109 protein-coding genes, 2 tRNA genes and 3 pseudogenes are annotated in these 113,221 nt (G+C 59.3%); 62 read left to right on the top strand and 52 right to left on the bottom strand.

Annotated elements, in window-relative coordinates; translation table 11 throughout:
* The first annotated feature begins 35 nt into the window (after positions 1-35).
* From ATI02_RS22440 to ATI02_RS22585, 30 genes are all read left to right on the top strand, one after another.
* Complete coding sequence (locus ATI02_RS22440; RefSeq protein WP_100847396.1) at positions 36-380, top strand: phage holin family protein; 345 nt, start codon at positions 36-38, stop codon at positions 378-380.
* A gap of 145 nt (positions 381-525) precedes the next feature.
* Positions 526-1,116, top strand: coding sequence for a terminase small subunit (locus ATI02_RS22445; RefSeq protein WP_100847397.1), 591 nt, complete (start codon positions 526-528; stop codon positions 1,114-1,116).
* A gap of 4 nt (positions 1,117-1,120) precedes the next feature.
* Positions 1,121-3,145, top strand: coding sequence for a phage terminase large subunit family protein (locus tag ATI02_RS22450; RefSeq protein ID WP_100847398.1), 2,025 nt, complete (start codon positions 1,121-1,123; stop codon positions 3,143-3,145).
* A gap of 1 nt (position 3,146) precedes the next feature.
* Positions 3,147-3,353 (top strand): phage head-tail joining protein, encoded by a 207-nt coding sequence (locus ATI02_RS22455; RefSeq protein ID WP_008087653.1) that lies wholly within the window; start codon positions 3,147-3,149, stop codon positions 3,351-3,353.
* On the top strand, positions 3,353-4,834 hold the full coding sequence (locus tag ATI02_RS22460) for a phage portal protein (protein WP_100847399.1): 1,482 nt from the start codon (positions 3,353-3,355) through the stop codon (positions 4,832-4,834). Before ATI02_RS22455 ends, ATI02_RS22460 begins: the two co-directional genes overlap by 1 nt.
* A complete protein-coding gene (locus ATI02_RS22465; RefSeq protein WP_100847400.1) occupies positions 4,831-5,979 on the top strand; it encodes a head maturation protease, ClpP-related in 1,149 nt (382 codons plus the stop codon). The genes ATI02_RS22460 and ATI02_RS22465 overlap by 4 nt, the downstream gene beginning before the upstream one ends.
* A gap of 2 nt (positions 5,980-5,981) precedes the next feature.
* Complete coding sequence (locus tag ATI02_RS22470) at positions 5,982-6,326, top strand: head decoration protein (protein ID WP_100847401.1); 345 nt, start codon at positions 5,982-5,984, stop codon at positions 6,324-6,326.
* Between the two features lie 62 nt (positions 6,327-6,388).
* Positions 6,389-7,384 (top strand): major capsid protein, encoded by a 996-nt coding sequence (locus tag ATI02_RS22475; protein ID WP_073473022.1) that lies wholly within the window; start codon positions 6,389-6,391, stop codon positions 7,382-7,384.
* A 2-nt stretch (positions 7,385-7,386) separates the two neighbouring features.
* Positions 7,387-7,707, top strand: a complete 321-nt coding sequence (locus ATI02_RS22480) for a head-tail joining protein (protein ID WP_100847402.1) — start codon at positions 7,387-7,389, stop codon at positions 7,705-7,707.
* Positions 7,704-8,369, top strand: coding sequence for a hypothetical protein (locus tag ATI02_RS22485; protein ID WP_100847403.1), 666 nt, complete (start codon positions 7,704-7,706; stop codon positions 8,367-8,369). The genes ATI02_RS22480 and ATI02_RS22485 overlap by 4 nt, the downstream gene beginning before the upstream one ends.
* Complete coding sequence (locus tag ATI02_RS22490; protein ID WP_100847404.1) at positions 8,362-8,874, top strand: hypothetical protein; 513 nt, start codon at positions 8,362-8,364, stop codon at positions 8,872-8,874. The genes ATI02_RS22485 and ATI02_RS22490 overlap by 8 nt, the downstream gene beginning before the upstream one ends.
* Complete coding sequence (locus ATI02_RS22495; protein ID WP_100847405.1) at positions 8,871-9,437, top strand: phage baseplate assembly protein V; 567 nt, start codon at positions 8,871-8,873, stop codon at positions 9,435-9,437. The genes ATI02_RS22490 and ATI02_RS22495 overlap by 4 nt, the downstream gene beginning before the upstream one ends.
* A gap of 51 nt (positions 9,438-9,488) precedes the next feature.
* Positions 9,489-9,737, top strand: a complete 249-nt coding sequence (locus ATI02_RS22500; protein WP_167394890.1) for a hypothetical protein — start codon at positions 9,489-9,491, stop codon at positions 9,735-9,737.
* Between the two features lie 5 nt (positions 9,738-9,742).
* Complete coding sequence (locus ATI02_RS22505) at positions 9,743-10,069, top strand: GPW/gp25 family protein (protein WP_073473016.1); 327 nt, start codon at positions 9,743-9,745, stop codon at positions 10,067-10,069.
* Positions 10,066-10,947 (top strand): baseplate assembly protein, encoded by an 882-nt coding sequence (locus ATI02_RS22510; RefSeq protein ID WP_100847406.1) that lies wholly within the window; start codon positions 10,066-10,068, stop codon positions 10,945-10,947. Before ATI02_RS22505 ends, ATI02_RS22510 begins: the two co-directional genes overlap by 4 nt.
* Position 10,948: 1 nt before the next feature.
* Positions 10,949-11,557 (top strand): phage tail protein I, encoded by a 609-nt coding sequence (locus ATI02_RS22515; protein WP_100847407.1) that lies wholly within the window; start codon positions 10,949-10,951, stop codon positions 11,555-11,557.
* Positions 11,550-13,217, top strand: a complete 1,668-nt coding sequence (locus ATI02_RS22520; protein ID WP_192886533.1) for a phage tail protein — start codon at positions 11,550-11,552, stop codon at positions 13,215-13,217. Before ATI02_RS22515 ends, ATI02_RS22520 begins: the two co-directional genes overlap by 8 nt.
* Positions 13,218-13,227: 10 nt before the next feature.
* Entirely contained in the window at positions 13,228-13,656 is a 429-nt protein-coding gene (locus ATI02_RS22525; protein ID WP_100847408.1) for a phage tail protein, read from the top strand.
* Between the two features lie 102 nt (positions 13,657-13,758).
* Positions 13,759-14,925, top strand: a complete 1,167-nt coding sequence (locus ATI02_RS22530) for a phage tail sheath subtilisin-like domain-containing protein (RefSeq protein WP_100847409.1) — start codon at positions 13,759-13,761, stop codon at positions 14,923-14,925.
* Between the two features lie 13 nt (positions 14,926-14,938).
* Entirely contained in the window at positions 14,939-15,442 is a 504-nt protein-coding gene (locus ATI02_RS22535; protein ID WP_073473004.1) for a phage major tail tube protein, read from the top strand.
* Between the two features lie 13 nt (positions 15,443-15,455).
* Positions 15,456-16,055 (top strand): phage tail assembly protein, encoded by a 600-nt coding sequence (locus ATI02_RS33145; protein ID WP_100847410.1) that lies wholly within the window; start codon positions 15,456-15,458, stop codon positions 16,053-16,055.
* A 150-nt stretch (positions 16,056-16,205) separates the two neighbouring features.
* The gene (locus ATI02_RS22545; RefSeq protein ID WP_100847411.1) at positions 16,206-18,824 is read left to right on the top strand and encodes a phage tail tape measure protein; all 2,619 of its coding nucleotides are present in this window, start codon (positions 16,206-16,208) and stop codon (positions 18,822-18,824) included.
* Between the two features lie 9 nt (positions 18,825-18,833).
* Positions 18,834-19,679, top strand: coding sequence for a phage tail protein (locus tag ATI02_RS22550; protein WP_100847412.1), 846 nt, complete (start codon positions 18,834-18,836; stop codon positions 19,677-19,679).
* A complete protein-coding gene (locus ATI02_RS22555) occupies positions 19,654-19,860 on the top strand; it encodes a tail protein X (RefSeq protein ID WP_100847413.1) in 207 nt (68 codons plus the stop codon). Before ATI02_RS22550 ends, ATI02_RS22555 begins: the two co-directional genes overlap by 26 nt.
* A 97-nt stretch (positions 19,861-19,957) precedes the next feature.
* Positions 19,958-21,007 (top strand): phage late control D family protein, encoded by a 1,050-nt coding sequence (locus tag ATI02_RS22560; protein WP_100847414.1) that lies wholly within the window; start codon positions 19,958-19,960, stop codon positions 21,005-21,007.
* Between the two features lie 49 nt (positions 21,008-21,056).
* On the top strand, positions 21,057-21,620 hold the full coding sequence (locus ATI02_RS22565; protein WP_100847415.1) for a glycoside hydrolase family 19 protein: 564 nt from the start codon (positions 21,057-21,059) through the stop codon (positions 21,618-21,620).
* Entirely contained in the window at positions 21,602-22,144 is a 543-nt protein-coding gene (locus ATI02_RS22570) for a lysis system spanin subunit (RefSeq protein WP_100847416.1), read from the top strand. Before ATI02_RS22565 ends, ATI02_RS22570 begins: the two co-directional genes overlap by 19 nt.
* Before the next feature lie 149 nt (positions 22,145-22,293).
* On the top strand, positions 22,294-23,094 hold the full coding sequence (locus tag ATI02_RS22575; protein ID WP_100847417.1) for a DNA adenine methylase: 801 nt from the start codon (positions 22,294-22,296) through the stop codon (positions 23,092-23,094).
* A gap of 247 nt (positions 23,095-23,341) precedes the next feature.
* Complete coding sequence (locus ATI02_RS33350) at positions 23,342-23,575, top strand: helix-turn-helix domain-containing protein (RefSeq protein WP_192886535.1); 234 nt, start codon at positions 23,342-23,344, stop codon at positions 23,573-23,575.
* Entirely contained in the window at positions 23,572-24,744 is a 1,173-nt protein-coding gene (locus ATI02_RS22585; RefSeq protein ID WP_100847419.1) for an HNH endonuclease, read from the top strand. The genes ATI02_RS33350 and ATI02_RS22585 overlap by 4 nt, the downstream gene beginning before the upstream one ends.
* Here the strand turns inward: ATI02_RS22585 and ATI02_RS22590 are convergent.
* Positions 24,706-25,695 carry a DNA cytosine methyltransferase gene (locus ATI02_RS22590; protein ID WP_100847420.1) on the bottom strand — a complete coding sequence of 330 codons (990 nt, stop codon included), beginning with the start codon at positions 25,693-25,695 and terminating at the stop codon, positions 24,706-24,708. The two genes, ATI02_RS22585 and ATI02_RS22590, sit on opposite strands and share 39 nt — an antisense overlap.
* A gap of 180 nt (positions 25,696-25,875) precedes the next feature.
* Here ATI02_RS22590 and ATI02_RS32115 point away from each other — a divergent pair, with 180 nt between their 5' ends.
* Positions 25,876-26,145: a ParC-related protein gene (locus ATI02_RS32115; RefSeq protein WP_146166082.1), complete on the top strand. Its 270-nt coding sequence runs from the start codon at positions 25,876-25,878 to the stop codon at positions 26,143-26,145.
* 236 nt (positions 26,146-26,381) lie between these two features.
* On the opposite strand, the gene ATI02_RS22595 is transcribed toward ATI02_RS32115, so the two are convergent.
* Positions 26,382-26,738, bottom strand: a complete 357-nt coding sequence (locus ATI02_RS22595) for a DUF6572 domain-containing protein (RefSeq protein WP_010462328.1) — start codon at positions 26,736-26,738, stop codon at positions 26,382-26,384.
* A 10-nt stretch (positions 26,739-26,748) separates the two neighbouring features.
* A complete protein-coding gene (locus ATI02_RS22600; protein WP_100847421.1) occupies positions 26,749-27,939 on the bottom strand; it encodes an S-type pyocin domain-containing protein in 1,191 nt (396 codons plus the stop codon).
* A gap of 707 nt (positions 27,940-28,646) precedes the next feature.
* Here ATI02_RS22600 and ATI02_RS22605 point away from each other — a divergent pair.
* Entirely contained in the window at positions 28,647-30,488 is a 1,842-nt protein-coding gene (locus ATI02_RS22605; RefSeq protein WP_420875224.1) for a potassium transporter Kup, read from the top strand.
* A 186-nt stretch (positions 30,489-30,674) separates the two neighbouring features.
* Here the strand turns inward: ATI02_RS22605 and ATI02_RS22610 are convergent, their stop codons facing one another.
* On the bottom strand, positions 30,675-30,989 hold the full coding sequence (locus ATI02_RS22610; protein WP_100847423.1) for a DUF3077 domain-containing protein: 315 nt from the start codon (positions 30,987-30,989) through the stop codon (positions 30,675-30,677).
* Between the two features lie 638 nt (positions 30,990-31,627).
* Between ATI02_RS22610 and ATI02_RS22620 the strand changes: the two genes are divergently transcribed.
* Genes ATI02_RS22620 through ATI02_RS22630 form a run of 3 tightly spaced genes read left to right on the top strand, consistent with a single transcriptional unit; the run spans position 31,628 to position 33,775 of the window.
* The gene (locus ATI02_RS22620; protein WP_100847425.1) at positions 31,628-32,395 is read left to right on the top strand and encodes a MarR family transcriptional regulator; all 768 of its coding nucleotides are present in this window, start codon (positions 31,628-31,630) and stop codon (positions 32,393-32,395) included.
* A gap of 1 nt (position 32,396) precedes the next feature.
* Positions 32,397-33,095: a hypothetical protein gene (locus ATI02_RS22625; RefSeq protein ID WP_095188911.1), complete on the top strand. Its 699-nt coding sequence runs from the start codon at positions 32,397-32,399 to the stop codon at positions 33,093-33,095.
* Positions 33,092-33,775: a serine/threonine protein phosphatase gene (locus tag ATI02_RS22630; protein WP_095188912.1), complete on the top strand. Its 684-nt coding sequence runs from the start codon at positions 33,092-33,094 to the stop codon at positions 33,773-33,775. The genes ATI02_RS22625 and ATI02_RS22630 overlap by 4 nt, the downstream gene beginning before the upstream one ends.
* A gap of 196 nt (positions 33,776-33,971) precedes the next feature.
* Here the strand turns inward: ATI02_RS22630 and ATI02_RS22635 are convergent, their stop codons facing one another.
* From ATI02_RS22635 to ATI02_RS22650, 4 genes are all read right to left on the bottom strand, one after another.
* Positions 33,972-35,267, bottom strand: a complete 1,296-nt coding sequence (locus tag ATI02_RS22635; RefSeq protein ID WP_100847426.1) for a virulence factor family protein — start codon at positions 35,265-35,267, stop codon at positions 33,972-33,974.
* The gene (gene mprF, locus ATI02_RS22640) at positions 35,267-37,906 is read right to left on the bottom strand and encodes a bifunctional lysylphosphatidylglycerol flippase/synthetase MprF (protein ID WP_100847427.1); all 2,640 of its coding nucleotides are present in this window, start codon (positions 37,904-37,906) and stop codon (positions 35,267-35,269) included. Before mprF ends, ATI02_RS22635 begins: the two co-directional genes overlap by 1 nt.
* 279 nt (positions 37,907-38,185) lie before the next feature.
* Positions 38,186-38,262: transfer RNA gene (locus ATI02_RS22645), tRNA-Met, on the bottom strand.
* Between the two features lie 221 nt (positions 38,263-38,483).
* Positions 38,484-38,560: transfer RNA gene (locus tag ATI02_RS22650), tRNA-Met, on the bottom strand.
* Positions 38,561-38,840: 280 nt separating this feature from the next.
* Between ATI02_RS22650 and dinB the strand changes: the two genes are divergently transcribed.
* Positions 38,841-39,902 carry a DNA polymerase IV gene (gene dinB / locus ATI02_RS22660; protein ID WP_100847428.1) on the top strand — a complete coding sequence of 354 codons (1,062 nt, stop codon included), beginning with the start codon at positions 38,841-38,843 and terminating at the stop codon, positions 39,900-39,902.
* A gap of 102 nt (positions 39,903-40,004) precedes the next feature.
* On the opposite strand, the gene ATI02_RS22665 is transcribed toward dinB, so the two are convergent.
* From ATI02_RS22665 to ATI02_RS22680, 4 genes are all read right to left on the bottom strand, one after another.
* The gene (locus tag ATI02_RS22665) at positions 40,005-40,958 is read right to left on the bottom strand and encodes a hypothetical protein (RefSeq protein WP_100847429.1); all 954 of its coding nucleotides are present in this window, start codon (positions 40,956-40,958) and stop codon (positions 40,005-40,007) included.
* Between the two features lie 17 nt (positions 40,959-40,975).
* A complete protein-coding gene (locus tag ATI02_RS22670) occupies positions 40,976-42,691 on the bottom strand; it encodes a proline--tRNA ligase (RefSeq protein WP_100847430.1) in 1,716 nt (571 codons plus the stop codon).
* A gap of 129 nt (positions 42,692-42,820) precedes the next feature.
* Positions 42,821-44,380 (bottom strand): AmpG family muropeptide MFS transporter, encoded by a 1,560-nt coding sequence (locus ATI02_RS22675; protein WP_100847431.1) that lies wholly within the window; start codon positions 44,378-44,380, stop codon positions 42,821-42,823.
* A 43-nt stretch (positions 44,381-44,423) separates the two neighbouring features.
* Entirely contained in the window at positions 44,424-44,777 is a 354-nt protein-coding gene (locus tag ATI02_RS22680) for an MGMT family protein (RefSeq protein ID WP_100847432.1), read from the bottom strand.
* Between the two features lie 163 nt (positions 44,778-44,940).
* On the opposite strand from ATI02_RS22680, the gene ATI02_RS22685 reads away from it, so the two are divergent.
* Entirely contained in the window at positions 44,941-45,948 is a 1,008-nt protein-coding gene (locus ATI02_RS22685) for a DUF481 domain-containing protein (RefSeq protein ID WP_100847433.1), read from the top strand.
* Positions 45,949-46,102: 154 nt separating this feature from the next.
* Here ATI02_RS22685 and ATI02_RS22690 read toward each other — a convergent pair whose 3' ends face one another.
* On the bottom strand, positions 46,103-46,312 hold the full coding sequence (locus ATI02_RS22690) for a cold-shock protein (protein ID WP_002554837.1): 210 nt from the start codon (positions 46,310-46,312) through the stop codon (positions 46,103-46,105).
* A gap of 354 nt (positions 46,313-46,666) precedes the next feature.
* Here ATI02_RS22690 and dcd point away from each other — a divergent pair, with 354 nt between their 5' ends.
* Positions 46,667-47,233 (top strand): dCTP deaminase, encoded by a 567-nt coding sequence (gene dcd, locus ATI02_RS22695; RefSeq protein WP_007904652.1) that lies wholly within the window; start codon positions 46,667-46,669, stop codon positions 47,231-47,233.
* Positions 47,234-47,340: 107 nt separating this feature from the next.
* Positions 47,341-47,550 (top strand): hypothetical protein, encoded by a 210-nt coding sequence (locus ATI02_RS22700; protein ID WP_100847434.1) that lies wholly within the window; start codon positions 47,341-47,343, stop codon positions 47,548-47,550.
* A 46-nt stretch (positions 47,551-47,596) separates the two neighbouring features.
* Here the strand turns inward: ATI02_RS22700 and pdeM are convergent, their stop codons facing one another.
* Both pdeM and ATI02_RS22710 read right to left on the bottom strand, forming a co-directional pair.
* On the bottom strand, positions 47,597-48,253 hold the full coding sequence (gene pdeM / locus ATI02_RS22705; RefSeq protein WP_100847435.1) for a ligase-associated DNA damage response endonuclease PdeM: 657 nt from the start codon (positions 48,251-48,253) through the stop codon (positions 47,597-47,599).
* A pseudogene (locus ATI02_RS22710) lies at positions 48,250-50,739 on the bottom strand (ligase-associated DNA damage response DEXH box helicase). The gene pdeM and the pseudogene ATI02_RS22710 overlap by 4 nt, the downstream one beginning before the upstream one ends.
* A 377-nt stretch (positions 50,740-51,116) precedes the next feature.
* On the opposite strand from ATI02_RS22710, the gene ATI02_RS22715 reads away from it, so the two are divergent.
* Positions 51,117-52,058 carry an IS110 family transposase gene (locus ATI02_RS22715; protein ID WP_100846149.1) on the top strand — a complete coding sequence of 314 codons (942 nt, stop codon included), beginning with the start codon at positions 51,117-51,119 and terminating at the stop codon, positions 52,056-52,058.
* A 48-nt stretch (positions 52,059-52,106) separates the two neighbouring features.
* Here the strand turns inward: ATI02_RS22715 and ATI02_RS22720 are convergent, their stop codons facing one another.
* The 8 genes from ATI02_RS22720 to ATI02_RS22760 all read right to left on the bottom strand — a co-directional run bounded on the left by ATI02_RS22720 (position 52,107) and on the right by ATI02_RS22760 (position 61,976).
* Positions 52,107-52,871, bottom strand: a complete 765-nt coding sequence (locus tag ATI02_RS22720; protein WP_095188924.1) for an ABC transporter ATP-binding protein — start codon at positions 52,869-52,871, stop codon at positions 52,107-52,109.
* Positions 52,872-52,884: 13 nt separating this feature from the next.
* On the bottom strand, positions 52,885-54,003 hold the full coding sequence (locus ATI02_RS22725; protein ID WP_100847436.1) for a succinylglutamate desuccinylase/aspartoacylase family protein: 1,119 nt from the start codon (positions 54,001-54,003) through the stop codon (positions 52,885-52,887).
* A 10-nt stretch (positions 54,004-54,013) separates the two neighbouring features.
* Positions 54,014-54,724 carry an ABC transporter permease gene (locus ATI02_RS22730; RefSeq protein ID WP_100847437.1) on the bottom strand — a complete coding sequence of 237 codons (711 nt, stop codon included), beginning with the start codon at positions 54,722-54,724 and terminating at the stop codon, positions 54,014-54,016.
* Positions 54,721-55,449 (bottom strand): ABC transporter permease, encoded by a 729-nt coding sequence (locus tag ATI02_RS22735; protein WP_095188927.1) that lies wholly within the window; start codon positions 55,447-55,449, stop codon positions 54,721-54,723. The genes ATI02_RS22730 and ATI02_RS22735 overlap by 4 nt, the downstream gene beginning before the upstream one ends.
* Before the next feature lie 56 nt (positions 55,450-55,505).
* On the bottom strand, positions 55,506-56,288 hold the full coding sequence (locus tag ATI02_RS22740; RefSeq protein ID WP_100847438.1) for a transporter substrate-binding domain-containing protein: 783 nt from the start codon (positions 56,286-56,288) through the stop codon (positions 55,506-55,508).
* A gap of 325 nt (positions 56,289-56,613) precedes the next feature.
* Positions 56,614-58,302 (bottom strand): ATP-dependent DNA ligase, encoded by a 1,689-nt coding sequence (locus ATI02_RS22745; protein WP_100847439.1) that lies wholly within the window; start codon positions 58,300-58,302, stop codon positions 56,614-56,616.
* Positions 58,299-59,333, bottom strand: a complete 1,035-nt coding sequence (locus ATI02_RS22750) for a ligase-associated DNA damage response exonuclease (RefSeq protein WP_100847440.1) — start codon at positions 59,331-59,333, stop codon at positions 58,299-58,301. Before ATI02_RS22750 ends, ATI02_RS22745 begins: the two co-directional genes overlap by 4 nt.
* Positions 59,334-59,525: 192 nt before the next feature.
* A complete protein-coding gene (locus ATI02_RS22760) occupies positions 59,526-61,976 on the bottom strand; it encodes a penicillin acylase family protein (RefSeq protein WP_100847442.1) in 2,451 nt (816 codons plus the stop codon).
* Positions 61,977-62,168: 192 nt separating this feature from the next.
* On the opposite strand from ATI02_RS22760, the gene ATI02_RS22765 reads away from it, so the two are divergent.
* Positions 62,169-62,726: a cysteine hydrolase family protein gene (locus ATI02_RS22765; protein WP_100847443.1), complete on the top strand. Its 558-nt coding sequence runs from the start codon at positions 62,169-62,171 to the stop codon at positions 62,724-62,726.
* Between the two features lie 242 nt (positions 62,727-62,968).
* Here the strand turns inward: ATI02_RS22765 and ATI02_RS22770 are convergent, their stop codons facing one another.
* The 4 genes from ATI02_RS22770 to ATI02_RS22785 all read right to left on the bottom strand — a co-directional run bounded on the left by ATI02_RS22770 (position 62,969) and on the right by ATI02_RS22785 (position 64,748).
* A complete protein-coding gene (locus ATI02_RS22770; protein WP_007918601.1) occupies positions 62,969-63,175 on the bottom strand; it encodes an SEC-C metal-binding domain-containing protein in 207 nt (68 codons plus the stop codon).
* Entirely contained in the window at positions 63,172-63,666 is a 495-nt protein-coding gene (locus ATI02_RS22775) for an LEA/WHy family protein (protein ID WP_100847444.1), read from the bottom strand. Before ATI02_RS22775 ends, ATI02_RS22770 begins: the two co-directional genes overlap by 4 nt.
* 103 nt (positions 63,667-63,769) lie before the next feature.
* Positions 63,770-64,246 (bottom strand): YchJ family protein, encoded by a 477-nt coding sequence (locus ATI02_RS22780; RefSeq protein ID WP_095188934.1) that lies wholly within the window; start codon positions 64,244-64,246, stop codon positions 63,770-63,772.
* 4 nt (positions 64,247-64,250) lie between these two features.
* Positions 64,251-64,748: a DUF6231 family protein gene (locus ATI02_RS22785; protein WP_100847445.1), complete on the bottom strand. Its 498-nt coding sequence runs from the start codon at positions 64,746-64,748 to the stop codon at positions 64,251-64,253.
* Between the two features lie 199 nt (positions 64,749-64,947).
* Between ATI02_RS22785 and ATI02_RS22790 the strand changes: the two genes are divergently transcribed.
* From ATI02_RS22790 to ATI02_RS22805, 4 genes are all read left to right on the top strand, one after another.
* Positions 64,948-65,643, top strand: coding sequence for a PA1041 family peptidoglycan-binding anchor lipoprotein (locus ATI02_RS22790; RefSeq protein WP_100847446.1), 696 nt, complete (start codon positions 64,948-64,950; stop codon positions 65,641-65,643).
* Between the two features lie 89 nt (positions 65,644-65,732).
* Positions 65,733-66,455: a PA1041 family peptidoglycan-binding anchor lipoprotein gene (locus tag ATI02_RS22795; protein ID WP_100847447.1), complete on the top strand. Its 723-nt coding sequence runs from the start codon at positions 65,733-65,735 to the stop codon at positions 66,453-66,455.
* A 160-nt stretch (positions 66,456-66,615) separates the two neighbouring features.
* Positions 66,616-66,897 (top strand): DUF1145 domain-containing protein, encoded by a 282-nt coding sequence (locus tag ATI02_RS22800; RefSeq protein ID WP_095188938.1) that lies wholly within the window; start codon positions 66,616-66,618, stop codon positions 66,895-66,897.
* Entirely contained in the window at positions 66,890-67,648 is a 759-nt protein-coding gene (locus ATI02_RS22805; RefSeq protein WP_100847448.1) for a hypothetical protein, read from the top strand. Before ATI02_RS22800 ends, ATI02_RS22805 begins: the two co-directional genes overlap by 8 nt.
* 107 nt (positions 67,649-67,755) lie before the next feature.
* Here ATI02_RS22805 and ATI02_RS22810 read toward each other — a convergent pair whose 3' ends face one another.
* Entirely contained in the window at positions 67,756-68,214 is a 459-nt protein-coding gene (locus ATI02_RS22810) for a CopD family protein (RefSeq protein WP_095188940.1), read from the bottom strand.
* A 98-nt stretch (positions 68,215-68,312) separates the two neighbouring features.
* Here ATI02_RS22810 and dinG point away from each other — a divergent pair, with 98 nt between their 5' ends.
* The 5 genes from dinG (at position 68,313) to pdxH (ending at position 76,299) form a co-directional block, all read left to right on the top strand.
* Positions 68,313-70,457 carry an ATP-dependent DNA helicase DinG gene (gene dinG / locus ATI02_RS22815; protein WP_100847449.1) on the top strand — a complete coding sequence of 715 codons (2,145 nt, stop codon included), beginning with the start codon at positions 68,313-68,315 and terminating at the stop codon, positions 70,455-70,457.
* Positions 70,458-70,552: 95 nt separating this feature from the next.
* A complete protein-coding gene (locus ATI02_RS22820; RefSeq protein ID WP_100847450.1) occupies positions 70,553-73,048 on the top strand; it encodes a beta-galactosidase in 2,496 nt (831 codons plus the stop codon).
* Positions 73,049-73,264: 216 nt separating this feature from the next.
* Positions 73,265-74,410 (top strand): serine hydrolase domain-containing protein, encoded by a 1,146-nt coding sequence (locus ATI02_RS22825; RefSeq protein WP_095188943.1) that lies wholly within the window; start codon positions 73,265-73,267, stop codon positions 74,408-74,410.
* A 113-nt stretch (positions 74,411-74,523) separates the two neighbouring features.
* The gene (locus ATI02_RS22830; protein WP_100847451.1) at positions 74,524-75,627 is read left to right on the top strand and encodes an OmpA family protein; all 1,104 of its coding nucleotides are present in this window, start codon (positions 74,524-74,526) and stop codon (positions 75,625-75,627) included.
* 24 nt (positions 75,628-75,651) lie between these two features.
* Complete coding sequence (gene pdxH, locus ATI02_RS22835; RefSeq protein WP_095188945.1) at positions 75,652-76,299, top strand: pyridoxamine 5'-phosphate oxidase; 648 nt, start codon at positions 75,652-75,654, stop codon at positions 76,297-76,299.
* 5 nt (positions 76,300-76,304) lie between these two features.
* Here the strand turns inward: pdxH and ATI02_RS22840 are convergent, their stop codons facing one another.
* Entirely contained in the window at positions 76,305-76,541 is a 237-nt protein-coding gene (locus ATI02_RS22840; RefSeq protein ID WP_095188946.1) for a hypothetical protein, read from the bottom strand.
* 167 nt (positions 76,542-76,708) lie between these two features.
* On the opposite strand from ATI02_RS22840, the gene ATI02_RS22845 reads away from it, so the two are divergent.
* A complete protein-coding gene (locus ATI02_RS22845; protein ID WP_008086349.1) occupies positions 76,709-77,173 on the top strand; it encodes an outer membrane lipoprotein in 465 nt (154 codons plus the stop codon).
* Positions 77,174-77,260: 87 nt separating this feature from the next.
* Here the strand turns inward: ATI02_RS22845 and ATI02_RS22850 are convergent, their stop codons facing one another.
* The 5 genes and pseudogenes from ATI02_RS22850 to nhaA form a co-directional block, all read right to left on the bottom strand.
* A complete protein-coding gene (locus ATI02_RS22850) occupies positions 77,261-77,509 on the bottom strand; it encodes a pyocin S6 family toxin immunity protein (protein ID WP_095188947.1) in 249 nt (82 codons plus the stop codon).
* Positions 77,510-77,526: 17 nt separating this feature from the next.
* Positions 77,527-78,700 (bottom strand): annotated as a pseudogene (locus tag ATI02_RS22855) (S-type pyocin domain-containing protein).
* Between the two features lie 113 nt (positions 78,701-78,813).
* Positions 78,814-79,554: pseudogene (locus tag ATI02_RS22860) on the bottom strand (ATPase).
* A complete protein-coding gene (locus tag ATI02_RS22865; RefSeq protein ID WP_100847452.1) occupies positions 79,551-79,820 on the bottom strand; it encodes a hypothetical protein in 270 nt (89 codons plus the stop codon). The pseudogene ATI02_RS22860 and the gene ATI02_RS22865 overlap by 4 nt, the downstream one beginning before the upstream one ends.
* Positions 79,821-79,925: 105 nt before the next feature.
* On the bottom strand, positions 79,926-81,128 hold the full coding sequence (gene nhaA, locus ATI02_RS22870; RefSeq protein ID WP_100847453.1) for a Na+/H+ antiporter NhaA: 1,203 nt from the start codon (positions 81,126-81,128) through the stop codon (positions 79,926-79,928).
* A gap of 254 nt (positions 81,129-81,382) precedes the next feature.
* Between nhaA and ATI02_RS22875 the strand changes: the two genes are divergently transcribed.
* Entirely contained in the window at positions 81,383-82,477 is a 1,095-nt protein-coding gene (locus ATI02_RS22875; RefSeq protein WP_100847454.1) for a PLP-dependent cysteine synthase family protein, read from the top strand.
* Positions 82,478-82,612: 135 nt separating this feature from the next.
* Here the strand turns inward: ATI02_RS22875 and ATI02_RS22880 are convergent, their stop codons facing one another.
* The 3 genes from ATI02_RS22880 to ATI02_RS22890 form a co-directional block, all read right to left on the bottom strand.
* Positions 82,613-84,226, bottom strand: a complete 1,614-nt coding sequence (locus tag ATI02_RS22880; protein ID WP_095188952.1) for an NAD(P)/FAD-dependent oxidoreductase — start codon at positions 84,224-84,226, stop codon at positions 82,613-82,615.
* Between the two features lie 97 nt (positions 84,227-84,323).
* Positions 84,324-84,977: a COG3650 family protein gene (locus ATI02_RS22885; protein ID WP_100847455.1), complete on the bottom strand. Its 654-nt coding sequence runs from the start codon at positions 84,975-84,977 to the stop codon at positions 84,324-84,326.
* Positions 84,978-85,112: 135 nt separating this feature from the next.
* The gene (locus ATI02_RS22890) at positions 85,113-85,712 is read right to left on the bottom strand and encodes a short chain dehydrogenase (RefSeq protein ID WP_100847456.1); all 600 of its coding nucleotides are present in this window, start codon (positions 85,710-85,712) and stop codon (positions 85,113-85,115) included.
* A 104-nt stretch (positions 85,713-85,816) separates the two neighbouring features.
* Here ATI02_RS22890 and ATI02_RS22895 point away from each other — a divergent pair, with 104 nt between their 5' ends.
* Positions 85,817-86,737, top strand: a complete 921-nt coding sequence (locus ATI02_RS22895) for a LysR family transcriptional regulator (protein ID WP_100847457.1) — start codon at positions 85,817-85,819, stop codon at positions 86,735-86,737.
* A 130-nt stretch (positions 86,738-86,867) separates the two neighbouring features.
* On the opposite strand, the gene ATI02_RS22900 is transcribed toward ATI02_RS22895, so the two are convergent.
* Genes ATI02_RS22900 through ATI02_RS22915 form a run of 4 tightly spaced genes read right to left on the bottom strand, consistent with a single transcriptional unit; the run spans position 86,868 to position 89,314 of the window.
* Complete coding sequence (locus ATI02_RS22900; RefSeq protein WP_095188955.1) at positions 86,868-87,344, bottom strand: DoxX family protein; 477 nt, start codon at positions 87,342-87,344, stop codon at positions 86,868-86,870.
* Positions 87,341-88,099 carry an HvfC/BufC N-terminal domain-containing protein gene (locus tag ATI02_RS22905; protein ID WP_095188956.1) on the bottom strand — a complete coding sequence of 253 codons (759 nt, stop codon included), beginning with the start codon at positions 88,097-88,099 and terminating at the stop codon, positions 87,341-87,343. Before ATI02_RS22905 ends, ATI02_RS22900 begins: the two co-directional genes overlap by 4 nt.
* A complete protein-coding gene (gene bufB / locus ATI02_RS22910) occupies positions 88,096-88,983 on the bottom strand; it encodes an MNIO family bufferin maturase (protein ID WP_095188957.1) in 888 nt (295 codons plus the stop codon). Before bufB ends, ATI02_RS22905 begins: the two co-directional genes overlap by 4 nt.
* A gap of 25 nt (positions 88,984-89,008) precedes the next feature.
* Entirely contained in the window at positions 89,009-89,314 is a 306-nt protein-coding gene (locus ATI02_RS22915) for a BufA1 family periplasmic bufferin-type metallophore (RefSeq protein WP_100847458.1), read from the bottom strand.
* A gap of 201 nt (positions 89,315-89,515) precedes the next feature.
* Here ATI02_RS22915 and ATI02_RS22920 point away from each other — a divergent pair, with 201 nt between their 5' ends.
* Both ATI02_RS22920 and ATI02_RS22925 read left to right on the top strand, forming a co-directional pair.
* The gene (locus ATI02_RS22920) at positions 89,516-91,219 is read left to right on the top strand and encodes a DUF2599 domain-containing protein (RefSeq protein WP_100847459.1); all 1,704 of its coding nucleotides are present in this window, start codon (positions 89,516-89,518) and stop codon (positions 91,217-91,219) included.
* A 33-nt stretch (positions 91,220-91,252) separates the two neighbouring features.
* Positions 91,253-92,488 carry a DUF2599 domain-containing protein gene (locus tag ATI02_RS22925; protein WP_100847460.1) on the top strand — a complete coding sequence of 412 codons (1,236 nt, stop codon included), beginning with the start codon at positions 91,253-91,255 and terminating at the stop codon, positions 92,486-92,488.
* 178 nt (positions 92,489-92,666) lie between these two features.
* Here the strand turns inward: ATI02_RS22925 and ATI02_RS22930 are convergent, their stop codons facing one another.
* The 5 genes from ATI02_RS22930 to ATI02_RS22950 all read right to left on the bottom strand — a co-directional run bounded on the left by ATI02_RS22930 (position 92,667) and on the right by ATI02_RS22950 (position 97,667).
* Positions 92,667-93,368, bottom strand: a complete 702-nt coding sequence (locus ATI02_RS22930; RefSeq protein ID WP_095188961.1) for an ABC transporter ATP-binding protein — start codon at positions 93,366-93,368, stop codon at positions 92,667-92,669.
* Positions 93,369-94,136, bottom strand: a complete 768-nt coding sequence (livG, locus tag ATI02_RS22935) for a high-affinity branched-chain amino acid ABC transporter ATP-binding protein LivG (protein WP_095188962.1) — start codon at positions 94,134-94,136, stop codon at positions 93,369-93,371.
* Positions 94,133-95,389, bottom strand: coding sequence for a high-affinity branched-chain amino acid ABC transporter permease LivM (locus ATI02_RS22940; RefSeq protein WP_095188963.1), 1,257 nt, complete (start codon positions 95,387-95,389; stop codon positions 94,133-94,135). The genes livG and ATI02_RS22940 overlap by 4 nt, the downstream gene beginning before the upstream one ends.
* A complete protein-coding gene (livH, locus tag ATI02_RS22945; protein ID WP_007918526.1) occupies positions 95,386-96,309 on the bottom strand; it encodes a high-affinity branched-chain amino acid ABC transporter permease LivH in 924 nt (307 codons plus the stop codon). The genes ATI02_RS22940 and livH overlap by 4 nt, the downstream gene beginning before the upstream one ends.
* A gap of 230 nt (positions 96,310-96,539) precedes the next feature.
* Positions 96,540-97,667 carry a branched-chain amino acid ABC transporter substrate-binding protein gene (locus ATI02_RS22950; RefSeq protein ID WP_016986598.1) on the bottom strand — a complete coding sequence of 376 codons (1,128 nt, stop codon included), beginning with the start codon at positions 97,665-97,667 and terminating at the stop codon, positions 96,540-96,542.
* A gap of 353 nt (positions 97,668-98,020) precedes the next feature.
* Here ATI02_RS22950 and ATI02_RS22955 point away from each other — a divergent pair, with 353 nt between their 5' ends.
* Positions 98,021-98,326 carry a DUF2288 domain-containing protein gene (locus tag ATI02_RS22955; protein ID WP_100847461.1) on the top strand — a complete coding sequence of 102 codons (306 nt, stop codon included), beginning with the start codon at positions 98,021-98,023 and terminating at the stop codon, positions 98,324-98,326.
* A gap of 293 nt (positions 98,327-98,619) precedes the next feature.
* Here the strand turns inward: ATI02_RS22955 and ATI02_RS22960 are convergent, their stop codons facing one another.
* Positions 98,620-100,821, bottom strand: a complete 2,202-nt coding sequence (locus ATI02_RS22960) for a hypothetical protein (RefSeq protein WP_095188965.1) — start codon at positions 100,819-100,821, stop codon at positions 98,620-98,622.
* Positions 100,822-101,015: 194 nt separating this feature from the next.
* Between ATI02_RS22960 and ATI02_RS22965 the strand changes: the two genes are divergently transcribed.
* Positions 101,016-101,912, top strand: a complete 897-nt coding sequence (locus ATI02_RS22965) for an NAD(P)-dependent oxidoreductase (RefSeq protein ID WP_192886537.1) — start codon at positions 101,016-101,018, stop codon at positions 101,910-101,912.
* On the opposite strand, the gene ATI02_RS22970 is transcribed toward ATI02_RS22965, so the two are convergent.
* Positions 101,803-104,085, bottom strand: coding sequence for a putative bifunctional diguanylate cyclase/phosphodiesterase (locus ATI02_RS22970; RefSeq protein WP_100847462.1), 2,283 nt, complete (start codon positions 104,083-104,085; stop codon positions 101,803-101,805). The genes ATI02_RS22965 and ATI02_RS22970 overlap by 110 nt on opposite strands.
* A gap of 148 nt (positions 104,086-104,233) precedes the next feature.
* On the bottom strand, positions 104,234-104,602 hold the full coding sequence (locus tag ATI02_RS22975; protein WP_095188967.1) for a YkgJ family cysteine cluster protein: 369 nt from the start codon (positions 104,600-104,602) through the stop codon (positions 104,234-104,236).
* Between the two features lie 301 nt (positions 104,603-104,903).
* Here ATI02_RS22975 and ATI02_RS22980 point away from each other — a divergent pair, with 301 nt between their 5' ends.
* Positions 104,904-106,253: a spinster family MFS transporter gene (locus tag ATI02_RS22980; RefSeq protein ID WP_095188968.1), complete on the top strand. Its 1,350-nt coding sequence runs from the start codon at positions 104,904-104,906 to the stop codon at positions 106,251-106,253.
* Positions 106,254-106,416: 163 nt separating this feature from the next.
* Here ATI02_RS22980 and rapA read toward each other — a convergent pair whose 3' ends face one another.
* The gene (rapA, locus tag ATI02_RS22985; RefSeq protein ID WP_100847463.1) at positions 106,417-109,263 is read right to left on the bottom strand and encodes an RNA polymerase-associated protein RapA; all 2,847 of its coding nucleotides are present in this window, start codon (positions 109,261-109,263) and stop codon (positions 106,417-106,419) included.
* 230 nt (positions 109,264-109,493) lie between these two features.
* Between rapA and ATI02_RS22990 the strand changes: the two genes are divergently transcribed.
* The 3 genes from ATI02_RS22990 to ccoM all read left to right on the top strand — a co-directional run bounded on the left by ATI02_RS22990 (position 109,494) and on the right by ccoM (position 110,357).
* On the top strand, positions 109,494-109,835 hold the full coding sequence (locus ATI02_RS22990; protein ID WP_095188970.1) for an aspartate-semialdehyde dehydrogenase: 342 nt from the start codon (positions 109,494-109,496) through the stop codon (positions 109,833-109,835).
* A gap of 93 nt (positions 109,836-109,928) precedes the next feature.
* A complete protein-coding gene (locus ATI02_RS32315) occupies positions 109,929-110,090 on the top strand; it encodes a hypothetical protein (protein ID WP_095188971.1) in 162 nt (53 codons plus the stop codon).
* 150 nt (positions 110,091-110,240) lie between these two features.
* Positions 110,241-110,357 (top strand): cytochrome c oxidase subunit CcoM, encoded by a 117-nt coding sequence (ccoM, locus tag ATI02_RS33090; protein ID WP_007959205.1) that lies wholly within the window; start codon positions 110,241-110,243, stop codon positions 110,355-110,357.
* 66 nt (positions 110,358-110,423) lie between these two features.
* Here ccoM and ATI02_RS22995 read toward each other — a convergent pair whose 3' ends face one another.
* Positions 110,424-111,575 (bottom strand): ISL3 family transposase, encoded by a 1,152-nt coding sequence (locus tag ATI02_RS22995; RefSeq protein ID WP_238156162.1) that lies wholly within the window; start codon positions 111,573-111,575, stop codon positions 110,424-110,426.
* Here ATI02_RS22995 and ATI02_RS32770 point away from each other — a divergent pair.
* Positions 111,498-111,719: a hypothetical protein gene (locus ATI02_RS32770; protein WP_238156214.1), complete on the top strand. Its 222-nt coding sequence runs from the start codon at positions 111,498-111,500 to the stop codon at positions 111,717-111,719. The genes ATI02_RS22995 and ATI02_RS32770 overlap by 78 nt on opposite strands.
* Positions 111,720-111,868: 149 nt before the next feature.
* On the opposite strand, the gene ATI02_RS23000 is transcribed toward ATI02_RS32770, so the two are convergent.
* The gene (locus ATI02_RS23000) at positions 111,869-113,116 is read right to left on the bottom strand and encodes an IS256 family transposase (protein WP_095191982.1); all 1,248 of its coding nucleotides are present in this window, start codon (positions 113,114-113,116) and stop codon (positions 111,869-111,871) included.
* Between the last annotated feature and the right edge of the window lie 105 nt (positions 113,117-113,221).

Raw genomic sequence — 113,221 nt, forward strand, 5'->3', positions numbered from 1 at the left:
CCATTGCGCCGGGTTTTTGCGTTTAGGGGTTGGCGATGACAAGCGAGCAACAAGCACTGGCAGAAATGCCGATCTGGTTAGTGATCGTCCTGGCTCTGGTCGGTGGCGTATCGGGAGAGATGTGGCGGGCCGACAAGGACGGGGCGCGGGGCTGGGCATTGTTGCGCAGGCTGGCACTTCGGTCCGGTGCCTGCATTGTCTGCGGGGTGTCGGCGATGATGCTGATGATCGCCGCCGGGATGACTCTTTGGACTGCGGGCGCCTTGGGGTGCCTGACGGCGATGGCGGGTGCGGATGTTGCCATTGGATTGTACGAACGATGGGCTGCCAAACGGCTTGGTGTGTGCGATGTTCCGCCGAATGGTGGCGGGGCAGCCTGAAACCGCCGGGGACCCTGGGGTTATTCGGAGGGTACGGGGTCGGTAACCCGCGGGACTGTGTTAGCGGGCGGTTCACCAGCTTAGTGAACTGAGGTGAACTGGGGGTGAACAGGTGAACTCGCGGGGTGAACTGGAGAAATTAACCATGACAATCATCAGCAAAACGGAGTTTGCGGCCCGGCGCGGGTGGGCCAAATCCTATGTTTCCAAATTGGCCAGCCAGGATCGGCTGGTGCTTACCGAAAACGGCAAGATTGATCTTGAGGCTACTGAGGCGCTGCTCGATAAGACCAGCGACCCAAGCAAGGCTGCAGTCGCCGAACGTCACCAGCAAGAGCGGATTCAGCGTGACGTTTACAGTCAACTGTCCCCACTGACTGAGCCGACTTCCACGGCTGCGCCGCCGCAACTCATACCAGTCGATGGCAAACACCCTGACTACCAGAAGTCCCGCGCGCTGCGCGAACACAACATGGCCAAACTGGCCGAGATCGAACTGGGCAAAGCGCAAGGCTCATTGGTGTCCCGGGAGGCAGTAGAGACCGGTGCCTATGACGCGGGTCGTTTGTTGCGTGACCAGCTGTTTGGACCGCTGCCGCAACTGTCCTATGACTTGGCGGCGATGACGGATCCCTGGCAAATCGAAAAACACCTGACGGCAACAATTCGTCGGACGCTGGAAGAAGCTGAGCGCCTCTCTTCAGCGGATCTTGAACACGCCCTGATAGCGGATTAAACCCATGCACACGGAATTTTCTGACGGTGCAAAGGTGTACCGTGAGAATTACTTCCGTGGACTGCGTCCTGATCCCGATCTCTGGATCGATGAATGGGCCGACGAGTACATGCGAATCCCGCGAGACACCGGCGCCCCAGAGCCAGGCCAGTACCGCACCTCGCGGACACCTTATGCTCGCGAACCGATGCGCTGCTTGTCGCCGGCTCACCCTTGCAGGCGCGTGGTCACCATGGTGGCCTCGCAGTTGATGAAAACCCAGATCGCCCTCAACTGGATGGGTGGCCTGATCCACATGGCGCCTTCAAACATCCTGGCTTTGCTGCCCAGCCTTGGATTGTCCAAGCGGGTTTCGGGGCGGATCAGCAAAACCATCAAGGCCACACCGGTGCTGCGTGAGCGCGTGGCCACCAGCCGCTCACGGGATGCCCGCAATACGATGGACACCAAGGAATTTGAAGGTGGTTCGCTGTACGTGACCACCGCCGGTTCTGCGGCCAACCTCTCGGAGCTGTCGGCACGTTACATCTATGGCGACGAAGTCGACCGCTGGGAAAACGATGTCGGTCAGGAGGGGGATCCCATCAGGCTGGCCGAAACGCGGGCGACCAACTTCGGGCGCAATGCCAAGATCTATTTTTCCAGCTCGCCGACGATCAAGGGTGCCTCGCGGATCGCCGATCTGTTCGAGTCCAGCGACCAGCGTCACTATTATGTGCCGTGCCCCACCTGCGGCCATATGCAGGTGTTGGAGTGGGAGCGGCTGCACTACAGCGCGGACTTCGCCACCGTGCATTACGAGTGCGCCGCTCCTGAATGCGACGTGCTGATCGAGGAGCACCACAAAAGCGATATGCTCGCCCGAGGTGAGTGGCGCGCGCATGGTCGTGGCGATGGCAAGACCGTGGGGTTTCATCTCAGCGCCCTGTATTCGCCGACCGGCTGGATGGATTGGTCCTCGCTCGCCGTCGAGTTCGAGGATGCGAAAAAAGCCCAGTCACAAGGTGATACCAGCCTGATGCAGGTGTTCTACAACACCCGTCTGGCGAAGGTTTGGGACAGCGCGCTTGAACAGACCAAGGCGGAAGTGCTGATCGCTCGGGCGCGGCTGGAGACCTACACCCTCGGCGCGATGCCGGCCGGTGTGCTGATGCTGACCGGCGCCGTCGACGTCCAGGCCAACCGCCTGGAACTGATGGTGATGGGCTTCGGCGTGGGCATGGAGCGCTGGGTGGTCGATCACCAGATCATCTGGGGCGATCCGGCAGACGAGCGCACCTGGGCTGTACTGGACGAGAAACTCAAGGCCCGTTACCGGCATCCCTGTGGTGTCGGTCTGGCGATTCTCGCCGTGGGTGTCGACTCCGGCGGTCATCACACCGATGAGGTCTACCAGTTCTGCCGCGTTCGCCGCTGGCGCAACATCTTCGCCATCAAGGGCGCGAGCAAGCCGGGCCGACCGGTGATTGCACAGCGCCCGTCGATGGTTGACGTGACGTGGAAAGGCCAGACCGAACGCAACGGCGCAGAGCTGTGGTTCGTCGGTACTGACACCGCCAAAGATTGGATCTACAACCGCTATCCATTCCCAGACGGGCCGGGATCGCTGCACTTTGCTAACGACCTGCCGGACGAGTTCTTCGCCCAGTGCGTCGCCGAACGCAAAGTCGTGCGCTACGTGCGGGGCCACAAGCGCATCGAATGGGTGAAGGGCAAGGCCGAGCGCAACGAAGCGCTCGACCTGATGGTGTACTGCCTTGCGATGGCGCATTACCTCGGCATCAACCGTTACCAGGAGCACGATTGGGACAGGGTGCGACAAGCCCTGGCCCAGTCCGGCTTGTTCGATGATGCCTTGAGCATCAAGCCTGTTCAGGGCGAGCGACTTGATGCTGAGCAAACATCGGCGCCCGCTGCTATACGCCAAGCCCAACCCGCACCACCACCCGCTGCACCGGTTACACAATCGCGACCGGCAGCACCCCCTCAACGCCGCAGCTCTGCCAGCGGCTATCTAAAGAGACGCTGATATGTCCTTTACAAAAAAGCACCTCGACGCGGTTGAGGCGGCCATTGCTCGCGGTGAGAAAACTGTGCGCTACACCGACCGCACCGTGGAATACCGCACGGTCGATGAACTGCTCAAGGCGCGTGAAGAAATACGCTCGTCACTTGCCAGTGCCGCCGGGCCACGCTCACGTGTGGTCCGGCTGTACCACGCAGGGAAGGGGGTCTGATGGCCCGACACTTCCCAACGTTGACCCGTAACGGATTTGTCCTGCCGTCCAACATCAAGGCCAGTTACGAAGGCGCTGGAGAAGGGCGACGCTCCACTGGCTGGGACGCTCCCGACAACGGGATCAACAGCATCAACACTCCCGCCCTGCGCAATCTGCGGTCGCGCTCGCGGGCGGCGGTTCGCAATGACCCGTATGCCTTCAACGTCATCGACAAGCGCGTCAGCAACCTGATCGGCACGGGCATCACCCCTCGCCCCACAACCGACGATGATGCTTTGCGCAAGCTTCTGCAGGAGCTGTGGGGGGATTGGGTCGATGAGTCGGACGCGGATGATCGCACCGACTTCTACGGCCAGCAGGCGCTGGTAGCACGCACGGTTGAAACCTCGGGCGAGTGCTTCGTACGGTTGCGTCCGCGCGGGCTTGATGAAGGCCTGGCCGTTCCGCTGCAGCTGCAGATCCTCGCACCGGAGTTCGTGCCGCACGACAAATTCGAGACCACCAAAAACGGCAACGTCATCCGCGCTGGCATCGAGTTCACTCCCGGCGGCAAGCGGGTGGCGTACTGGATGTACCTTTCGCATCCGCGCGATGCAGCCTCGCTGAACGCCGGCTACAACCAGCTGGTCCGCGTGCCGGCGACTCAGGTGCTGCACATCTTCGAACCGGTGGAGCCTGGCCAGTTGCGCGGTGTGCCGCGATTGTCGCCGGTGCTCAAACGCCTGCGCAGTCTGGACAACTACGACGACGCGGTGCTGTTCCGTCAGGAAGTGGCCAACCTGTTTGCCGGTTTCATCAAGCGTCCGGCGCCGGACTCGGGACCACTTCCCAGAGATCCGGTGACCGGTCAGCCGCTCGATCTGGATCGCGATGGCTTCACCCCGATGGTCGCTCTCGAACCCGGCACCATGCAGGAACTGGGGGCAGGTGAGGAGGTTGAGTTCTCCAAACCACCAGACGCCGGCAACAACTATCCAGACTTCATGCGGCAACAACTGATGGCTGCTGCAGCGGGGTCGGGCACGCCTTACGAGATCCTCACCGGCGACATGCGCGGCATCAACGACCGAGCACTGCGGGTGGTGCTCAACGAGTTTCGGCGCCGCCTGGAACAACTGCAATTCAGCGTGTACGTGCATCAACTTTGCCGCCCTGTACGGGCTGCGTGGATGGATATGGCGGTGCTGTCTGGTGCCCTGGTGCTGGACGATTACGCACAGAAACGCCGCCAGTACCTGCGTACCCGTTGGGTGCCACAAGGCTGGGCCTACATCCAGCCAGTACAGGACGTGCAGGCACGCCGGATGGAGGTACAGGCCGGGTTTTCCTCTCGCAGCGAGATGGTGCTGCGCACCGGTTACGACGCTGAAACGGTCGATCTTGAAAACGCCGCCGATCTGGCACGGGCCACAAAGCTGGGCCTCAACTACAACACCCTTGATGCCGTCGAAGACAACGACGACAAGGAGCAACCATGAGCAAACAAGCGCGACCGCGCATTTACAACCGCGCAGGCAAACGCGTCGAAGTTCAGGACAAGACCTGGTATGCCCTGCAGGCCAGCGGAGAGGCCACCGAGCGAGTGATCGAGGTTTTTGTTTACGGCGAGATTGGCACATGGGGCATCACCGCCAATCAGTTCGTGCAGGATCTACGAGCCATGGACGACGGTGTGTCGCCGGTGATCGCCGCGTTCAACAGTATCGGCGGTGACCTGTTCGATGGGCTGGCCATGCACAACGCGCTGTCGCGGCTGGGCGAACGCTGCACCGGTCGGATCGACGCGTTGGCAGCGAGTGCGGCCAGCGTGGCAGTGTGCGGTGCACACCGCGTAGTAATCGCGGCGAACGCCATGTTGATGATTCATAACCCCTACACCTATGCAGGCGGGGACGCTGAGGACTTCCGCCGGGTCGCTGATGTATTGGATCAAACCTTGGAGGCGATCCTCGCGGCGTATAAGGCCAAGGCGCCGGACATCGATGACGCCGAGCTGCGGCGAATGGTTGATGCTGAAACCTGGCTGACTGCTAACGAAGCGGTGGCGCTTGGTCTTGCAGACGAAGTCGGCGACGGCATCAAGGTCAAAGCATGCCTCGGACAGGGAGCGGTGCTGCAACGATACCAGCACGCTCCGGCTGAGTTGGTGGCACAGCTCGACGAACCACCTGAACTGGATCCTGAACTGGAAACTGTGGAGCCGCCTCTGGTGCCGCCCGTAGTCGACTCTGCCAAGTTGGCATTGATGATCACTCAGCGCTGCACGGCGGCGGGCATCAGCAACCTGATCGAGCCGCTGCTCAAGTCCACCCAGCTTGAAAGCGAGGAAATCGTTCTCGCCGGCCTGGCACGTGCCAAGGCGGTGAACGACCTCTGCGTGGCCGCGCGGCTGCCGGAATTCAGCGCCGAGTATGTCGCGGCAGGTCTGGACGAGGCGGCGGTGCGGGCGCGTCTGTTCGACAAGATTGTCACCAGCGGTAAGGGCTTCGAAATCGACAACAGTCTGCCGCTGGCAGATGACCCGGCGCCCAAGGTGCTGGCCAAACAACCTGACCCCAACTCGATTTGGGCTGCTCGCCAAGCAGCCCAAACAGGAACCGCGCGCGGCGCGAAAGGAGCATGAGCATGACCATCAAACAGGAACCGATGCACGCAGGTGAATTCCTGCTGTCCGAAGGCGCCGGCACCATTTCGCGTGAAGCGATCAACGTCGCGGCCGGTCCAGCGTTGTGGCCGGGACAAATCCTCGGGCTGGTGACAGCCTCCGGTGAATTCGCACCCTACGAACCGACTGCTGAGGACGGCACTGAAAACGCTGTCGCCATTCTTTACGGCCCACTGGGCGAATCCGATGTGGTGCGTCGCGGTCGCGCCGTGGTGCGGTTGGCCGAGGTCAGTGAAGCGCATTTGACCGGCCTCGATCTGGCCGCCGAGAAAGCACTCGCCGCGCATTTCGTGATCGTCCGCTAAGTCGATCCTTCTTTTGTATGCATCCCGCCGCGTGCGGGATTTTTCGTTTCTGGAGAGTACCCATGGCCGATATCGCCATTTTTGAAGACGAAGCGTTTACCGTTACCTCGCTGACCGCTGCACTCAATGATCAACCCTACCTGCCGGGCCGCATCAGCGCCTTGGGCCTGTTCCGCGAGGAAGGCATTACCACCCTGACCGTACAGATTGAAAAGGACGGTGACACCCTGGCACTGGTGCCGGCCGGTGAGCGCGGTGGTTCTGGCCTGGTGGTTGCTGCGAGCAAGCGCAACCTTATCCCGTTCAACACCGTGCACCTGCCTGAGCGCTTCACGATCAAGGCGGATGAGATCCAAGGCATCCGCGCCTTCGGCACTCGCACCGAGCTGCAGGCGGTTCAGGATGTGGTCAATGCGCGTCTGGCTAAGGCGCGTCGACAGTTGGACGCCACGCATGAGTTCCAGCGCATGGGCGCACTCAACGGCCAGATCCTCGACGCCGATGGCCAGACCGTACTGCTGGATCTCTATGAGCGCTTCGGTGTGCAGCGTCAGAAGATGTCCATGGGGCTGACTAAGGCCGATACCGAGCTGCGGGTCATGTGCGGTGAGGCGCTGGACATGCAGGAGGATGCGCTGGGCAGCGTGACCAGTACCGGTTCGCGCGCTTTCTGCGGCAAGAACTTCTGGAACAAGCTGATTGTTCACAAGTCGGTTAAAGAGACCTACCTCAACAGTCAGCAAGCGGCAGCGCTGCGTGGCGACGCCCGGGAAAGCTTCGAGTTCGGCGGCATCATCTGGGAGCGTTACCGTGGCAAGGTCGCCGGCGTGTCTTTTGTCCATGACGACAAGGCGCTGCTGGTTCCGGAAGGCGTGCCAGATCTGTACATCTCGGTGTTTGCACCGGCCGACTACATGGAAACGGTCAACACTCAAGGCATCCCGTACTACAGCATGATCGAGCCGCTGCCCTTCAACAAAGGTATGGCCGGTGAGGCTCAGTCCAACCCGTTGCACCTGTGCACTCGACCGCGCGCCCAGATCCTGCTGGAACTCTGACCATGGGCTTCCGCGAACTGATCGCCGAGGTTGACGCGGTGGTGTTCGAAACGCTCGGCGACACCGCACGGATCGAGGGTCGCGAAGAGCCAGTGCTCGGCATGTTTGCCGCGCCCTGGCTGCAACCCAAGTTCGGCAAGCTCAATACCGGGTTGCGCGAGCCTCGCTTCGAGATCCGCGTCAGCGATTCGCAAGGTCTGGAACAGGGCATGCTGGTCAGCGTTGACCTGCCTGCCTTGGATGGCGGCGGTGACTACGACCTGATCCAGCTCGAACCGAGCGGTGACGGGCTGGTCGCCCTGATTCTGAGGTTGCGGCCGTGAGCGTCGGCAGCTATTTCAAACCCTCGGCCGGGGGCGGGATGATCTCTATCCAGTCCTCGGCCGCAGATTTTCAGGCGTTCCAGGACTTTGCCAAGGTGGTGCCGAAAGCGGCCGCTGCGGCGCATCGACGCGCAATCAACAAGACGTTGGGCTGGTTGCGCACGCACATTGCCCGAGCCGTCAGCCGGTCAGAGCGCATTGCTGTTGCAGCGGTGCGTCAGCGGTTGCGCAGCTATCCGGTTTCCGGCGGTGCCGCGAGCGGCAAACTGTGGTTCGGTTTGAACGCCATCGAATCCAGCCGGATCGGCCGGGCGCGGCAAAGCGGCAGCGGTGTGTCAGTAGCGGGACGGCGTTACCAAGGCGCCTTTCTCAAGAAGGTCTACGGCAACAAACCAGACATCTGGATTCGTACAGCCAGCAAGCACTTCAACGCAGATGACTATCCCGACAGCACGGTGTCACCTGGTCGCGGGCCGAGTTCGGGTTGGGTCGCCGAAAACGGTAGTCGTTTCCCGCTGGCCAAGGCCAAGGTGTCGCTGGAGCAAGCCCGGCCGCATTTCGACAGCTGGGTCAAAAAGGCAGATGAGCGTCTGCTGGAGATTCTCAAGCAGGAACTCAACTTTGAGCTGCAGAAGTACCTTAAGAGGATCGGCAATGTCTGAAGAACCGTTCAGCCTGGACCAGCTTTATCGGGCGGTAGAACAGCATCTGCGTACCCACTTGCCTGGCGTACAGGCCGTCACGGCCTGGCCAGACATTAAGGATCGCGTGTTGCTGCCAGCGGTGTTTCTGGAGGTGGCCGAGATCGAGCCGGGTACCGATATCGGCACCGGCGAAACCTCGCTGGTCTGCAAGTTCGAGGCTCGGATCATTGTTGACCCGATCAAGGCGCACCATCATCAACAGGCTGTGCAATTGGCGACGCAGTTGGCGGTGTTGCTGCGTTCGCAGACGTGGGGGTTGACAGTTGAACCCGCCGAGTTTGTGCAATCGCTGCAGGACTGGACCCAGCCGCACTTGGATGGATACACCGTGTGGCTTGTTGAGTGGACTCAGCAGGTTTATCTCGGCGTTGAGGAATGGCCATGGCGGGACGAACCGCCGGGGTCGTTGGTGTTTGAAGTCGATCCGGGTGACGGGCAATTCAGGCCGGAGGATCTGCCGTGAGTTACGCAAGCGCGCAGCATGACCGCATGATCGCGGGTGCGGTAAAGGCTTGCTACGTGGTCGCGGTGGATCTGTCCGCTTCGCCGCCGGTATGTCGCGTGTCGGATGGCAGTGAATGGGTCAGCGCCTGGGTGCGGTGGCACAGCATCGCCGCCGGCAAGGCCAGGCACTGGCGGGCGCCGTCTTTGGGCGAGCAGGGCAGTTTGATCAGTCCCAGCGGTGACGTGTCACAAGGCACGTTTGTCCCGGGCTTGTATGGCAATGCCGGACCGCCGCCAGATAATCGCGACCATGTCGAGGTCTGGCGTTTTGATGATGGCGGCTCGCTGGTCTACGACTGGCAGGCCAAGAGCTACAGCATCACACTCCCGAGCGGTAAGGTCACCATCAAAGTGGCCAGCACGGAAGCGGTTGTAACCGATAGCGCCGTGAGCGTCACCACCGGCAACATCAACCTGAAAGCGGCGGTGATGATCGACGGTGCGTTGCACGTCACCAAGGGCATCACCAGCGCCGGCGCAATCATTGACGCCACTGGCAACAGTAATCACCACACGCATTAACTCATTCACGACAGCCCGCCAGTGCGGGCTTTTTCATGCCTGGAGAAACACATGGCCAAGATCGATACGACCTCAACCGAGGTACAAGCGTCCTCGGAACCGGCATTGTCATCCTCAACTTACTCATCGCCTGAGTCCTTGAAATTCCGCGACAAGCTCTACACGTCGCGACTGTTGATCGTACCCGGTACTGACCGTTCCTATCCGGTCGAGAAGGCGGCGGTCGTGGTGCCGGTCTCCGACATCGAAGCGGTCAAGTTCCTGAAAGCCAGCGAAGAATACGAGCCGTACAAGGAGTGACATCGATGATCGGAATGGATCGCCAGACCGGCCTACCCATATCCGGCATCGAGCACCTGCGGCAATCCATTGCCGACATATTGAGCACGCCGCTGGGCAGTCGCCGGCACCGCATGGAGTACGGCAGCAAGCTGCGCCGGTTTGTCGATTTGCCCGTTAACGAGGGCTGGAAAAGCGCCGTACAGGCTGAGGTCGCCCGCGCCTTGGGGCGCTGGGAGCCACGTTTGAAGCTAGACCAGGTGCGTGTCCTTTCCGTCATTGGCGGGCAAATCAATTTGCAAATCGTCGGGAAGTACCTGGGCGACGGCGTCACGTTGGAGGTGGCTGCATGAGTACCGTTGATCTGTCGTCGCTGCCGGCGCCGACCGTGTTGGAGCCTCTGGACTTCGAAGAGGTCTATCAGGACGGTTTAGGCGTCTTTCGTGGGTACATGGGTGGCAACTGGACGGCCGCGCTGGAAAGCGATCCCGTGGTCAAAGTGCTTGAGGTTGGGGCTTACAACAAGGTCGGCAACCGCGCCCGGGTCAATGACGCCGGCAAGGCGCTATTGCTGGCGCATGCCATTCGCGGCGACCTCGATCACTTGGGGGCCAACGTCAATCTGCAGCGCCTGGTCATTCAGGCCGAGGATCTGCTGGCAGTGCCGCCGGTGCCCAAGGTCATGGAAGACGACGACCCGTTTCGAGAGCGCATCCAGTTGGCCTATGAGGGTTTGACCACAGCCGGCCCACGTAACAGCTACATCCTGCATGCGCGTAACGCTTCTGGACTGGTGGCAGACGCCACGGCCGAAAGCCCGGCGCCTTGCTACGTTACGGTCACGGTGCTGGGGTTTGATGGGGAGGGTGAAGCGCCGCCGGAGCTGCTGGCGACGGTGGCCGCTGCGCTGAATGACGATGATGTGCGTCCGGTCGGTGATCGTGTGACCGTGCAGAGCGCGCACGTGATCCGCTACGAGATTGACGCCATCTTGCACATGGCTGGCGCCGGCCCCGAAGCAGATGCCAGTTTGGCCGAGGCGAAAAGTCGCTTGGCAGCCTGGATCAATCCACGCAAGCGGCTGGGCGTCGAAGTCGCCCGCTCCGCTGTTGACGCTCAGTTGCACGTTGCCGGAGTTGCCCGGGTTGAGTTGGTCGGGTGGCAGGATCTGGCCCCGACCAAGGCGCAGGCGGCGTTCTGTACGCGCTACAACGTGAGGCTGGCGGGCTGATATGAAAAGTCTACTGCCGCTCAACAGCACGCAACTGGAACGGGCCATGGAGGCCGCGTTTTTCGAAAAGACGATTGTCCCTCTGCGCGACCTCTACAACCCCGACACCTGCCCGGTGCACCTGCTGCCGCATCTGGCGTGGGCGTGGTCGGTCGATCGCTGGGACTACCGATGGTCTGAGGCGACCAAGCGCGCGGCCATCAAGGCGTCTTTCTACATTCACAAACACAAGGGCACCATCGGCGCGCTGCGCCGTGTGGTCGAGCCGCTGGGCTATCTGATCGAGATTGTCGAGTGGTTCAAGACCGTGCCCGAGGGCGTGCCGGGCACCTTCGCGCTGAAGGTCGGGGTGCTGGATACCGGCATCACCGAAGAGATGTATCAGGAGCTAGAGCGCCTGATTGATGACGCCAAGCCTGTCACGCGGCAACTGACCGGGCTGGCGATCAGCCTGGAAACCCAAGGCAATTTAAACATCGCCGTATCCCTTTACGAGGGCGACGAAATCGACGTTTACCCACCCGTCATGCGTGACATCGAGGTCACCGGCAGCTTTGGCGTGGTCGGACGCGAACACACCATAGACACCCTGGACGTTTATTATGATTGATGCGAATTCGCAGTTTTTCGCCATCCTCACGAACGTGGGGATGGCCAAGCAGGCGAACGCCGACGCGCTCGGCGTTGCCTGGAAACTTACGGAAATGGGCATTGGAGATGCCAATCCGACCGGAGTGGAAAAGCCGCCCGATCCGATACCCTCGCCTACGCAGACCAAGTTGCTCAACGAGTGGCGGCGAAAGCCGCTCAACCAACTGAAGATCGACCCGGTTAACCCGGCCGTGATCATCGCCGAGCAGATCATTCCCGCCGATGAGGGTGGTAAGTGGATCCGCGAAATCGGCCTCTACGATGCGGACGGCGATCTGGTGGCGGTGGCCAACTGCGCGCCGAGCTTCAAGCCGCTGCTGTCGCAAGGCTCGGGCCGCACGCAGATCGTGCGGATGAACTTCATTGTCACCAGCACCGGCAACATTCAGCTCAAGATTGATCCGGCGATTGTGCTGGCCTCGCGGGCCTACGTCGACGCGGCGATTCTGGAAGTGCTGCCGAAGAACAAAAAAACCGGCGAATATACGCGGGTCAAGGTCAATGATCGTGGTGTGGTGGTGTCCGGCGACAACCCGGACACGCTGGCCAAGATGGGCATCAAGGACAGTTACACCAAAACCGAGATCGAGGCGATGATTGCCCAGGCTTCGGCGTTGCCGGTGGGTGCAACGGTTGCATTTCCGTTGGATAAGGTGGCGCCCGGGTTTCTGGAGCTGGATGGTAGCGTCAAGAGCATTGCTGTCTATCCAGATCTGTCGGCGTTTCTTGGTGCGGCGTTCAACAAGGGTGACGAGGGCGCTGGCAATTTCCGCTTGCCGGAATCACGCGGCGAGTTCTTGCGTGGCTGGGATCATGGTCGTGGCGTGGATGCGGGGCGAGCAGTTGGGAGTTGGCAAAAAGCAACGCTGACGGCAACGGATGTTGTAACCCCTGCGGGCTTGGGGATTCAGTCCGCTGCTGCTGGATGGAAGCATAACGCGGATGGTTCGGGCACTGGCCATCCGTTTGTTGGTGGTGATGTTGTTAGTGCAGCGCAGTATGTTGGCGCCGGAGTCTCTGTTATCGATCCTGCGTCCTCATCAGCGGCGGTTTACCTGACGGATGACAGTCAATACGCGCGTGGTGCTCTTGTTGGGTCTCGTCCGCGCAACTTGTCAGTGATCTGGTGTATCAAGGCCTGGAACGCGCCCATCAATCAGGGAAATATCGACATCGCCGCACTTGCGGCTTTGGCGACGCAGGCCACTGAAATCAAGCTCGGCACGGCCAAGATCGCCACGCAGGCGCTGACGGATGCCGGCGTCGATGACGCCACAATGGTTACGCCCAAAAAACTGCGTGCTGGCTTCTTGTCGAGCTTTACGGCTAACGGCTATTTGGCGCTCCCGTCGTGGTTGGGGGGGCTTGTTATTCAGTGGGGCAGCCTAAGCGTTATCGGTACTGCGACTGTTCCGCTTCCCATGGCTTGGCCCGCCGGAAAATGCTTTGGCGTGTGGGGTACGGGGCAGACGGGTGTTGATGGCGCCTCTGGCGGTTCTGCATGGGTTGAGTCGGCTGTGGTGAGTAATTCGCAGATATTTTTAAAGGTTGTCACGTCGAGTTCGTCGGGGAACGTCCAGGGGAATCGGGGTGTTTCTTGGCTGGCCATCGGCAAATAAAGGAGTTGGCATGCGCTATTACAGTCCGACCACGGGTAGTACCTACCTAAAGGGGGTTCACGCGATGATCCCCGACGATGCGATCCCTATTTCTGAGGAGTGCTATTTATCGGTGATTGCTTGCCGAGTGGATGGGAAGGTTCGCAGTCATGACGCTGAGGGGCTGCCGATCTTGATTGATCCGCCGGCGCCCAGCGCTGAGGTTCTTGAGGGGATCGAAAGGGGCTGGCGCGACGATCAGTTGGTGCAAACTGACAACCTGGTGATCCGTCACCGTGACGAGCTTGAGGACGGCAGCTTAACAACCCTTAGCGCTGAGCAGTACGCCCAACTGCAAGCGTTCCGCCGAGCGCTTCGAAACTGGCCGGAAGGTGACGAGTTCCCGCTTGTCGATCACCGTCCGGTGGTACCTCCTTGGTTGGCCGCTCAACCTCAATAAACGCCTCGCACTGACGGGGCGTTTTCTTTTCCGTTACGCGTAACACAACACCTTCACAGCCTCGCTCATGCGGGGCTTTTTCGTTTCTGGAGACTGACCCTTATGAGTATTTTCCACGGTGTGACGACCACGTCGGTCGACACTGGCGCCCGCACCATCTCGCTGCCGTCGTCATCGATCATCGGTCTGTGTGACACCTTCACCCCGGGCGTTCTCGGCGGCGGCACGGCCAAAGCCGGCGAACTGAAGTTGATCACCACCGAGCGCGAAGCCATTGCCGCCTTCGGCGCCGATTCGGCAATCACCAGGGCCTGTCAGGCGATCTACGTCAAGGCCAAGGCGGTGATCGTCGCCATCGGCGTGCCCAAGCTGGAAGACGCGGCGCTGCAAACCTCGGCGATCATCGGCGGCGAACTGGTCTCGGGTCAGCGTACCGGCCTGCAGGCGCTGCTCGACGGTAAAAGCCTGTTCAACGCACAGCCGCGGTTGTTGATCGCGCCGGGTCACACCGCGACTCAGGCGGTGGCCACGGCGCTCGATAGCGTGGCGCAGAAACTGCGCGCCATCGGCATCATCGACGGCCCGGGCACCACCGATGAGGCCGCCATGGCCTACGCCGATAACTTCGGCAGTCGCAACCTGTTCATGGTCGACCCGGGCGTCAAGTATTGGGACACCCTCACCAGCAAGACTGTCGACGCGCCCGGTTCGGCTTGGGCAGCGGGGCTGTTCGCGTGGACGGATGCGGAATACGGCTTCTGGGCTTCGCCATCGAACAAGGAGTTGACCGGCATCACCGGGACCGGTCGCGCGGTCGAGTACCTGGACGGCGACGAGACCTGCCGGGCCAACCTGCTCAACAACGCCAATATCACCACGATCATTCGCGACGACGGTTACCGCCTGTGGGGTAATCGCACGCTGTCGAGCGATCCGAAGTGGGCGTTCGTTACCCGCGTTCGCACGCTGTTCATCCTCATGGACGCGGTGCAGGCGGGGCACAAGTGGGCGGTCGACCGCTCGATCACCAAGACCTACGTGACCGATGTCACCAACGGCCTGGATGCATTCATGCGCGACCTGAAAGCACAGGGCGCAATCATCAACTTTGAAGTGTTCGCCGACACCGAACTGAACACGGCCAGTCAGATCGCCCAGGGCAAGGTGTATTGGCGCATCCGTTTCACCGATGTGCCGCCGGCAGAAAACCCGAATTTCCTTTTCGAAGTCACCGATCAGTGGATGACCGAAGTGCTTGAAGCAGCCTAAGGGGGCGTAACCAATGATTCCTCAGACTTTGTACAACACCAACCTGTTCGTCGACGGCGTGAACTTCTCCGGCGACGTCCCCAGCCTGACGCTGCCCAAGCTGACCACCAAGACCGACGAATACCGTGGCGGCGGCATGGCCGGTCCTATCGAGATGGATCAGGGGCTTGAGAAAATGGAAGCCTCGTTTGTCACCAAGGGCGTGCGCCGCGAGTCGCTCAAATACTTCGGCCTGGCTGACGGCACCGCGTTCAACGCGACGTTCCGAGGTGCTTTTAAGGGCCAAAAGGGCGCGGTGACAGCGGTCGTTGCCACCCTGCGCGGTCGCCTCAAAGAGGTCGATCTCGGTGACTGGAAAGCCGGTGATGCTGCCGAGATCAAACACGCCGTTGCGGTCACCTACTACAAGCTCGAAATCGACGGGCGCCTGATGTACGAGATCGACATGGTTGCCGGCATTCAGGTGATCGACGGCAAAGACCAACTGCTCGAAGTGCGCCAGGCACTCGGCCTGTAAGGAATAGATTCAGATGACTCAAGCAATCGCTAAAAACCTGCCGGCCTGGCTGTCGCTCAGTTCAGTCGGTGCCGTCGTAACGCTGACCCGCCCAAGCCAAGCCAATAGCATCGACGTCGAGACGTTGAACCTGCGCAACCCGACCGTGCGTGAAGTGCGCGCGGCTGATCGTGCTGCCAACGGCGACGACGAACAGCGCGAACTGATGTTGTTCGCAGGTCTCGCCGAAGTCGGACTGAAGGATCTGGAAGGCCTCAAGCTGACGGATTATCGCCGCGTACAAACGGCGTATTCGCACCTGGTACCGAAAACCGATTATTCGGACGCGATGCCGGCGTGGTTGTCGCTGACCACCGATCAGGTGCTGGTAACGCTGTCGTGCCCGAGCGAGATCAACGGCGTGACCGTCGACAAGCTGGCCTTGCGTTCGCCGACCGTGGGCGACGTGCGTGCCGCTAACCGTGAGGTGGGTGGCGACGATGAGCAGCGCGAGCTGGTGTTGTTTGCTGCGTTGTCCGGTGCGCCTGTCGCGGATCTGGAGGGGCTGAAGCTGGTGGATTTTAACCGCTTGCAGGCCGGCTATTTTCGCATGGACAACGACGACGGGCTTTAACCCCAGCGTTATCAAGTCGGCGGCGAAACGTCTGGCGGCGGAAACCGGATTTTCCGCCGCCGAGATCCAGTCGATGCCGTTTGCGGAAATGGTGTGGTGGCTCACGGATTGAGCCGCCATCGGTAGTGCTGGGCACATGAGGGCCATGACATGGCAAACAAACTCGCCCTCGGGCTGGTGATCGGCGGCGCCGTCAGTTCCACGGTCGGTGCCGCGTTCAAGGACGTGACCGGGCGCATCAAGCGCCTTGAGGCTGAAGGCAACAAAGCGCGCGTGCTGCAGCGCACGATTGGCGACACCATCCGCCTGCGCGAAGAATGGAAAAAGGCTCACGACACCGGCGCTGCCGGTGCGTCCAAATTACTCAGCCGTTTGAACTCGAACCTCGACAGCCTGAAAAAGCAGGGGGTCGAGGTCGGCCGGCTGGAAAAAGCCTATCGCTCGATGGGGCAGACGGCCAACAAAGCCGAGCTGAAAGCCAAGGGTCATCAGCAGATCGATTCTGGCGTAAAGGGCATGAAGGGCGCCGTCGGTGCTGCGGTCGTCGGTGTCGGTGCCATGGCGGTACCGGCCAAGGTTAGCGCGGATTTTGGCGCGATTGTGCGTGACATCGCGATCAAAGCCGGCATTGCCAACAAGCCGCAAGAGCAGGAGATGTCGCGCAAGATCATCGACACTTCACGCGACACCGGCATGGCGCGCAACGATGTGGCCGACGTGGTCAATCAGTTGGTCGGCGCCGGCATGGACTTGAGCAAGGCGCTGGAATACGCGCCTGTCGCGGCCAAGTTTGTCGTGGGGCAGGGATCCAGCGGCGTCGACACGGCCAAAATGATCAACGCCCTGGGGCAGAACGCCAAGATCACCGACCCCAAGCAGATGCAGCAGGCGCTGGAAGCGATCGCCTACCAAGGTCAGGCGGGCAGCTTTGAAGCGGCCGACATGGCCAAGTGGTTCCCGGAACTGCTGGCCAACATGGCCAGCAACGGTATCACCGGCTTGGACGCGGTGACGCAATTGGGCGCCATGCTGCAGGTGCAGATGAAACAGGCCGGCAGTTCGGACGAGGCGGCCAACAACCTGAAAAACTGGATGGGCAAAATCGGTTCGACCGATACCGTCAAGGCTTATGAAAAAGCCGGGATTGATTACAAGGGATCGATGCAGACCGGTTTGCAAAACGGTATGTCGACGCTTGAGACCAGCATGGCGCTGGCTCAGAAATACATTCAGGCGACCGATCCTAAGCGCGCGGCGGCCATGGCCGAAGCGACGTCAAAAATCAGTAAGGAAGCCAATCCAGAAAAGGCCAAGGCCATGATGGCCTCGCTGGAAGAATCCTTGCGCACGGGTGACCTGTTCGCCGATATGCAGGTCAAGGCCGCACTGTCGGCCTACATGCAGAACAAGGCGCTGTACAGCCAGCTCAAAAACGATTCGCGCGAAGCGACCGGGATTCTCGACAAGAACCTCGCCGAGCGGCGCGAGTCGTCATCGCAGAAATGGGCGGAGATGGCCCAGTCGATGGATGACGCCATGCGCAGCATCGGCGATGCCTTGCGGCCGGTGACGGACGTCGTCGCAGAGTCGTTGACCAAGGTTACTAAAGGCATCACGTCGCTGACGGATAGCGCGCCCGGGGTAGTTGCCGGTATCGCCACGGTCGGGGCGGGGCTGATCGCCTTAAAAGGTATCTTCAACACGATCAAGATCAGCAAGGGGATGCTAAACCTTGCGCGTGGGGCTCGCGGTGGCAGGAATGGAAGCGAAGCCCCAAATAAAAACCCCGGAGAACTTGATCTGGTAGCGACTGGCCTGGATGTTGTTTCGCGGGTGAAGGAAGCGGCAGCAGGCGGTGGCCTTGGTGCTGAAAGTGGTTCAGGTAACGACGGCGTCAAGAAGGTTTTCGTCGTCAATGCCGGCGCTATGGGTGGCGGTGTGGATGCGTCGGGCGAATCGCGCCGACGTGGACGTGGGTCAAGGCGCAGCGCTCGGCGCCGGTCGTTGCCGAGTTCGAGGGGGCCACGCCCGTCTGTGCCTCGTCCCCCTGTTTCGATCCCATCGCCATCAGTCCCTTCCGTTCAAAGTGGGGCATTGTCTAAGCTCGGCGTCGTCGCAGGAACCGTCGGTAAGGTCGGCAAGGCGGCCAAGGTCATACCAGGCGGCACGCTGCTGGAGTCCGGCGCGATGGCTTTTGAAACCTTTCAAAACGCCAAGACCAAGGACGAAAAAGCCGAAGGTTACGGTTCGGCCGCTGGCAACCTGGCCGGCACCATGGCCGGTGCAGCAGCAGGCGCCGCCATCGGTTCGGTTGTGCCGATCATCGGCACCGCTATCGGCGGCATGATCGGTGCTTACCTCGGCAGTCAGGGCGGTGCGGCGCTGGGCGGGTCGTTGGGTAAGTCGCTGTTCGGCGGTGAGGATGAAAAGCTTGAGCAAACGGCAAAGGCGCCGGTGCCGTCCACGCCGCTCATGATGGCGTCAGCGGCGCAGCAAGGCCCGGTGCTGGGGGATGTCGCGCGCTCGATGGCGGTGACGGCGCCGCTCAAGTCGGCGGCGCTGGCTATCCAGCCCAAGGAGCCGGCGAAGGCGGAGCCGACCAAGGTGGATCAGCAGTTTCAGTATTCACTGAGCATGCCGGTGACCGTGCAGGGCGACGTGAAAGACCTGCAAACCTTGGCGCAGGATCTGATGCCGCACATGCAACGAATGATGGCGGACGCGGCGAGGAGTAACGCCGCCAAGCTGTACGACGAACCCCATGTCTAAGGAGGTTTCATGGCTTACATGGAGCAGATGCAATCAAGTCTGAAGTATCTGGTGGATGCGGCTGAAACCGGGCGGCGTAGCGCGGATGGCATGCTGTCCCCGGTCAATGGCGCGATCCGCGAACTGACCGGCGCCGCATCCGAACTGGAAAACATCCCGTTTGTTGGTCCGGCCATCGGCGCCAAACTTCATCGAGTGATGCGTGGCGTCGACGCGGCTCAGGCCAAGGTCGGTCAGGTGGTGGCGGTGTACGGGCGCGCCACCCGGGCGGCGGCTGAAGTGCAGGATCGGCTGGGCACGTTGAAGGAGCAGGCGGGCAAGACGGCCACGGCAATCAACAACGTCGCCGGCAAGGTCAGTCCGTCACTGGCCAACATCTTGCCCACCAGTTCCTTTGCCGGTGAGGCTACGCCGGCGCCGGAGGCGGTAAAGCCGTTCCCCCACCTGATGATCATTCAGCCGCGCGATCCGAAGATTGAGCCGTATTACTTCAACCTGGACACGGCAGCTTTCGACGAGCTGAGCCGTTCGACCGAATTCCGCTGGGCTTCGCAGGAGCGTTTGACGCGTAGGCCGGCGAAGCAGGGCATCGGTATGGGCGATGAAAAGTTGACGCTCAAGGGCACGATCTACCCGGGCTTCAAGGGCGGTTTAAAGCAGCTCGACACGCTGCGTTCCATCGGGGCCAGGCTTCAACCGCTGACCCTGACCACGGGCTATGGCGAGGTGATCGGGACGTGGTGCCTGAAGACGATCAACGATGAACAGGGCGCGTTTTTGCACGGCGGGATTCCCCGCAAACAGGGCTTCACTTTGGAGTTTGAGCGCTATGGCGACGACATGCAGGACGTCTGATGGCGACATGCTCGATGTCATTTGCAACAACGTTTACGGCCATCTGAATGGCAGCGTCGAGGCTGTACTCGATGCCAATCAGGGGCTAGCCGATGAGCCTCAACCGTTCCGATTGGGCGTGATCATCGTCCTGCCGGATCTGCCGAGTCCGACCAGTGAGGGCGTCAGCTTGTGGGATTGATCCCGGGCGATGTCGTCACTCACGGGCCGCCGCGTTATGCGTTACGACACGTTGTTTTCTGACCCGCCCTGTGCGGGCTTTTTATTGGGAAAAATCCATGACACCGATGTTTCGAATCGTCGCCGATGGGGCCGATGTCACGGCCAAGATCAATGATCGGCTGTTGCAACTGCGCACCTCTGACAAGCCGGGCATGGAGTCCGACGAGTTTGAACTGCGCATCGATGACCGTGACGGGCAAGTGCAATTGCCACGACGCGGCAGCTCAATCGAGATTTACCTGGGCTATGCCGAAACGACCTTGGCGCGAATGGGCAGTTACACCGTGGACACGGTCGAGGTGTCAGGCCCACCGGATACCATCGTGATCAAGGGCAAGGCCAGCGACATGCGTGGCAGTGGCAAGACCATCCGAAGCGGAAGCTGGGAAGACGTGCCGCTGTCGAAGATTGTGGCCGACATCGCCGCGCGCAATGGCTGGCAGCCGGTGTGCCCGGTGTCGACTAAGGTCGCCCGGGTCGACCAGCTTAACGAGTCCGATTTTAACTTCATCACCCGTCTGGCCAAGCAGTACGACTGCACAGCCAAGGTCGCCGACAGCAAGCTGTTGGTGATGCCGCGTCAGGGTGGCCAGACAGCCAGCGGTAAGACGTTCGGCGCCATTACCCTGACTCGACGTGACCTCAGCCGTTGGCAATTCAGTCTCGGTGATCGCAACTCACACAAGGCGGTCGCGACCAAGCATCAGGACAAGAAGAACGGCAAGCTCGCGGTGGTCACCATCGACAATGATGACGCTCCGGATGGCCTGCCGGCAGTGCATACCGACCGCCATATCTATCCAAACAAGACCGCTGCTGAAGCGGCGGCCAAGGCCCGTCTGTCAGCGTTCAACCGCTCGACCGCCGATGTTCGGCTTGAGATGCCCGGCCGAACGGACATCTTCGCCGAGCGTCCCATCATCGCTCAGGGGTTCAAGGTCGGGCTTGATGGCGAATACTTGGCGGATTCGGTCGAGCAGGTGTTCACCCAGTCTGGCTGGTCCACCACGGTCGAATGCAATGCCGGTAAAGCCGGTAAATCCAAGGGCAAGAAAAAGAAAGGGCCGAAACCACCACTCAAGGTGGTGAACATCGAGAAGCAGTAGCCGCATCCCATCGCCGCCTGAGTGCGGTTTTTTTACGTCTGGAGTTTGTATGTCCATCACTGAACAACAGCTGCAAAGCATCATGCCCAACGCCCGCCGCCAAGCGGGCGTTTTTGTATCCGCCCTCAACGCAGCCATGGCCCACCGGCAGATCAACACGCCGAAACGGCAAGCCGCGTTTCTGGCGCAAGTCGGTCACGAGTCGGGTCAGCTGCAGTATGTACGGGAACTGGGCGGCGAGCAGTACCTGAGCAAATACGACACCGGCAACCTGGCTGCGAAACTGGGCAACACCCCGGCAGCGGATGGTGATGGCCAGCGCTATCGCGGTCGCGGTCTGATCCAGGTCACCGGTCACGACAATTATCTACGCTGCAGCTTGGCGCTGTTCGGCGACGAGCGATTGCTGCGCACCCCTGAGCTACTGGAGCTGCCGCAGTGGGCCGCTGAATCGGCCGCGTGGTTCTGGTCCGTGAATGGGCTGAACGCACTGGCAGATCAAAACGAGTTCAACACGATCACCCGCAGGATCAACGGTGGCCTCAACGGCCTACAGGATCGGCTGGAGTTGTGGGGGCGGGCGAGGGCGGTGCTATGCGTCTCGGCGAACTGATCCCGACGCCGTATCGACTGGTGGCCAAAGGTGTGCTGCTGGCCGTTTTAGCCGGTGCTTCCGCCGCCATCGCCTGGCAATTACAGGATTGGCGCTACGGCAAACATCTCGCAGAGCAGGCCCGACTCCACACCGAAACGCTCAATCAGATAACCCTTGCTTCGGCCGCTCAGCAGCGTGCCGAACAGGATAAACGCCTCGCGCTCGAGCAGCGCTTGGCAACCAGTGAACAAACCCATTACCGAGCCTTGAGCGATGTCCAACGTGATCAAGGTCGCCTGCGCGACCGCCTTGCCACTGCTGATCTGCGCTTGTCAGTCCTACTCGACGCCACCACCGGCGCCGGCAACGGATCGGTGTCAGCCACCACCGCCACCGGCGGCGTGGTTCATGGCCCCACAAGAGCCGAACTTGACCCAGCGCATGCTCAACGAATTATCGGCGTCACCGATGACGGCGACCGGGGGCTAATTGCCCTCGCGGCCTGTCAGGAATACGCCCAAGAAGTCTCAACACCGAAGTGAAAAAGAGCGGCCGGTCCGGATGCGTCAACATCCGGATCGACCGCCGTCCCTGCAGATGGTCCCTGCAAGTCCAGCCAAGGCTCTTGCTCCGTGCACAAAGCGCGGCGAGCCTAGCATCTGTTTATCCATACAGTAAAGGTCTTGCTTTCATGTCTACACCCATCATCCCTTGGATGGGCGGCAAACGCCGCCTGGCCGACCGCCTCATTCCGCTTTTTCCGCCACACGAATGCTACGTTGAAGTCTTTGCCGGCGGTGCCGCACTCTACTTCATGAAGCCGCAGCCATCGCCGGTCGAAGTCCTCAACGACATCAACGGCGACCTGGTCACGCTTTACCGCGTCGTGCAGAACCACCTCGAAGAGTTCGTGCGCCAGTTCAAATGGGCGCTCAGCTCGCGGCAGGTGTTCGAATGGCAGAAAATGACCCGCCCTGAAACCCTCACCGACATCCAGCGCGCCGCCCGATTCTTCTACCTTCAGCACCACGCCTTCGCTGGCAAGGTCTCGGGTCAGACGTTCGGTACGGCGACGACTGCCCCGGCCATCAACCTCCTGCGGATCGAGGAAAACCTCTCCGCCGCGTGGCAGCGCTTGTCCGGCACCTACATCGAAAATCTCCCTTGGCTTGACTGCGCGGAACGTTACGACCGCGCCCACACCTTCCATTACATGGATCCGCCTTACTGGCAGACTGCCGGTTATGGCGTGGACTTTCCGTTCGAAAACTATGAGCGGATGGCCGATTTCATGCGCCGTTGCAAAGGCAAGGTGATGGTGAGTATCAACGACCATCCGGATATCCGTCGTGTGTTCGAGGGCTTCCACTTTGAAACCTTGGATATCCGCTACACCACGACCAATCAGCGTCAGGGAAAAGCCGAGGTCAGCGGTGAGTTGGTGATCATGAACTGGGAGCCGGGCGCATTTAGCGGTCTTTTTGGAATGTAGTATTCCGGCGATTAATCACTAAAGGTGGGTGAATGTATTCCGGTACGGACAAAGGATACTTCGATAGCGTGTCCGCGCTCACTGTCACCTGCTGAAAATGGATCCGGCCATTTTCCCCGCTCGGAAACCCACCAGCTTGAAAGTCTATCCACGCAGCTTAGTGACCAAAAAAGGAGCGGTGTCGGCAGGGGAGGGTGTGACTCATCGTCCGTAGACCGATCGTCATCATTTGAATGAAAGTCACAGGATGAATGATAACGAAATTTGCATATCGCTTGGTACGCGCGTCAGAGCCCTTCGCTTAGCAAAAGGTTGGTCTCAGGAGGAGCTTGGTGCGCGGTCCAATCTAGATCGCACATATGTGAGCGGTATAGAGCGAGGAGTGCGAAATCCCACTGTGACAGTTCTTCATGCGCTTTCGGAAGGGCTTGGAATTGGCATAAGCGATTTATTCGCTGATGCCAATGAGATTGCTAAATGAAAATCCACAAGCGTTCCAGTAATGGTCGCGGCGAGTACGAGTTGGCTGGTGCCGTTGATGGCTACAGCACCACTATGCTAGTAGGAAAACAGCTTGTGATTGATGCCGGGCCGGAACTTGGCAAAATACCTACAAATATTGCGTTAAAAAAACAAGGAGGTAAGCCACGATTACGCCGTCTCAGTAATACCGGCATACATATTCAGAGACAGCTTGAGGCATTGCTACTAATGCCGAAGTCTATACGAGAAGAAAGCCAATTACTTGGTGGTCAGCCAGTAATTATCGCTGAGCGTTATATTCTCTCGAGCGTTGAGATTAAGTCTGTATTGGTCCTTGATGACCAGGTAATTCTCAAGCTTGGTGGAATCGACTGTGTAAATGACAGCGTGAGTCAAGAGATCGATTTTTCAAATCGAATCTCTCAGATTATGCACCTTTACCAGAAGGTCGGTAGCCTTCCGCCTCGCGTAGCGCAAGCTTTGCGAGCGCATCATGCAAATATCCAGACAGGCAGCGTTATCAGTAGCGTTACTGAGCGCCTTGTGCTTGATGTGATTAGGGCGACTGAAGAAGCGGCTAAGGACAGTGATGCAGTCCTTATCTCCGGGGAAGATCCCGTTCCATTGTTGCTCGATATGCTGCGATCACAACCGATGGTTGAAGCTCCTCCTCTTGATGAAATCGATCCGACAGACATTGAAATCCGCAGGAGGGTTGCTGATCGATGGCGCCTTCAAAAAGATCGTGGGCCAGCATCTACGCAATTTAGGAGAGATGTAAGACGGGCTTATGATTCGGGTTGTTTATTCTGCGGCCTAAAACTTCCGACGTCAGAAAGTGTTCGAATAGCTGGTGTCGATGCTGCTCACATTATCCCTTGGTCGCAGTATGAGGCAGATGTTGTTGTTAATGGATTATGCCTTTGTAAATTGCATCACTGGGCATTTGATCAGTATTTGTTGGCGTTGAGGTTTGACGGGATTGGCTACGAGGTCGTCATAACAGAGTTGGCAAAAATCGCATTTGCTGACTCTCCTGTGGTAATGCAAAGCTTTGAAGCAGTTGCCGGTCCAATTCCCTTGTCCCGGCTACCAGCTAACAAATTAGAATGGCCTAGTCCGAAATTACTAAGTCAGCTCTACGAGGACATGCGGGTCGATTTTTGAGCGCTTTGTAGCAGGCTTCAAGTTTGAGGTCTGCTTGCGTTCTACTGCGCTCCGTACCCGGTTACCAAGCCATTCCACTACATTCACTGTGACTGCGTTGCCTGCTGCGTGATAACGCTTTGATTCAATCCTGTCTGAATCATCGTCGTTGTCGAGCGGCAATGTCCAGTTGTCGGGGAAGCCTTGAATTCGCTCCGACTCCAGTGGCGTAAGACGTCGTACTCGGCCCGCGGGATAGGATACGTAGGTGCGACTCCAATCCGTTCCTGTATGACGCGCTGAGCAAGCATACAAGCAGTACGCTATTCCTTGGACGATGGGCCCGTTGACAGGATCTCCATAGCTTGTCTTAAAGGGGGAAATAGGCTTCTGCCCATTTGGTCTGCTCGTCGAATCGCTCCCTTCGCTGCATTGGGGCTCAAAAAGTATTTCTCCGGCAAGTCCTGGGTCTCTATAAGTGGCAACAATAAAGACTCTTTGACGAGACTGGGGGACTCCGAAGTAGCGGCTGTTAAGCACTCTCCATGCCACGCCATACCCGAGTTCGGCCAGCGTTTGAATGACGATTCCGAAGTCGCGTCCTTCGTGGGAAGAGAGGAGACCTGATACGTTTTCGATAACGACAACAGAGGGGCGGCGGCTTTCAATAAGCTTTGCATAGTCGTAGAAGAGTCCCGATTTTTTTCCTCGGAGGCCGCTTCTGGGACCCATTCGGGCGAGGGAGACGTCTTGGCAAGGGAATCCTCCGACCCAAACATCTGCATCTGGGATTTCATCTGCTGTCACCTTTGTAATGTCTTTTGCCAACGGAACATGTGGCCAATGCTGCGCAAGGATTTTCTGACAAAACGGTTCAACCTCGCATTGCCAGACGACTTCCATACCGGCGCGCTCGAAGCCGAGATCGAACCCGCCAATGCCTGCGAAAAAGGAAGCTACTCGTAGCGTCATACGTATTGCCCCTGGCCTGAAGGATGATTTCTACAGGCTTTGCTATTAATACTCATGCTGCTAACATTAGCAGTTAAGCTCGTTTTCGACAATAGTGGAGCCCGTTTTTGCGTTTTTGGGCTCCCGTCTTGGTTTATTTGAGGAGTTGGCATAAGCTTACAACCTGTGAGGGTTGGCGCGATGGCTATTGAAGGCATGATAAAAGGTGAATCCCTCAGGGAAATGCTCGGCGTGGGGGCTCAGGTTGATGTCACTATTTCAGCTGAACAGGATTCCTTTGTTGTGCTTGTGGGCTCCGGCTTAACGAAATGTGCTTTGCAGGCAAAGCGAGGCCATATTCGGCGCTTTAAAACACTTGATAGTGCGGCGCATTACCTCAATCGAATTGGCTGTCGGTACGCCTCTGTAGATCTCGAACACTGGACGCCCGCTCAGCGTTCGATCACGTAGCTAATCCTAATTTTCGCTGGTTATTTATACAGTCTATTTTGGCTGGTCTTCAAGCGAAGATGCGCCATGGTGACGAATGGTTCCTTGACGGGCGAGGGTGGCGGAGGAGTTAGAGGTCGGGTTCGAACCCCTGTCTATAGCCCTCGCCTATTCATAACTGCGGACCTACACGGCGCAGAGGCGGACACCATGCTCTGCTCCCAGGCAACGGGTTCCACTACTGGCAATGTTATCGGTCACATGTTGCGTATCGCGTCGTTCTCGTCGAGCACGAACTCTAATCCAATACCCACTTCTTTTAACACCTCAGCAGCGCGATCAATGAAAAACTCGCCTTGCTCTGGCAGCTCATACAGACCGTTGATGCGAATGATGGGGTGCTTCCCAAGTGCATTGGGTATCTCGGTGTAGATCTCGCCGCTTTCGATGAACGCAACGTAGGTGTTGAGCTTGTCTTGAAGCAGCTGCAGGTGTTCGCCTTGCTCAGCTTTGCCGCCCCATTCAAGGTGGTCAGAGATATACAACACCACGTTGTCGGGTTCCCAGGTCGGAATCGCCCAAATATCTATTACCTGTGGATTTGTAATGGACATGTCTGCTCCCTCAGGGTTTTGGTCGAACAATTTCGACTTTGGTTGGTGGGATTACGGTGCCCCCGGGAAAGCCGGGTTTCCCTTTACCTACAACGATTGCACCGCTTTCTTCGATCTCTGGATACGCAAGTTTTTGGTTGCGAGTCAGAGGTGCTGTTTCAGACGATTTGCATTCGATGCAGGAAATGTTGCCTTCAGCGTCTCGCCCTAGCATATCGAACCTGGTGCGTACTCCGCTTTTGGTCTTGGCTGTCACTTCTCGGCCCACTTCGGGTGTGTTTTCCCGTAGCTCGCGTTCCTTTTGGTCCTCGAAGGCCTTTCCCTTTTCCTTGTTCTTCTCCAACTGCGTACTGAGCACGATGTAGATTGGCTCAATGCCCGAGTCGGGGAACCAGATAATTGCATCTTGGAACTCAGGTGGATGGGCAGGGTTCGCCAGCACCGTGTCAGATTGTGCCGTCGGCGGATACACCCACGCGGGGGGCAATTGTGGGGCGCCTTCCAGGGCTGGAATACCCAGTACACCGTCACCACTTGCCGCTGGCGTCCAAGTGAGCCCAATCCCGTTGCCGATGTCAGCAACATATGTCTCACCGACTTTATCGCCCTTGATGACCGGGACGTTTTCCCAATCCGGCTTACCGCCCGTGTAGAAGCCATAAGCGTTAACGGAGCTATCCGGCAGCGTCTTCACGTTAACACGCACACGGGTGCGGCCAGTTTCAAGCGTTGCGTATTGATCGTTCTTGTAGAAGGCGCTGTCTGGGGAAATGCTGGTGTTCGGTATCAGCATCCCTACGAAGCCCGTTACGAGGCCCGCACCAACAACGCTTGATCCCTTCAGCAGACCCAGTGATAGCGATCCGCCGAGGCGTTGAGCAATTGCACTGCCAGTGGCAGACCCGCCCACCAGTTGTAGTGGAGTGCCTTGGACGGTAATCGCTGCCCCGGTGGCCAGCACTGCCCACAATCCGTAGTCGGCCAGTTTCTCAACGGGCACAAATCCGGCTGGGTTCTTGTGGTTGATTACACCGTCAGGAAGGTTACAGCTCTTGGCAAACACACAGCCTAAGCTGTCCGGCTTGACTTCTGGTTCCGGTGCCAGGTCTTTGTATTCCGCCCAACGCTGGGCGTGGGTATCGACAGGCTCGCCGCCGCTATAGCGATAGCCTTTCGGCGGGTTGGGTACATAACCGCTCATGCAGCGTCCTTTTTCGTCCTTGTATGTTCCCAGCCTGAGGCTGGGACAGAATGACGTTCACGGGAAGCACAAGCGCTGGCTGTAGGACAATTCCTGTAATCAGTGCTGATTTCCCTGTTCCATGTCATTGCAGGGCAGGATGGTAACCTCACTAACATCACGGTTTGAATGGTGGCATTTTGCGCACGCGCTGCCGTTGTTGATTGACTGAGAGCGAAAAAGGCCCTGAGTGATGCGAACAATCGCATCGCTCATGGCCTTTTTTGGTATCTCAAAGGTAATTATTTTGACTATCTTAAGGGCAACCCAGAGATACAAAGCCAACCTTTGGATTGGCCGGCGCAGGAGTGGTGGACATGTCTAACCTCGGTATTTTGTGACATCGCTTTCTTGGTGCGAAAGCCGACGGACGGGCGCTTAGGGCGCGCCTCTGATCAAAAAGTGCGCAATTCTAGCGGCGAGGAGCGCACTTGACCAGCTTTATGCCGGGAAATACGACGAGTGCTGCGCTATGCTTCGCGCCGTTGAGCTTTACCAATTTTTTACAGTCAACAAAACGTCTGTAACAACAGGTAAAACAGCGCATGCTGCACCACAAAGCATAGTGCTTCATTCAAAGAAGCCGGTTCTAAAATCAGGAGTGTTGGATGGGTCAGGCAAGTAGTCATGCGGCAGGCGCCGAGGGTTCGGCCTCCAAGCCGCTGAGCATGCTGGTCGCGGCGGTCGGGGTAGTTTACGGCGACATCGGCACGAGCCCATTGTACACCCTTAAAGAAGTGTTTTCCGGCGGTTACGGCGTACCGGTCAACCACGACGGCGTGCTGGGCATTCTGTCGTTGATCTTCTGGTCGCTGATCTGGGTCGTGTCGATCAAATACATGATGTTCGTGCTGCGCGCGGACAACCAGGGCGAGGGCGGCATCATGGCGCTCACGGCGCTGGCACGGCGGGCGGCAGGGCATCGCAAGAAGTTGCGGTCGTTGCTGGTGGTGTGCGGACTGATCGGCGCGGCGCTGTTTTATGGCGATAGCATGATCACCCCGGCGATTTCCGTGTTGTCGGCGATTGAAGGTCTGGGGCTGGCATTCGATGGCATCGACCATTGGGTCGTGCCGCTGTCGCTGGTGGTGCTGGTCGGGTTGTTCCTGATCCAGAGCCATGGCACCGCGCGAATCGGCATCCTGTTCGGGCCGATCATGGTCACCTGGTTCCTCGTCCTTGGCGCCCTCGGTGTGTATGGCATCAGCCACGCACCAGAAGTGCTGCATGCGATGAACCCGATATGGGCGGTGAATTTCTTCGTCGTTCATCCGGGTATGGGCGTAGCGATTCTCGGTGCCGTAGTGCTGGCGCTGACCGGTGCCGAAGCGCTGTACGCCGACATGGGCCACTTCGGTCGCAAGCCAATTGCCCGCGCGTGGTTCATCCTGGTGTTGCCGGCGCTGGTGCTTAACTACTTCGGTCAGGGCGCCTTGCTCCTGGAAAACCCTGAGGCGGCGCGTAACCCGTTCTATCTGCTGGCACCGAGTTGGGCATTGATTCCGCTGGTCGGCTTGTCGACGCTGGCCACGGTGATCGCCTCGCAAGCGGTGATTTCCGGTGCGTTCTCCCTGACCCGTCAGGCGATCCAGCTCGGATACATCCCGCGCATGTACATCCAGCACACCTCCAGCGATGAGCAGGGCCAGATCTACATCGGCGCGGTGAACTGGGCGCTGATGGTTGGCGTTGTGCTGCTGGTGCTGGGCTTCGAATCCTCCGGCGCCTTGGCCTCGGCCTACGGTGTGGCGGTGACGGGCACCATGCTGATGACCACCATTCTGGTGTCGGCGGTAATGCTGCTGCTGTGGAAATGGCCACCGATCCTCGCGGTGCCGGTGCTGATCGGCTTCCTGCTGGTGGACGGTCTGTACTTCGCTGCCAACGTGCCGAAGATCGTTCAGGGCGGCGCCTTCCCGGTGATCGCCGGTATCGCGCTGTTTGTGCTGATGACCACCTGGAAACGCGGCAAACAACTGCTGGTCGAACGCCTCGACGAAGGCGCGCTGCCTCTACCGATCTTTATCAGCAGCATCCGCGTGCAACCACCGCATCGCGTGCAGGGCACCGCGGTGTTCCTCACCGCGCGCTCCGACGCCGTGCCGCATGCGCTGTTGCACAACCTGCTGCACAACCAGGTGCTGCACGAGCAGGTGGTGCTGCTGACGGTGGTCTACGAAGACATCCCGCGCGTACCGCCATCGCGCCGCTTCGAAGTGGAAGCGCACGGGGAGGGGTTCTTCCGGGTGATCCTGCACTTCGGCTTCACCGACGAGCCGGATGTGCCGCAGGCGCTGAAGCTGTGTCATCTGGATGATCTGGACTTCAGCCCGATGCGCACCACGTACTTCCTCAGCCGCGAAACGGTAATTGCCTCGAAACTTGAGGGCATGGCGCGTTGGCGTGAGGCGTTGTTTGCGTTCATGTTGAAGAATGCCAATGGGAACTTGAGGTTCTTTAATTTGCCGTTGAACCGGGTGATTGAGCTGGGGACGCAGGTGGAGATGTAAGCCTGCGCCTCAACTGAAAAGCCCCCGTCGGCCTTGTGGCTGGCGGGGGCTTTTTTGTGCATGCACATAAACTTCAAACCCACCACAAATCCCCTGTGGGAGCTAGCCTGCTAGCGATGGCTGAGTGTCAGACAGCACATCTTTACCAGATCCACCGCAATCGCTAGCAGGCTAGCTTCCACAGGGTTAAGTGGTGCGTTCAGGCAGATCGATTTCAGATTCGGTCTTCGTCCGCGCAGGTCGTGGCATCAACGCCTGAATCACGTCATCAATCAAGGCCTTGCCCATCACCGTCAGGTAATGCGCAGCCCAGGCATGGCGGTCGGTGTCTTTGATGAAGTCCGCGTCCTCGGCGAAGGATTTGGCGAGGGATAGCAGGTCGGAGGATTGCGACAAGGCATTGAGGATCGGGATGCCGGAGCGGACGTTGAAGAACGCTTGATCCGAGTTGTAGAGGAAGGGGGTGAAGCCGATGGTTTTAAGATCTGATGGATGGTTCATTGTCAGTTCCCTTGATTTCGAGAGCTGCCGCATCCGATACCAAGCGAATGGGTGGCAGCTGTGCGCAGGTTGGTAAACCGGGGAATCAAGGAAACCGGCACGCCCGAAAGCGTCCCACGCACAGCTGCCATAACACTGGGGTACAGACGTGTAATACGCCTGAGTCGTGTCGGGTGCGCTGTTGCGCCTTATTCCACCGGGTTACCAAGCCCGATCGCTGAATGGGTCAGCGACGTCCGGAGAGTATCCCGTCAAAAAACAGCGCAATAGAGCGGCACAGCGTCCCAACAAGAGTTTCGGAGTTTGCCTACAAGGTCTGTGGACGTCATCCGATATTGCGAGACTGGAAGTAAACGATACTAAACGTCTGACACGAACCGACGTGTGCAAAGCATTCAGGTACGTATGACAGCATCAGCGCAACAAGAATCACAGGATGAACCGAAGGACCTTCGGCTCGAAAAGAAGGCCAGTGAACGATTGCTCATCTTTGATCTGGCCCAAGCAATCAGCCATGAAGATATGCGGGCAAGGTATGCAGCGATTAGTGATCGACCCAAGGGCTTGACGACCCGACCTCGTCAGTGAGACAAGTGTCCACGTTTTATGGAATGTGGACACTTGAGGTTTTGAGCTAAATGAAGAGTCAAGACATTTTACTTTTGTTCAAAATGGCCAGTCTCCACGCTCAGGAAGAGAATCTCTTGGGGGAGATGGAGGTCGAATCGAATTCGGACAGGGTCGAAGAGCTGCTCAGGCCCTATGTCGTCAGCCGAATGTCCGCAGGGGAGAGTGTGGGGAAGCCATTGGTTACCTATTCCACTGATGGGGAAGACACAGTCTTCCAGCGCCGCGAATTCGATTCGCCTTTCGCTGATGGGCCAGGCTGGGAGGGATGGGCGGAACCAGCATCTGATCAACCGCTGACCAGTTGGAGCGATCGGTACTCTCTGCGTGCGCTGTCTGCCTCTCTCGGACTGAGCAAAAGCGAAGTCTCAAATGCTCTCGCCCGATGCCGGGAATCCGGATTGCTCATCCATGACTACGACACCGGGCTTGCCAAAGTGCACCGCCGGGAGCTGCTGAAAATTATCGAGCACGCACTGAAGTACTTCTTCCCGGTCAAGCCTGGCGCGATGGTTCGTGGCATACCCACAGGCTTTGCGGCGCCTGCGCTGTCCAAAAGCATCAAGAGTGCGGGTGGTTTGATTCCGGTCTGGCCGGATGCGCAGGGAACCGAGCGAGGTCAAGCGATCGAGCCGCTTTACAAAACAGTGCCGGAAGCGGTGAAAAAAGACCGGATCCTTTACCACTATCTGGCGCTCGCTGATGCAATCCGTCTGGGTGGTCCGCGTGAGTGTGGTGTGGCAATCAGTATTCTGAAGGCAGGGATGGGGCTGAAATAACATGTCGTCAAACGCGGATCACAACTACGAGCTCATTGAGTTCGTGGCTGAAGGCTTGGGCGAGGCGTTTCTCGCCGAAGTTGCTTTTGTTGGCGGTTGCACAACCGCCATGCTGGTTACAGATACAGCCGTGCTGGACGACATTCGTTTCACTGATGACGTTGATCTAGTGATCGAGTTGGCCGGTGTCAGCGCCTGGAACCAACTCACCGAACGGCTGGCGGCCAAGGGATTCAAGATCACCGGTGAGGACGAGGTCAATTGTCGTTTTCGCTTCAATGACGTTGTCGTGGATGTCATGCCTTCCGACCCTGCAGTGCTCGGCTATGCCAACCGCTGGTTCGTCGAGGGGCTGGCGAGGGCCGATAAATTCACCCTGCCCAGCGGCACTGTCATCCAGATATTCCAGCCCACGTATTTTCTCGCGACGAAACTGGAAGCTTTCGCAGGTCGGGGAAATGGCGATCCTTATCACAAGGATGTCGAGGACATGATCATCTTGATCGATGGTCGGCCTGAGCTGTTGGAGGAGGTGCGCCAGACTGACAAGGACCTCAAGGCGTTCATCACAGAGGGAATCCACAAGCTGATGGCGCTCGATGGGGTTGGCTATGTAATCGAAAGTTCAGGCTCGGTGCAGGCGAATCCAGGCAGAGGGCAGATTATTCACAGGCGTATGAAAGCGTTGGCCAACGCATGAGATACCACTCCCGATCAATCACTGGGCAAGCCAGCAGGGCAAATGATGACTATGCCGGAGCGACCTGTGAGGGTGACAGTGGGATTTTTGTTGTCGCGGATGGCACTTCGAGGCGCGGCAGTGGACAGCTGGCTGAAAGCTTCGTAAACGGCGTGTTGGCGGCTCATTCCACACAGATGGAGCAGGGAGGCTATCCTGCAGAGCCCGCAGCTGTTGAGCGTCTATTGGGTTCAATACTGGCGGATTTTCATGCGTCGTTGCCTGCTGATCAGACGGGAGCCATCTGTTACCTGATTGGCTTGCTCGCTCATGGCCGACTCACCATTGCATACGAGGGAGACTGTTCATGCGGGATTGTGACGCTGGCGGGAGCCATCGAGTGGATTACGCCACCTCACTGCAAGGCTAATTGGCGACGCGATCGTTCGCACTGTGAATTGGCACAAGACCCCGCACGAAATTCGGTAACGCGATGTTTGAAGATCAATCGGGTTCCGAACCCTGATTTTGTTTGTTGTGCACTGGACGCTGTTGAGCGCTTGGTATTTGTGACTGATGGCTTTTGGGCGGACTTGACGCAAGCCCAGCAAAGCACTTTGTTGGCGGTGCCGGATAGCGACTTTAGCGTTGGCGACGATGATGTCACGTGGATAGATGTTCAGCTTGGCCAGCGAGACTGACGAGTTGCCTGAATTCAGCGCCATCCCTTGTAGGAGCGAGCCTGCTCGCGAAGGCGTAGTGTCAGTCGACGAATCTGTAAACTGACCCACCGCTTCGCGAGCAGGCTCGCTCCCACAGGGGATTTTCGTGGCTGCTGGAATGTAAAAAGCCCCCGCAACTGCGAAGTTGCGGGGGCTTTTGTGGGCGCGGCTCAGATCACTCTTCGGCGACCGAGTCCTTGCTCTGACGCTTTTCGATCAGATCCACCAGACGCTTGGCCAGCGCCGGGTAGTTCTCGTCGAAGTGGTGGCCGCCGGGCAGTTTCACCGCTTCACCCACCGCAGTCTTGTCCGTGCAGCCGCTTTCATCAGTCTCTTCTTCACCATAGATGCACACAACCTTGGCCGGTGGCAGCTTGGCCATTTCCGGGCCGGTGGCGGCTTCTTTGCCGGCGTTACCCAGCCAGCCTTCGACTTCGATTTCGAAGCTGCCGGTGCGGGCGAAGGCCAGCAGGATAATGGCGTCGACGCGTTGCTGCTCGGTGTCCGGCAGGCGGTTGTAGATCGCTGGCAATACGTCGGCACCGAACGAGTAACCGGTGAGGATGAAGCGCTTGGTGCCCCATTTCTGCCGGTAGTGCTGCATCAGTTCGGTCAGGTCCAGCGCGCTTTGCTCCGGGCTCTTGTGCTGCCAGTAGTAACGCAGGGTGTCGATGCCGACGACTGGGTAGCCGATCTTGGCCATTTCACCGGCGACGTCGCGATCGAGGTCGCGCCAGCCGCCGTCACCGGAGAGGAACAGGGTCACGGTGTCCTTGGCCTGACCGGCCGGGACTTCCACCACCGGGATCGCCAGACCGCCGTTGGCCTTGTCGCCGCCGACGAGGATTTTGCGCAGTTCGTTGTTCAGCACTTGCGGCAGGTTGATGTCGTAGTCGCTGATGCTGGTTTCGGCGTTCGGCTGATCGCGAACAAAACCCGCGCTGGCATCATCCGGGTTGTCGTTCCATGCCACCAGCCAGTGGCCGTGCGCGGCGGATTTCGGCAACAGATGAGTGCAGCCGGGTTTTTCCAGCGCGAGGTCGACGGAGATGGCCTGAGCCTTGTCGTCCTTTTGCTCGGACAACCAGCGCCAGGCCAGCACGGCGCCTGGGCCGATGCCGCTAACGAGTGTCGCCGGGCCGTTCAATTCGCGCAGACCGGTTTGCAGGGCGCGGCTTTGCAGCAGGCAGTCCTTGGGCAGAATCACCTGAACGATTTGCGCCGAGGCGCTGCGGCTCAGGGTGGTCAGTTGTTTTTCAGAGAGTTTCTGGTCGTCGTTGACCGCGACCAGCACCTGCGCCTTGGGTTTGGTGCCGGGGATGACGCGGGTCAAAACGGTGCCGTCTGCCGCCGTAATAGGTTCGAGTGTCGGTTCCGGTGCCGGACGTTTGAGGTACCAGAAACCGCCGCCGGCAATCACGGCCAGCACGATCAGTGCGGCCAGGATGTACTTCAGGGAGCGTTGAATCATCAGCGTTTCACCAATCCAGTCAAGCCGCCCGCGATCAGGGCAGCAGTGTCGGCCAGCGCCACCAGCGGATCGAGTCCGGCGGGCACGGCCATATAACGGGGTTCCCAGTCAGGCTGGAACTTGTCTTTGAAGCGGCGCAAGCCTTGGAAGTTGTACAGCTGCTCACCACGGCGGAAAACCATCGAGCCCAGACGCTGGGTCAGCGGTGCACCACGCCGGGGTTGCAACCCCGACAACGGCACCATGCCCAGGCTGAAGCGCGCGTATCCGTGACTCTTATAGTGTTGAATCAGGCCGACCATCATGAATTCCATGGTCAGCTTCGGCGCATCCGGGTGAGCGCGCATCAGGTCGAGACTGGCCAGGTCATGGCTGTAAGTCTCGAGCAGGTTGGCGAAGGCCACCGGGCGCCCTTCGAAGCGAATCACCGCGATGCGGAAATGCTTCAGGTAATCGTCGCTGAAGCGGCCGAGGGAGAAGCCTTTCTCACGCACGTTCTTGCCGGTCAGCCAGGCATCGGAAATGACTTTCAGCTCATCCATCGGCGCCTGGCCTGGCTCATGGATCTCCAGCGACAGACCGTCGCGGGTGCCTCGGTTCCAGGTGTAACGCAGGTCCTTCATCTCTTTGCCCTTGGCTTCCAGGTCAAAGCGAAGCAGGTCGACCCGGGCTTCTTCGCCCAGTTTGATCGCGGTCAGACCGATGTCCATGTAGTACGGCAGGTTCTCCGCGCGCACCTGGTAGAACACCGGGCGGGCGTGGTGAATATCGCAAAGGTCGCGGAACTGCCAGATCATCTCGGCGCGTTGCTGGCCAGGGCCGATCGGGTCGTACAGCGCCACCAGACTGCGGCCACGGCGCGCGTACATCAGGAACGCTTCGTCGTTCTGGTGAAACAACAGCGCCTTGTCACCGGTCAGGGCGAGGCCGCCGTCGGGTTGTGACGACGCCATCAGTATTTTCGCCGCACGATCGAGTTCGTCAGGCGTCGGCAGGTGAATGACCGGGCGCGCGGTGCGCAGCAGCCAGGTGAGGGCGATCACCAGCAGCAGCACGGCAGCGCCGAGCAGCGAGCGCAGGCCGCGTGGTGCGTCGGCGTCGAGAGTGAACTGCCACCACAACTGATGGCTGTACGGCACGTCTTGATAGGCGAACAGCAGCAGCCACGTCGAAGCGCCCAACACGCACAGACTGGCCACCAGATACAGCGGCGAGAACGGCAGTTCGGTCAGACGGCTCGGGCGATAGAACGAACGACGGAAAACACCCAGCAACGCGGCAGTGAGGGTCATCAAACAGGCTTCTTCCCAGTCGAAGCCTTTGAGCAGGGAGAGCAGGGCACCGACCAGCAACAGAATGGTGGTCAGCATCCACGCGGCCGACAGGCGACGGCGCAGACCCTGAGCGAGCATCAGGCACAGCACGCCGATCAGGCTGGCGCCGAAGTGCGAAGCGTCGACCAGGCGATGCGGGATCAGAAAACCGATGTGCTCCAGGCGCGTATCGATTTCAGGCGTGGCACCTGAAAACAGCAGCACCACACCGGAAAGGAACACCAGCACCGCCAGAATCGGCGCGGCCAGACCGGACGCCGCTCGCATGGTCTGAGTCTGGAACAGGCGCTGGCCTTCGTTGATCAGTAGCAGTACGCAAGCCACCAGCAGCGGCAGCACCACGTAGATCAGGCGATACAGCAGCAATGCAGCGGCCAGCGGCGCAGCGCCGAGTTTGTCGGCGAACGCTGCCAGCAGAATAGCTTCGAACACACCGACGCCACCCGGCACATGGCTCAGTACGCCAGCGGCCAGGGCCAGCAGGTACACCAGCAGGAACGCGCCGAATGGCGGCGCCTCAGGCAGCAACAGATAAAGCACGGTGGCGGCTGCCGCGACGTCGAGGGCGGTGATCACCAGTTGCAGGAAAGTCAGGCGGCGACCCGGCAGACGCAGGGTGCGGCGGCCAGCCTTGACCAGCAGGTTGTCACGATACGGTTGTTCCGGCAGACGGCGGCGATAGATGCCGATCATCAGGATGGCGCCGAGCAGCAACACGGTCACGGCCACAGTGCCGAGCAGGCCTTCCGAGAGGCCTAGCGCCTGGGAAGCGGCGGGCAGGTCACTCAGCGTCGCCAGAGCAGCCAGCGGCGGCAAGGCGCAGCCCAGCGACAAGCTGGCGAACAAGGTCATGTGCGCGACTTCCGACGCCCCCAGACCCAGTCGTGCATATAAACGGTAGCGCACCGAACCGCCGGACAGCAGCGACAGACCGATTGCATTGCCAATCGCAAACGCGGTGAATCCGCCCAGCGCCAATGTGCGCGGCGGCAAGGTCACGCCGGCATAGCGGCTGGCCGACCATTCGTAGCCGAGCAGAATAATGAAGCCGACCACGGTCGCACCGAAGGCGCCGATCAGAGCGGGTTTCGGTACGTCGAGAATCGAGTCGTGCAGGGCATCGAGATCGAGTTCTGCGAGCAGATGGCGACAGGCAATCAGGGCAATGGCGAACAGCAATAAAGTGACCGCCAGACCGATCGGTTGCCGGTATTTGCTCAACCGATCCAGCAAGCGTAAACGCTCGGGTTTGATCGGATGTTCCGCTGTGACGGTGTCTTGTGGATCAGACGAGTTGGCGCGCATCAATCACCTCTTGGATTGTGCGCGACAGGATGGAGGTATCCAGCCAAGTTACCAATCCCTGTAGAAAAAAATAATCACAAAATACTACGCCTCTCACCGGGTATCGGCGAGGGCAGTTCCTGGATTGCAGAGGCCTTGCCTGCGACTCAAGCATAGTCGCAAGTCAGCACTTCTGAAGATCCCAAGCGGTTCACTGCACAGTGACAGATCATTGTTGCGAAAGGACTTTTTCAACAGATACAAAAAAGGCCACTCTTTCGAGTAGCCTTTTTTGATGTTTGGTTGCGGGAGCCGGATTTGAACCGACGACCTTCGGGTTATGAGCCCGACGAGCTACCAGACTGCTCCATCCCGCGTCTGTGTGGCGGCATTCTACAGGCGAACGGCGAGGTGTCAACCGCTAATCCCGTAAAGGGTCAAATAAGTGTGCAATCGCGTCAAACGGTCGCAGGTGATGCGTTAAGTTTCGGAAATGCAACGAATTCCTGTTTGGCGATCCTTCTTTATAAGAAGAGGAAATCTACAAAACAGACGCGCACAAAAAAGGCCACTCTTTCGAGTAGCCTTTTTTGATGTTTGGTTGCGGGAGCCGGATTTGAACCGACGACCTTCGGGTTATGAGCCCGACGAGCTACCAGACTGCTCCATCCCGCGTCTGTGTGTCGGCATTCTACAGAGGAACGCTGGGGTGTCAACCCGCAATCTGGATAAAAACTGTTGAGGTTCAATCGGTTAGCGCTTTTCCCCGGGTGTTTTTCACGCTACAGGTCAGGCAGGACAAGGCTTTCAGCTCTATTGGCGGCCGCTCGTCGATTGAGAAAATAAATTCAAAGGACATTTCCTACCGCCTGGAAAGAACATTCATACCACTGGTGCTATATACAGGTGTCAGTGAGATACTGCCGATCCGGTTCGCCACGTTTCCTTTTCTGACATGACTCAGCGAAAAATCATCCACATTGACTGCGACTGTTTCTACGCCGCCATTGAGATGCGCGATGACCCGCGTCTGGCCGGCAAGCCGTTGGCGGTGGGTGGTTCGGCGGACCGGCGCGGGGTGATTGCCACCTGCAATTATGAAGCGCGGGCCTATGGCGTGCGTTCGGCGATGGCTTCGGGACATGCTTTGAAGCTGTGCCCGGACCTGACCATCGTCAAGCCGCGCATGGACGCCTATCGCGAAGCGTCGAAAGAAATACACACGATCTTCAGCGACTACACCGACCTGATTGAACCGCTGTCGCTGGATGAGGCTTATCTGGATGTTTCCGATAGCGCGCATTTCGGCGGCAGTGCCACACGCATTGCCCAAGACATTCGCCGGCGGGTCTCCAATCAATTGCACATCACCGTGTCTGCGGGCGTGGCGCCGAACAAGTTTCTGGCAAAAATCGCCAGCGACTGGAAAAAGCCCAACGGTTTGTTTGTGATCACGCCGGATCAGGTCGAAGACTTTGTCAGTGGTTTGCCGGTGAGCAAGTTGCACGGCGTCGGCAAGGTCACCGCCGACAAGCTGGGCAAGCTCGGCATCGTTGATTGCTCGCAGTTGCGCGAGTGGGACAAATTGGCGCTGGTGCGCGAATTCGGCAGTTTTGGCGAGCGACTGTGGAGTCTGGCGCGTGGGATCGATGACCGGCTGGTGCACAACGACAGTCGGCGTCAGTCGGTCAGCGTGGAAAATACCTACGACGTTGATCTGCCGGATCTGCGCAGTTGCCTGGATAAATTGCCAGAGCTGCTGGAAACCCTGAAAACCCGCATGGCGCGGATCGACAGCAGTTATCGACCGGGCAAGCCGTTCGTCAAAGTGAAGTTTCATGACTTTACCCAAACGACACTGGAGCAGGCCGGGGCAGGGCGGGACCTGGGCAGTTATCAGTTGATGCTGACGCAGGCGTTCAATCGCGGCGGGAAACCGGTGCGGTTGTTGGGGGTTGGGGTGAGGCTGGAGGATTTGCGCGGCGGGTTTGAGCAGATGGAGTTGTTTGAGCGTTAATTTTTCGGTGTGTGTCAGGGCCTCTTCGCGAGCAGGCTCGCTCCCACATTTGGAATGTATTCCACCCTGTGGGAGCGAGCCTGCTCGCGAAGCTTTTAGCTGTTAATTCGGGCCTGGGTCCGCCACCAGACGCCCGGCATCCCTGGTCAGCGACTTGAGAAACTCAGCCTGCAACTCAGGATCGTTACGCGTCAGTTCGATCAGGCTCTGTTCCAGCTCGCTGGCTTCTTCTTCCAGACCCAGTTCCGACAGGCGTTTGACCCGGTGTACCCACTGGCTCACTTCGTCGTCTTCCAGGTCGTCGTAAATCAGCCCGTGCGCTTCCAGCAACTTGCCACGCAGATGACTGCTGATCATCAGCGATGAGTCCGAGTGCACGTCATCCTTGGCGTCTTCAACGCTGATCTGCAATTTGCCGACATGATTGAGATCATTTTCGGCAAACGGACTGTCGAGCAGGTTCAGACGCAGCACACCGTTACGGTCGGTGGTCATGTCAAAGGTCTGCTTGCCAGCCTTGACCTGCACCGGACGCTCGCTCCACGGCAGGCTCGAATACTCCGTGCGCTTGTCGCGCTGGACTTCATCGATGCCGGCCAGGTTCTGTTGCGCGCGGCCGTTGGACTGCACGTTCATGAACGGGTTGAGCCCGGCAAAACCGTAACTCAGCCAGTCTCTGGTCACGCTGTCCGGCAGATTGCCGAGGGCGAATACGTTAACCACGTTCGCGCCGACGCCGCCGACCACCGCCACGGCACCCAGCGGAATCTCGTAGATTTCCCGCCAGGGCTGGTAAGGCGTGTACCGGTCGTAACGCCGAGTGACTTCGAACTCGGTGACTTCGAAAGTCTTCTGCTCGTTGATCTTCACGCGTCGCTGCGGCAGCTCAAGCTCCTTAGGCTCGCCGACATCAATCTGCAGGCTGTGATCGAGCAATTTTCGCTCGACCCGCTCTTCGTGCTCGCTGCGCTGTGACATGTGGTTGGCACAGCCGCTGACCAGCAGGGTGGCGCACAGGGCGGCACCACCGAGGCCTAAGGTGTTTCGCTTGAACATGACGTCTCTATCTGGTTTCAGCGGCGGATACGGGCCTGAAGGAAGGACAATACGTCGGCCACCGGCAATGCTTGCGCTTCGCCTTCGGTACGGCTCTTGTATTCCAGGTTGCCTTCGGCGAGGCCGCGGTCGCTGACCACGATCCGGTGTGGAATGCCGATCAGCTCCATGTCCGCGAATTTGATGCCTGGGCTGGTTTTCTTGTCGCGATCGTCCAGCAGCACTTCGAAACCGGCCGCCGTCAGTTCTGCGTACAGCTTGTCGGTAGCTTCGCGAACCTGCTCGGTTTCATAACGCAGCGGTACCAGGGCGATCTGGAACGGCGCCAGGGTGTCGCTCCAGATGATGCCGTTCGCATCGTTGTTCTGCTCGATTGCGGCGGCTACCACGCGGGATACGCCAATGCCGTAGCAACCCATTTCCAGGGTCACAGGCTTGCCGTTCTCGCCCAGCACTTCGCACTTCATCGCTTTGCTGTACTTGTTGCCCAGCTGGAAGATGTGCCCGACTTCGATGCCGCGCTTGATTTCCAGGGTGCCTTTGCCGTCCGGGCTTGGGTCACCGGCGACCACGTTACGCAGGTCAGCCACGGTCGGAACTGGCAGGTCACGCTCCCAGTTCACGCCGAAGTAATGCTTGTCGTCGATGTTCGCGCCGATACCGAAGTCGCTCATCAGCTCGACCGAGCGGTCGATGATGATTGGCAGCGGCAGATTCAGCGGGCCGAGCGAACCGGCACCGGCGCCAATGGCGTCACGCAGTTCGGCGTCGGTGGCCATGACCAGCGGGTTGGCAACGCCTGGTTGCTGGGCAGCCTTGATTTCGTTGAGTTCGTGGTCGCCACGAATCACCAGCGCGATCAGCTTGCCCTCTTCCTCGGCGCGCACGATCAGGGTCTTGATGGTCTTCTCAATCGGCAGATTGAATTTTTCCACCAGTGCCGCGATGGTCTTGGTGTCTGGGGTGTCGACCAAGCGCAGCTCTTCGGTTGCAGCAGCGCGCGAGGTTTCGCGTGGCACGGCTTCGGCTTTTTCGATGTTCGCTGCGTAGTCGGAGCCGTTGCTGAAGACGATATCGTCTTCGCCGGACTCGGCCAGTACGTGGAACTCGTGGGAGCCGGCGCCGCCGATCGAGCCGTTATCGGCTTCAACCGGACGGAATTTCAGGCCCAGACGGGTGAACACGTTGCAGTACGCCTGGTGCATGCGGTCGTAGGTGACCTGCAGCGAAGCCTGATCGGCGTGGAACGAGTAGGCGTCTTTCATGATGAACTCGCGGCCGCGCATCAAACCGAAGCGTGGACGGATTTCGTCACGGAATTTGGTCTGGATCTGGTACAGATTGATTGGCAGCTGTTTGTAGCTGCTCAACTCGTTGCGCATCAGATCGGTGATCACTTCTTCGTGGGTCGGTCCCGCACAGAAGTCGCGACCGTGGCGGTCTTTGATGCGCAGCAGCTCAGGGCCGTATTCTTCCCAGCGCCCCGATTCCTGCCACAGCTCGGCCGGTTGGGTGCTCGGCATCAACACTTCCAGAGAGCCGGCAGCGTTCATTTCTTCACGAACGATGGCTTCAACCTTGCGCATCACTCGCAAGCCCATCGGCAGCCAGGTGTACAGGCCCGAGGCGAGTTTGCGGATCATGCCGGCGCGCAGCATCAGCTGGTGGCTGATCACGACCGCGTCGGAAGGCGTTTCTTTCTGTGTGGCGAGCAAAAATTGACTGGTGCGCATGGTTGGCCGTTGTCGGTTGCTATGACTGGAAATGACGGAGCAGTGTACCGGCGAGTTTTGCTGACGTACAGGCGTGCGGCCGGTGGAGAGGTTCAACGGCGGGATTCCTCCCGCCGTTGGCGAAATGTCTTACGACTCTTCGGCAACCGGTGTCGGTACCGGCTCGGGCTTGGGCGTGGGGCCCTCGCGGCGGCTTTCCTGGAACCAGTGCAGGGCGATCAGCACCAGCGTCGGCACGCCGAGCAGGGCGGTGATCAGGAAGAAGTTGTGATAGCCGAACTTCTCCACCATCACCCCGGAGTAGCCGCCGATCAGGCGCGGCAACAGCAGCATGATCGAGCTGAGCAGGGCGTATTGCGTGGCGGAGAACTTCAGGTTGGTCAGGCTCGACAGGTAGGCGACGAATGCCGAGGTCGCAAGGCCAGAGCTGAAGTTGTCGAGGGAGATGGTCACCACCAGCATCTTCAGGTTCGGGCCCATGTCGGCGAGCATCAGGAACAGCAGGTTGGTGCCTGCCGAGGCTGCGCCGCCGATCAGCAAGATCGGCAGGATCCCGAAGCGCACGATCAGCAGGCCGCCCATGCCGGCGCCGACCAGGGTCATGATCAGGCCGAAGATCTTGCTGACGCTGGCGATCTGGTCTTTGGTAAAGCCCTGGTCGATGTAAAACACGTTGGCCATCACCCCCATGACCGTGTCCGACATCCGATAGGTGGCGATCAGCCCGAGCAGCAGCAGCGCTTGCCAGCGGTAGCGCAGGATGAAGTCGTTGACCGGCGTCAGTACTGGCGCCAGTCCACGACGACCCATGGCTGACAGGCACGCCCAAGTGAGCAGGGTGTAGAGAATGGCGCGCAGGAAGGCACGGTCTTCGAGCAGCAGGTCGAGCGGACTGACGCCTTCGAACAGCACACTGGCGAAGTCGGTATTGTAGAGCTGAGTGAACATCGCCGGCACGGACACCAGCAACACGATCAGTACGAACACCGACATCAATTGATGCATGAAGGTGTAGCGGCCCGCCTGCAATTGCGTACGTAGCGGCACCGGCGGTTCGCGCATCAGCAGGGTGGTCAGCAAGGCTGGGATCATCAGTGCGCCGAACAGCGCGTAGGTGCCAGCCCAGGCTGAGTGTTGATAATTGAAACCGGTAGAGCCGAAGCCTTCAGCGAAGAACAAGGCGCCAGCGGTGGCGAGCAGGGCGGCGACGCGGTAGCCGGACATGTAACTGGCAGCCAGCGCGGCCTGGCGGCTGTCGTCGGCGATTTCCAGACGATAGGCGTCAACCGCGATGTCTTGGGTGGCGGAGGCGAAGGCGACGACAACGGCAATGGCGATCAACCAGGACAGATGCTTCTGCGGATCGCAGAAGCCCATGCCGATCAGGCCGAGGATCACCAGTGATTGCGAAAGCACCAGCCACGAGCGGCGACGGCCAAGCTTGCCCAGCAACGGCAGGCGCCATTGGTCGAGCAGTGGTGACCAGACCCATTTGAACGCGTAGGCCAGGCCGATCAGGCTGGCGTAGCCGATGGTTTCACGGGCCACACCGGCTTCACGCAGCCAGACGGAAAGCGTCGAGAACACCAGCATGTACGGCAGGCCGGCGGCGAAACCGAGCAACAACAGCACGAGCGTCGAAGGACTGGCATAGGCGGCGAGCGCGGCGCGCCAGGTTTTACGGGGCATGGGCTGAAGTCTGCCTCAAGATTGCGAAAACAAAGCGCGCACTCTAACCGCTGTGCTCTACCGGACGCCAGCCATGGCGCTGAATATCCACACGATTGTTCAGGACGGTGATGCCCTCCATGCGTAACCGTGCTCGCTGTTCATCACCAGATGGGCTACCCACGGGCAAGCTGATCCGGCCGCCGGCGCCCAGCACTCGGTGCCAGGGCAGCCTGGTATCGCCGGGCAATTGGCTCAAGGTACGGCCGACCCAGCGCGCGGCGCGCCCCAACCCGGCCAGTTCAGCCAATTGACCATAGCTGACCACTTTGCCTTCGGGCACTTGCGCGAGCGTCGAGTAGAGCGCCGTGCGTCGGATTTGCGCTTCACTCTCGCCTTCATGGATCGGGTCTGTCACCTACACGGTTCCTGAGCATGAGTGGGTTAATGGCTTAAGCGTAATCCCTCATCGCGCGGATGAGAAATGAACTCAATAGAAATAGTTCGGTCAGTCCTTGTCATGGTCTTATTCCTACGGATAATGCCGGCCTTTTTCGCAAACTTGAGCCTCCGATTTGCTTATGTTTTCCAGAACCTTGCTGTGCCTTGCTGTTTTCAGTGCGTCCACGCCCTTGCTTGCCGATACCGTCTGGTTGAAGAACGGTGACAAGTTGAGCGGCAAAATTACCGTGTTCGATGGCGGCAAACTCTTGGTTCAGACCCAATACGCTGGTGCGGTCTCGATCGACTGGAAAGAGGTCAAGACCCTGGAAAGTGACCAGGAGTTGCTGGTCAAGCAGGATGCCTATAGCGGCGAAAAGGCCAAGTCGCTGACGGCTGCCGACGATGGCAAGGTCACGCTGGCCAACGGTGAAGCGCCGAAAACCGTGGAGCTGGCAAGCATTCAGCAAATCCTCAAGCCCAAACCGGTGGTCGAGGATCTGGTGTGGAAGGGCAATGTCGATCTGGCGCTGGATTACCAGCGCGCGGAAAAAGACACCGACGATTACGACATCGGCTTCAAGACTACGGCGCGCCACGGTCGCTGGCGGCACACCGCCGAGGGCGAATACAACCGTGAAGTGCAGGATGAAGTGACCACCACCGACAACTGGCGCGCCGAGTACGCACTCGATCGCTTCCTGACGGATAAGTGGTTCTGGCAAGGGCGCCTGAATTACAAGCGTGATCACGTTGAGGAGCTGTCCCGTCAACGAGTCGTCGGTACGGGTCCGGGTTATCAGTTCTGGGATGACGAATTGGGGGCGTTCTCGCTCGGCTCGCTGTTGAACCGTACCGACTATCAATACAGCGATGGCAGCAAGGACAACTTCTATTCCGTTGCGATGAAGTGGGACTACAACCGCTACCTGATCGGCAAGAAGGTCGAGTTCTTCACCAATGGCGAAGTCGGCAAGCCATTGTCCGGCGTAGCTGACTATGCGCTGGATGCCGAGCTGGGCTTGCGCTACAAGGTCACCGACTGGGCGTCGCTGAACCTGAAAGCGGAGCGCGACATCATCAGTGGCACCAACGATGCGGATTTGAACAAGACCCGTTACACCGCAGGGTTTGGCGTGGCCTGGTAAGGCAAAAACAAAAAAATCGCAGCCTGCGGCAGCTTCTACAGAAATCAATGTAGGAACTGCCGCAGGCTGCGATCTTTTTTTGCGCCTGAAAAACAGACGCCCACAAAAAAGCCCCGCTTTTAAGGGCGGGGCTTTTTTCTAAAGAAGCTACAAGTTAGATAACTTGTACTTCTTCAGCTTGCATGCCTTTCTGACCGCGGGTAGCGATGAAAGAAACCTGTTGGCCTTCTTTCAGGCTTTTGAAGCCGTCGGATTGGATAGCTTTGAAGTGAACGAACAGATCGTCACCGGATTGTGGAGTGATGAAGCCGAAGCCTTTTTCATCGTTGAACCACTTAACGGTACCGGTTTGGCGATTAGACATGGTGTAACTCCTTGAACAAAGATAACTGCGACTCAGGAAGAACCCTGGCCGAGACTGAGTGCAAAGAGCAGGAAAAATTCTTGTAGATGGTTGGATCGAAATTCAACATATCGTGTAGAGATTCTCAGTGACACAAGCAACACAGTGACGCCACCTTAACCCTTTTTCCGAGAAGTGCCAATGCTTCTTGCGAAGGTTTCTCTGTTTTCGGGATCGGCGGTGTGACGGTTCGTCGCCAAAGCCCGTATTTCATGGGTGTTCGGCGAGAATTGCACCGCGCACTTTGAACCCGGCGGCGCGCCCGGTAAGATGCCGGACAGAATTTTTCCACCTCGCTATTTCAGGACACCCGCCATGAGCATCAAATCGGACAAGTGGATTCGCCGCATGGCGCAGGAACACGGCATGATCGAACCTTTCGTCGAGCGTCAGGTGCGCGGCAGCGACGACAGCCGGGTGATCTCCTACGGTGTGTCGAGCTACGGCTACGATGTGCGTTGCACCAACCACTTCAAGGTGTTCACCAACATCAACTCAGCCATCGTCGACCCGAAAAACTTCGACGCCGGCAGTTTCGTCGACATCCACAGCGACGTCTGCATCATCCCGCCGAATTCCTTCGCACTGGCCAGCACCGTCGAATATTTCCGTATTCCGCGCAATGTACTGACCATCTGCCTGGGTAAAAGCACCTACGCGCGTTGCGGCATCATCGTTAACGTCACCCCGCTGGAGCCTGAGTGGGAAGGCCACGTGACTCTGGAATTCTCCAACACCACCAACCTGCCGGCGAAAATCTACGCCAACGAAGGCGTGGCGCAGATGCTTTTCCTCGAATCCGACGAGGAATGTGAAGTCTCCTACAAGGATCGTGGTGGCAAGTACCAGGGCCAGCGTGGCGTCACTCTGCCGCGTACCTGAGTCGTCCATCCGGCAATTGTCGGGAATTCTTTGGCGGGCAGACACTCTATGGGGTGTACTGCCCGTTTTTGCTTGTGCCGAAACGGGCCTTGGCCGAGGAGTGCCCTATGAAGATCGATCCGCATATCACCGCCGAACTGGCGAGGCTTGAGCCCAATCAGATTGGCGTTTTAGCCTGGTCCTTGCTGGCACACCCGTCCATCAGCATGGCTGGCGGAATACCCGGTCAACCTGACCCCGATACCCCCAACGAACAACCGGTCGAGCCGGGTGAACCGACCCTTCCCGACGAGCCGCCACCGGTGCCTGTGGCCTGATCCCGATGGGCAATGAATGGCCAGTCAGTTGAAGTCCGCCAAGACTTCAACTGACTGGCCATATTTCGTTATCGCCAATGACAAAAATCCTGCAGCTCTCTTCGTGATCGACCGGATAACGGCCGGTAAACGCGCCAAACGCTGGCATCAGGCTGATGCGCTCGCCGAGCCTGAAGCACGCCAGACGCAAACTCTGCCGCCCCTTGCCATGCAGTCGATAGACCGGGTGCACATGACCGGCCAGCACATGCCTTTCAGCATGGGGGTCAGGCTCGTGCTGCAAGGCGAACGGTCCTAGCAGCAGCGGCTCCGGTACCACGCGAATATTTAACGAGGCCGGCGGGTCGCCCGCGCGTTTGTCGTGATTGCCACGAATCAGCGTCATCGGCAGATCGGCGTGGCGCGATCGCCATTCAGACAGCGCGCTTAAAGTGCCCGCCGCATGCGAGCCGGGCCCATGCAGGAAGTCGCCCAGAAATATCAGTTGTCGGCAGGGCAGTTTCGCCAACAGCCGATCGATCAACGCAATATTGCTCGCCGTGGTGCCTTGCGGGACGGGTTGGCCGAGGCTGCGATAGGCTGCCGCCTTGCCGAAATGCACGTCGGCGATCAGCAACGCTTGCTGTTCAGGCCAATACAGGGCTTTTTCCGGCAACAACCAGAGTTCCTCGCCAGCCAGGCGTACCGGGTAGGGCGCGTTCATGTGCGGTTAGCCTTGTCGGCGGATTTCTCCAGATCACCGACCATCCGTCTGATCCGGTCGGCGAGTTTTTCCGAGCTCATGCTTTCGCGCATGCGCTCCACCAATAGCGGGAAGCCTAGCGGTGTAGGACGTTTGATTTGATGCACATCCAGTCTCATCCGATTTATGTGCTCCAGTGTCTGTTCCAGTCGGCGAATATCCAGTTCTTCCCGTAGGACTTCTTCCCCGGCCTGCGCTAGCAGCAGGTTGCCTGAGTCATATTGTTTGAACACTTCGAAGAATAAGCCGCTGGAGGCCTGCACCTGTCGGGTGCTTTTCGGTGCGCCGGGGTAGCCGGCGAATACCAGCCCGGCAATCCGCGCGATTTCCCGAAAACGCCGCAGCGCCAGTTCTCCAGCATTAAGGCTGGCCAGGACATCGCGCAAAAGGTGATCGGGGCTGAGCAGTTCGGCATCGAGCTGTTGCGACCAGTCCACCGGCGTGGCGCTGAGTAACTCCAGACCGTAATCGTTGACCGCAATCGAGAACGTCACTGGCTGACGCTGGCTGATCCGCCATGCCAGCAGACTCGCCAGCCCCAGATGCACCTGACGCCCGGCAAACGGGTAGAGGAAAAGGTGCCAGCCCTCGCGGGATTTCAGCACCTCGGCCAGCAGGTTGTCGGTGGTGGGCAGGCCAGACCCGCGCGCCTGGGTTTCCAGCAATGGTCGCAACGCCTGCATTTCCGGGCCGACGAACTCACCCCGCGCGGCGTCGGTAAACCGTGTCACCACCGCTTCGGCCAACTCGTTGGAGAGCGGCATGCGTCCGCCATTCCAGCGCGGTACGGCGGCTTTTTTCGCGGTGCTGCGTTTGACGTACGCGGTCATGTTTTCCACCCGTACCAGCTCCAGCAAACGCCCAGCGAAGAGAAAACCATCGCCCGGTTTGAGGCGCGCGATAAAGCCTTCCTCGACGCTGCCCAACTGCTTGCCACCGCCGCCCTTGCTCCAGAACTTCAACTGGATGCTCGCGTCGCTGACGATGGTGCCGATGCTCATGCGATGGCGCCGGGCCAGCCGTGCATCGGGCACGCGCCACACACCATGCTCGTCCGGTTCGACCCGGCGATAATCCGGATAGGCCGTCAGAGACATCCCGCCATGGCGTACGAAAGCCAGTGCCCAAGCCCAATCCGCGGCTGTCAGGTCACGATAGGCCCAGGCACCGCGGACTTCTTCGTACAGCTCATCGGGTAAAAATCCGCCGCCCAGCGCCATGCTGACCAAATGTTGCACCAGCACATCCAGCGGTTTGTGCGGCGACCGGCGCGGTTCGATGCGCCGTTGCTCGACGGCATCGCGGGCAGCGGCGGCTTCGATCAGCTCAAGGCTGTGCGTCGGCACCAGCGTGACCCGCGAGGTACGCCCCGGTGCATGGCCAGAACGCCCGGCGCGCTGCATCAAGCGCGCGACACCTTTGGCCGATCCTATTTGCAGCACGCGTTCCACCGGCAGGAAGTCCACCCCCAGATCGAGGCTCGACGTGCATACCACGGCTTTCAAGTGCCCATCCTTCAACGCCTGCTCCACCCAGTCTCGGGTATCACGGGACAGCGAGCTGTGATGCAAGGCGATCAATCCGGCCCAGTCCGGCCGTGCCTCAAGCAGCGCCTGATACCAGATTTCCGACTGTGCCCGAGTGTTGGTGAACACCAGGCTGCTGGCGCAGGCATCGAGTTCGGCGACCACTTGCGGCAGCATCTTCAGACCGATATGCCCGGCCCATGGAAAGCGTTCGATGGTGGGTGGGAGCAGGGTGTCGACCTTCAGGGATTTTTCGCTCTGGCCCTGAATACTTACGCCGCCGCCCTGTGGGATCAGCACCTGTTGGGCGTGGGATTGATTACCGAGTGTCGCGGAAACGCCCCAGACGATCAGTTCAGGTTGCTAGTGGCGCAGGCGGGCGAGCGCCAATTGCAACTGTACGCCGCGTTTGTTGCCGAGCAACTCGTGCCATTCGTCCACCACGATCATGCGCAAGGTCGACAACGCAGTGTGAGCATCGGCGCGGGCGAGCAGCAGCGTCAGACTTTCCGGCGTGGTGATCAGTGTGGTCGGCAGGCGCCGGCTCTGGCGCGCACGTTCGCTGCTGCTGGTGTCACCGGTGCGCAGGCCGATGCTCCACGGGAGCTGCAAGTCATCGACGGGCGTTTGCAGGGCGCGCGCGGTGTCGGCGGCGAGGGCGCGCATGGGGGTGATCCATAACACCGTCAGCGGGTCGGTAACCGGTTTGCGTTTGCGCGATGTTTCAGCGACGGGAACGGATCGGGCGAAGCGATTGAGTGCGGCAAACCACACCGCATAGGTTTTACCGGCGCCGGTGCTGGCGTGCAGCAGTCCTGATTCGCCGTTCTTGACGGCGGCCCAGACCTGTTTCTGGAAGGCGAACGGCTTCCAGGCGCGGGCGCTGAACCAGGTTTTTGCGAGGTCAGGGGATTTCGCCATGCGGGCTGCGCGCGCTCTGGAGGGGTTATTCCAGTGACCGCAGTGCCCACTGACAAGTTTAATTTCGTCAGTAGATGAATATCCTTGTGGGAGCGAGCCTGCTCGCGAAGACGTTGTCACATTCAACATCATCGTTGACTGACAGACCGCTTTCGCGAGCAGGCTCGCTTGTATGGTAGGACTTGAAGGGAGGAGGAGGGACAAGGCTCGATTCTGACTGTTGACGCAGCACAGACCGTGGGAGATTTCGCCCCTCCTCCTTTCACCCAAGCGCCGATAAAGAATGCATCTGGCTAGACCGACGATAGGAACAAGCCTGCGCCTCTGGGTGAACCCTTCAAGTGCTCAAACCTTATCCCGGAGGAAATCCTGTGGCAATGCCAGTCGCTCTATCAAATCCGATCGTTGGCGTGGATGTCGCCAAAAATGAACTGGTGATTTATCAGGCCGATAGCGATCTGCTTGAAGCGATTCCCAATACCAAAACATCCATCAAGCAGTGGCTGAAGGCCTTGCTCGTCCCCGTGTCTATTGCCATTGAGGCAACCAACATCTACCACCTGGAATTCGCTGATTTGGCCTATGCGGCCGGTTGCACGATTTACATGGTGGGCGGCTATGAACTCAAACACTACCGCGAAGGCGTGAAGATCCGCGCCAAAACCGACGCCTTGGACGCCAAGCTGCTGGCCCGTTACCTGAAGAACGAAGCCGAGGAGTTGCACCCCTGGACCCCGCCATCACCGCTGTACCGCCAGCTCCTGAGCCTTTTCCGCCGCCGCGCGGCTTTGGTCCAGGCAAGGGTCGGCCTGGTGCAGAGCTGGTCGAATGAGCCGCTGTTGAAGGCAGCTTTTGCTGAACAAATAAAATCCATGCAGCGGCTTGAAACGATGATCGAAAAGACGATCAACGATCAGCTCAAACAAGCCGGTTTGCTCGGCCAATTGAAGCGTTGCCTGAAAGTTGAGGGCATTGGATTTCTGACCGGAGCGCGCCTGCTCACGGCGTTTCAGCGGGGAGAATTTAGCAACGCGGATGCGTTTATCGCCTTCCTGGGCATGGATTTACGGGTATCGAAATCAGGGCAAAAGGACGGTCGCCGCAGCTTGACCAAGCGCGGAGACCCCGAGGCCCGCCGACTTTTGCACAACGCAGCGATGTCGGCTAGCCGTACGATAGCCTGGAAAGGGTTTTACGAAGCCCAGAGAGCACGGGGTTTCAGCACCACGCAGGCGTTGGTGATGCTGGCTCGCAAACTTGCTCGGGTGGTATTCGCCTTGCTGAAAGGGCAAAGCGAATATCAGACAAAAGTCAGTTGAGGGCTTCCCCTCAACCATAGAATCTCCCACAGATTTTATCTGTGCAGGTTACTTCAGGTTGCCGCTAAGAAATTGCTTCAGGCGCTCACTCTTTGGATTGCCTAGCACATCCTCTGGCGCGCCTTCTTCTTCCACCAATCCCTGGTGCAGAAACAGCACCTGGCTGGAGACCTTGCGCGCGAAGCTCATTTCGTGAGTCACCATGATCATGGTCCGGCCTTCCTCGGCCAGGCCCTGAATCACCCGCAACACTTCACCCACCAGTTCCGGATCCAGCGCCGACGTCGGCTCGTCGAACAGCATGACTTCCGGCTCCATCGCCAACGCTCGGGCAATTGCCACGCGTTGCTGCTGGCCGCCGGAGAGAAACGCCGGGTACTGATCCGCTACACGCGCCGGCAAACCGACCTTGTCCAGATAGCGCCGCGCGCGATCCTCGGCTTCCTGTTTGCTGCAACCCAACACCCGGCGCGGGGCCATGGTGATGTTTTCCAGCACGGTCATGTGGCTCCACAGGTTGAAGTGTTGGAACACCATGGCCAGGCGGGTGCGCAGGCGTTGCAGTTCATCGGGGTCGGCGACGTGCATGCCGTGGCGGTCGGTGATCATGCGGATGGCCTGGCCATCGAGGCTCATGGCGCCGTCGTTGGGTTGTTCGAGAAAGTTGATACAGCGCAAAAAGGTGCTTTTACCCGAGCCGCTGGCGCCGATCAGGCTGATCACGTCGCCGGTCTTGGCCTTGAGCGAAACGCCTTTGAGCACCTGATGGTCGCCATAGCTTTTGTGCAGGCCTTCAACGGTCAGTTTGTACATGGGACAGACATCCTCAAGGCGAAAGTAGATAGCCGGTGCGATAGGCTTCGGTGCCTGCAACATGGGCAATCACCATGCCGGCCGTGGCCATGCGCCGTAGCGAACGGGCATACATCAGGCCGGCAGTGGTGCAATGAATGGGCGTGACCCGGTCGTTGATCGGGTCAATGATTTCGGCGATCTGCTGGCCGGCTTCCAGGTGTTGTCCCGCCGTGGCGGTGTACACCAACAGGCCGCCAACCGGCGTGGTCACCGGTTCCACCCCGGCTAGGGGCGTGGCGGGGAAGGGTAGCGGTGGCTGCGGTTTGGTTTCGCCGACGATCGCGTCGAACTGGATCAGGTAGTCGAGCAGCGCCTGACAGTCACGACTGGCCATCGGGTGGGTGACATCGCCCTGGCCGCGCAACTCGACGGTCACCGAGAAACTGCCCAGCGGAATCTCGAATTGTTCGCCAAAGCGCTCCTTCAGTTGCCACCAGAGCAACGTGAAACATTCATCGAACGACTGCCCGCCGGAATCGGTGGCCAACAGGCTGGCCTGCGAGCCGATGTAGCGCGCCAGCGGCTCGACCTGCGGCCACGCTTCGGGCGTGGTGTAGAGGTGAACCACCGATTCGAAATCGCAATGCAGGTCCAGCACCATGTCCGCATCGCAGGCCAGCCGTTGCAGGGTCAGGCGCTGGGATTGCAGTTGGGTGCTGGCGGTCTGGCGTGCGAGGGCATGGCGCAGGCGGGTGCGGATCAGTTCGAGGTTGCGCTGCGGGTCATCGCCCAGCTTGCCCTCGATATCGTTGCCGATCTCTTCGCTGAGGTCGACGAACCAGCGATTGAAGTTCTGCCCGCTTTCCAGTTCGTAGCGGCCCAGCGGCACGTCCATCAACACTTGTTCCAGGCCGACCGGGTTGGCCACCGGTACCAGGACGATCTCGCTGCGCAGGCGCCCGGCGGCTTCCAGCTCCGCCAGACGCTGCTTGAGGTGCCAGGCGACGAGCATGCCCGGCAATTCGTCGGCGTGCAGCGACGACTGGATGTAGATCTTGCCTTTAGCCTGCTCCGGGCCGAAGTGAAAACTGTGGATCTGTCGTGCGGTCCCCGGCAGCGGGGCCAGCAGGTCATGGATCTGGTGTCGCATTACAAGGTTCCTAGTGAGTCGGCCCGAGGAAGGCCAGCCATCGGCGTTCGGCGAGGCGGAACAGGCCGACCAGCGCGAAGGTAATGGTCAGGTAGATCAGCGCGGCGATACCGAACGACTGAAAGGTCAGGAAGGTCGCCGAGTTGGCGTCCCGGGCGACTTTCAGGATGTCGGGGATGGTCGCGGTGAAGGCCACGGTGGTCGAGTGCAGCATCAGGATCACTTCGTTGCTGTAGTAAGGCAACGAACGGCGCAGCGCCGAAGGCATGATCACGTAGGCATACAGCTTCCAGCCCGTCAGGCCGTAAGTCTTGGCTGCTTCGACTTCGCCGTGGTTCATGCTACGGATAGCCCCGGCGAAAATTTCCGTGGTGTAGGCGCAGGTGTTGAGGGCGAAGGCGAGGATCGTGCAGTTCATCGCATCGCGAAAGAAACTGTCGAGAATCGGCTGCGCGCGTACGGCGGCGAGACTGTAGATGCCGGTGTAGCAAATCAGCAATTGGATATACAGCGGGGTACCGCGGAACAGGTAGGTGTAGAACTGCACCGGCCAGCGCACGTAAAAGTGCGACGACACACGGGCGATCGACAGCGGAATCGAGACCAGGAAACCGATGAAGATCGACGCGCTTAGCAGCCACATCGTCATCGCCAGCCCGGTTATGTTGTTGCCGTCGGTATAAAGGAAGGCCTTCCAGTATTCCTGCAAGAGTTCGATCATCGTACGGCCTCCCGGGCACCGGCGGCGTAGCGACGTTCAAGCCAACGCAAAATGAAGTTGGAAGCACTGGTGATCAGCAGATAGATCAAGGCAGCGAGAACCAGGAAGTAGAACAGTTGATAAGTGCTTTTACCGGCGTCCTGCGCGGCTTTGACCAGATCGGCGAGGCCGATGATCGACACCAGCGCGGTGGCCTTGAGCATCACCATCCAGTTGTTGCCGATGCCCGGCAGGGCGAAGCGCATCATTTGCGGGAACACCACGAAGCGAAAGCGCTGGCCGCGTTTGAGGCCGTACGCGGTCGCGGCTTCGACCTGACCGCGCGGCACCGAGAGGATCGCGCCACGGAACGTTTCAGTGAAATACGCGCCATAAATGAAGCCCAGGGTCAGCACCCCGGCACTGAACGGGTCGATCTCGATGTATTCCCATTCCATGTAATCGGTGAGCGAGGTCAGCCAGGTTTGCAGGCTGTAGAAAATCAGCAGCATCAGCACCAGATCCGGCACCCCGCGAATCAGCGTGGTGTAGACCTGGGCAGGCAGGCGCACCAGTTTGACTTTTGACAGCTTGGCACTGGCGCCGAGCAGGCCGAGCAACACGGCCACCAGCAGCGACAACGCCGATAATTTGATGGTCATCCAGGTGCCTTCCAGCAGCAACGGGCCAAAACCCTTGAGGCTGAAGGCGGATAGCCCCAGATTTTGCAGGAGGTTTTCGAACATAAATCAGCAACCTGAGCGGATGGAAAAGGCGCCCATCGAGGATGGGCGCCGGGGCATTATTTGCCGCTGTACAGATTCAGATCGCCAAAGTGTTTCTTCTGGATGGTGGCGTAGGTGCCATCATCGTGTAACGCTTTGATACCTTTATCCAAAAGCGCCTTCAACTCAGTGTTACCTTTCTTAATACCGACAGCGGTTTTGGCCGGCAGCAATTCGCTGTCGACTGGCTGGCTGACTTCATAGTCGGCGCCCTTTGGCGACTTCAAAAAGCCCAGTTCGGCTTGCAGCATGTCCTGGATGCCGGCGTCGAGACGGCCGGAGGTCAGGTCGGAATACACCTGGTCCTGGTTCTGATAGGCCTGGGCTTTCACGCCGGCCTTGTCCAGTACGGCTTTGGCATAGGCTTCCTGAATGGTGCCTTGCTCGTAACCGACGGTTTTTCCTTTCAAAGACGCAACGTCTGCGGTGATCCCCGAGCCTTTCTTGAACACGTAAGCGGTCGGGCCGGAGAACAGCTCGCTGGAGAAGTCGATGACTTTTTCGCGGGCCGGGGTCACGGTCATCGACGAGATCACACCGTCGAACTTATTGGCTTTGAGGCCCGGAATCATGCCGTCGAAGTCACTTTCGACCCACTTGCACTTGACCTTCAGTTCGGCGCAGATTGCGTTGCCCAAGTCGATGTCGAAGCCCACCAGGTTGCCGTCGGCCGCTTTCGACTCAAACGGTGCATACGAAGGGTCAACGCCAAAGCGCAGCTCTTTGTATTCCTTGGCCAGCGCGGAGCCGGCGGCCATGCACAACGCCAGTGCAGAAAGGGTCAGCAATGCTTTTTTCATTATTCAATCCCTAAGAACCAATATGAGCGCTTGTGGCGCAGAATTATTGTTACTGGAACGCGTACGACCTATAGAAAGTAGCAATTTCCGAACCAGAGTCCCGAACAAGTGTTTTAAAAGGTTGGTGCAGCGACTGGATGAGCGAATGAGTGCCCGTAAACGGGCACTGAAAAAGGCTTGCACTGATATAGAGCTGATCGTTCCCACGCTCTGCGTGGTAATGCCTCAACGGACGCTCTGCGTTCGGCTCTGGAAGGGACGCGGAGCGTCCCGGGCTGCATTCCCACGCAGAGCGTGGGAACGATCAATGTCCCGGAGATTGGGGTCAGGCCAGAAGATCCTGCAATGTGGCAAGGCTATCTGCCTCTTCCACGGTTTTATCCTGCCGCCAGCGCAGCATCCGCGGAAAGCGCACGGCGATTCCGCTCTTGTGCCGGCGCGAGAGGGCGATGCCTTCGAAGCCCAATTCAAATACCAGGCTCGGTGTCACACTGCTGACCGGGCCGAATTTTTCCACGGTGGTCTTGCGCACGATGCTGTCGACCTGACGCATCTCTGCATCCGTCAGCCCGGAATACGCTTTGGCAAACGGCACCAGTGCGCGTTGGCTGGATTCGGGCGGACCGTCCCACACCGCAAAGGTGTAATCGCTGTACAGACTGGCGCGACGGCCATGTCCCCGTTGTGCGTAAATCAGCACCGCATCAACGCTGAACGGGTCGACCTTCCATTTCCACCACACGCCCATGTCCTTGGTACGACCGACCCCGTAGAGTGAGTCGCGGGCCTTGAGCATCATGCCCTCGACGCCCAGGCGCCGGGAGGCTTCGCGTTGGCGGGCGAGGTCGATCCAATCCGTACCGGTCAGCACCGGGGAGGGCAGCAGCACCGGACTGTTGCAGTGGGCGATGACGTCTTCCAGTTGCGCGCGGCGCCTGGCTTGCGGTTGATTGCGCCAGTCTTCGCCCTGCCATTCCAGCAGGTCGTAGGCGAGCACCACCACTGGCACGTCCTCGAGAATTTTCTTGTCGAGGGTTTTGCGGCCGATGCGTTGTTGCAGCAAGGCGAACGGTTGCACCGCAGGCGGTTCGGTGGATTGCGGATCAAAGGCGTCTTCGGTGCGCGGCTGGGTGCTTTTCCACACCACGATTTCACCGTCGATCACCGTGCCATCGGGTAAGCCGTGTACCAGCACACCGAGTTCAGGGAAGCGCTCGGTGACCAGTTCTTCACCGCGCGACCATACCCACAACCGGCCGTCACGATTGACCACTTGCGCGCGGATACCATCCCACTTCCACTCCACCTGCCAATTGCTCGCCGGGCCGATCAACGCTTCAAACTCCTCGACCGGTTGCGACAAGGCGTGAGCGAGGAAAAACGGGTACGGCTGGCCACCACGCTGGGAATGCTCATCAGCGGACTCCGGGGCGATCAGCTTCAGATAACTGGCGGCGTTCGGCCGATGGGACAGGTCGGTGTAGCCCACCAGTCGTTGCGCCACGCGCTTGCTGTCGAGGTCGGCCATCGACGCCAATGCGCGGGTCACCAGCAGCTTGGATACGCCGACGCGGAAACTGCCGGTGATCAGCTTGATACACAGCATCAGGCTTGGCCGATCCAGTTGCGTCCACAGCGCGGGCAATTGACGCGACAGGTACTCCGGGGTTTCACCGCGCAACGGCAGTAACTTGCCTTCGATCCATTCGGCGAGCCCGGCGCTTGAGCTGTGCGGGTTATCCGGCAGCACCAACGAGATCGTTTCCGCCAGATCGCCGACCGCCTGATAACTCTCCTCGAAGAGCCACGGCGTCAGGCCGGAGACCTCGACGGCCAGCTCGCGCAAAATCCGCACCGGCACCAGTTGCCGTGGCCGACCGCCGGACAGAAAGTACACCGCCCAAGCAGCGTCCTGGGGGGCGGCCTGTGCGAAGTAATGCTGCATCGCGGCCAGTTTGGCGTTGCTGGACGTCGTGGCGTCGAGTTCGGCGTACAACTCGGCGAAGGCTTTCATGCGGGCATCTCGGCGATGGCCGGTGCGGCGGCGATGTTTTCTTCTTCGTCATCGCCGTATTCGGTGTTGAAGCCCTGAGCATCCAGCCCCTGTTCGCGCAGGTGCCGTACGAGCACGCCAATCGAGCCGTGGGTGACCATCACCCGTTCGGCGCCGGTCTGGTTGATCGCCCAGAGCAGGCCGGGCCAGTCGGCGTGATCGGACAGCACGAAGCCACGGTCGACGCCGCGCCGCCGCCGCGTACCGCGCAAGCGCATCCAGCCGCTGGCGAAGCCGTCGCTGAACTCGCCGAAACGACGCATCCAGCTACTGCCCCCAGCCGACGGCGGGGCGATAATCAGGGCTTGTTGAATAATCGGGTCGTTCTTTTTCAGATCACCGGCATAGATCGTCGGCGGAAGATACACGCCGGCGTCGCGATAAACCCGGTTCAACGGCTCGACCGCGCCGTGGCTAAGGATCGGGCCAAGGGTTTCGTCGATGCCGTGGAGAATTCGCTGGGCTTTGCCAAACGAATAACAGAACAACACGCTGGCCTTGCCGGCGGCGATGTTGGCTTTCCACCACTCGTTGATCTCACTGAACACTTGCGCCTGCGGTTGCCACCGGTAGATCGGCAGGCCGAAGGTCGATTCAGTGATGAAGGTGTGGCAGCGCACCGGCTCGAAGGGGTCGCAGGTGCCGTCGGGCTCGATTTTGTAATCGCCGGACGCGACCCAGACTTCGCCGCCGTATTCCAGACGTACCTGAGCCGAGCCGAGGACGTGGCCGGCAGGGTGGAAACTCAAAGTGACGCCATGGTGCGTCAGTCGTTGGCCGTAGGCGAGGGTTTGCAGATTGATGTCCTGGCCCAGGCGTGCGCGCAGAATCCCTTCGCTGGCGCTGCTGGCCAGGTAATGCTGGTTGCCGGTGCGGGCGTGATCGCCGTGAGCATGGGTGATCACCGATCGCTCGACGGGGCGCCAGGGGTCGATATAGAAATCCCCGGCGGGGCAGTACAAACCTTCCGGGCGGGCGATGACAAGGTCCATGTCGTTACCAGAAATGGGGGGCTTGTTAGCTATGAGGTTGGCGCTGGTCTGGAAGTTCTATCAATTATGTTCAGGACGACACAAAGCCAATGTGGGAGCGGGCTTGCTCGCGAATGCGGTGTGTCAGACGCCAAAAGTATTGACTGTCACGACGCCTTCGCGAGCAAGCCCGCTCCCACAGGGGAATTGCGTTTATTTGCCGGGGGTGAGAGTCAAACGCGTTTTGCCGTAAACCCGATCGAAGTTCTGCGGCTGCATCGGCAAGCCGATGTACTGCCCCTTCAACCACGCGTCGATGCCATTGAGGTAGTTCGGGCTGACCGGATTCCCCGATTGCCCCGTACCGTTCTGCCCCATCAGCGGTTCGGCCTGGCCGAAGTCGACGATAAAACGCATCGACGGCGCGCGCGTGGTGGTGAAGTCCAGGCCCCAGGCGAACGCCGAGGTGTTCAACGTGGTGTGATCACCACCGGCCGCCAGCGGCCCGCGAACGGTCTGGCCATTGGCATTCTTCCACGTATAGCTATGCAATTTGCCCCACTGCCAGGCTTTGTGATCGCCGCCCAACTGAGTGTCACTGGCCGTGATTGCGGCCGCGAAGCTGCGGGCAAGCATCACTGCCTTGTCCTCTTTCTGCGGCGTGCGGATGTCGTCCCAGAACGGGCTGTCCTCGCGCCCCAGCAGATGATCAGCCTGCGCTGCGTAGGACAAATCACCGTTGGCAATAAACGCCTTCCACGCCCGGCTGGACTCGGGGCCGAGTTCGTCGAGGAAGATCTGCTTCATGCTTTCTTGCAGGAACAGTTCGTAGATCGCTGCATCCGCCGAGGTCGGGCTGAGCTTGCCGTCGAACGCCATCAGCCTTGTAAATGCCTCGCGTGCCTTGCTGCGATCGGCTTCTGGCAGGGCGTCGATCGCCTGTTTCAGCGGTTGCTTCATGCCCGGTGCTTCGAAGACTTTCTTCAGTTTGGCGGCGAAGGTCGTGGTCTGGTCGTACTGCATGGCGATCACGCTGCGGCTGTCGTGCTTGCCGCTGCCGGCCAGCTCGGCCAGACGTTCGCCACGTTCCGGTGCGGCCCAGGAGTTCGACAGTTGCATGCCGTAGCCGTGGGGGATGACGCGCTGGTTGGCGGTGCCGAGCCAGCCTTGCGCCGGGTCTTGATCGTACGGATGCAGCATCGGGTCGGCGTAACCGTCCCAGTCGTAACGACCTTCCCAGCCCGGCGACGGCAGCAGGCCTTCGCCTTCACGGCGATTCGGGAAGCGGCCGGTGACTTGCCAGCCGATATTGCTCGCATCGGCGAATACCAGATTCAGCGCGATAGCGCGGATTTCCCGGCTCGCGTCCGAGGCGCGTTCAACGGTTTGTGCGCGGCTCAGATCAAAAAACGCATCCAGCGATTTGTCGTCGGTGAAGCTTGGCGTCTGCAGGGCCAGGCCGAAACCGTTGCCTTGTGCGGCAGCCTGGGCACTGTTGAGCAGCGCGCCATGGCGGGTTTCGTACACCGCTTCGCGAATCGGCCGCTGGCCTTTGACGAAATAGGTTTCGTTGCGCACGCCTACAGGCTGCCATTTGCCATTTACTTCGTAGGAAAGCGTGCTGCCCTGACGACGGATTTTTTCCAGGAACAGGTCCTGGTTGTCGCCGAGCACGCTGGTCATGCTCCACGCCACTTTGCCGTTGAAACCACCCAGCACCATCGGCAAACCAGCGACGGTCACGCCGGCGGCCTGATATTTCGGCGCACGGATCTGCACGAAGCTCCACAGCGACGGCGCGGCCAGCGGGCCATGGCTGTCGCTGGCCAGCAGGCTTTTGCCGCTGCGGCTGCGTTGCGGGGCGATTGCCCAGTTATTCGAAGAGGTGGTGCCGAGCAGGTTCAATGCCGACAGTTGCTGGCTGGCATTGCTCAGTTCGCTCAGCCCTGGGATTTGCCCATTGAGCTTGAGGCCTTGCAGCTTGTCGGCTTCGGCCAGCGGCAGGTTTTCATCCGGGGCGGACGGGGTCAGCCAGGCGAGTTTGTCGCTGGTCACGGTTTGCGCGAGCACCAGTGACGAGATTTCTTCCGGCAAGTTGGCCGACTGGCTGAAGTTCAGCAGGGCGAAAATCAGCGCGGAATCTTCCGGTTTCCAGTATTCCGGCTTGTAACCGCTGGTGGCGAGGTCGCCCGGAAGTTTGTCGGCGTAGCGGAACAGGTAAGCGTTGACGCCCCGCGCATACACTTCGAAGAAACGCTTGAGGCGCGGCGACGAGGCCTTGTACAGCTCGGCGGCGCTTTTCTTCAGATTGACTGCGCGCATGTAGCGGTCGGCATCGAGCATCGAGGCGCCGGACATTTCTGCCAGACGGCCCTGAGCCAGCAGGCGCAGGGTGACCATTTGGTTGATGCGGTCGCTGGCGTGGACATAACCGAGCGAGAACAGCGCGTCATGGAAGCTGTTGCTTTCGATCAACGGCATGCCCATGGCATTGCGGCGCACCGAAACGTTCTGCGCCAGCCCCTTGAGCGGTTGCACGCCGGAGGTGGGCGGGAGGGTGTCCTGAGCGTTCCAGGTCTGGCAACCGGAGAGGCTCAAAACACCGGTCACTGCTGCGGCAACGCCGAACCGGGGAAGAAAATGTGTAAGGGCTGGCGAGGCCATGGCAAAGCTCCTGCGGGGGTGTAGAGGCTGGGGGCGCAATAAAGCCGCTACGTTAGTGAGGCGCAGGTGGCCGCGCAAGCGGGGCGAGTGGTTATTTCTTGCCACTGATCGATGTTCGTTTCATGGCTTGCCTGGTTGCAGCGAGGGATGTTGAAGTGCGGGAAATCAAATGTCCCTTATGAGAAGACCACCATGGAGCTGCAGGCCAACGCTGCACTGATCATCATCGACCAGCAAAAGGGCATCCTGCAGCCGCGCTTGGGGCGCCGGAACAATCCGCAGGCCGAAGAACGAATCCTCGATCTGCTGGGGCTTTGGCGCCGCAGCGGGCGGCCGGTGATTCATGCGCAGCACTTGTCGCGTTCGCCGGATTCGGTGTTCTGGCCCGAGCAATCCGGGGTGGAGTTTCAGCAAAGATTTTTGCCGCAGGACGGTGAGTGGCTGATCCAGAAACACGTGCCGGATGCGTTTTGTGCCACCGGGCTGCAGGCGCGGTTGCGGGAAGCGGGGATCGGACAGTTGATCATCGTTGGCGTGGCTACCAACAACTCAGTGGAGTCGACAGCGCGCACGGCGGGCAATCTGGGGTTTGATGCCTGGGTGGCGGAGGATGCGTGCTTCACCTTCGACAAGGCCGATTATTTCGGCACGCCGCGTTCAGCCGAAGAGGTACACGGGATGTCGCTGGGTAATTTGCACGGGGAGTATGCGACGGTGGTCAGTTCGGCGTGGATTCTGGCTGCAGCCTGAAAAGCTTTTACTGAATGTGCCGGCCCCATCGCGAGCAGGCTCGCTCCCACATTGCTGAAACACCGGCCATTGTGGGAGCTGGCTTGCCAGCGATAGCGGTGGGTCAGGCGACAGCAATATTGAAGGTTCCGGCCCCATCGCTGGCAAGCCAGCTCCCACAGGAATCACGGTGCATTCAAATGTGGGAGCGAGCCTGCTCGCGAAGGCGATTGATCAGACGAAGAGGGTCTTCGCCTGAAGCATCAAGCCCCGTGGCACTTCTTGAATTTCTTGCCGTTGCCGCATGGGCAAGGGTCGTTGCGGCCGACGTCTTTCAGGGCGTTGCGCACCGGTTCCTGGTGGGCGTGGCCGCAGTTCGGGCCGTGGACATGGCCGTGGTCATGATCGTGATGGTCATGATCATGATCGTGGTTGCAGTCAGGGCCATGGACATGGGGTTGCTGAGTCATCGGTGTTGCTCCGGAATTAAATCGGCGGGGATTATCACGCCATTGCGCTCAAGGTGCACGTAGTGAGCGATGAATAAACCGGTTTCCATCTCACCCTGCAAACGATAGGGAATCTGCTGATTCGGATTTTTCAGCATTTTCACCACGTCCTTCACCTTTGGCCACAGGTTGGTGCGGATCGGTACTTTGAAGTACGCGCTGCGTTTGGGGCCAACGGTAAACCAGTGTTCATGTTCCCCTTCGGCCAGCAGCATGTCGGCCAGATGAATGCGGTATTCCAGGCCGCGTACGGTCAGATCGCTGTCGTTGGGGTTGTCGATGCGAAAGTGCAGGATGAATTTTTGCTCAAGCAACTTGGCGCGCACCACTTCGACTTTGACCAGGTGCACGGCGGGGTCGACGCTGTCGTCGCTGAACCAAGAGGCGCAGCCCCCCAGGCCCAGAACCAGCAGCAAAGTGACGAATTTGAATGTGCGCCAGTGACCGAGCATGGACTTACTCCCTTTGGGGCCAGTCTAGACGCTAAAAGATCGCAGCCTTCGGCAGCCCCTACAGAGGGCCGCGCAATCCCTTGCAGGCTGCGATCTTTTGATCTCAAGCGCCGAAATACCCCGCACAGCACTTCTTGAACTTCTGCCCGCTGGCACACGGGCAACTGTCATTACGCCCCAGCTTCAGTTGCACGGTCGGGTCGATGAAGTACCAGCGCCCGGCGTTCTGCACAAACGAGGAGCGCTCGCGGTGGCTGTGTTCGCCCTGGCTGTCGTGCCAGCGTGCGGTGAAGGTGACGAAAGCGTGTTCCGGCTGGCCGCCGAAGACTTCCGAACTTTCGACCTCGAGGCCAAGCCAGGTGCTTTGCGCGCTCCAGGCACTGATCGATTGGCGATCCAGCCCCTGTTGCTGGGCGGGCAGGGTGGTTGCCACCAGATAGTCGATCAGCCCCAGCACGTAGGCGCTGTAGCGCGAGCGCATCAAGGCTTCGGCGCATGGGGCCGGGAGGCCTTCGTGATAGTGACCGCAGCAGGCATCCAGCAGATTGCCGCTGCCGCAGGGGCAAATGGCTGTACTCATTGCATTACCACCAGTATTTCCCGAAGTTTTCCGGATTGGCCCAGAACCGCGAGTTGAGCCAGTCGGGGACTTGTTTGTAGTCAAGCAGATCGTAGGTGAACAGGGTCAGCACCTGATCGTCGCGTTGGAAGCGTTCGCTGGCCTGCAGCGCCAGTGAATAGAAGTCGGTTTCCTGCCAGCCACTGGCCGCCAGATCCGCCAGCACCGCGATGCGGCTGGCGTTGAGGTTGCGGATCCCGCCCAACAGGTTCAGGCCGTCGCGTTTGGGCAAATGTTCCAGGCAGTCGACCACCAGCGCCACATCGAAACGTTGCGCTGCCAGTTCTGCAGGCAGGGCGCCGGGCGCAGCGTGGGCCACGCAGGTGTGCGGATGCGCCTCTTTAAAAGCAGTCAGCGCCGGGAACTCACTGGCGCCGATCAGCAACAGGCGCGCCGGTGCATAGCGATCCAGCAAAGCGGCCAACGCCTGTTGCGGCGTACGGGAAGAAATGGCGACGTTCATCGAAGCTCCTCAATCAGACCGCCAAGACTAGCCTGCCTGAGTGCGGCGGCAAAGCGCCGTGCTGTGCCGGTTTCCGGCAAATCTGCCAAAGGCCTGTGAACACGGTCGCAAACAGCAGTGGCCTATTGCTGGCGGAGATTAAAACTCCGGTCTTTACTCCCTGAATCGGTTCTAAGCCGATCCCTCAGGAGAACACTAGATGAGCATAGTTCGGACAGCATTACCCTTGGTTCTGCTAACCAGTGTGTTGACTGGTTGCGCAGGTTTGCAGAAAACCGACTGGCCGACCTGTGCGGCGGTCGGTGGTGTTGTCGGTGCCGGTCTCGGCGCCACCGAGAGCTCGGCGTGGGCGGGCGGTGGCGCTCTGATCGTCGGTGGCATGGCAGCAGCCTATTGCTGGGTGCACGGTGATGGCGATGAAGACGGCGATGGTGTGCCGGACAGTCGCGACAAGTGCCCGGGCACGCCTAAAGGCGTACAGGTCGATGCTGACGGTTGCCCGCCACCAGCGCCTGCACCTGTGGTTGAAGAAGCTGTAGTGGTCAAGGAAGAAACCATCGTTATTCGTGATGTTCACTTCCAGTTCGACAAAGCGACGCTGACCGGCCCTGATAAACAAGTGCTCGACAAGGTCGCCACGCGCCTGAAACAGGAATCCTCGACTGCGCAACTGACCGTGACCGGTCACACCGACAGCGTGGGCAGTGATGCCTACAACAAGAAACTGTCGGACCGTCGTGCGCATTCGGTGGTGGAATACCTGATCCAGCAAGGTGTACCGCGCGCCAGCTTCGTTTCGGTATCGGGTCTGGGTGAAAGCCAACCTGTGGCCGACAACAAATCCGCTGACGGTCGCGCGCAAAACCGTCGTACCGAAATCAAAATCGTCCGCTAGCACTCTCGCATCCGCGGCTTGTGCAGTCGCGGATGCGGGTCTTTACTCCTGTGTAACCGGTATGGGCCGGTGACACAGGAGCTTTCACAATGACTGTTTTCTCAAGGTCCGTCTTGCCGGTGCTGCTGCTTGGCAGCTTGCTCACCGGTTGCGCCACCCACAGCGATGGCACTGCACCCCTCAATCAACGTACCTGGCCGATCTGCAGCCTTATTGGCGGGCTGGTCGGCGGCGGCCTCGGCGCTATTGAAAGCGCTGGCTGGGCCGGTGGCGGCGCTGCGCTGGGGATCCTTACCGGCGGACTGATCTGTTATGCCCAGGACGGCGATGAAGACGACGACGGCGTGTTCGACCGGCGCGACCGTTGCCCGGATACACCGGCCAATACCCCGGTCGATCACCGTGGTTGCCCGCTACCGCAATATCCTATTGTTGAGAAAACGGTCGAACCGGCCCCGCAAACCGAAGTCATCACGTTGAGCGACGCTGGCAACGTCCTGTTCGATTTCGACAAGTCCGACCTGACGCCGTCGGCGAGAGCCCAGCTCGATACGCTGATGGACAAGCTGAGTAATGCCGATGTGGTCAGCATCAAGGTGATCGGCCATACCGACAGTAAAGGGTCAGATGGCTACAACCAGGCGCTTTCCGAACGTCGCGCCAGCAGCGTGGCCGCGTATCTGCTGAGTCAGGGCCTGGCCCCGAACAAACTCACCAGTGAAGGACGTGGCGAAAGTGAACCAGTGGCGGATAACGCTACCGACGAGGGCCGCGCGCAAAACCGTCGCGTGGAGTTACACATCAATCGATAGGACGTGTCTGTAGTCCGCTAACTAGAGCTGCCGGGGCGATCATCGTCGTCCGGCAGCCATTTGGCGGCCCGGGAGGTTTTTTTCTTTTTTGCCTCTGGCTTATCCCCCGCAGAAGCCGTTACTGTGCGCCCAAAGAATAATTCGCAACACGGGGGAGCGTATGAAAGTGTTTTGGGGGCTGGGGCGGTTATTGACCCTGCTGTTCTGCTGCGTGGTACTGGTCAATCAGCTAGTGCCGTTCGTACATCCGCTGCATCTGCTGGTCAATCTGGCCGGCGGTCTGTTGCTGCTGATCCATGTGTTCGAAGTGCTGCTGTGCAACCGCAGCCTCAAGGGGCGTACGCACCCTTGGCGTGATCGTGGCCGCATCCTGCTGTTCGGCGTATTCCACCTGCAAACCATCCCGGCCCCGGCCGCTCCGGAGGCTTCTTCCCATGCGTAAACTGTGTCTGCTCGCTGCTTTTATCAGCCCACTGGCCTGCGCCCAGGTAGTCAGCGTCGAAACCAATTCCCTGATGCGCCTGCCCAACACCGCCAGCACGTTGCAGCTCGAGCGACTGGAAGTAGCCGATTACGGCACCCTGTTGATTCCAGCCAACGTGACTGAGTTGAGTGTTGGCGAATTGCGCCTCGGTCATGAAGCGCGGATCGCCATTGTTCCGGGCGAACAGGCTTTGGACATGAAAGTCATTCGTGCCGATTTGAGCGAAGGCAGCCGGATCACCGCGCGTGGTGCGCCGGGCACTTACGAAAAAGCCGCCCGTGCCGGGCGCAATCTGAATCTGCAATTCAAGGCGTTGAACGCGCCGCAACTGCTGGTCGATGCCCGTGGCGGCACCGGTGCGCCGGGTTTTGTCGGTCTCGATGGTGGCAACGGTGAAGATCCGGGCTGTACTTATGGTTCGGCCGGACACGGTGCCGATGGCAGTGATGGTAGCGACGGCCAGCCGGGCGCTCCGGGTGCGCTGGTGCGCCTTGAGGTGCCGCGCGATTTTCCGGTCGAGCTGATCAAGGTCAACGTGGCCGGCGGTGCCGGTGGCCCGGCGGGTGTGGGGGGCAAGGCCGGCAAGGGCGGCAAGTCCAAAGGCTGCCTGGTGTATCGCGCCGATGGTGGCAAGAACGGCAAGGCCGGGGCGGATGGCCAGCCAGGGCCGGTTGGCGCGGCGGGCTCGGTTACCGTGCAACGTTTATAAAATCACTGATTGTTCCCACGCTCTGCGTGGGAACACAGCCCGTGACGCTCCGCGTCACTGGACGCAGAGCTTCCCTTGCGGCATTCCCACGCAGAGCGTGGGAACGATCACGGCCGCGCCGCCGCAATCGCCACCAGCACCAACCCGACAATCAGATTAATCCCCACCACCCGCCGAATCCGCCCCAGCACCGCGGCACCCGCCGGCCAGTCTTTCGCGGCGACCGCCGTACGCAGCTCAGGCAGCATCAACCCCTGAATGCGGATAAACAGCGCCGTCATCACCACATACAACCCGATCATCACCTGCACGTACTTAGGCGCCGTCTCAAAGCCGACCTGCTGCAAATGCAACATGCCCACGCCGCTGATCGGCAACAGGATCACCGCGACCCACACCCAGCGGAAAAAACCTTGAAACACTTCCACCCACAAGGTCAGTCGCGCGGGCCCGTCCAGAGCCTTCACAGCCGCGGGGCGCAAGACCATCCAGGCGAAAAACATGCCGCCGACCCAGACCAGAGCGGACAAGACATGCAGTGGATAAACGAGGCTAAAAGGTGTCATTGGGGCACTCCGTTCTGCGCGGGATTAATTAGCGGGGTATGATAGCCGCCATCCGAAACTACTGAAAATTTATCCAGCGTTTTTACGCCCGACACTCAATGATCAGCACTGAACTCAAAACCACGATCCAGGGCGCCTACTCGCGTTTTCTAGAGGCCAAGAGCCTCAAGCCGCGTTACGGCCAGCGCCTGATGATCGCTGAAATCGCCAAAGTCCTCGGGGATATCGACACCGACGACGAAGGCCGGCGCAGTGGCGACCCCGCAATTGTTGCGGTGGAAGCCGGCACCGGTACCGGCAAGACCGTCGCTTACAGCCTGGCCGCGATCCCGACGGCGAAACTCGCCGGCAAACGCCTGGTGATCGCCACCGCGACCGTGGCCCTGCAAGAGCAGATCGTCTACAAGGATTTGCCCGACCTGATGCGCAACAGCGGGCTGAACTTCAGTTTCGCCCTGGCCAAGGGCCGTGGCCGCTACATGTGCCTGTCCAAGCTCGACATGCTGCTGCAGGAAGGCCATGCGCAAACCGCTACTGCTCAGCTGTTCGAGGAAGAAGGCTTCAAAATCGAGGTCGATGAGGCCAGTCAGAAGCTGTTCACCAGCATGATCGAGAAGCTCGCCGGCAATAAATGGGACGGCGACCGCGACAGTTGGTCCACGGCGCTGGAAGATGCCGACTGGGCGCGTTTGACCACCGATCACAGCCAGTGCACCAACCGCCATTGCCCGAACTTCGGCCAGTGCGCCTTTTACAAGGCCCGCGAAGGCATGGGCAAGGTCGACGTGATCGTCACCAACCACGACATGGTTCTGGCTGACCTGGCATTGGGCGGCGGCGCCGTTCTGCCTGATCCGCGCGACACCATTTACGTGTTCGACGAAGGCCACCATCTGCCGGACAAGGCCATCGGCCACTTCGCCCATTACACGCGCCTGCGTTCCACCGCCGACTGGCTGGAAACCACCGCGAAAAACCTGACCAAATTGCTCGCTCAGCATCCGCTGCCGGGGGATCTTGGCAAGTTGATCGAGCAGGTGCCGGAGCTGGCGCGGGAGATCAAGACCCAGCAGCAGTTCATGTTCAGCGCCTGCGAGCAGGTCGCCGATTTCAAACCCGGCGAAGACGTCGAGGGTCGCGAGCGGCCACGCCATCGCTTCGTCGGCGGGGTGATTCCCGAGCACATGCGCGAAATGGGCATCGAGCTGAAAAAAGGCTACTCGCGTCTCAACGACCTGTTCACCCGCCTGACCGACCTGCTCAAGGAAGGCATGGACGGCGAGGTCAACATCGGCATTGCCAGCAATCAGGCTGAAGAGTGGTATCCACTGTTCGGCAGTCTGCTATCGCGTGCCTCGGGCAACTGGGAACTGTGGACGGCGTTTACCGCCGAAGACCCGGAAGACAGCCCGCCGATGGCTCGCTGGTTGACCCTGGCCGAGAGCGGCTCGCTGTTCGACATCGAGGTCAACGCCAGTCCGATTCTCGCTGCGGAAACCTTGCGCCGCAGTCTGTGGAACGTGGCTTACGGCTGTCTGGTGACCTCGGCAACCCTGACCGCGCTCGGCACTTTCGACCGTTTCCGCATGCGTGCCGGTCTGCCGAAAAAAGCCGTCACCGCCGTGGTGCCGAGCCCGTTTCATCATGCCGATGCCGGTGTGTTGCGGGTGCCGGACCTCAAGGCCGATCCGCGCGACGCCGCCGCTCACACGGCCGCGATCATTCGCGAGTTGCCGGATCTGGTCGAAGGCTCGCGCGGCACGCTGGTGCTGTTCTCTTCGCGCAAACAGATGCAGGACGTGTTCGACGGTCTCGACCGCGACTGGCGCAAGCAAGTGTTCATTCAAGGCAACCTGTCGAAACAGGAAACCCTGAACAAGCACAAGGCGCGGGTTGATGGCGGCGATTCCAGTGTGCTCTTCGGTCTGGCCAGTTTCGCCGAGGGGGTGGACTTGCCGGGCGCGTATTGCGAACACGTGGTGATTGCCAAGATCCCGTTCTCGGTGCCGGACGATCCGGTCGAGGCCGCGCTGTCGGAGTGGATCGAGGCCCGGGGCGGCAATCCGTTCATGGAAATCTCCGTGCCCGATGCCTCGCTGAAACTGGTCCAGGCCTGCGGCCGCCTGCTGCGTACCGAAGAAGACCGCGGCACCATCACCTTGCTCGACCGACGCCTGGTCACCCAGCGCTACGGCAAGGCGATCCTCAATGCCTTGCCGCCTTTCCGTCGTGAAATATCCTGAGACAACGGTGGGCAATTTTGCCCACCGCGTTGTCTATCTCTCTGCCATCGCTTTTCCATTGGCCATTGTTGGTCGTTAGGGAGAACTCCGTTCTTATGATCCGCCGTTCGTTGCCTGCCGTGTTTGCCATGATCTTCGCCGCCCCGTTACTGGCGGCGCCTGCTGGCCAGCAGACGCTGTTCAACTTTGTCCGTCCCGCCGACGTGGTGAAAATCGCCACGGAAAACGCCGACCTGCCACAAGCCAACGCCGAGCAAACCGCTGAAGGTGAAGTGCTGCGCCGCGTCATCTTCAACCCGGTGGCCCGCCCGACCTTGCGCCTGACCCCGCAAACCGGCGCCTGGGACTGGTCGCAGTCCGGCATGATGAGCTTGCGTCTGCAGAGCGCAATGAACTGGGCTGTGACGGTTTACGTGCAGATCCAGAGTAATGACGGCAAAACCCTGATCAGCCGCGTCGATCTGCCTGCCGGCCCGGCGCAAACCTTGCTGGTGCCGCTGGTGGCGACCACGCCACTGAGCCAAGGCATGAAAGCCGGGCCGCCGATGCCGATGACCGTCGATGGTCAGCGCATTCTGCTGGCCAGCAGCAGCGGTGAGATTGATCGTAGCCAAGTGGTGTCGGTGAGCCTGTCGATGGATCAGCCGAAAGTGGCCCAGAGCCTGTTGCTCGAGCGCTTTGGCGTGCAGGACGGCGAGGCTGTGACGCAGGCGGTGTACGGCAATCTGGTCGACGCCTATGGCCAATCGACCCGCAGCAAATGGCCAGAAAAAATCGCCAATGACGAACAACTGAAGTCCGCCGCGGCCAAGGAACAGCAACAGCTGAAAACCTGGCTGGCCGAGCGTGAAAAGTCCTCGCTGGACAAGTTCGGTGGCTGGAGCAAAGGCCCGGCCTTCAAGGCCAGCGGCTTCTTCCGCACGGAAAAACGCGACGGTCGCTGGTATCTGGTGACGCCAGAAGGTCATCCGTTCTATTCCCTCGGCGTTAACACCCTCAGCCCCGAGGTCAACCAGACTTACGTGGCCGGGCGCGAGTGGATGTTCGAGACCCTGCCAAAACCCGGCGAACCTCTCGCCAGCCACTTCGGTGAAGGCGATAACCGTGGCGGCAACGGCGCGGATCAGGGCCGAGGCTACGGCAACGGGCGCTGGTATGACTTCTATGGCGCTAACCTTCAGCGGGTTTACGGCGAACCCTGCAAACCGGACAGCGATACCAAGGCCGGAATCGCTGAAGCGGCCAAGGCGGGTGCGGTTGAAGAGACCGCAGTGAAAGCCGCCGAGCCTGTTCCAGAGTCCAACGAGGCGAAGGCCGGTGTCGCCGAAGCGGCGAAAATCGACGCCGTAGCGACGACGGCTGAAAAAGCGGCGGATCAACCCGTTACTGCTCCGTGTACCGCTACGGTCGATGAGCAGAAGTGGGCCAGCCATACCCTTGACCGGCTGCAAGCCTGGGGCTTCAACACGGTTGGCAACTGGAGCGCTGACTCGCTGAGCGACGCCGAACGCGTGCCCTATACCTTGCCGCTGTCGATCGTCGGCGATTACACCAGCATCAGCACCGGCAACGACTGGTGGGGCGCCATGCCTGACCCGTTCGACCCGCGTTTCGCCATGGCCACTGAGCGCGCCGTGGCCATCGCTGCCCGCGATCACCGCGACGATCCGTGGCTGATCGGTTACTTTGCCGACAACGAATTGGCCTGGGCGGGCGCAGGTGACGATCCGCAATCGCGCTACGCACTGGCTTACGGCACCTTGAAAATGACCACCGACGTGCCGGCCAAACGCGCCTTCCTCAAGCAGTTGCGTGACAAGTACCGCAACCAGGCGGGGCTGTCGAAGGCCTGGGGCATCGATCTTCCGGCGTGGGAATTGATGGAAGACCCGGGTTTCGTGCCGCCGTTGCCGAACCCTGAGCACCCGGAAATCGAAGCCGACTTCAGATACTTCCAGAAGGTTTTCGCCGACACCTACTTCAAGACCATCTCCGACTCGCTGAAATGGCACGCGCCGAATCAACTGCTGCTCGGCGGCCGCTTCGCCATCAGCACCCCGGAAGCCGTGGCCTCCTGCGCGCAGTATTGCGATGTGTTGAGCTTCAACATGTATACCCTCAAGCCGCAGGACGGTTATGACTTCGCCGCGCTGAATGCTCTGGATAAACCGGTGCTGATCACCGAGTTCAACTTCGGCTCCGCCGATCGCGGCCCGTTCTGGGGCGGTGTGACGCAACTGGCCAGGGAAGAAGATCGTGGCGCGGCTTATGCCAATTTCCTCAAGCAGGCACTGAGCGAGCCGTCGATTGTCGGCGTGCACTGGTTCCAGTATCTGGATCAACCGGTGACCGGCCGTCTGCTCGATGGCGAGAATGGTCACTTCGGTCTGGTCGGCGTGACGGATCTGCCGTATCAGGGTTTTGTCGAGACGGTGCGCAAGAGCAATTTGCAGGCGGTTGATCAGCTTGGCAAAGAGACCGAGAAAGCCGCCGCAGTCCATGAAGCCGAAGGTGGCAGGAAAGGTGAGGCTGGCAAAGGCCCGGGGCAGGGCGCCGGCCATGCCGGTGGGCATTCGGGCAATGGACACTGAGTTCTGATTGACCGCGTTATCGTTCTTCGCGAGCAAGCCCGCTCCCACACTGGATCTTGGCAACACTGCAGATCCCCTGTGGGAGCGGGCTTGCTCGCGAAGGCGTCAGTGGTGTCGCTACAACATTAACCGCCCAGCCCACAGCTGTTCCCAAATCCCTCAAGGGCTGGAACAATGCGGGCCACTTTGTAGAGCGTTTTCGCGGGGGAGTTGCGGGTGCAGATTCAGGGACATTACGAGCTTCAGTTCGAAGCAGTGCGCGAAGCTTTCGCGGCACTGTTCGACGACCCCCAGGAACGCGGCGCAGCCTTGTGTATCAAGGTCGGTGGAGAAACCGTCCTCGACCTCTGGTCCGGCACCGCCGACAAGGACGGCGCCGAGGCCTGGCACAGCGATACCATCGCCAACCTGTTCTCCTGCACCAAAACCTTCACCGCCGTTACGGCGCTGCAACTGGTCGGCGAAGGCAAGTTGCAACTGGATGCTCCGGTCGCCCGCTACTGGCCGGAGTTCGCCGCCGCCGGCAAAGAATCCGTCACCCTGCGCCAGTTGCTCTGCCATCAGGCCGGTCTGCCGGCCCTGCGCGAACTGCTGGCGCCCGAAGCCCTTTATGAGTGGCAAACCATGGTCGACGCCCTCGCGGCCGAGGCACCGTGGTGGACGCCGGGCACGGGTCACGGTTACGCCGCGATCACCTACGGCTGGCTGATCGGCGAATTGCTCCGTCGAGCCGATGGTCGCGGGCCCGGCGAATCCATTGTCGCCCGTGTCGCCAAGCCATTGGGTCTGGATTTTCACGTCGGTCTGGCCGACGAAGAATTTCACCGTGTCGCGCACATCGCGCGGGGCAAGGGGAATGCTGGTGACGCCGCGGCGCAGCGTTTGCTGCAAGTAACCATGCGCGAACCGACCGCCATGACCACCCGAGCCTTCACTAATCCACCGTCGGTGCTCACCAGCACCAACAAACCGGAATGGCGACGGATGCAGCAACCGGCGGCCAATGGCCACGGCAATGCGCGCAGTCTGGCCGGGTTCTACGCCGGTTTGCTCGACGGCAGCCTGCTCGAAAGTGACATGCTTGAAGAGCTGACCCGCGAACACAGCCTCGGCGAGGACAAGACCCTGTTGACCCGCACCCGTTTTGGTCTGGGCTGCATGCTCGATCAACCGGACGTGCCGAACGCTACTTACGGCCTCGGCCCACGGGCATTCGGCCATCCGGGGGCGGGCGGCTCGATCGGTTTTGCTGACCCTGAGCATGATGTCGCGTTTGGTTTTGTGACAAATACCCTTGGGCCGTACGTCTTGATGGATCCGCGCGCGCAAAAGCTCGCGCGGGTGCTTGCCACTTGTCTGTAAAGCGTCAAGAGAGGTTCCAGGGCCGGAACCTCGACTGGTTTTTCGATTCAAAGCGTCTGTTTATCCGGGCGAAAGTGCTCTGATTTTTCATTACTTCATTTTGTGGATTTTCAATGTCAGCTAAAACGACTCTCGCCCTGGCCCTGTGTGTTGCGATCACCGGTTGTGCACAGACTCCGAAAAACGACGCGGACGGCGGTAGCTGGTGGCCGTTTGGATCCTCCGACAAAGTGGCGGCCAAAGAGCCGGCCCCAGCCCCGTCCCCGTTGAAACCTGCTGCTACTGCGCCAGTAGCCAAAAATGAAAGCAGCAACCCATGGTACTGGCCGTTCGGCTCCGGCGATTCGAGCGCCAAGGCCGATGCCAAGCCTGAGGTAAAATCTGCAGCCAAACCGGTTGAAGTGGCCAAAGCCGAGGCAGACAAGGGTGGCAAATGGTGGTGGCCGTTCGGCGGCAAGGATCAGGACACCGCCAAAGTGGTGCCGATGCCTGACCCGAAAGTCACTCAAGCCTGGCTGGACGACTACGAGCCGCGTCTGCGTACCGCGATCCAGGACAGCAATCTGCAACTCGAGCGCCGCGACAACGTGCTGGTCGTGACCGCGCCAGTGGAAGGCTCGTTCAACCCGGATCGTCCGGCGATGCTGCTGCCAGTCACTCTCGGCCCGTTCACCCGCGTGGCGAAAATCCTCGAAGCCGATCCGAAAACCGCTGTTCTGGTTCTCGGTCACAGCGACTCCAGTGGTGCAGCGCCGGCTAACGTCAAACTGAGCCAGGAACGTGCGCAAGCCATTGCCGCGATCTTCCGCCTCAGCGGCCTGCAGCGTGATCGCCTGATGCTGCGCGGCATGGGTTCTGAAGCACCACGTGCCGCTAACGACAGCGTCGAGGGGCGTGCCCTCAACCGTCGCGTTGAAATGCTGGTGACTCCGCAGAACACCATGGTTGCGCTACTGAGCAAGTACAACATGCCGGCGCCGAAGCCAGTGACCATGGTCGCGGCGCAGGACGTCAAGCCAGTGGCCAAACCGGTGACCCCGGCGCCAGCTGCGAAGAAAGCCGCTGTACCGGCCACCAAAAAGGCGCCAGCCAAGAAAGCCGCCGCCAAGGCACCGGCAAAAAAAGCCCCGGCCAAGGCTCCAGCGAAGAAAACCGCTCCAGCCAAAGCCGCCGCGACCGACAAGAAAGTCGCCGCGACCGATGCCACCAAGAAGTGATTCGCTAACGAAAAGGAATGCGCCATGACCCAGGCTCTGGCAGATATGCGTCGTGATTACACCCGGGACGGTTTGACCGAGGCGCAAGCCCCCGCCGAGCCGTTTGCGCTGTTCCACCAGTGGTTCGCCGACGCGGTGAAAACCGAGCAGGCGCCGGTGGAAGCCAACGCCATGACCCTGGCCACGGTTGATGCGGACGGGCGTCCGCATTGCCGCATTCTGCTGCTCAAGGGCCTGGACGAGCACGGTTTCACTTTCTTCACCAACTACGACAGCGCCAAGGGCCAGCAGATGGCGGCCAATCCGTTTGCCGCCATGACCTTCTTCTGGCCGACCCTCGAGCGCCAGGTGCGCATCGAAGGGCGGGTGGTGAAGGTCACGCCGCAAGAGTCCGATGCGTATTATCAGGTGCGTCCGCTGGGCAGCCGTCTCGGTGCCTGGGCTTCGCCACAGAGCCGGGTGATCAACGGGCGTGGGGAGCTGGAGGATTTGCTCAAGGCGACCGAGCAACGTTTCAGCGATACCCAGCCTGACTGCCCGGAACACTGGGGCGGCTACCGTTTGTTGCCCGAGCGCATCGAATTCTGGCAGGGCCGTCCGAGCCGTCTGCACGATCGCCTCAACTACCGTTTGCAAGGCGCCGCCTGGATTCTTGAACGTCTGGCGCCCTAAGCAGTCTACCGAGCGGGATAGCCGGCCGCAGCGGCCTCAAGCCACTTCGGCAGGTCCCGGCGCTTGATCTTCTGCGCTTGGGCGTGGGCCAATTGTTCGAGCATGAAGGTGCGTTTGCCTGCATCCTCGCCGGCCAGCGACAATGCCAGATCACGATCCATCCAGCGTTTGATCCGCACGTACAGCCACCAATGGAAGTACAGACCCGCTGCGGTGGTCACGACAATGATCAAGTAATCCATGAAAATCCTTGGGTCGGCGGCGCAAGAAATGGAATTTGGCGCTAATGTTGGGTGAGTTCGCAGGGCGCCTGTACCGGGCCTGAATGAAAGCAATTTTATCCGGGCGGGGCAGTGACAGGCGTCAAGCTGTGGAGTTTAATGAATACCTGTCCTTTGGAGTTGATGCTATGCGTAAGTCTGTTCTGCTGGTTGCTTCCTTTTCCACGATGGCGATGTTGCTTACCGGCTGCCAATCGAGCCTGACCGGTGACTCCTACTCCCGTGACGAAGCGCGTCGCGTGCAGACGATTCGCATGGGCACTATCGAATCCCTGCGCCCGGTGAAAATCGAAGGCACCAAGACCCCGATCGGCGGCATCGCCGGTGCGGCAGTCGGCGGCGTTGGCGGCAGCGCCATCGGCGGCGGTAAAGGCAGCATCGTCGCTGCGGTTATCGGTGCTGTGGCCGGTGGTCTGATCGGCTCCGCCACCGAAGAAGGCCTGACCCGCACCCAGGGTGTGGAAATCACCGTGCGTGAAGACGACGGCAGCATGCGTGCCTATGTGCAGCAGGTTCAGGAGAATGAAGTGTTCCGCGTGGGTGAGCGCGTGCGCATCTCCACTGTTGGCGGCACCAGCCGCGTTTCGCACTAAGCGGGAACGAGCGGTAAAAGAAAACCCCGATCAGGTGACTGGTCGGGGTTTTTTTTGGTGCTTTTCAGCTTTTCTGAGTCAGGTTTGTCAGTCTTCGCGACAGAGCCCGATGCAGTAAGTCAAATCGTCCCTGAAGGGCGTGTTGACGAGTTGCATGATTTCTCTGGCTTGAGTTTCCGTCAGATCATGTTCACCCATCGGTACATCTTTCAGAGACTCCCATCCCATGACGTTAAGAACCGCCTGCTCTGAAGTGTGCGGCACATCTTTGTCATATTGCAGTGAGTTGTCTGGATTTGGTTCAGGGAAAAAACCGGAAAGAGCTAAAAAAATCATTCTTGAATACTCGATTGTCACTTGGTCGTGGTGCGTCTTTCGGGCTTTGCTTTACCGGTCTGCTCACCCGTTTGTATATCGAACTCGCCGAGATGGTCTCCTTCCCAGTTATAAACCTCGACAGCTCCATGTTGATAGTCCCACTCATAAATGCGCTTTTTACTTTCCCAACGCCTGCGATGCCCTTTTTTACGAACCGGTAATGCATCGGGGAAGGCTGGAAGTAGCTTGGGCGGCATATGGTAGTCGTGGTCACCAGACACCGGACGCGCAACCACTATATAGAGTGGCCTGACCCCCGAGTCCGCCGGGGACACCAGAATGAAGTCCCTGTACTCCGGCGGATAAACCGGATTCACCAGAATCCCTTCCGCCGCTTTCGTCGGCGGATACACCCAGATATGTGGCGCTTGCGGTGCAGCCTCCAGCGCTGGAATACCGAGGATGTCCGAGGCATCCACGGCCGGCGTCCAGAGCAGTTCGGTGCCTTCACCCAGGTCGGCGACGAAGCGGTCGCCGCGTTTGGTGAACTGAACGACATCGACCATTTCCCAGTCGCGGTTCTTGCCGGTGTAGAAGCCGTAGCCCTTTAGGCTGCCGTCCGCTTCTTGTTCGATGCGCAGTCGCACTCGGGTGCGGGCCTGTTTCAGGGCGCGCAGTTGATCGTCGGTGTAGAGGGCGCTATCGCCCAGGCTCGAAGGCATGAACAGCGCGACCAGTCCAACCAGCGTGGCAGCAACCGTGCTGGCGGCAACGGCAGGCAACGCTTCGAATGCGGAGCCGGCCAAAGCAAAATTGCCGAATCCTGTGGGGATGGCGGTTGCGCTGATTTTCTTCAGCGCAACCGCGCCGTTTTCATCGGCGTCACGTGCGCCCAACAGAATCAGTTCGCCGTAACCCTTCAGGCTGTCAGTCGGCACCATCCCCGAAGGACTGGAGTAATCGATAATTGCATCCGGCAACTTGCAGGATTTGGCGAAGACGCAGCCAGCACGCACGGGATCGGCTTTTTTTGACTGCCACCTCTGGGCTGCGCTCGAAGGCCTCCTGCCGCGCCAGCATGGCGTCGTAAGCGTTTTGTCTGGCGTCGCGTTCGGCCAGTTCAGTGGCCGTCATATAGCGGTAGGTGACGTGATGCCCGTCGCCTTGCGGTGGGTTGGGAACCCGGGGAATGTCCTTGTTACGAGCCACTGATCGTCCTTTCGTTCATCCATCGGCCGCCCCTCGGAAGGGGCTGCGCGACGTTAACGAAGCAGGAAATTTGTGGCTGTAGGACGCGTCTCTAAAGACGAGGGATTGTTCGACTACAACAATTTATCGAGCACGAACTCTTTGAACCAGGGCGGCTGAAAGTCTGATTTGATTTCAATCAGCTCGCCATCAGTGATTTCTGCTATTTGTGTCAGCCCTTCACTGCCTTCATCCGAGTTATCGAAAATGTAGGCTCTGTTGGATGTCAGGATAGCTTCAGACAAAAGCTCCAGAGATCTCCAGTAACGGGCCTTTATTTTTTCAGGAGGAACGTTATGCCCGCCTTGCGATACGCGGTAGGCAACCCTGGCTATATTGATTTCTGGATCAGCGGTAGCGACGTAATAAACGTAGACTCTGTAGCCAGAATTATGGGCCTCGGCGAGCAGGTTAACTTTGTCAGAGGAGGACATGACCGTTTCAAACGTAAAGCTAATGCGTTCTTTGATCAGCGACCGGCGTATGAAATCGGAAAGGGCTGAAGCAACGTAGGAGTCGATTTCGGTATTTGCGAAGCTGAGTCTTTCACCTTCAATCGCCAGTGAGTCCAGCTTTGCCAGCGAACGAGGGGATTTCTTTTAAAGCGCATGTTCACGGAAAAAATCAAAAATCTCTTCTTTATGAGATTCGATTCGATATGAGGTGAAGTCAAAGTATCCCGTGTCTTTAATCGCCCGTTCGATATCATCAGGATTGATGTAGTTTCCGAGCAAATGGGCAGGAACAAGTCGATTGAAGGTGCTTTTTCCCGATCCATTAGGTCCCGCAAATATCCGTATTCTTGGTGTGCTCAAGAAGTAACCTGTTTTGAAGATTTATTGATGTGCAGGCGAGTACCGCTTTTCAGATTTCCATAAGTGCCGATCGCGCGCAAAGCAACGGAGGTCTTCTCCGTCACCTCGAACAGTTGGCCATCTTTAGCAACAAGAACGGCTGCGCCGTTGGCGAGTGCCATTCTATAGGCGTTGTTGAATGCCTTCAGGGCGATATCTGGAATCCGGGATTCCTGCACGGCAATCTGATCGTCCGTCATTGGGCGCCTTTCTGCTTTACGTGACATGGATGGCTCCGAGAAATACCGTGCTGGAGAGGTGGCTGGGGTTAACGAAAGATATAGCACACTTGCGCGGCTCATTGCTAAGCCTTGCGCGAAGCGTGCTGATACTCATGAAGCAGCTTGTTTCTCAGATTGTAGGGTGCTTTGACGACTCGCCGCCGCCGTCACCGCATACCCGATCAACGCCGCCAGAATCGACCCCGTCAGAATGCCCATCCGGTCCATGCCCGCGTATTCACTTGCACCCGGAACAAAGGCCAGCGAGCCGACAAACAGGCTCATGGTGAAGCCAATCCCGCAGAGAATCGCCACCCCCAGCACCTGACCCCAATTGGCACCTTGGGGCAGAGCGGCGATGCCGATCTTCACAGCCAGCCAAGTGAGGCCGAACACACCAACGGTCTTGCCCAGTAGCAGGCCGACCGCGATACCCATCGGTACATGGTGAGTGAAACTTTCGACGGTGACGCCGCTCAGCGACAGGCCGGCGTTGGCGAAGGCGAACAGCGGCAGGATGCCATAGGCGACCCATGGATGCAGCGCGTGTTCCAGCTTCAGCAATGGCGAGGGCTCGGCGTTTTTCGTGCGTAGCGGGATGCAGAAGGCCAGGGTTACACCGGCCAGCGTCGCATGCACGCCGCTCTTCAGTACGCAGACCCACAGGATCAAGCCGATGATCATGTAGGGTCCGAGCTTGACCACCCCGAGCCGATTCATTGCCACCAGCGCAGCAATACAAGCGGCAGCGAGGCCCAGCGACAGGGTCGACAGTTCGCCGGAGTAGAAAATCGCAATGATCACGATGGCGCCGAGGTCATCGATGATCGCCAGGGTCATCAGGAACAGCTTCAGCGACACCGGTACGCGCTTGCCGAGCAGGGCCAGCACGCCGAGGGCGAAGGCGATGTCGGTGGCGGTGGGGATTGCCCAGCCGCTCAGGGCTGCCGGGTTGTCGCGGTTGAGGAACCAGTAGATCAGCGCCGGCACCAGCATGCCGCCGATAGCCGCCGCCCCGGGCAGGACGATCTGCGACGGCTTCGACAGCTGACCGTCGAGCACCTCGCGCTTCACTTCCAGGCCGATCAGCAGGAAGAACAGCGCCATCAGGCCGTCGTTGATCCACAGCAGCAGGGGTTTGGCGATTTTCAACGCGCCGATCTGCGCCACCACCGGGGTGTCGAGCAGGCCGGTATACAGCCACGACAGCGGCGAGTTGTTGATAATCAAGGCGAGAATGGCCGCGGCGATCAGTAATAGACCGCTGGCAGCTTCCAACTGAAAGAAACGCGTGAAAGTGCTACGCAGAGGCAAGGTCGCTCTCCATCGATAAGTCAAAAAAGGTGGAACACCCTAACCCGTACCGTTAGTTGTTAAAACAAAAGTTATATTCTTTTTTGTTATATGTCGTTACAAGACTGATTACCCATGAACCCACGCTGAGCCTAGCAGTTGCCGGACATATTGAGACTCAGCTGTATCTGTGCGCGATGCAGGTTTTTTCTTAAGCTGACGAATGAGCCTTTTGTGAGGCCAGTCTCCTACCCGTTTCAACGAGAACCATAACCATGAGCGACACCCGACAGTGGGCCCGCGAAGCCATCCGCATCATCGAAGCGGATTTTCAGCGTAGCGCCGACACCCACCTGATCCCCTTGCCGCTGCCGGGTTTTACGGGCATCGAGTTGTACTTCAAGGACGAATCCAGCCATCCGACCGGCAGTCTCAAGCATCGGCTGGCCCGTTCGTTGTTTCTGTATGCGCTGTGTAATGGCTGGCTCAAACCCGGCGCGCCAGTGATCGAGGCGTCCAGCGGATCGACGGCGATTTCCGAAGCGTATTTCGCGCGGATGCTGGGTCTGCCGTTCATTGCGGTGATGCCGGCGACGACGTCGAAAGAAAAGATTGCTCAAATTGCTTTCTACGGTGGTCAGAGCCATCTGGTGAAAGATCCGACACAGATTTACGCCGAATCCGAGCGACTGGCTCGCGAGCATGGCGGCCACTTCATCGATCAGTTCACCTACGCCGAGCGCGCTACCGACTGGCGGGCGAACAACAACATCGCCGAGTCGATCTTCCAGCAAATGCGCTACGAGAAACATCCCGAGCCGAGCTGGCTGATTTCCAGCCCCGGTACTGGTGGCACCACGGCGACCCTCGGCCGTTATGTGCGCTATCGCCAACACTGCACCCGCGTACTGTGTGCAGACGCCGAGCGTTCGGTGTTTTTCGATTTCTATCAGACTGGCGATTCGACTCTGCGTCTGGATTGCGGCTCGCGGATTGAAGGCATAGGCCGGCCACGTGTGGAAGCGTCGTTCCTGCCCAAAGTGATCGACGCGATGGTCAAGGTGCCCGACGCCTTGTCGCTGGCAGCCATGCATTATCTGGCGCAGCGGTTGGGTCGACATGTTGGCGGCTCGAGCGGCACCAATCTGATCGGCGCGCTGATGGCGGCGCAGCAGATGAAAGCGGCGGGGGAGTCGGGTTCGATCGTGGCGATTCTGTGTGATGGCGGCGAGCGTTACGCCGACACCTATTACGATCAGGACTGGCTCAAGGCGCAGGGGTATGAGTTGAGCGGGTTGATTGAGGCGGTGGCGGCGAGTGCAGAGCGCGGTGAGCCGCTACCGACCTCAGTCCTGCGCGCCAACATCTGACACACCGAAAACCAAATGTGGGAGCGGGCTTGCTCGCGAAGGCAGTGTGTCAGGCGATAAATGTATCGACTGAAACGACGCTTTCGCGAGCAAGCCCGCTCCCACAGGAGTTTGTGTTGTGTCAGCTAATGCTGATCAGGCTTCCAGGCCCAGGATGTCCCGCGCCACCGCTTCAGCGATCCGAATCCCGTCCACACCCGCCGACAGAATCCCACCGGCATACCCCGCACCTTCACCGGCCGGGAACAGGCCTTTGACGTTCATGCTCTGCAACGTCTCGTCGCGGGTAATGCGCAGTGGCGAAGACGTGCGCGTCTCGATCCCGGTCAACACCGCGTCATGCAGCGAATAGCCGCGAATCTGCTTCTCGAATGCAGGCAATGCTTCACGAATCGCTTCAATCGCAAAGTCCGGCAAGGCCAACGCCAGATCACCCAGCGCCACGCCCGGTTTATACGATGGCTCGACTTCGCCCAGTTCGGTCGATGGAATGTCGTTGATGAAGTCACCGACCAGTTGCGCCGGGGCCTTGTAGTCGCTGCCGCCGAGAATGAAGGCGTGGGACTCCAGACGTTCCTGCAACTCGATGCCGGCCAGTGGGCCGCCCGGATAATCGACTTCCGGGGTGATGCCGACGACGATGCCGGAGTTGGCGTTGCGCTCGTTACGCGAGTACTGGCTCATGCCGTTGGTGACCACGCGGTTTGGCTCGGAGGTCGCCGCCACCACGGTGCCGCCCGGGCACATGCAGAAGCTGTAGACCGAGCGGCCGTTTTTGGCGTGGTGTACCAGTTTGTAGTCGGCAGCACCGAGTTTCGGGTGGCCGGCGTACTTGCCCAGACGTGCACGGTCGATCAGCGACTGCGGGTGTTCGATACGGAAACCCACCGAGAACGGCTTGGCTTCCATGAACACGCCACGGCTGTGGAGCATGCGGAAGGTATCGCGGGCGCTGTGGCCGAGGGCCAGAACCACGTGTTTCGAATGCAGGGTTTCGCCGCTGGCCAATTGAACGCCTACCAATTGACCGTCTTCGATCAGCACGTCGCTGACACGTTCCTGGAAGCGCACTTCGCCGCCCAGTTCGCGGATCTGCTCGCGCATGTTTTCAACCATGCCGGTCAGACGGAACGTGCCGATGTGCGGCTTGCTGACGTAGAGAATCTCTTCCGGCGCGCCGGCCTTGACGAACTCGTGCAGGACTTTGCGGCCAAGGAACTTCGGATCCTTGATCTGGCTGTACAGCTTGCCGTCGGAGAACGTCCCTGCGCCGCCTTCGCCGAATTGCACGTTGGACTCGGGGTTGAGCACGCTTTTACGCCACAGGCCCCAAGTGTCCTTGGTGCGCTGGCGCACTTCGGTGCCGCGTTCGAGGATGATCGGCTTGAAGCCCATTTGTGCCAGCAACAGGCCGGCGAAAATCCCGCACGGGCCGAAACCGACCACGATCGGGCGCTGGCTCAGGTCGCTCGGCGCCTTACCGACGAATTTATAGCTGACATCCGGCGCCACGTTGACGTTACGGTCGTCGGCGAACTTGCCCAACACCTTGGCCTCGTCGCGCACGTTGAGGTCGATGGTGTAGATGAAGCACAGTTCGGAGGACTTTTTGCGCGCATCGTAGCTGCGCTTGAACAAGGTGAAATCGAGCAGGTCATCGCTGGCGATGCCCAGGCGCTGCACGATGGCAACGCGCAGGTCTTCTTCGGGATGGTCGATTGGCAGCTTGAGTTCAGTGATTCGTAACATGGCGAGGATCCGGGTTCGCGGGGCGCACAACTGCGCCAGGGCGTTTGAAGGCCGCGATTATAAGCCGCAAAGACCGGATCCGGTGAGGCTAAAACGCTCAGTCGTTACGCGATCCGCCGAAATACCCGCAGCCACGCTGCACCTGGCCGTCGATGCGCAATTCGGCGCTCATGTGCTGCACGCTGCCGTTGCTGCTGTCGACGCAACGTTGCGGCGCGACCCACAATTCGATGCGCTGATTGTTGGCTTCGCTGCTGAGATTGAAGCGGCCGTCGCCCAATTGTTCTTCAACGTAAGGCACGGCGAGTGGTGGCTGACCGTCGCGGTCGATGACCATGCCACGGCCGCTGACTTTGACGTTCCACTGCGGGCCATGACCAGCGGCGCGCAGAATCAGCAGTTTGAAATTGGGATCATCGCACGCGGTGCCGGAGCGCTCGACGCGATATAACTGGGCCAGGTCGAGGCGGTCACCGGCGATCTTGCCGCGCACGTCGGCGAATAATTTGCCCTGCTCATCGGCCAGGGTCGCGGCTTCTTGCAGGACGCTGGTGCCGCCGATGTCGTTGATCACGTATTGGCCTTGATCCTGACACGGCTGGAACACCAGTTTGCCGTCGGCCGCGGTCAGTTGCCCCTGCATCCGCGTCTGCCCCACATGCGAGGCACTTTCACGCTGGCCATCGAACAACTGGCAGGCGGCAAACAGCGGAAGCAGGGTAATAACGACTAACGAACGGGCAACACGCATCTTCGGCTCTCCAGACAAGTGCCGCCACGTTACGCAGCCTGTCAGGCAAATGCAAAAGATCGCAGCCTGCGGCAGCTCCTACAGGGAAACGCAAATACCTCTGTAGGAGCTGCCGCAGGCTGCGATCTTTTGATCTTATCCGACGTGAAATGTCTGACCTGTCTGCAAGCCTTCGACACTTTTCGCGTAGGCCAACGCCACATCAGCCGCAGGAACCGGCTTGTAACCACGGAAATACGGGGCATAGCTGTCCATGGCTTCCAGCAACACGGTCGGGCTGATCGAGTTCACTCGCAGGCCGCGTGGCAGTTCGATGGCGGCGGCGCGAACAAAGCTGTCCAGTGCACCGTTGACCAGCGCTGCCGAGGCGCCGCTGCGGATCGGGTCGTGGCTGAGCACGCCGGTAGTAAAGGTGAACGAGGCGCCGTCGTTGGCGAACTCACGGCCGATCAGCAACAGGTTGACCTGGCCCATCAGCTTGTCTTTCAAGCCCAGAGCGAAAGTGTCTTCGTTCATTTCACCCAGCGGAGCGAAGGTAACGTTGCCGGCGGCGCAGACCAGTGCATCGAACTTGCCGGTCTGTTCGAAGAGTTTGCGGATCGATGCGCTGTCGCTGATATCCACCTGCAAATCACCACTGTTGCGGCCGATACGAATGACTTCGTGGCGTTGCGAGAGTTCTTTGTCCACGGCCGAACCAATGGTGCCGCCAGCGCCTATCAACAGAATTTTCATCGTGCTGTGCCTCAAGTGATTGAACGAGGTTGCAGTCTAGAGTGGTTTTTTCTCGGGATAAGCGCGCTAATGGGCAACCTTTGGTTTTCAAATGGAAACAATCCATGAGCGAGATGGATGATCTGGCCGCGTTTGCAGTGCTGATTGAAGCGGGCAGTTTCACCTTGGCGGCGCAGCAATTGGGCTGCAGCAAGGGCCAGCTGTCCAAACGCATCAGCCAGCTCGAAGCGCAGTTTTCTGTGGTGTTGTTGCAACGCACGACCCGTCGTCTGAGCCTGACCGCAGCCGGCGCGGCATTGTTGCCACAAGCCCAGGCCCTTGTAGTCCAGGTCGAGAGAGCGCGTCAGGCCTTGGCACGATTGAAGGACGACATGGCCGGGCCGGTGCGTATGACGGTTCCGGTGTCGCTGGGGGAAACCTTCTTCGATGGTCTGCTGCTGGAGTTTTCGCAAAAGTATCCCGAGGTGCAGATCGAACTGGAGCTGAACAACAGCTATCGCGATCTGTCCCGGGACGGTTTTGATTTGGCGATCCGTAGCGAGGTGGCCAATGACGAACGCTTGGTCGCCAAGCCGCTGTTGGCCTGGCAGGAAATGACCTGCGCCAGCCCGGCCTATCTCGAACGCTTCGGCGAGCCGCAGACGCCGCAGGCATTAGCCGAACACCGGTGTCTGCTCAACAGCCACTACAGTGGTCGCGAGGAATGGCTGTATCACCAGCAACACGAATTGCTGCGGGTGCGGGTGTCGGGGCCGTTTGCCAGCAATCATTACAACCTGCTGAAGAAAGCCGCGCTGACCGGGGCCGGCATCGCCCGGTTGCCTTCGTACCTGCTGCAGGCGGAATTGGCTGACGGGCGACTGCGCTGGCTTCTGCGCGATTACCAGACCCGGCGCATGCCGATGTATCTGGTGCATCCGTATCAGGGCGGATTACCGAAACGTACGCAGGTGTTGGCGGACTATCTGATCGGCTGGTTCAAGCGCAGCGGTGAGGCGCTGGATCGCCTATCCCAGCAACAGTGAAGAGCCCCTGTAGGAGCTGCCGAAGGCTGCGATCTTTAGATTTTCAAGATCAAAAGATCGCAGCCTTCGGCAGCTCCTACAGGGGTTTCAGGGATTCGAAGCGTTCAGCTGTTTCAGACGCTTCAGCTATTCAACGGTTGTAGTGTCTGGCGATCAGATGATCGATCGACAATTTCCCCGGTCCTGTCGCCATCAGATACAGCAACACCGCTGCCCACGTGCCATGAGTCGGGTAGGCATCCGGATACACGAACAACTGAATGGTCAAAGTCATTCCCAGCAACGCCAGCGCCGAAAACCGCGTAGCGAAACCGATCAGGATCAGCATCGGGAACAAGTGCTCGGCAAACGCGGCCATATGCGCGGCGATTTCCGGCGACAGCAGCGGTACGTGGTATTCGCTCTTGAACAGCGGAATCGTTGAGTCTGCCAGACGCGGCCAGCCCAGCTCGAAGGTGCCGTCGAACAGATCGATGGCCAGGCCCTCAACCTTGGTCTGCCCGGACTTCCAGAACACCGCGGCAATCGAGAAACGCGCAATGAATGCGATCAGGCTGTGGGGGATTCTTTCCAGTAGTTTGATGGCGCGGGTGATGAGGCAGTTCATGGCGATTCCTTGTTGTTCAGTTGGGTGATGGCGTTGTGGGCAATCAACAGTCCCAGGGTCTGGCCGAGATCAAATACAGGGCTGTTTTCTGCCGCTGCCAATAGCGGCTGGCCAGCGAGCAAATTCCGGATGAAGACGCTGGCGCCGTGATCAAGGGCAAAGACCTCGACGTCGAGATCGTTGCGCAACACCAGTGCGTGTTGTCCGTGGTTGAGGTCGATGCCTTCCAGCGTGGCCTCGCGCTGATGCGCAGCCCAGATCGCGACCACTGACCAGGTTGAATCGAGCAGATGCAGGGAAGGGTGGAGCTCGAATCCAAGCTCGCTCAGGGCTTGAGGGTCATTCAGCGCAGCGGCGAGCTGTTCCGGCCGGATCGGGCTTGCGTCGGCAGCGTGATAGGCGAGGGTGCGCAACTGCTCAAGGCGCGCCACGTCGGCCAGATACGGCACGCTTGAGGCCGGTTCAAACGTTGAAATGAAGTCCGAAAAACCTTCGCCGTAGCGGCCCATCAACGGACTTTGTGGTGGCTGGCGTTGTACGAATACAGCCGCCATGGCGCGGAAAAATTCCTCGCCAACCAACTGCGCAACCACCGGATAACTGTCGCGCAGTGCGTTGATCAACGAGCTCTGCACATTGTTGCGGTACACCGAGAAACGACTGGCGGGATCGGCACCGTTGGCGCTGCACAGGCCTTCGGGGCAGGGCAATTGCACATTGAGCAGGGCTGCCGTGAAGTCGGCTTGAGTGCTCATGATCGCCCCCCCGCATCTACCAATAACGCCTCGGCCTGTTGCGCCTCGGCCAGCAAAACGTTGAACGCGGGCACCTGATTGTCACGTTCGATCAACGTTGCCACCGGGCCGATCCGTTCCAGCACTTGCCGGTACAGGCTCCAGACCGCTTGATCGATCGGCGCACCGTGATCATCGATCAGCAAGCGGTCACCGAGGCTGTCGGAGTCTTCGGCAAAACCGGCCAGATGAATCTCACCGACAGCGTGCAACGGCAGGGCATCGAGATAGGCGATTGGATCGCGCTGATGATTGATGCACGAGACGTAGACGTTATTGACGTCCAGCAACAACCCGCAGCCGCTGCGGCGGATGACTTCGGCAATGAAGTCCGCCTCATCGATGGTCGAGCGTTGAAAGGCCAGATAGGTCGCCGGATTTTCCAGCAGCATGGGCCGCTTGAGCGTGTTCTGCACCTGATCGATATGCGCGCAAACGCGGTTCAGCGTCGGCGTGTCATAGGCCAGGGGCAGCAGATCATTGAGGAACACCGGGCCATGGCTCGACCAGGCCAGGTGTTCGGAAAAGGAGTGCGGTTGATAACGCTCGATCAGATCCTTCAGGCGTTGCAGATGTTCAATGTCCAGCGGCCCTTCGGCCCCGATGGACAGCCCAACGCCGTGAAGTGACAGTGGATACTGCTCGCGAATCAATCCCAGAAAATGATGAAACGGGCCGCCGGCCACCATGTAGTTTTCGGCGTGGACTTCGAAGAAGCCGATGTCCGGTGATGAGCCGAGCACTTCACGAAAGTGCCCGGTCTTGAGCCCCAGCCCGGCACGGGGCGGGAGCCCTGAGCGGGCTGCCTGAGTGCAGGACTGGGCATGGTCTTGGGGTGTGAACATGATCGTTACTCAGGCAGCCGACGGATCAGGACTTGGCTTTGAACGCTTCCATCTGGCCGAAACCGGTCGGCGAGGTCTTGCTTTCGGTGGTGGTGCAGGTGCCTTTTGGCACGAGTTTCCAGGCGTTGGCCTGATAGTCCGTTTTTGATGTGCCGGCACAAGTGGTGCCCGCGCCTGCGGCGCAATCGTTCTTGCCTTTCATGGCTACGCCGAAGCATTTTTCCATGTCGGCGTCAGCAGCGTGGACGGTGGAAACAGCGGCGATACTCAGGGCAGAACCCAGGGCCAGAACCAGGGCGGTAGCGGACAGGGTGCGGGTGGTAGCAGTCATGATGTTTCTCCGATTTGAGCTTGGGTTTACAAGCGAAGTGCGCTTGCTTACCCCACTAGAGAAGCGAGGTGGCGATGCGTTACAGCGACCCTCAAACTTTTTTCAGAAAATATGCAAAACCCTGCGGCAGCTCCTACAGTGACGTCTTCTATAGTCATTTCAACGGCCACTGTGACAGGCCGATTTACCAGGACGGTATTTATGACAAAGGATTGCTCAGACTCAGGTGTGCTATTGCGCAAGACTTCATCTTTCGCTCTGGCCTGCACTCTTTCCTTGCTGTTCAGTACGGTCGCCGCCCAGCCATCGCTCGATCCGCTAGACACGCTCAAACGCATCAACCACAACTACAACACCCTCAAAGACGCTTGCCAGGAACCCGACACCGGTGCCGCGCGCGGCCTCTACTATTGCAGCGGCGTGACCTTGCGCATGGTCAACGACGGGCCTTTCAATCCTTGGGATTACAGCCCGTACGCGGTCAAGATCGGGGCGACGTCCTACTCCTGGATCCGCAAGGACCTGAGCACTCGAATCCTTATTCACCCGGCTGGCTTGATCCTGCGCACGCCCACCGATGCTGCGACGTTGAATCTGCCGGTCAAGGAGCAGGGCTTCACCTGCATTTACGCTTTTGATGGCGGCACCGGACCCGAGCGAAAGTGGTACGGCTGCGGCTTTTTCGACAGCCGCGAGCCGCCGCATGCGGCCCAGGGCGTGATGAACAATCGCAATGCCGCGCTGGCCTATGGCACTTGTGCCGAGGCCGGTGTCACCACTGCCGAGCAATGGACGCAGAAGTACACCGGACTGATGAAGGGCCCGATTCAATACAGCCAGTGCTCATGGAATGCGGAGAAACCCGGCGATTGGCACGCGATGATCCGGGTGCACGAGTCGCGGCCGAACACCACTAACAAAGACCCGTTTGCCTTCAGCGCCCAAGTCAACGAATTCATGTTGAAAAATGCCACGGCGACCAACGACGGCAGCGAAAACATGAAGTACATCGACGCCTTCATTTACAACGTCAACAGCACGCAGAACTTCGCCACCCGCGGCGATCAGGCACCACCAAAACCGGAAAACGGCCTGAACAGCGCGCGCAATTTCCAGAAGAAACTAAAGACGCAAGGCTACAACGTACCGATTTTGCGACTGGATTTCACCAAACCGCCTGAGCAGCGTTTCAGCTATATCGCTGCGGATCAGGCGATAGACGAAATGGTAGTGGGTGCTGCCCCGGCCCCCCACTACATTGCTGACGCAGCCTGGATCGAGCGTTATGACCCGGGCAGCAAAAAAAACGAATGGTCGCTCAAGGTCACACCCACTGCCCAAGGCAAAGCGATTCAGTCCAGCGACCAGGAGGCCTTGTACAAAGAGCTGTTTGCGCTGCGCGGGGCTGACAGCCAATGGCGCGACCACGAGAAATCAACGGGCAGCATGCGCCAGCAACTGGCGTGTCTGGTGCAGAACTACCCGGCCAAGACCGAGTGGAATCTGGAGCCGTTCCGGCCTGTGGTCAGTGCTCAGGAGGCGGCGAAGGCCGGTTGTAATCCAGTACCGGTCGCGACGCCGCGATACATCGCCTCCGCCGACTGGATCAAACGCTTTGACCCCGGCACCCGTCAGGATGAATGGAGCTTGAGCGTGGTGCCCACGGCGGCGGGACGCGCCTTGGCCAATGAGCAGATCGGTGCCTTGTACGACCAGTTGTTCGCCCTCAAAGGCGCGGACAACAACTGGCGCGACAATGAAAAGGCCGCCGGCAGCATGCGTCAGCAATTGAGCTGCGTTCTGGTCAATTACCGAAACAAGACGCCATGGAATCTCGAGCCTTTCCGGCCGGCGTTATCCGAGAGCGAGATGCGGGCTGCGGGCTGTAATCCAGTCCCGCGTTAAAGATGTGTGTTGGCTGATAAGGAGATACAAGCCATGAAAAAACGATTGAACAGGATCGCACCATTTCTCATGTTTCCCCTGCTGGTGCAGGCGACATGGGCCAATGCCGAGTCATGCGATGAGACGTTGAAGAAGGTTGAGTCGTTGTACAACAAGACCGTCGACAGCTGCGGTCAGGACCCTGCGTCAGACTGTTCCGGACTGTTGGTGAGGGGGACTCACCGCGCCGATCCGGCCAAGGGGCAGAAATGGGATGTGTGGAATCCCAGCCCGAAAGCCGTGGAGTTGGGGACGTTTGCCGCCTCGTATATGCGCGCCGATGGCATCAGCTATGAAGACCCCGGCATGAGCACGCAGAACGGCTACCTCATCACGCCAAGAGATCTGATACGCGACCCCGAGACTCCAGTGCATGTCTATTGCGCGTTTCCCAACGATGCCTGGACTGACTTTCGCAATGACCGAGGCTGTGGCGACAACAAAAACACCGCCCCGACCGAGGCCGTTTGCCAGGCCATGGCACCGCCCATCCTTAGCCCGAATGCCTGGGTGGCGCACTTCAGCAAATTCAACAACAACCGTCAGCAAGACCAGTTGCAATGCGGTTTCAACATGCGCAATCCGATGAGCAGCAAGGAACGGGTCGATGCCTTTCGCAACTTCCTGGGGGCGCGCAAAGTTATCAATAGTCGTGAGTTTCAAACCCAGACTGAACTGCGTCTGGGCAACCCGAAAACCGATGAACTACCGATTCTGGCGTTTTTTTACAGCGATCAGCGCGGCTTGAACGATGCCTTGGCCAATCAGCGCGACTACAAAGCCAAGACCGGCAAGGATCGCAACATCGTCAAGATCGATTTCCCGCGAACCCCTACCGCCAAGGCCACGTTCTCGTGTGTGCAAAGCGCACCGGCGCCGACGCAGTTCTGTGAGAGGTACATCGAGTCGAGCACCTGGGTACAACGCCCCGATCCGAAACTGGGGCCGAACACCTGGTCGCTTTCAGTAGTGCCAACCGCTTGCGGGCGCGCTATCAAGGATGACCAGACCGACCGGATGTTTGCCGAGCTGTACAACAAGCACAAGGACGATCAGCAATGGCGGCAGTACAGCGTCAATGGCGGGTCACTGCGTCGGCAGATGGTCTGCCATCTGGCGGCGACCTACGAGGGCAAGCCTGTGCGCAACAAGCCAGAGTGGAACCTTGAGCCGGCCCGGCCTTACGTCGATCAGGCGACGGCGCTAGCGCAGCACTGCAACCCGTACTGACCCTCCACTGTAGGAGCGAGCCTGCTCGCGATGGTGTTGTGTCATTCTGCATCAGTGGTGCCTGACTCGACGCGATCGCGAGCAGGCTCACTCCTACAAGGGATTTTCGGTGGGTTCGAGGTTTTTGGTGCGCATAAAAAAACGGCCCGAAGGCCGTTTTTTTGTTGGGTGAAAAGACTCAACCGCCCAGATACGCCTCGCGCACTTTCGGGTCGGTCAGCAGCGCTTCACCGGTGCCCTGCATCACGACGCGGCCGTTCTCCAGAACGTACGCGCGATCGGCGATTTTCAGCGCCTGGTTGGCGTTTTGCTCGACCAGGAACACCGTCACACCGTCCTTGCGCAGCTGTTCGATGATGTCGAAGATCTGCTGGATGATGATCGGTGCCAGGCCCAGTGATGGCTCGTCGAGCAGCAGCAGTTTCGGCTTGCTCATCAGCGCACGGCCGATGGCGAGCATTTGCTGCTCGCCGCCGGACATGGTGCCGCCGCGTTGGGCGAAGCGCTCTTTCAGGCGTGGGAAAAGTCCGAGAACCTTGTCCATTTGTTCCTGATAGTCGCCCTTGTCGGTGAAGAAACCGCCCATAGACAGGTTTTCTTCGACGGTCAGACGGGCAAACACCCGACGACCTTCCGGCACCACGGCGATGCTTTTACGCATGATCTGCGACGAGTCCTGGCCGACCAGTTCCTCACCCATGTAGCGGATGCTGCCGCTGTGCGCTTGCGGCGAACCGCACAGCGTCATCAGCAGCGTGGACTTGCCGGCACCGTTGGCGCCGATCAGGGTCACGATCTCGCCCTGACGGACTTCGACGTTGACGCTGTGCAGGGCCTGGATCTTGCCGTAGAAGGTGGAAACGTTTTCGAACTGCAGCATTTACGCTTCCCCCAGGTAGGCTTTGATCACTTCAGGATTGTCGCGAATCTGTTCCGGCGTGCCGTCAGCCAGAGGCGTGCCCTGGTTGATCACGACGATGTGGTCGGAAATGCTCATGACCAGCTTCATGTCGTGTTCGATCAGCAGCACGGTGACGTTGTGCTCTTCACGCAGCACGCCGATCAGCGCCTTGAGGTCTTCGGTTTCCTTCGGGTTGAGCCCTGCGGCCGGTTCGTCGAGCATGAGGATCCGCGGGCGGGTCATCATGCAGCGGGCGATTTCCAGACGACGCTGCTGACCGTAGGCCAGGGTGCCGGCGGGACGGTTGGCGAACTCCTTGAGGTTGACCTTTTCCAGCCAGTACTCGGCAAATTCCATCGCCTCGCGCTCGCTTTTGCGGAACGCCGGGGTCTTGAACAGGCCGGACAGGAAGTTGGTGTTCAGGTGACGGTGCTGGGCGATCAACAGGTTCTCTACCGCTGTCATGTCCTTGAACAACCGCACGTTCTGGAAAGTGCGCACCACGCCTTTGAGGGCGATCTTGTGCCCAGGCAAACCCTGGATCGGTTCACCGTCGAGCAGAATGCTGCCGCCCGATGGCTGATAGAAACCGGTCAGGCAGTTGAACACGGTGGTCTTGCCCGCGCCATTGGGCCCGATCAGTGCGACCACTTGTTTCTCTTTGACGGTCAGGGCCACGCCATTGACCGCCAGCAAGCCGCCGAAGCGCATGCTCAGGTTTTCGACTTTAAGTATCTCGCGGCTCATTTTCGCAACTCCATGTGTGGGCGTTGCATCGGCAGCAGACCTTGTGGACGCCAGATCATCATCAACACCATCAGGGCACCGAACATCAACATGCGGTACTCACTGAACTCACGCATCATTTCCGGCAACAGGATCATCACCACGGCCGCGAGAATCACGCCCAGTTGCGAACCCATGCCACCCAGCACGACGATGGCGAGGATGATCGCCGACTCGATGAAGGTGAACGATTCCGGCGTCACCAGGCCCTGACGGGCGGCGAAGAAGCTGCCGGCGAAACCGGCGAACGCAGCACCGAGGGTGAACGCGGACAGTTTGATGATCGTCGGGTTGAGACCGAGTGCGCGGCAGGCGATTTCGTCTTCACGCAGCGCTTCCCACGCACGGCCGATCGGCATGCGCAGCAGGCGGTTGATGACGAACAATGCCGCCAGCGCCAGCAACAGGGCAACGAGGTAGAGGAAGATCACCTTGTTGATCGAGTTGTATTGCAGGCCGAAGTACTCGTGGAAGGTTTGCATGCCTTCTGCGGCCTTACGTTCAAAGGTCAGGCCGAAGAACGTCGGTTTCTCGATGTTGCTGATGCCGTTCGGGCCCCCAGTAATATCGGTCAGGTTACGCAGGAACAGACGGATGATCTCGCCGAAGCCGAGGGTCACGATCGCCAGATAGTCACCGCGCAGACGCAACACCGGGAAGCCCAGCAGGAAGCCGAACGTCGCCGCCATCAGGCCGGCGATCGGCAGGCAGATCCAGAAGCTCAGGCCGTAGTAGTGCGACAGCAACGCGTAGCTGTAGGCGCCGACGGCATAGAAACCGACGTAACCCAGGTCGAGCAGACCGGCCAGACCGACGACGATGTTCAGGCCAAGGCCGAGCATCACGTAGATCAGGATCAGCGTAGCAATGTCCACCGCGCCACGGGAGCCGAAGAACGGCCACACCAGCGCCAGCAGAATCAGCGCAATGATGAAATAGCGCTGGGTGGTTGGCAGGGTCAGGAAGTTGCTGGCCTTGGCCGGGATCAGCGGCATGCCCGGCGAAGCACGCCAGGCCTTGCTGATCTGCTGGTTGAACAGCACGCGCAAAAACATCAGTACCGAACAGATGGCGATAGTCGCCAGCACGGCCGGGCTGGTGTTGTGCACTTCCAGGTTGATGCCGACGATGGTCAGTTTCAGTCCGAGCACAGGATACGCAACTGCCCAAACCAAGAGCGCACTGAACAGCGCCTGTTTAAGATTCCTAGTCATACTTTCTCAACCTCCGGACGGCCCAGAATCCCGGTCGGACGGAACAACAGCACCAGAACCAACAAGCCGAATGCCACGACGTCCTTGTACTGGTCGCCAAAGATATCGGCGCCAAAGGCTTCCGCTACCCCAAGCACCAGCCCGCCGAGCATGGCGCCGGGGATGCTGCCGATGCCGCCCAGTACCGCAGCGGTAAAGGCCTTGAGGCCGACGAGGAAACCTGCGTTCGGGTTGATCACCCCGTATTGCATGCTCAGCAGCACAGCAGCAACCGCCGCCAGCGCAGCACCAATGACGAAGGTCAGGGCGATGATGTTGTTGGTGTTGATACCCAGCAGGTTGGCCATCTTGATGTCTTCGGCACAGGCGCGGCAAGCGCGACCCAGGCGAGAGCGGGAGATGAACAGCGTCAGGCCGAGCATGGCGATCAGGGTCACCACGAACACCACGATTTGCATGTAGGAAATCAGCACTTCTTGTGCACCACCTGGGCCGAAGGCAATGTTGCCCGGAATCAGGTTGGGGATTGCTTTGTCCTTGGAGTCTTGCGCCAGCAGAACCGTGTTCTGCAGGAAGATCGACATACCGATGGCGGAAATCAGCGGGATCAGACGGTTGCTGCCGCGCAACGGGCGGTAGGCAATGCGTTCGATGCTGTAACCGTAGGAGCTGGTGACGACGATGCTGGCGATGAACGCCGCCGTCATCAACAGCGGGACACTGTCGAGTCCCATCATGGTCAGCCCGGCGATGGCGATGAACGCCACATAAGAGCCGATCATGTAGACCTCGCCGTGAGCGAAGTTGATCATTCCAATGATGCCGTAAACCATCGTGTAGCCGATGGCGATCAGGGCATACATGCTGCCAACGTTGAGGCCGTTAACCAGCTGTTGGAAGAAGTGATAGATGTCAGGCATTACAGCGCTCCTAAAAACCTGATACGCATTTCACTGGTGGAGTCATTTTCCCGCCCGGCCCCGTGGATCTGTATCCACTTCGAATCCGGGGTTTGCCAGCGAACCGCTGATGACGGTTTTGAGATTTTCAGGTGGGGAGACTGGCGGATCACGCCAGCGCGGCCCTTACATTCGTAAAACAAAGCCCACGGCACGCCGTGGGCTTTATTGGCAGTCAGTTCGGCCGTGCCTTACTGAGGCGACACTTCAGTTTTCGGTTTGCCGTTGTGCCACTCGTAGACCACGAATTTGAAGTCTTTGAGGTCACCTTTGGCGTCGAAGCTCAGGTCGCCAGTCGGGGTCTTGAAGGTCCCGGCGTGAATGGCTTCAGCCACTTTGGTCGCGTCTTCGGACTTGGCTGCCTTGATGCCTTCGGCAATCACTTCAACCGCCGAGTAGGACGGGAACACGAACGGGCCGCTCGGGTCTTCTTTCTTCGCTTTGAAGGCATCGGCCAGGGCGATGTTGGCAGGGTCCTGGTCGAAGGATTTCGGCAGGGTTACCAGCAGGCCTTCGGCAGCGTCTTTGGCGATCTGGGTGATCGAGTCGTTGCCCACGCCTTCTGGACCCATGAACTTGGCTTTCAGGCCTTTTTCCTGAGCTTGACGCAGGATCAGACCCAGCTCTGGGTGGTAGCCGCCGTAGTAAACGAAGTCGACGTTGGCTTGCTTGAGCTTGGCAATGATCGCCGAGAAGTCTTTGTCGCCAGCGTTGACGCCTTCGAATACGGCAACTTTGGTGCCTTTCTTCTCAAGGGTCGATTTGACGGCGGTGGCGATGCCTTCACCGTACTGCTGCTTGTCGTGCAGGACGCCGACGATTTTCGGTTTGACGTGATCGGCGATGTAGTTACCGGCGGCAGGGCCCTGGGCGCTGTCCAGACCGATAGTACGGAAGATCATTTTGTAACCACGGGCGGTGATGTCCGGGCTGGTGGCAGCTGGAGTGATCATGATCACGCCTTCGTCTTCGTAGATGTCCGAAGCCGGTTGAGTGGAGCTGGAGCACAGGTGACCGACCACGAATTTGACGCCGTCGTTGACGACCTTGTTCGCGACCGCTACGGCTTGTTTCGGATCGCAGGCATCGTCGTATTCAACGGCTTCGAGCTTCTTGCCGTCGACGCCGCCCTTGGCGTTGATCTGTTCGATGGCCATTTTTGCGCCACTGAACTGCATGTCGCCGTATTGGGCTACTGGACCGGTTTTAGGACCGGCGATACCGATCTTGATGGTGTCAGCTGCGAACGAATGGCTGGCAACCCCGGCCAGAACCATAGCGGCAAACAGTTTGGAAATCTGCTTAGTAGCCTTAGTCATAGTGCTCCACTCTTACTGTTGTAATTTTTTTTGAGTTCTGGCGCCGTAGCAGCAGAACCGGGTCAGATATCTTTGCGATACCCTCCGGAAATGCCCCCGGCAACTGTACCGGTACAGTGTAGAGCGCCGGTTGTTTGCCTGGGAAGCGGGCGCCGAGGGGCAAAACTTGGGGGTGTCGCATTTTTGAATGAAAAAGACAGAATTGCGGCGGGGCGTTCGTGGGCATATATCCCAATCAGCAGCATTCCCTGGCGTTCCTGCTCTTTTCGTTCGGTAAAGCCATTTGCAACCGGGTTTTTCTGGCGGACCACCAACGTTATTATTCGCGTCGATTTCTTTTCCGGACAGTTCCCATGAATCAAGAACCTAGCACCCTCTATGCCAAGCTGCTTGGTGAAACCGCATCTATTACCTGGAAAGAGCTGGAGCCGTTCTTCGCCAAGGGTGCCCTATTGTGGGTCGACCCAAGCCTGGATTTGATCGCCGCCGCCGAGGCCGTGGCATCGGATGAGGGCGAGAAAGTCGCTGCCTGGCTGGCTGAAGACAAGGTCGCCAAGCTGTCTGAAACGCGGGCGCTGGATCTTTTCGAACGTGATCCGCAGCTGTGGGCGGTGGTGGTTTCGCCGTGGATTATGATCCAGGAAAGGGCGGCGGCCTGAGTGACTGCACCTTGTTGGTGCGTGCGGCGGTCAGTGAAAAGTGTGTAGCGGAGTAGCGTGATGGCACCTTGCCGTGGAGAAAGGCCACAAGCCGGGGTGGCATCACGGTGACGTAAACGTAACGGGAACAGTTTAGTAAGCAGCCTAACGGCTGCTTAATTGTTTCTGGATGTTGGCAATGAAGGTTTGCGGTTTCTGGAGTGGCCTCTTCGCGAGCAGGCTCGCTCCCACATTTGGAATGCATTTCCCTGTGGGAGCGAGCCTGCTCGCGAATGGGGCGACTCGGTTCTGGATTAGACCGAGTAAGACTTGCCGGTATGGTTATTGAGGGAAATAACCTTGGTCTTGCCAATCCGGTGACGGTAAATCTCGCGCAGGTACTTGATCGATTTCTTCACGCAATCACGCGACAGACGAATGTCGTTGATCGAGACAAACTTCTCTTTGTCGTTGATCAGCTCGCGGTACTTCTTCTCGTACATCGGCTTGATCGCGTACCAGTTGGTGTCGAGGATCTTCGCCGGGTTCTCGAACTCATTGAGCAACTCGTCGATGCGGTCTTCGTCGAATTCTTCATTGATGATGAAGTCGAGGATCGAGTTGTCCAGGGTCTCGTCGAAACGGTACGGGTTCTTCGCGAAGCAGCGCTTGATGAACGCCACGATCAAGGTCAGGAAGTCATCCGACAGGCACGGGCTCTTGGCAATCAACGTGGTCAACGACAGGTTGGCTGAAGCACCGATGACCAGCGCGTAACGCTTGAGCGTGGTATTCGGGAACAGGCTGTTGAGGTGGGTCTTCAACCGGTTCAAATCCATGTACGACAGCTTGTAGTCTTTGGGCAGCGAAACGATCGAGACCACCGACGAGCAGTTCTTGAAGAAGTGCAGGTCGTGCAGTGCCGCCGCGTCGTAGCCGGAATTCTTGTACTGCTCAAGCGAAGCGCGATAGCGCTTGGACTCGATCGGCAACAGGCTGATGCCTTCGATGGCCTGGGTAACCTTGTTGAAGTGCGGCAGGTCGATCGAACGGAAGAACAAGTCGTCGATGTTCAGACGCTGCGGTTCTTTATCGAACACCTTGAACTTGTCGCTGCTCGGTGGCGGGGTTTCCGGCACCACCGATTCGGCGTAGGCAATCGCCACCGGGCCGGCCAGGCTCATGAACAGGTCATTGGCGTCCAGGCGAATGGTTTCGCCGATGTCGATGCCGGCACGACGGAAGTAGTTCTGGTCGTAGTCGGTGGTGACCGCCTGCGCCGTCAGAATGTTGAAGATCTGCTGCGAGATGTACTGGTTGGCGTGCTTTTCCATCGCATTGACATCAATGTTCTGGATGTTGCCGTCATCGCTCTCTTCGGCGTAACGCATGATGTCGTTGGAGATCAGCATCATTGCGTTCCACGGGCGGATTCGGCCCATGACGCTGGCTTCGCTGCTGTCTTCGTTGTCGAAGTTGTAGGAGAAATCCCATTCTTCCGAGAGATATTTGCACAGCAGGCGACCGGCGTTGATGTGCAGCGCCTCGGACATTTCGCTGCGGTGATCGGAAATATTCGGCAGCACGCAGATGCCGCTGGTGAAGATCGGTTCGAACACGAACGAATGACCGCTCTTGCCGTCATGTTCGTCCATTGGTTTGGTATCGAACGTCTTGTTCATGTACGAGTGCTGCTGGGCCAGGCCGAATTCCGAGGCCATGCCCGAACCGGTACCGCCGCCGGCACTGAAGATCGAGAAGTACAGGCGCGACTGGTTAGCCTTGATGCCGCAGCTGTCGATCAGGTACGAGTGGATCATTTTCCAGTCCGGGCTGGAAAAGCGCTGGGTGTCCTTGTTGAGGATGATCTTCGCCAGATACTGGCCGAGGATCGGCGCGTTACCGGCGCCACCGGCGTGGACTTCGGACAAGTCCATGATCTTCATTTTGCTGTAGTCGCGCAGGAAGCCGCTTTTTTCGCCTTTGCGCGAGAAACGGATGCGCCCGGCGATGTCCTTGTCGAGGTCGCCGAGCATCACCAGTGGCTCGACCAGAAACACCGGTTTGGTGGATTTGTTCGGACCGATGCGCAGGTTGTTCTTGATCCACTGTGCCGGGCTGTAGCCTTTTTCGGCGTAGCGCTTGTCCGGCGACAGGCGATCTTCGTTGTTGAATTCGTTGAGGTAGAACTTGCGCGCGTTGTACACCAGCTCCGCCACGTCGAGGGCGATGTTGGAGCCGCAACGACCGAGGCCGATCAGGCACACCGACGGGAATTCCTGATCGTTGTGCTGCTCGTTGTCGCCTTCCAGGTGCGGCGGACGCGGGAACACCAGGTCACGCAGGCCGTCGAGGTTATCGAGGATGCGGTCGGTATTGGTTTCGGTGAAATACAGGTATTGCTGGGTACCCAGCGGGCGCGTGGGGGGCAATGGCTTCGACGGTGACGAGCTGTTCGCGGCAGGGCTCAGGGTCAGATCGGATACCGCAGTGGCGGGATTATTTTTAGAAGTCATTGTGCGCCATATACCTGGACTGGTTGGCTCGGTGACTGATGTCAGCGAACCTCACGGAATAAGATCTCGCGTCTTTTTTGCGCGAATTTGGCCCGAGCGCCAGGGACTTGGCCTGACTGTCGCTTGGGGGAATCCTTTCCTGATCGTTGATGGATCGGCCATTATTCGGCGATCTTTAATCAAAAGGAGGCTAAATGATGTCAACGCTACCTTCGTTGGGGTTTGCCGGAATCGGCCTGATGGGCCTGCCGATGTGCCGCCGTCTGCTGGCGGCCGGGTATCCGCTGACGGTGTGGAACCGCAACCCGGCCAAGTGCGCGCCACTGGTCGAAGCCGGTGCCCGGCAGGTGGCGAGCCCCTCTGAGCTGTGCGCGCACGCCGACGTGGTGATGTTGTGTCTGGCCGATACGATGGTCGTGCGCGACGTGGTGTTCGGCCCGACTGGTGTTGCCAAAGGCGCGAAGGCCGGGCAATTGCTGGTGGATTTCTCCAGTCTTGAACCCACCGCAACGCGTGAGATGGCAGCGCAGTTGAAGCGTGAAACCGGCATGGGCTGGCTGGATACACCGGTGTCCGGCGGGGTGGTCGGTGCCGAGGCCGGCAGTCTGGCGATCATGGTGGGGGGCGATGCAGCGGACCTTGCGCGCGTGCGTCCGGTGCTGCTCAATCTCGGTCAGCGCGTCACGCACATGGGCGGCATCGGCGCCGGGCAAGTGACCAAGGCCTGCAACCAGATGATCGTCGCCTGCAACGCATTGGTGATTGCTGAAGTGGTGGCACTGGCCGAGCAGGCCGGGGTCGATGCGAGCCTGATTGCCGAAGCGCTGGCCGGTGGTTTCGCCGATTCAAAACCGTTGCAGATCCTCGCCCCGCAAATGGCCGAAAGCCGTTTCGAGCCGATCAAGTGGCACGTACGCACGTTGCTCAAGGATCTCGACACTGCTGTGAAGTTCTCACGCGAGCAGGGCTCGGCGACGCCGATCAGCGGATTGGCCGCACAACTGATGCGCCTGCATGGGGCGCAAGGCTTTTTGGAGCAAGATCCAGCGACACTGGTGCAAATGTACCGCGCGCCAGGATCAAAGGATTGATCGCCTGTGAATGTTTGCGCTGGTTGATCTCCTCAAGTACCGGGCGCAATTCGTCCAGCGGCACCGGACGGCTGAGCAGGTAACCCTGGATGAAATCGCAGCCGGAACGTTCGAGGAATTCATACTGCTCCAGGCTTTCCACGCCTTCGGTGACCACCTGCAAGTGCAGGGTGTGGGCCATGACGATGATCGCCTGGACGATCTCCATGTCCGCCGTGGCTTTGGGGATGTCGAGGATGAACGAGCGGTCGATCTTCAGCGTGTTCAACGGCAGACGCTTGAGATAGGCCAGCGACGAATAACCGGTGCCGAAGTCGTCGATCGACAGCGACACGCCGAGGGCGCGGATCTGTCGCAACAGCACTAAAGTGTTGGCGATGTTGCCCATCAGCGCGTTCTCGGTCACCTCCAGTTCCAGGCGCTCCGGCGCGACGCCTGCCGTGCGCAGCGCACTTTCGATTTCATCGGCCAATTCTTCCCGGGTGAGGTTCAGTGGCGAGCAGTTCCAGGCGATTTTCAGCTCTTCGCAGCCATGGGTCGACAACTCGCCAAGATCCTTGCAGGCCCGGCGTAGCACCCAATTGTCCAGTTCGGCGATGAGGCCATTGTTTTCGGCGATGCTGATAAAGCGATCCGGGGTCAGCAAACCGTGGATCGGATGCTGCCAGCGGATCAATGCTTCGAGTTTGGTAACCCGGCCGGTTTTCAGTTCGAAGATCGGTTGGTAATACAGCATCAGGCCGTTTTCTTCATGCAGGGCGTGGCGCAGTTCTTCTTCGAGTTGCAGTTCGAGGGTGGCGCGGTTTTTCAGGCTGGAATTGAAAAAGTGCAGGCCATTGCGCCCGGCGCCCTTGGATTGATACAGCGCCAGATCGGCGTGCTTGAGCAGTTCTTCGCAGGTCGTGCCGTCTTCGGGAAACAGGCTGATGCCGATGCTGGTGGTCATCACCATGCGGCGTCCGGCCAGTTCTATCGGCTCTTTCATTTTCAACATGATGCGCTGGGCCATGTTGCGCGCCTCTTCACGGTCGCGCAGGCTGATCAGGATGCAGAACTCATCACCGCCGAACCGCGCGACCACGTCTTCATGGCTGCGCACCGAGCCTTTGATGTGATTGGCAATCACCTTGAGCAGGGCGTCGCCGGCGTCGTGGCCGAGACTGTCGTTGATGCGTTTGAAATGGTCGATGTCGAGAAACATCACCGCGAGCATGCCGCCCTCGCTGGCTTTCTGATTGAGTTTTTCGGCAAAGATCTGATTGAAGCCGCGACGGTTGATCAGGTTGGTCAGGGCGTCGTAGTTGGCCACTTGTTGCAGCGACATGCGTGCCTGATCGAGTTGGCTGAGCAGGGCGTTGACCCGGCGCAGGTCATGTTCCTTGCTTTGCAGTTTCTTGTCGGCCAGCGCCGCGCTGATTGCACTGCCGAGAATCAGCAGGATGATCAGCGCTACCGTGAGGCCCAATTGCAAATGGCTGGTTTCGGCCGGCAGGGCCGGTGCGCGGCCTTCCGGTAACACCAATTGCAGTGCGGCCATGCCGGTGAAATGCATGCTGAAAATGCCGGCGCCGAGAATCAGTGCGGCGCTGTACTTGAGCATCTGATGAGCCAGACCACTGCCCTCGCGCAAGTAACCTGCCACCCACAGCGCGGTGAAACTGGCGCCGATGGCGATCACAATCGACAGCACAAACAAGGACGGTTGGTAGTAGGCGGTGGCGCTCGACTGCATGGCGGCCATGCCGACGTAATGCATGCCGGCGATGCCGAGACCGATGACCAGGGCGGTTTTCAGGTAAAGCACCCGACTTGGCTGCGCCTTACTCAGCGTGTGCATCGCCAGCCACGAGGCGAGCAGGGCGATCAGCAGGGAGAACAGGGTGATCGGCAGGTCGTACTGAATGTCGATCGGGGCCTGGAAGGCAAGCATGCCGATGAAATGCATAGCCCAGATACCGCCGGCCAGGCAGGTCGCACCGATCCAGCACCATAGGCGTTGCGCGCCAAGGTCTTCGGCGTGAGCGACTCGCTCGGCCATATCGAGGGTGGCGAAACTCGCGGCGCAGGCGACCAGATAGGCCACCAGCACCAGCAAAGGGTTGTGTGTGCAATCAAGAATGACCTGCCCGCTCTCCGGGAGCTCGGTAACAAACTGCAAACCAAGCCACTCCATTGCATGCCCCATCTCTGAAGTCGTCTTAAGCGCGCGGTTAACGCAGGCGAATGACAGCAGTATAGAGGCCGTTTTTGCGGTGCAAGCGGTAGTGGCACATTGGTGCTAATGATTTCGGCATTAGCGTCATAACGATTGGTGCTAAGGGTCAGGCGCTCTTATCGAAAGGGATTTCAGCCCAGTCCGATTGCAGGGGCGGCAAACCAAAGCGGGCGCGGGCCTTATCGCAATCGACATTCTGTTCGCCGTTTTCCCAGGATGCTTCGAATTCCCGGCAGGGACTGGAACGCTTTTCATAAATAGAGCAATGCACTGTGCTGCCGACTTCGCCGACCAATGCCGTACAACGCGGCGATTTGCAGTCGGTGCCGTTCATTGCCACCCGACTGGGGCTGATTTGTGTAACCAGTTCATCGGGCACCGTACCCCCGGAAGATGAGCACTCACCCCAAAAGAAAGACACGCGAAAATGGGAACAGCAGGCACCGCAATTCAGACACGGACTGACTTCGGACATGGGCGAGGGTATCAAAGGGATTGATCGGGAGATCCGGACGGACCCGGCCGCCATTCTAGGCTTCGCCACGAACTTGGGAAGGGGGGCGAGAAACTATTTTTTTGTGGCAGGATTTTGCCGCAAAAGCCCACGTTTCGGGGGGATTGCAGACTTATCAAGGGCTTACGTTTCGTTACAGTGCCATGGCCCGATATCAGGCGGACGAATGATCACAGACAGTCCCTGTCTGGCTGACTAGATTGCAGGTTCCGGGCTCGAATGCGTTGGCAGTGAAGCCCTATAACAATAAAGAGACGGACCCATGCAGAACTCGACCCAAGCGGCGAATGCCTGGCGCATTCTGTTCCTGCTGTTCCTTGCCAACCTGTTCAATTTCTTCGACCGCACCATCCCGGCGATCATCATCGAACCGATCCGCATGGAATGGCATCTCAGCGACTTTCAGTTGGGCATCGTCGGCACCGCGTTCACCATCGTTTATGCCATCGCCGGTCTGCCGCTGGGGCGCATGGCCGACACCGGCTCGCGCAGCAAACTGATGGGCTGGGGCCTGGCGACGTGGAGTGCGTTGACGGCGGTCAACGGACTGGTGGGCAGTTTCTGGAGTTTCCTGATCGTGCGCATGGGCATCGGCATCGGTGAAGCCAGTTATGCGCCGGCGGCCAACTCGCTGATCGGTGATCTGTTTCCGGCGCACCGTCGGGCGCGGGCCATGGGTATTTTCATGCTCGGTCTGCCGCTGGGATTGCTGCTGGCGTTTTTCACCATCGGCTGGATGGTCAAGGCGTTCGACAGTTGGCGCGCACCGTTCTTCATTGCCGCCGTACCGGGGCTGCTGCTGGCGGTATTCATGTTTTTCATCAAGGAACCCAAGCGCGGTGCGGCGGAAACCGTGCAGGTCTCGCAGGAAAAAGTCGACAAGCCGATCCGCCGGATCCTCGCCGTACCGACCTTTCTGTGGCTGGTAATGGCCGGGTTGTGCTTCAACTTCGCGACCTATGCCTGCAACTCGTTTCTGGTGCCGATGCTGCAGCGCTATTTCTTGATGCCGTTGCAGGAAGCGGCGGTGGCCACCGGGGTGATTGTCGGGGTGACCGGGCTGGTCGGCCTGACGTTGGGTGGCTGGATCGCCGACAAGATCCACCAGCGTGTGGCCAATGGGCGACTGCTGTTTGCCGCATTCAGCTTGATTGTCTCGACCCTGTGCACGGCGTGGGCGCTGCATGCCGGGCGCATTGAGATCGGTGTGTTTGTCGCGGTGTTCAGCCTCGGCTGGCTGTTTGCCTATAACTTCTATACCTGTGTTTATACGGCGATTCAGGACGTGGTCGAACCACGCCTGCGGGCGACGGCGATGGCGTTGTTCTTTGCCGGGTTGTATCTGCTGGGCGGTGGTTTGGGGCCGGTGGTGGTCGGTGGCCTGTCGGATCACTTTGCCAAATCGGCGATGATTTCAGCGGGGGCGGAGCAGATGACCGAGGCGTTCAAGGCGGTCGGGCTGCATGACGCGATGTACCTGATTCCGGTGGCGCTGTTCCTGACCATGGTGTTTCTGTTTATGGCTTCGCGGTGTTTTGTGCGGGATGCGCAGCGGATGAAGGAGGGCTTGGTGGCGGTGGTTGAGCCAGACGTTGCAGTAGCGACTGCATAACCGCCTTCGCGAGTAGGCTCGCTCCCACATAGGAACGCATTCCAAACTGTGGGAGCGAGCCTGCTCGCGAAAGGGCCATCAGCATCAGCTAATAAATAACAGGCAAACAAAAAGGCCCGCATCACTGCGGGCCTTCTGGTTTTCAGCGGTGGAGCAGGGCGGTTTAGCCCGCCACCAACACCCGAATCGCTTCCAGGCGCAGCGCGGCCTTGTCCAGCATTGCCAGACCTTGCTCACGCTGTTCACGCAAGGCAACCAGTTCGCTGTCACGCACGGTCGGGTTGACCGCTTGCAGTGCGGTCAGGCGCGCCAGTTCTTCATCGGTGTCGGCCGCCAGACGGCGACGGGCCTCGGCCACGCGCTCGGCGTGACGCGGGGCGATCTTGTCTTCACCGGCGTTGATCCGTGGCGTCAGCTGATCGCGCTGGGCCTGGATGAACTTGTTGGCGCTGGCACGCGGCACGCTTTCCAGTTGATCGTTCAAGGTTTCGAACGAGACGCGGGCCGACAGGTCGTTGCCGTTGGCGTCGAGCAGGCAGCGCAACGCGGCCGGCGGCAGGTAACGGCCCAGTTGCAGCGAACGTGGAGCAACCACCTCGCTGACGTAGAGCAGTTCCAGCAACACGGTGCCCGGTTTCAGCGCCTTGTTCTTGATCAGCGCGACGGCGGTGTTGCCCATCGAACCGGATAGCACCAGATCCATGCCGCCCTGCACCATCGGGTGTTCCCAGGTGATGAACTGCATGTCTTCGCGCGACAGCGCCTGGTTGCGGTCGTAGGTGATGGTCACGCCTTCGTCGTCGCCCAGCGGGAAGCTGGCGTCGAGCATTTTTTCGCTCGGCTTGAGGATCAGGGCGTTTTCCGAATGGTCTTCGCTGTCGATGCCGAACGCGTCGAACAGGGTTTCCATGTAGATCGGCAGGGCGAACTGATCGTCTTGCTCAAGGATGTCCTCGACCAACTGATCGCCTTCGCCCGAACCGCCGGAGTTGAGTTCCAGCAGACGGTCGCGACCGGTGTGCAGCTCTTCTTCCAGTCGCTCGCGCTCGGTGCGCGCTTCATCGATCAGCGCTTGCCACTCGCTGTCGTCGGCTTCTTCGAGCAGCGGCAGCAGGCGCGGGCCGAACTGATGCTGCAAGGCGTTGCCGGTCGGGCAGGTGTTGAGGAACGCGTTCAGCGCTTCGTGGTACCACTGGAACAGGCGCTCCTGCGGGCTGGTTTCCAGGTACGGCACGTGCAGTTCGATAATGTGCTTCTGGCCGATCCGGTCGAGACGCCCGATGCGCTGCTCAAGCAGGTCCGGGTGCGACGGCAGATCGAACAGCACCAGGTGATGCGCGAACTGGAAGTTGCGACCTTCACTGCCGATTTCCGAGCAGATCAGCACTTGCGCGCCGAATTCTTCGTCGGCGAAGTAAGCGGCGGCGCGGTCACGCTCAAGGATGTTCATGCCTTCATGGAACACCGTGGCCGGGATGCCGGAACGCACGCGCAGGGCGTCTTCCAGGTCCATCGCGGTTTCGGCGTGGGCGCAGATCACCAGCACTTTGGTGCGCTTGAGCATTTTCAGCTGATCGATCAGCCATTCAACGCGCGGGTCGAATTTCCACCAGCGCTCTTCTTCGCTGGCGTCCGGCTGGGCCTGGAAGCTGACTTCCGGGTACAGCTCGGCGTGATCGCCCAGTGGCAGTTCCAGATATTCGTCCGGGCACGGCAGCGGGTACGGGTGCAGTTTGCGCTCCGGGAAACCCTGCACGGCGGCGCGGGTGTTACGGAACAGCACGCGGCCGGTGCCGTGGCGGTCAAGCAGTTCACGCACGAGGCGGGCGCTGGCTTCGGTGTCTCCATCGTTGACCGCAGTCAGCAAGGCTTCGCCTTCGTTGCCGAGGAAACCGTGAATGGTCTTGTGCGCTTGCGGCGACAGGCGCCCTTTGTCCAGCAACTCCTGAACGGCTTCGGCCACCGGGCGATAGTTTTCGCTCTCGGCGCGGAACGCGGCCAGGTCATGGAAGCGGTTTGGATCGAGCAGGCGAAGACGAGCGAAGTGGCTGTCCTGGCCGAGTTGTTCCGGGGTGGCGGTGAGCAGCAGCACGCCGGGAATCACTTCCGCCAATTGCTCGACCAGCGAATACTCGGGGCTGGCTTTTTCTTCGTGCCAGACCAAGTGGTGCGCTTCGTCGACCACCAGCAGATCCCAACCGGCAGCGAACAATGCGTCTTGGGCTTTCTCGTCGTCGACCAGCCATTCCAGCGCAACCAGCGCCAGTTGAGTGTCTTCGAACGGGTTGGCGGCATCGCTTTCGATGAAACGTTCTTCGTCGAACAGCGCGACCTGCATATTGAAGCGGCGGCGCATTTCCACCAGCCACTGGTGCTGGAGGTTTTCCGGCACCAGGATCAGCACACGATTGGCGCGGCCTGACAGCAGTTGGCGATGGATCACCAGGCCGGCTTCGATGGTTTTACCCAGGCCCACTTCGTCCGCCAGCAATACCCGCGGCGCGATACGGTCAGCGACCTCACGGGCAATGTGCAACTGGTGCGCGATCGGTTGCGCACGCACACCACCCAGGCCCCAGAGCGACGATTGCAACTGGCGGCTGGTGTGTTCGAGGGTGTTGTAACGCAGGGAGAACCACGCCAGCGGGTCGATCTGCCCGGCGAACAGACGGTCGCTGGCCAGACGGAACTGAATGAAGTTCGACAGCTGGGTTTCTGGCAGGGTGACGGCTTCGTTCTGCGCGTTGAGGCCGTGATAGACCATCAGGCCGTCGACGTCGTCGACTTGCTGGACGGTCATCTTCCAGCCTTCGAAGTGAGTGATGCTGTCGCCCGGCGAGAATCGCACGCGGGTCAGGGGCGCATTCCGTAGCGCGTACTGGCGGGTCTCGCCAGTGGCCGGGTAAAGCACGGTCAACAAGCGGCCGTCCTGTGCCAGAACGGTGCCTAAACCAAGCTCTGCTTCGCTGTCACTGATCCAGCGTTGCCCCGGTTGATACTGCTGCGCCATGCTGCCTGACTCCCACCTTGAAAAAGCGGGCTATCTTAACGGAATGAGGCTCCGAGGCCAAAGGATTAGGAGCCGCCACCGGCTTTTAACTGCACAGGGAAGATTAGGTCATGCGTCGGTTTAACCAAAGAGCAGGGCACGAGAGGGTGCCAATCCGGTCACAAGTTTGCGACCGACGGCTCAAGCCATCAGCGCCCAAGCCGATAGCCTGCTGACAGGAGACCCTTTATATGTTCCCACCGATGCTCCCCCTGAGCGCTGTGCCGGTCACTTCCCAGCAGGATCCGATCCGCCAGCGGCCGGACATTCCCCCGGTGGTGCCGGTGCAGGAAAGCTCCAACGAAAGCACGATTGATCTGCAAAAGCGCGATCCCGAGGAGGATCGACTGCTCGCGCGCGAAGAACAGCGCCGGCAGCAGGAGCGTGATCGTCGGCGTCGCGAGGCCGATGAAGACCCCGAAGAACACCTGGCCGTGCCGGGCACGGAACTCAATGCCGACAACACCGTGCCGGTGGTGCCGCTGATGGACGATCAGCCGCGTCAGGGCTTGTGGGTTGATATCGAGATCTGATGGCTGGTCAGCGCTGACGCCAGACTGCATTATTGGCGCAGTCCTGCCGATGCTGTGGCAGTTGTGATTTCTTCAAGTGATGCGCCGAACGCCATGAGCCAAGACAACAAACTGATCGACCTCAACACTGAACGCGCCAAGCGTGTGCACGACATTAAAGAGAAGCGTCTGAATGAAGTGCGCAATGCCTTCGAACAGGCGATGCCGTTGGGAAAAGCCAAGAAAAAGTCGAAAAACAAACCGAAAAAGCGTTGATCTCCCCCCCTGAATCCGTTGATGCAGGTCAGTTATTTTCCCGCCTTTACTCCCTGTGTTGACCGGACTTGATCCTGGTCAATTTCTGCGCCTGCGTGATTGGTTAACTTAGTTCCATCGCAGCAAAGCAGGGGCCAGGAGGCCACAGTCATGTTTTTCGATAACGTGGTGTTTGCCGGGGTTCTGACCGTTGGGCTCATGGTTCTGTTTTTTGCAGGGTTTGGATTTTTTATCTGGAAGGATGCGAATAAGCGCAAGAAGCCTTAGTTCTTTCCGGATTGATGAGCACGCAAGGCATTTTGGGCAACTTCGGTTGCCCTTTTTTTTGGTTCTTCACGGATTACCGGGAAAGACGCTCTTGATTTTCATGAAAAAGAATTCGCTATCCCGGTAACCGTACGCCATCCGTTTGATAACCTTTATTCGATTGTTTATGCCTTCCAACTGCCCCGTGTGCATCGGCCAGCGAACCCGGCTGACGATTCCCCGCCAGTAACCCTTTAGCCGTTTGGCGAACAGGATCAGAGCCGGTATCGCGCTTTCATCAGCGTGGCGCAGCCATTGCTTCCAGGCTGATCTCCAGCCCCAGGCGGTACTTGGCGTCCAGAGCGTTTTGAGTTCAGCTTTCATCAAGTAGACCGTCATCAACGCTTGGTTGGCCGCCAGCAAATCCTCCAAGCGGACCTGTTGCTCCGGTGTTTTCAGGTTCTGCGGGTTGCGCAGGAGCAGCCAACGCGCTTGCTTGATGACCTTTCGGGCCGGCTTGTCGTGACGCAGTCGATTGGCTTCGTCGACGCGAACCCGATCAATCACCTCTCGGCCATATTTGGCCACCACATGGAAAAGATCGTAGACCACTCGCGCTTTTGGGCAGTGCTGACGAACCTCCAGATCAAAAGCGGTGTTCATGTCCATTGCCACCGCTTCGATTCGGGCGCACCCCTCTGGCCCCAGCTCTTCGAAAAATGGCCTGACCGCCGCCCGGCTGCGGCCTTCGCCGATCCACAGCACCCGTCGCGTATCCGCGTCCAGAACAACGCTGGCATAACGATGACCTTTGAATAATGCGAACTCGTCCATCACCAAGCGTCGCGGTTGCGCCTTTGGCAAAACGCTCAATGCTGCTTGCAAGGCTCGACGCTCCAGCACCCGAACGGTCTCCCAATGCAGCCCAAACATCTGCGCTACGTGCAACGTGGGAAGGCGTTCACAGGCTTGAATGACCGCCTCTGCCAGACGCCGTGTCATACGGGCATAGCGATCCAGCCAACTGACGGCCTCCATGCGTTTGCCACAGTCGCGGCAACCAACGCGTCGGAGCAAAACGCTCAGGCGTACTGCGCGACCGAGAATGGGTAAATCACGAATGACTCGCTGGCAATACTCATGCGTGGTTGAACAGGGTTTTTGGCACCCACCACAGGAAGGGAATCGGGTGGCGTGGGGTGTCAGATCGATCTGGAGGGCATCACCATCAGGCTTGATCGTGACGACAGAAAAGCCCTCCCAAAAAGGAAGGAAAGTATTAATATCGTGCATAAGAACGCCGGTTTGTTAGATGTGTTTGCTCGCACGAACATCATCAATCAAATCGGCGTTCTTGTTTCTGTGTTTCCCGGGATTCCGTGAAGAACCTTTTTTTTGCCTTTCGGTTTGTGTGTATATCCGTTGCTGCGGTAACGGCTGCTTAGGGTTCCGCCCTGACGGCGGGTCACTTTGAGAGTGTCAGATTTTTTGTGTGCGGGCCGGTAATGGCCTGCCGTCAGGCAGGCCGGGTTTTACCAGGTCGGCCTGATAAATCGATCTCCGTACAGAATCGCAAATTGGTTCATCGCACTCTTCCAGTCATGAGCCGCCGAGCCCCAGTTTGCCGTGATGTTACGCAGCCCAAGCCAGATCAGCTTGGTCGCTGCGTCATCCGTCGGGAAGTGGCCCCGGGTCTTGATGATCTTGCGTAGCTGAGCGTTGATGCTTTCGATAGCGTTGGTCGTATAGATCACTTTTCGAATGGCAGGCGGGAAGACAAAAAATGGAATCACTCGATCCCAGGCTCGTCTCCAGGCCGCCACCACCGTTGGGTATTGCTTACCCCAAGGGCCATTTTCAAAGGCATCCAGTGCTTCCTCAGCCGCTTCTGCGTTGATGGCTTGATAGATCGGTTTTAGCGCCTTGGCCAGCTCACGGCGCTTGTCCCACGCCGCGTAATCGAGGCTGTTGCGGATCAAGTGGACGATGCATGTTTGCAGCGTTGTTGCCGGAAATACTGCGCTTAGCGCCTCTGGCATGCCTTTGAGACCGTCAGTCACGGCGATCAGCACGTCCTCTACGCCGCGGGTCTTGAGGTCGTTGAAGACCTTCATCCAGAACTTCGCACCCTCGGTGTTTTCGATCCAGATACCAAGAATATCGCGCGTTCCATCGGGTAAAACACCCAGCGCCAAGTAAATCGCCTTGTTGCGGACAAGGCCTTCTTCTCGGATCTTGACCCGCAGCGCATCGAAGAAAATGACTGGGTACATCGGCTCAAGCGGTCGCTGTTGCCACGCACCAATTTCCTCCATCACCTCGTGCGTGACTGAGCTGATGAAGTCATGGGAAACGTCCGTCCCGTATTGCTCAGAGAGGAAAGCGCGGATTTCTCGAACGGTCATGCCTCGGGCATACATGGCGATGATCTTGTCATCAAAACCGGTGTAACGCCGCTCATGCTTGGGGATCAGAATGGGGGCAAAACTGCCATCCCGATCACGGGGAATCTCCAGCCGCAGCGGGCCATCCCCCGTCAAAATCGTCTTGCCCGTTTTGCCATTGCGCTGGTTGGTTTCATCCTCTGGGCGCTGCGCGCCCGGCGGATACCCCAGGTGGTGACCGAGCTCGGCACTCAATGCTCGCTCAATCAAGGCCTTCTTGAAGGCCGCAGAAGCGTCTTCAATAGCCTCTGCGGTAATCAGCCCCTCACCGAACTCTTCGAGCAGCTCCTTGGGGATTTTTGGTAGGTCACGCAGGGGTTTCTTTTTGGTTGGCATACATGCACCTCTTACTCATGTTATGCCCGAACACAAAATTTCTGACACCCCCGTCACTTTTGGCAAACGCCCCAAAAGTAACCAAAAGGTCTGTGCCCTGACGTA

It is taken from the genome of Pseudomonas baetica (assembly GCF_002813455.1).
GTDB classification, from domain to species: domain Bacteria; phylum Pseudomonadota; class Gammaproteobacteria; order Pseudomonadales; family Pseudomonadaceae; genus Aquipseudomonas; species Aquipseudomonas baetica.

Coding starts and splice junctions, on each gene's coding strand:
- ATI02_RS22440 (WP_100847396.1), top strand. CDS start 36: ATGACAAGCGAGCAACAAGCACTGGCAGAAATGCCGATCTGGTTAGTG.
- ATI02_RS22445 (WP_100847397.1), top strand. CDS start 526: ATGACAATCATCAGCAAAACGGAGTTTGCGGCCCGGCGCGGGTGGGCC.
- ATI02_RS22450 (WP_100847398.1), top strand. CDS start 1,121: ATGCACACGGAATTTTCTGACGGTGCAAAGGTGTACCGTGAGAATTAC.
- ATI02_RS22455 (WP_008087653.1), top strand. CDS start 3,147: ATGTCCTTTACAAAAAAGCACCTCGACGCGGTTGAGGCGGCCATTGCT.
- ATI02_RS22460 (WP_100847399.1), top strand. CDS start 3,353: ATGGCCCGACACTTCCCAACGTTGACCCGTAACGGATTTGTCCTGCCG.
- ATI02_RS22465 (WP_100847400.1), top strand. CDS start 4,831: ATGAGCAAACAAGCGCGACCGCGCATTTACAACCGCGCAGGCAAACGC.
- ATI02_RS22470 (WP_100847401.1), top strand. CDS start 5,982: ATGACCATCAAACAGGAACCGATGCACGCAGGTGAATTCCTGCTGTCC.
- ATI02_RS22475 (WP_073473022.1), top strand. CDS start 6,389: ATGGCCGATATCGCCATTTTTGAAGACGAAGCGTTTACCGTTACCTCG.
- ATI02_RS22480 (WP_100847402.1), top strand. CDS start 7,387: ATGGGCTTCCGCGAACTGATCGCCGAGGTTGACGCGGTGGTGTTCGAA.
- ATI02_RS22490 (WP_100847404.1), top strand. CDS start 8,362: ATGTCTGAAGAACCGTTCAGCCTGGACCAGCTTTATCGGGCGGTAGAA.
- ATI02_RS22500 (WP_167394890.1), top strand. CDS start 9,489: ATGGCCAAGATCGATACGACCTCAACCGAGGTACAAGCGTCCTCGGAA.
- ATI02_RS22505 (WP_073473016.1), top strand. CDS start 9,743: ATGATCGGAATGGATCGCCAGACCGGCCTACCCATATCCGGCATCGAG.
- ATI02_RS22510 (WP_100847406.1), top strand. CDS start 10,066: ATGAGTACCGTTGATCTGTCGTCGCTGCCGGCGCCGACCGTGTTGGAG.
- ATI02_RS22515 (WP_100847407.1), top strand. CDS start 10,949: ATGAAAAGTCTACTGCCGCTCAACAGCACGCAACTGGAACGGGCCATG.
- ATI02_RS22520 (WP_192886533.1), top strand. CDS start 11,550: ATGATTGATGCGAATTCGCAGTTTTTCGCCATCCTCACGAACGTGGGG.
- ATI02_RS22525 (WP_100847408.1), top strand. CDS start 13,228: ATGCGCTATTACAGTCCGACCACGGGTAGTACCTACCTAAAGGGGGTT.
- ATI02_RS22530 (WP_100847409.1), top strand. CDS start 13,759: ATGAGTATTTTCCACGGTGTGACGACCACGTCGGTCGACACTGGCGCC.
- ATI02_RS22535 (WP_073473004.1), top strand. CDS start 14,939: ATGATTCCTCAGACTTTGTACAACACCAACCTGTTCGTCGACGGCGTG.
- ATI02_RS33145 (WP_100847410.1), top strand. CDS start 15,456: ATGACTCAAGCAATCGCTAAAAACCTGCCGGCCTGGCTGTCGCTCAGT.
- ATI02_RS22545 (WP_100847411.1), top strand. CDS start 16,206: ATGGCAAACAAACTCGCCCTCGGGCTGGTGATCGGCGGCGCCGTCAGT.
- ATI02_RS22550 (WP_100847412.1), top strand. CDS start 18,834: ATGGCTTACATGGAGCAGATGCAATCAAGTCTGAAGTATCTGGTGGAT.
- ATI02_RS22555 (WP_100847413.1), top strand. CDS start 19,654: ATGGCGACGACATGCAGGACGTCTGATGGCGACATGCTCGATGTCATT.
- ATI02_RS22560 (WP_100847414.1), top strand. CDS start 19,958: ATGACACCGATGTTTCGAATCGTCGCCGATGGGGCCGATGTCACGGCC.
- ATI02_RS22565 (WP_100847415.1), top strand. CDS start 21,057: ATGTCCATCACTGAACAACAGCTGCAAAGCATCATGCCCAACGCCCGC.
- ATI02_RS22570 (WP_100847416.1), top strand. CDS start 21,602: ATGCGTCTCGGCGAACTGATCCCGACGCCGTATCGACTGGTGGCCAAA.
- ATI02_RS22575 (WP_100847417.1), top strand. CDS start 22,294: ATGTCTACACCCATCATCCCTTGGATGGGCGGCAAACGCCGCCTGGCC.
- ATI02_RS33350 (WP_192886535.1), top strand. CDS start 23,342: ATGAATGATAACGAAATTTGCATATCGCTTGGTACGCGCGTCAGAGCC.
- ATI02_RS22585 (WP_100847419.1), top strand. CDS start 23,572: ATGAAAATCCACAAGCGTTCCAGTAATGGTCGCGGCGAGTACGAGTTG.
- ATI02_RS22590 (WP_100847420.1), bottom strand. CDS start 25,695: ATGACGCTACGAGTAGCTTCCTTTTTCGCAGGCATTGGCGGGTTCGAT.
- ATI02_RS32115 (WP_146166082.1), top strand. CDS start 25,876: ATGGCTATTGAAGGCATGATAAAAGGTGAATCCCTCAGGGAAATGCTC.
- ATI02_RS22595 (WP_010462328.1), bottom strand. CDS start 26,738: ATGTCCATTACAAATCCACAGGTAATAGATATTTGGGCGATTCCGACC.
- ATI02_RS22600 (WP_100847421.1), bottom strand. CDS start 27,939: ATGAGCGGTTATGTACCCAACCCGCCGAAAGGCTATCGCTATAGCGGC.
- ATI02_RS22605 (WP_420875224.1), top strand. CDS start 28,647: ATGCTGGTCGCGGCGGTCGGGGTAGTTTACGGCGACATCGGCACGAGC.
- ATI02_RS22610 (WP_100847423.1), bottom strand. CDS start 30,989: ATGAACCATCCATCAGATCTTAAAACCATCGGCTTCACCCCCTTCCTC.
- ATI02_RS22620 (WP_100847425.1), top strand. CDS start 31,628: ATGAAGAGTCAAGACATTTTACTTTTGTTCAAAATGGCCAGTCTCCAC.
- ATI02_RS22625 (WP_095188911.1), top strand. CDS start 32,397: ATGTCGTCAAACGCGGATCACAACTACGAGCTCATTGAGTTCGTGGCT.
- ATI02_RS22630 (WP_095188912.1), top strand. CDS start 33,092: ATGAGATACCACTCCCGATCAATCACTGGGCAAGCCAGCAGGGCAAAT.
- ATI02_RS22635 (WP_100847426.1), bottom strand. CDS start 35,267: ATGATTCAACGCTCCCTGAAGTACATCCTGGCCGCACTGATCGTGCTG.
- mprF (WP_100847427.1), bottom strand. CDS start 37,906: ATGCGCGCCAACTCGTCTGATCCACAAGACACCGTCACAGCGGAACAT.
- dinB (WP_100847428.1), top strand. CDS start 38,841: ATGACTCAGCGAAAAATCATCCACATTGACTGCGACTGTTTCTACGCC.
- ATI02_RS22665 (WP_100847429.1), bottom strand. CDS start 40,958: ATGTTCAAGCGAAACACCTTAGGCCTCGGTGGTGCCGCCCTGTGCGCC.
- ATI02_RS22670 (WP_100847430.1), bottom strand. CDS start 42,691: ATGCGCACCAGTCAATTTTTGCTCGCCACACAGAAAGAAACGCCTTCC.
- ATI02_RS22675 (WP_100847431.1), bottom strand. CDS start 44,380: ATGCCCCGTAAAACCTGGCGCGCCGCGCTCGCCGCCTATGCCAGTCCT.
- ATI02_RS22685 (WP_100847433.1), top strand. CDS start 44,941: ATGTTTTCCAGAACCTTGCTGTGCCTTGCTGTTTTCAGTGCGTCCACG.
- ATI02_RS22690 (WP_002554837.1), bottom strand. CDS start 46,312: ATGTCTAATCGCCAAACCGGTACCGTTAAGTGGTTCAACGATGAAAAA.
- dcd (WP_007904652.1), top strand. CDS start 46,667: ATGAGCATCAAATCGGACAAGTGGATTCGCCGCATGGCGCAGGAACAC.
- ATI02_RS22700 (WP_100847434.1), top strand. CDS start 47,341: ATGAAGATCGATCCGCATATCACCGCCGAACTGGCGAGGCTTGAGCCC.
- pdeM (WP_100847435.1), bottom strand. CDS start 48,253: ATGAACGCGCCCTACCCGGTACGCCTGGCTGGCGAGGAACTCTGGTTG.
- ATI02_RS22715 (WP_100846149.1), top strand. CDS start 51,117: ATGCCAGTCGCTCTATCAAATCCGATCGTTGGCGTGGATGTCGCCAAA.
- ATI02_RS22720 (WP_095188924.1), bottom strand. CDS start 52,871: ATGTACAAACTGACCGTTGAAGGCCTGCACAAAAGCTATGGCGACCAT.
- ATI02_RS22725 (WP_100847436.1), bottom strand. CDS start 54,003: ATGCGACACCAGATCCATGACCTGCTGGCCCCGCTGCCGGGGACCGCA.
- ATI02_RS22730 (WP_100847437.1), bottom strand. CDS start 54,724: ATGATCGAACTCTTGCAGGAATACTGGAAGGCCTTCCTTTATACCGAC.
- ATI02_RS22735 (WP_095188927.1), bottom strand. CDS start 55,449: ATGTTCGAAAACCTCCTGCAAAATCTGGGGCTATCCGCCTTCAGCCTC.
- ATI02_RS22740 (WP_100847438.1), bottom strand. CDS start 56,288: ATGAAAAAAGCATTGCTGACCCTTTCTGCACTGGCGTTGTGCATGGCC.
- ATI02_RS22745 (WP_100847439.1), bottom strand. CDS start 58,302: ATGAAAGCCTTCGCCGAGTTGTACGCCGAACTCGACGCCACGACGTCC.
- ATI02_RS22750 (WP_100847440.1), bottom strand. CDS start 59,333: ATGGACCTTGTCATCGCCCGCCCGGAAGGTTTGTACTGCCCCGCCGGG.
- ATI02_RS22760 (WP_100847442.1), bottom strand. CDS start 61,976: ATGGCCTCGCCAGCCCTTACACATTTTCTTCCCCGGTTCGGCGTTGCC.
- ATI02_RS22765 (WP_100847443.1), top strand. CDS start 62,169: ATGGAGCTGCAGGCCAACGCTGCACTGATCATCATCGACCAGCAAAAG.
- ATI02_RS22770 (WP_007918601.1), bottom strand. CDS start 63,175: ATGACTCAGCAACCCCATGTCCATGGCCCTGACTGCAACCACGATCAT.
- ATI02_RS22775 (WP_100847444.1), bottom strand. CDS start 63,666: ATGCTCGGTCACTGGCGCACATTCAAATTCGTCACTTTGCTGCTGGTT.
- ATI02_RS22780 (WP_095188934.1), bottom strand. CDS start 64,246: ATGAGTACAGCCATTTGCCCCTGCGGCAGCGGCAATCTGCTGGATGCC.
- ATI02_RS22785 (WP_100847445.1), bottom strand. CDS start 64,748: ATGAACGTCGCCATTTCTTCCCGTACGCCGCAACAGGCGTTGGCCGCT.
- ATI02_RS22790 (WP_100847446.1), top strand. CDS start 64,948: ATGAGCATAGTTCGGACAGCATTACCCTTGGTTCTGCTAACCAGTGTG.
- ATI02_RS22795 (WP_100847447.1), top strand. CDS start 65,733: ATGACTGTTTTCTCAAGGTCCGTCTTGCCGGTGCTGCTGCTTGGCAGC.
- ATI02_RS22800 (WP_095188938.1), top strand. CDS start 66,616: ATGAAAGTGTTTTGGGGGCTGGGGCGGTTATTGACCCTGCTGTTCTGC.
- ATI02_RS22805 (WP_100847448.1), top strand. CDS start 66,890: ATGCGTAAACTGTGTCTGCTCGCTGCTTTTATCAGCCCACTGGCCTGC.
- ATI02_RS22810 (WP_095188940.1), bottom strand. CDS start 68,214: ATGACACCTTTTAGCCTCGTTTATCCACTGCATGTCTTGTCCGCTCTG.
- dinG (WP_100847449.1), top strand. CDS start 68,313: ATGATCAGCACTGAACTCAAAACCACGATCCAGGGCGCCTACTCGCGT.
- ATI02_RS22820 (WP_100847450.1), top strand. CDS start 70,553: ATGATCCGCCGTTCGTTGCCTGCCGTGTTTGCCATGATCTTCGCCGCC.
- ATI02_RS22830 (WP_100847451.1), top strand. CDS start 74,524: ATGTCAGCTAAAACGACTCTCGCCCTGGCCCTGTGTGTTGCGATCACC.
- pdxH (WP_095188945.1), top strand. CDS start 75,652: ATGACCCAGGCTCTGGCAGATATGCGTCGTGATTACACCCGGGACGGT.
- ATI02_RS22840 (WP_095188946.1), bottom strand. CDS start 76,541: ATGGATTACTTGATCATTGTCGTGACCACCGCAGCGGGTCTGTACTTC.
- ATI02_RS22845 (WP_008086349.1), top strand. CDS start 76,709: ATGCGTAAGTCTGTTCTGCTGGTTGCTTCCTTTTCCACGATGGCGATG.
- ATI02_RS22850 (WP_095188947.1), bottom strand. CDS start 77,509: ATGATTTTTTTAGCTCTTTCCGGTTTTTTCCCTGAACCAAATCCAGAC.
- ATI02_RS22865 (WP_100847452.1), bottom strand. CDS start 79,820: ATGTCACGTAAAGCAGAAAGGCGCCCAATGACGGACGATCAGATTGCC.
- ATI02_RS22875 (WP_100847454.1), top strand. CDS start 81,383: ATGAGCGACACCCGACAGTGGGCCCGCGAAGCCATCCGCATCATCGAA.
- ATI02_RS22880 (WP_095188952.1), bottom strand. CDS start 84,226: ATGTTACGAATCACTGAACTCAAGCTGCCAATCGACCATCCCGAAGAA.
- ATI02_RS22885 (WP_100847455.1), bottom strand. CDS start 84,977: ATGCGTGTTGCCCGTTCGTTAGTCGTTATTACCCTGCTTCCGCTGTTT.
- ATI02_RS22890 (WP_100847456.1), bottom strand. CDS start 85,712: ATGAAAATTCTGTTGATAGGCGCTGGCGGCACCATTGGTTCGGCCGTG.
- ATI02_RS22895 (WP_100847457.1), top strand. CDS start 85,817: ATGAGCGAGATGGATGATCTGGCCGCGTTTGCAGTGCTGATTGAAGCG.
- ATI02_RS22900 (WP_095188955.1), bottom strand. CDS start 87,344: ATGAACTGCCTCATCACCCGCGCCATCAAACTACTGGAAAGAATCCCC.
- ATI02_RS22905 (WP_095188956.1), bottom strand. CDS start 88,099: ATGAGCACTCAAGCCGACTTCACGGCAGCCCTGCTCAATGTGCAATTG.
- bufB (WP_095188957.1), bottom strand. CDS start 88,983: ATGTTCACACCCCAAGACCATGCCCAGTCCTGCACTCAGGCAGCCCGC.
- ATI02_RS22915 (WP_100847458.1), bottom strand. CDS start 89,314: ATGACTGCTACCACCCGCACCCTGTCCGCTACCGCCCTGGTTCTGGCC.
- ATI02_RS22920 (WP_100847459.1), top strand. CDS start 89,516: ATGACAAAGGATTGCTCAGACTCAGGTGTGCTATTGCGCAAGACTTCA.
- ATI02_RS22925 (WP_100847460.1), top strand. CDS start 91,253: ATGAAAAAACGATTGAACAGGATCGCACCATTTCTCATGTTTCCCCTG.
- ATI02_RS22930 (WP_095188961.1), bottom strand. CDS start 93,368: ATGCTGCAGTTCGAAAACGTTTCCACCTTCTACGGCAAGATCCAGGCC.
- livG (WP_095188962.1), bottom strand. CDS start 94,136: ATGAGCCGCGAGATACTTAAAGTCGAAAACCTGAGCATGCGCTTCGGC.
- ATI02_RS22940 (WP_095188963.1), bottom strand. CDS start 95,389: ATGACTAGGAATCTTAAACAGGCGCTGTTCAGTGCGCTCTTGGTTTGG.
- livH (WP_007918526.1), bottom strand. CDS start 96,309: ATGCCTGACATCTATCACTTCTTCCAACAGCTGGTTAACGGCCTCAAC.
- ATI02_RS22950 (WP_016986598.1), bottom strand. CDS start 97,667: ATGACTAAGGCTACTAAGCAGATTTCCAAACTGTTTGCCGCTATGGTT.
- ATI02_RS22955 (WP_100847461.1), top strand. CDS start 98,021: ATGAATCAAGAACCTAGCACCCTCTATGCCAAGCTGCTTGGTGAAACC.
- ATI02_RS22960 (WP_095188965.1), bottom strand. CDS start 100,821: ATGACTTCTAAAAATAATCCCGCCACTGCGGTATCCGATCTGACCCTG.
- ATI02_RS22965 (WP_192886537.1), top strand. CDS start 101,016: ATGATGTCAACGCTACCTTCGTTGGGGTTTGCCGGAATCGGCCTGATG.
- ATI02_RS22970 (WP_100847462.1), bottom strand. CDS start 104,085: ATGGAGTGGCTTGGTTTGCAGTTTGTTACCGAGCTCCCGGAGAGCGGG.
- ATI02_RS22975 (WP_095188967.1), bottom strand. CDS start 104,602: ATGTCCGAAGTCAGTCCGTGTCTGAATTGCGGTGCCTGCTGTTCCCAT.
- ATI02_RS22980 (WP_095188968.1), top strand. CDS start 104,904: ATGCAGAACTCGACCCAAGCGGCGAATGCCTGGCGCATTCTGTTCCTG.
- rapA (WP_100847463.1), bottom strand. CDS start 109,263: ATGGCGCAGCAGTATCAACCGGGGCAACGCTGGATCAGTGACAGCGAA.
- ATI02_RS22990 (WP_095188970.1), top strand. CDS start 109,494: ATGTTCCCACCGATGCTCCCCCTGAGCGCTGTGCCGGTCACTTCCCAG.
- ATI02_RS32315 (WP_095188971.1), top strand. CDS start 109,929: ATGAGCCAAGACAACAAACTGATCGACCTCAACACTGAACGCGCCAAG.
- ccoM (WP_007959205.1), top strand. CDS start 110,241: ATGTTTTTCGATAACGTGGTGTTTGCCGGGGTTCTGACCGTTGGGCTC.
- ATI02_RS23000 (WP_095191982.1), bottom strand. CDS start 113,116: ATGCCAACCAAAAAGAAACCCCTGCGTGACCTACCAAAAATCCCCAAG.